The organism is Colwellia sp. 5_MG-2023 (assembly GCF_030547795.1).
GTDB lineage: Bacteria > Pseudomonadota > Gammaproteobacteria > Enterobacterales > Alteromonadaceae > Colwellia.
The window spans coordinates 1-115,343 of sequence record NZ_JAUOPW010000010.1 but is presented as its reverse complement, the minus strand read 5'-3'; the positions used below and the strand labels follow the sequence as shown (position 1 = coordinate 115,343).

Here is a 115,343-nt window from a genome sequence, read left to right as displayed (position 1 = left end):
CATAGTAGGGGTGAATTTATTCGCCTAATTCGTGATTTCGTTGTTCACCTAAACGCAGCGCTATAACGCTGTAAAATTGAGGATAACGCTGCAAACCTCACGAGGGGAAAAATAAATAATTTACCGAAAAATTAATATAAAAAAAACCGACACAAGGTCGGTTTTTTGAATTCGATATATAAAATATAAAGAAATTAACGTTTTGAGAATTGTGGTTTCTTACGTGCTTTGTGTAAGCCCACTTTCTTACGTTCAACTTTACGAGCATCACGAGTAACAAAACCAGCCGCGCGTAAACCGCCACGTAAAGTTTCATCAAACTCCATTAATGCACGAGTAATACCGTGACGAATTGCGCCAGCTTGACCAGAAATACCACCACCTACTACAGAGATATTAAAGTCAAACTTTTCTAACATTTCAACTAACTCTAACGGTTGACGAACAACCATACGAGCTGTTTCACGTCCGAAATACTCAGAAATGTCACGTTTGTTAATTGTGATTGCACCGTTACCAGCTTTCATGAACACACGAGCAGTTGAGCTCTTGCGACGACCAGTACCGTAATATTGATTATCAGCCATTGCTTAAAGCTCCAAAAGTTGTGGTTGTTGTGCAGTATGCATGTGCTCAGAGCCTGCATACACTTTTAATTTGCGGAACATTTCACGACCTAAAGGACCTTTAGGTAACATGCCTTTCACTGCAAATTCAAGAACACGTTCTGGTGCTTTTTCAATTAACTTTTCAAAGCTAATTTGCTTAAGACCGCCAGGGAATTCAGTATGCGAATAGTAAATTTTACCTTTCGCTTTGTTACCAGTTACACGTACTTTCTCAGCATTAATTACAACGATATAATCGCCAGTATCAACATGAGGTGTATATTCTGGTTTATGCTTACCGCGTAAACGGCTTGCAATTTCAGTAGCGATACGACCTAAAGTTTTATCTTCGGCGTCCACTAAGAACCATTCGCGTTGTACGCTTGCTGGTTTAGCTACAAAAGTTTTCATTAAAAAACCCAAATTAAAAAATGTTACTTAAATGACAAAACAAACTTATGTTTTATTTGTCGGTTAATAATAGACTACGCAATTACCCCTTCGAGTATCGAGCCTAACGTCTTTAAACCACCCACATCTAAGAATCAGCTATATAATTAAAGCAAAAATCTAAAGAAACAGACTATTTAAAAGACAGTTTGTAACGTAGGGAGCGCGGATTATACAGAAGATTAATAAGAAGATCACGCCCCTTTTCAAAAAAAGCACAAAAAAAATACTAAATAGCTATTGTTGAACAATAAATCGTACATAGAAAATAGTTAATAAACTGTTAACTATTTTCCTTAGTGTTAATTAACTTCATCGCCTAAGTAAAGAAAAGATTAAATACTTAATTTAAGTCAAAAAAGTTGCAACATTATTTTACATTTATAAATATATGTCGCATATTAAATGTAGCCCCCATATAAATTAATGGAAATTATGACAATGAAAAACTTAAATACAATGAAGAATATATCTAAACAAGCACAACAAGGTTTTACCTTAATTGAATTAATGATCGTTGTTGCGATTATTGGTATTTTAGCAGCTGTGGCGTTGCCTGCTTATCAAGATTATACAAAAAAAGCGAAATTTGCCGAAGTTGTTTCTATGGTAGGTGCAGCAAGAACAGCTGTTACAGTTTGTTTTCAAACTGAAGGCTCATTAGATAATTGTGATGCAGGTGCTCGTGGTATTCCAGCAGCAGTGGCAACTGGAACCTATGAAAACTTAGATACAATGACGATAGCAGATGGGGTTATTACTGCTGTCTCAACTGCTGCAACAGACAGCGCCAATCTTATTGCAACACCTTCAGGTGACCCTATAACTTGGACGATAACTTCAACAAAAACAGTTAGTTGCCTTGACAAAGGTTGGTGCCAATCGAATTAAAAATAAGACGGGATTTTAGATCCTGTTATTAATTCTTCATTTATTGAAGCCCTTTTGGCTAATGCTAATTAGTGAAAATTTTTAATGATTCATTGATCGATCTTTAGGATTAAATGGGGTCAGAGTAACATTAAAATCACTCTCTTTTATTTAACCTAACTGATCTGATTTTTAAAGCTCCTTCGGGAGCTTTTTTATTTCTAATTTAAATCGTTGACTGCCAAATGCTAGGTTTTTGTTGGTATTGTCTCTAATTTCAAGTAATTGCTTCTTTGCTAATCCATATGAACATAACTTTTTATACGCAACTAACCGCTCTTCTTTATTTTTATGTAATTGAAGATACAAGAAATGTGGCGAGCAAAGTGTTGATTCTTTACCTAATGCATTTACACAATAACTAGACCACTTATAATCCGCTGGCGATTCAACCATTTTTGCTCTGACAGGGTTTAATTCAATATAGCGATATACCTGCAACAAATAACCTTCATCTTCAATAATACAAGATTTAAATCTGCCTTCCCATAAAGTACCAGAGCGATAGTAAACGTTATTAAAGTACGAACATAACCTCTACCTAATGATTGCATCATATTACTAATACCTCCCTCTTTTTTAGGAGTACATAACAGGTGAACATGATTTGTCATAAAAACCCAAGCATGAATATCTACTTCAAATTTATTTGCATATTTTTTCAAATAAGCAGCATAAGTAACAAAGTCGGTTTCACTGGCAAAGCAAATTTGATGATTATTTCCACGTTGAATAATATGTTGTGGAATGTTGACAGGGCAAATACGATGCAATCTAGACATCAATTAAAATTCCATTTTTAATTGATACAATAACTATAGCTAACAATATTCAAATTTAAAGTTACTCTGACCTCATTTTTATTTTTCTCTTTTATACAAATTTGCGCTACACTGAAATTTGACATTTTCATTGAATTTATTCAAAAGGTTATCTGTAAACATTATGAAAGGCAATCACCAGCAATCCAGTGTTTTATCGGCTTTGTCTACAGAGCATCTTATACCGCTTACTAATGTCGATGATATTTTTAATGACTTCACAGGGAAAGATAAACCTTTTATTCGCTACTTAGTCGAAGATAAAAAAATCGACAGCAAAAAGATTGCTGCTATTTTATCTTATAAGTTCGGTTATCCTTATATACAACTTAGTAATTTTGATACAACTTTGGTGCCTGATGGGGTTCGTAATGAAAAACTCATTACTAAACATAATGCCTTGCCGTTATTTTTACGTGGCAAAGTGCTTTTTGTCGCCATGTCAGATCCTACCGACCTTGATGCCTTAGAAGAAATACAATTTAATACTGGCTATAGCACTGAACTGATATTAACTGATGAGCTTGGCTTACAAGCTTGTATTGAAAAAGTATTAGAAGATGAAGGTGGCTCCCTTAATATTACTGATATTGATTCTAATGAGTTATCGGGTATAGACGTTCAAGAAGATCAAAGTGACGATGATCCGGTTAGTACAGGTGAAGATGACGCACCTATTGTTGTTTTTATCAATAAAATTTTATTAGATGCCATCAAAAAAGGCGCCTCTGATTTACATTTTGAACCTTATGAAAAGTCTTTTCGCATTCGTTTTCGTATTGATGGCATTTTAACTGAAATTGCGCGTCCACCAGTAAGTCTATCATCACGTATGTCAGCTCGTTTGAAAGTGATGGCAAAACTTGATATCGCTGAACGGCGCGTACCACAAGATGGCCGCATAAAATTATCACTTTCTAAGAAAAAGTCTATTGATTTCCGAGTCAGTACCTTACCCACAATGTGGGGTGAAAAAATAGTAATGCGTATTTTGGACTCTTCCAGCGCTATGCTCGGTATTGATATGTTGGGCTATGAACCAGCTCAGAAAAAAATATACATGGAAGCACTAGAGCAACCACAAGGCATGATTTTAGTCACTGGACCAACAGGCTCGGGTAAAACTGTTTCGCTATATACAGGGTTGAATATTCTCAATACCGCTGAACGTAATATTTCTACCGCAGAAGACCCTGTAGAGATTAATTTAGAAGGTATTAACCAGGTACAAATTAATAACCGAGCGGGTTTAACATTTCCTAGCGCGTTACGTTCTTTTTTACGTCAAGATCCTGATATTGTTATGGTTGGTGAAATTCGAGATTTAGAAACCGCAGAAATAGCAATAAAAGCCGCACAAACAGGGCATTTAGTATTATCGACCTTGCATACTAACTCGGCTGCAGAAACCTTAACTCGTTTACTTAATATGGGAGTGCCTGCTTATAACGTTGCGAGTTCAGTGACTACTATTATTGCACAACGATTAGCAAGGCGTTTATGCTCACAATGTAAAACCCATGAAGTACTTTCAGAAGCACAACTTGCCGAACAAGGTTTTCCTATAGATAAGTTAAGTGAAATAAAACTGTTTAAGCCTGTTGGTTGTGAACACTGTACTGGTGGTTATAAAGGGCGAGTGGGTATTTATGAAGTGATTAAAATTAGCCCTGAAATTGCCTCTATTATTATGGAAGGTGGTAACTCGTTAGATATTGCTGAGCAGTGCCAAAAAGAAGGTTATAATAATTTACGTCAATCAGGCTTAGAAAAAGCAATGGATGGCATGACTAGCCTAAAAGAAATAAACCGTGTAACCAGCTCCTAGACGATATTTTATATAAATCAGTTATAAACAGTAGGTAATTTTATGGCGACAGCAGTAGCAAAAAAAAAAGCTCCGAAGGTTAAAGCATTAGATGTTTTTACTTGGCAAGGCGTTAATCGAAAAGGTAAAAAGATTAGCGGTGAGCTGCCAGCAAATAATATTATCGAATTAAAGGCGCAATTACGTAAACAAGGTATTACGCCTAGTAAAGTAAAGAAAAAAGCTAAACCACTTTTTGGTTTAGGAGGCGATAAAGCCATTACCCCAGGCGATATTGCCATTATATCTCGACAAATTGCCACCATGTTAGGTGCTGGTGTGCCTTTAGTACAAACTATTGAAATGATTGGCAAGGGTCATAACAATGGAAAAATGCAAAAATTACTCGGTGAAATAGCTCATAAGTTATCATCAGGTATTCCGCTATCTGACTGTTTACGTGATCACCCAAGACACTTTGATGACCTATATTGTGATTTAGTTGCCTCAGGTGAACAATCGGGGTCGTTAGAAACCATTTATGACCGTATTGCCACCTACAAAGAAAAAGCTGAAGCGTTAAAAGCAAAAATAAAAAAAGCAATGACCTACCCTATCGCTGTATTAGTTATTGCCGCTGTTGTAACCTCAATATTACTAATTTTTGTGGTACCAGTTTTTCAAGAAATTTTTGCCGGCTTTGGTGCTGAATTACCTGGCTTTACTTTGTTTGTTGTTGGTATTTCAGACTTTATGGTCGCTTATTGGCATTTAGGTTTAGGTGCTATTTTTGCCTTTATCTTTCTATTCAAACGTGCTCATAGAAACAGTTTAAAATTACGCGACCAAGTTGATAGGCAAATTCTAAAACTCCCCATTATTGGCGATTTACTTGAAAAAGCGGCGGTTGCTCGTTACGCCAGAACACTTTCCACCACTTTTGCTGCCGGTGTCCCATTAATAGATGCTCTAGAATCAGCGGCTGGCGCTGCTGGCAATGCAGTATTCCGAGATGCCATTCTAGAGGTTCGCACTGAGGTTACCTCAGGTATGCAAATGAATCTAGCTATGCGTAATAGTAATATATTTCCTGATATGGTTATTCAAATGGTTGCCATTGGTGAGGAGTCTGGCGCAGTTGATGATATGCTATCAAAAGTGGCTAATGTCTATGAAGCCGAAGTAGATAATGCCGTTGATAATTTAACAGCATTATTAGAGCCAATGATTATGGCTGTATTAGGCGTGGTGATTGGCGGTTTAATTATTGCGATGTATTTACCAATATTCCAAATTGGCATGATTGTTTAGTTTATTAAGCTCAAGATAACAATACAACAAGCAAGTGAACAATGTAGTACTCAAGTTACTGACAACATGGCATGCCGTAAGCAGTTTGCGACAAAATTTCCAAAGTGAATATATTATTTTTAGATTACGAGTAGTTTATGTTTGAACAAACGTTATTATTTTTTCAACAATCTCCCCTTTTATACTACATTTTTGTCGCCTTATTTTCATTGATCATCGGTAGTTTTTTAAATGTTGTGATCTACCGCTTACCTCAAATGATGCACAATACTTGGTATACAGATTGTCGTGAGTTTTTAGCTGATGAATTAAAAGATATACCGGCGAAAAAAATTACGCCACTTAGCTTATCTATCCCTAACTCAACTTGTCCAATGTGTGATCATAAAATACGATTTTATGAAAATATTCCAGTAATCAGTTGGATACTACTTGGTGGAAAATGTAGCCAATGTAAAAATAGTATTGCTGCCCGTTATCCTCTAGTGGAAGTGGCAACGTCCGTGTTAAGTGTCATAATTGCGTTAAAGTTTGGTGTGTCTATAGAGACCTTATTATTGCTTATACTAACGTGGGGCTTGATATGTTTAACCTTAATTGATTTCGATCATATGCTGTTACCAGACCAAATCGTCATGCCTCTATTATGGCTTGGCTTGTTAGTTAACTTACAAGGGATTTTTGTACCGCTAGCTGATGCTGTTATTGGTGCTGCAATAGGTTACATGAGCTTATTTAGCATATTTTGGCTATTTAAATTACTAACCGGTAGAGAAGGCATGGGTCATGGTGACTTTAAACTTTTTGCCTTATTTGGCGCATGGGCTGGTTGGCAGCTATTACCACTGTTGATATTAATGGCATCAGTAGTGGGTGCATTAGTTGGCATTTCATTAATGCTATTTAAAAATCATCGGCGTGAACAAGCTATTCCTTTTGGGCCTTACCTAGCTGTTTCGGGTTGGATAACATTATTATGGGGTCAAGGTATTTGGGTTTGGTATATCGCTCAAATCAGCTAGTACTATCAGTTGCATTTATTACAATTTATGCACATTTAGCTAAATTAAACAGCTCCCTTATTTTATTAAGAGAAAACTAAATATGTCTGATTTTATTGTCGGTCTCACTGGTGGTATTGGTAGTGGTAAAACAACGGTCACTAATATCTTTGCTAAGTTAGGTATCGATATTATAGATGCTGATATTATTGCTCGGGATGTGGTGGCAAAAGGTAGCCCTGCGCTAACTTTGATTGAAGCGCATTTCGGCAGTGACATCCTTCATAGTGACGGGCAATTAAATCGCGCAATGCTTCGCACAAAAATATTTACCAATGAAGTAGATAAACAATGGCTAAACGCGCTGTTACACCCTTTAATCAGAAAACAAATTGTTACACAAGCACAGGTGTCATTAAGCCCTTATTGTATTATTGTAGCCCCCTTGCTAATTGAGAATAATCTAACTACATTAGTAGATCGCGTGTTAGTTGTTGATGTAAACGAAGCAACCCAAGTCTCTCGCACAATAGCGCGTGACAATAACTCTAAAAAACAAGTAGAAGCTATTATTAAGAGTCAAGTTAGTCGACAAGTTAGACAGTCACATGCCGATGACATATTAAATAATGATGATTGTTTAATTGAAGATTTAACCAGTGCCGTAGCTCAATTACATCATGCTTATTTAGCGTATGCAGCACAAAAAAAAGCAAACAAAACATAAATAATAACCATATACTGTATCGCTACAGTTACTGAACAAAAAACAAACAACAAATGATTCGCCATTTCTAATGGCTATAGGTAATATAGCCAAATCAATAAAATCTAAATCTACGATCTCAATTTAATTCCTTAATTTAAATAATGTAATACTCCCATGACAACTATTTTATATGAACACCCTCTTAATGAACGTATTCGTCACTATTTAAAACTTGAGCAACTATTCAAACAAGTTGAGAGTTGCTCTGCTTCAGATATACTTACTTGTCATCACGTTTTTTTTAATTCATTATTTTCTATAATTGATATACTTGATCGTAGTGATATTCGAGGAGATTTAATTAAAGATTTAGAAAAGTTACAGCAAAATTTAGTCGTGTGGTCTCAAGCACCAAATATAGATACTACAGCACTGGAATTCAATTTAAAGACATCTGTAGCCCTCGTTAGCCAACTAAGAATTGGTAGTCAGGCTTGGTGCCAATTAAAAGAAGATGTATTGCTAGCCAGCTTAAAACAACGCTTTGCGATACAAGGTGGAACCTGTAGTTTTGATCTACCTCAATTACACTTTTGGCTTCATCAACCTGAAACTATTATCAATAAAAATATTTCCCAATGGTTATCTCTACTAAGTAGTATTAAAGGAGCATTGGTTTTAATATTAAAATTTATACGTCAACGAGCTGATTTTAAATTTATTGAAACTGAAAGTGGCTTTTATCAAGATAATGGTGAAGGCTTATTGTTATTACGTATTAAAGTTGCGCAAAGTGCCCAATATTTTCCAACAATTAGTGGTAATAGGTTCCGTTACTCTATCCGTTTCAAATTGCCTTGTGAACAAAATGGTCGCCGGTATTCAAACCAAGCGACTAAATTCGAATTAGCGCGTTGTTAATCGCGATTTTCTTTAATCCTCATTGGCTATAACTTTCTCTACAAGATCAATTAACGTATAATCTCTTTATCAATTTACTAAATACTTAGCTTAATATCATGACTTTAAAAGTACCCTGTCCTAACTGCACCAAAGAAGTAGTTTGGGAAGCAAGCAGCGAATTCCGTCCTTTCTGTAGTAAAAGATGCCAATTGATTGATTTAGGTGAATGGGCTGAAGAAAACCATAAAATTAGCCAGCCAATATCAGGAGCAACCCCGTTAACGGAAGATATGCTTGATGCAATGGAAGATGAATTCTTACTAAATAATAAGTTTTTTGTAGAGCCTGAATAACAAAGAGTTCGTTAGGTTTTTTATTAATATTGATTTATTAGTTAAATCTTACGTTCAACCAATGCTGAAATAATATCCTGATTTGCTTCTGGAAAATCTAAGCTTTGCAGCTCAACAAGTGAAAACCAACCTTCGCCTTGCCCTTCTTGCGCACTTGGCTCTCCTGCATAGTTATCAACAATAAAAACCTCTAAACACACTTTTTTATCAACACCCTCTTTTTCATGGTAAAGGTGATTAATAGTGATTAATGGCTGGCACGTTAACACATCTATATTTATTTCTTCTTTAAGCTCTCTAGCAAGCGACTGTGCAACACTTTCACCCTCTTCTACTTTACCACCAGGGAACTCCCACTTTCCGCCTTGATGAGCGTCAGCAAGGCGTTTTGTAAGAAAATATTGAGTTTGTTGTTGCTCGTTGGTTGAAATAATCACCCCAACGGCAACAAGGATAGTTTTAGGCATACTTTGAAGCACGTTAAGTCAATTTACCATGACACTGCTTGTATTTCTTACCTGAGCCACAAGGACATAACTCATTACGCCCAACACGAGGCACAGGCTTTTCTTCTATTCCTTCAGCACTTTGGTGTTGAAATTCAGCAGGCACTTCTGATTTTCTATGTTGCTCTTCTACTGCTTCAACATCAGATTCTGCCTGTATTTGAACTTTTGAAAGAATACCAACAACGTCATATTTCAAATTATCTAACATTTCAGTAAACAATTGGAATGACTCGCGCTTATATTCTTGCTTAGGATTTTTCTGGGCGTGAGCACGTAAACCAATCCCCTGACGTAGGTGATCCATTGCCGCTAAATGCTCTTTCCAATGTGAATCTAAGCTTTGTAACATAACGGCTTTCTCGAATTGACGAAGTACGTCAGCACCAACCACAGCTTCTTTATCTTTGTATGTTTTCTCGAATTCAGCAACAATCTTCTCACGTAAGCTTTCTTCGTGTAACTTTTTATCTTCTTCAATCCACTGTGCAATAGGTAAGTTGGTGTTGAATTCACCTTTTAGCTGCTCTTCTAAACCAGCAACATTCCACATTTCAACTAATGATTGACGCGGAATATGCTGATCAATAACACTATTGATAACATCAGCTCTGATATTATCGACAACTTCACCAATGTCAGCTTCATCTAATAACTCATTACGTTGTTCGTAAATTACACCACGTTGATCATTAGCAACATCATCATATTCTAATAGTTGTTTACGCATATCAAAGTTACGGCTTTCAACTTTACGTTGAGCATTTTCAATACTACGAGTTACCCAAGGGTGTTCTATTGCTTCACCATGCTCCATGCCTAATTTACGCATCATATTTGAAATACGTTCAGAAGCAAAAATTCGCATTAATGAATCTTCCATAGAAAGATAGAATCGTGTTGCACCAGCATCGCCTTGACGACCTGAACGACCACGTAATTGATTATCAATACGACGAGATTCATGACGCTCAGTAGCGATAATTTTTAAACCACCTAATGCCAACACATGTTCGTGATCAATTTTCCATTGTTCTTTTACTTTTGCAATTTGCTCTTCTGTCGGTTGTTTATTACCTTTAGATAACTCTGCAATTGCAGCATTTAAATTACCACCAAGTACAATATCGGTACCACGACCAGCCATGTTAGTAGCAATAGTTACAGCAAACTCTTTACCGGCATCAGCAACAATTTGAGCTTCTTGTTCATGAAACTTCGCATTCAATACTTTGTGTTTAATTTTTTCTTTCTTAAGAAAATCAGAAAGGAATTCAGAAGTTTCAATAGAAATAGTACCAACTAATACTGGCTGACCGCGTTTAACACAGTCTTTAATATCAGCTAGAATCGCTTCAAATTTTTCTTCTGCTGTTAAATATATTAAATCAGCTAGATCTTTTCGGATCATAGGGCGATGCGTTGGAACAATAACAGTTTCCAAGCCATAAATATGTTGAAACTCAAAAGCTTCAGTGTCTGCTGTACCTGTCATACCCGACAATTTATCATAAATTCTGAAGAAATTTTGGAAAGTAATTGAAGCAAGTGTTTGATTTTCATTTTGAATTTTCACACCTTCTTTCGCTTCAACAGCTTGATGTAAGCCTTCAGACCAACGACGACCTTCCATTGTACGTCCGGTGTGTTCATCAACAATAACTATTTCACCATTTTTTAAAATGTAATCAACATCTTTTTGAAATAGTTTATGAGCACGTAACGCGGCCATTACATGATGTAAAAGCGTTATATTAGCTGCTGAAAACAGTGTATCGCCTTCTTGCAACAGGCCTTTTTCAACCATAATTTCTTCAATGCGAATTTGACCACGTTCAGTTAAATATATTTGCTTCGCTTTTTCATCAATGGTGAAATCACCTTCAACGAAGTCTTCAGACTGACCAGTATCCTCGTCTTTATCTTCTTCATTTTGTACTTCAAGTACCGGCACTATTGCGTTTATTGCTTTGTATAGTTCAGAGCTATCTTCTGCCTGCCCTGAAATAACAAGCGGTGTACGTGCTTCATCAATTAAGATTGAGTCAACTTCATCAATAATTGCAAAGTTTAATTTTTTCTGTGTACGCTCTTCTGGTGAAAACACCATATTGTCACGTAGGTAATCAAAACCAAATTCGTTGTTGGTACCATAGGTTATATCAGATTGATAAGCAGCTTGCTTACTTTGCGGTGACATGCCGGCAATATTACAGCCTACTGTTAACCCTAAAAATTCAAATAATGGACGACACCAATCTGCATCACGTGTAGCTAAATAGTCATTGACAGTAATAACATGTACGCCATTACCTGTTAACGCATTTAAGTATGAAGGTAAGGTTGCCGTTAACGTTTTACCTTCACCAGTACGCATTTCGGCAATTTTTCCATCATGTAATACCATGCCACCAATCATTTGCACATCGAAATGTCGCATATCGAACACACGCTTACTGGCTTCACGTACAACAGCAAATGCTTCAGGTAAAATTTGGTTTAACGTTTCACCTTTAGACAATCGTTCTTTAAACTCACTGGTTTTTTCTTTTAACTCATCGTCACTTAGCGCTTCTAGAATGGGCTCTAACGCATTTATTTTCTTTACTTCTTTGTCCATTTTTTTGATTAGTCGATCATTACGACTGCCAAATATTTTTGTCAACAAATTTACAAACATCTTATTAAACCATTTTGTGAGATTTAGCGCCCAAAACATTTGGAACACTGAGTGAATATTATTATTGTAGTTATACCGAATTATCAGCGCTAGCTACACTTGTTTTTTATTACCGGCTTTACGATATACAAATTTTAACGGATCAATTTGTTTATCGTTATGCAAAATTTCATAATTAACATTAACAATGTATATTTTTGTTGTGAGCATAACGTGTTTTCAACGCATCTCCATGGTTAATTGCAATTAAATAACCATGTATTTCATCTGCCCAACTAACAACGTCCGATGCGGTACTAATGATATCGCCATCTTCTTTACCGGCAAAGTCAATTCCTTTATGTATGGCCGCTCTTCCATTAAAAGGCTCTTTACGCACACCATGATATGAAGATAACCAACCTCTTGTAATAGGTCGACCAGAAAAATAACGTGTATTTTCTATATGGAGACCCAAAGTCAAAGATTCAAGCATTTCCACCTTATTTTCTTGATGCGCTAATAAATTTTCTAATTGTGCTATTTCAACCAGCAATTGGCCAAAAGATTTTTGGTTGACATCGCCAGTGGTTAATGACGGTCCAACATGTGCAGCCAATTTGTCAAAACTAGATTCTTGTTCAGGTATATGAACACTTTTGGCTAAACGCTCACCTAAAAAACCCGAACGTAAAACATGACTTTTTAGCTCAGCAAGCTTTATGGTCAGTACCGTAATCTGTTGCTTTTTAAGTACTATTTTTTTCAAATAATTAGAAGGTATCGTTAGATCATGACTCGTTAAATAACCCGTGTTGTAATTTGACTCTTCACTTCTTGATAATATCAAGTAAACAATAGCCGTAGAAAATAGTGCAAAAGCTAACACAACAGAAAACCAATACAACTTATTTAAGCGCATTGAAAATCTTACATTCTTTCCACGGTATAGTAGTGTTAAACTCATAGATGTTTCTTAATACTTTATCACTTATATTTAACTTTCAAGCTTAATTAATCATTAAAGTAGATTAATTATTTACGGTATAACTATGGCACGAAGACCAAAAGCCCCTAAAGACATGTCTACGTTATTTAATTCGACGACAGGCACTTTGGCACAAATTAAATCAAAAACCAACTCTTTGGGCTTATTGTCGGATATTGTACGTCAAATATGCCCTGACCTGCCAGAAGATGCGTTTAATATTGCTAATTTTGCACATACAACATTAATTATTGAAGTTAAATCACCTGTTTGGGGACAAAGATTACAATTTGAACGTAATACTATTTGCAATCAACTGATGATACAAACCCAAGGGAAATTTTCACACATAGAAATCAAAGTGAATCCTCAAGGCCATCGACAAATACCAAATCAAAGCACATATCAACAGAATACGCTTGAAAGCAGCTCAATTCAAACTAACTCAATAAAAAACCGCTCTTTTTCAGAAAAAAAAGGCTCTGTGCAAAGTATGTCGACCGCCACTGCTGAAAATTTATTAAAAATTGCTAAAAATGCACCTAAAGGACTAAAGGAAACATTAGAAAGACTGGCTGCAAATGTAATGAGCAATAAATAACCTGAAGTCAAATTAACGCTATTATCTATGTAATATTAAGCAGCCGGATATAAAGAGAAAGACGACATAATTAAGCATGACTATCAATAAGAATAACAAGCAATAAAAAACCGAGGATCTACTCGGTTTTTTGTATTTGACTTATAATAATCGTCTGTGAATTAACACTAAAAAGCAGTCGCGTTAATTTCCTGATATTCTATTGGTGAGGTTAGCTTATCATCTTCATAAGTTACCCATTCCCACGCATCTTGTTGCTTAAAGACTTCTCTAAGTAACATATTATTTAAACCGTGGCCTGATTTAAAGGCATTTAGCTCACCTAATATACTGGCACTTCCCATATAAAGATCACCAATTGCATCAAGTATTTTATGTTTTACAAACTCATCATCGTAACGTAATTCATTTTTGTTAAGCATACGATATTCATCAAGAACAATTGCATTTTCTAAGCTACCGCCTAATGCAAGATTATGAGATCGGAGAAACTCAATATCTTTCATAAAGCCAAAAGTACGAGCGCGACTAATTTCTTTGATAAAAGAGCAACTAGAAAAATCCATACTCATTGTTTGACAAGTATTTGCAATAACAGGGTGATTAAATTCAATAGCAAAATTAACTTTAAAACCTTCATAAGGTAGCAATTCAGCCCATTTATCTCCCTCTTCAACGCGTATCGCTTTTTTGATTCTAAGGAATCGCTTAGCAGCATTTTGTGTTTCAATACCGACAGATTGAATTAAATAAACAAAAGGTAAGGCACTGCCATCCATAATTGGAATTTCAGGTGCATCAACATCAATAATTAAGTTATCAATACCTAATCCAGCAACTGCTGACAATAAATGTTCAACAGTAGATACTTTAACTTGTTGCTCGTTAACTAAACAAGTACACAAGGTTGTTTCACCAACGGCATCAGGTGTTGCTTTTATATCAACCACAGGGTCAAGATCAACACGACGGAATACAATGCCAGTGTTAGCGGGAGCAGGACGGAGAGTAACCTGCACCTTTTCACCTTTATGTAATCCAACACCTACGGTTGAAACGCTTGTTTTTAATGTACGTTGCTTAATCATATTAGCCTCGATTTTGCTGTTTTCACTTATGTATTGCTTGCGCATTAATTTGCCTATGCACTAACGCAGCATCTTATAAAAGAGTCTTACTAAGAGCCTCTTATTAAGATAACTTGCTAAAGAGCAACAACACAGAACACGCCACCTAATTCGGCGGGCACATAATATAACAAAAAAAAGCAATAAATTCAAAAATCATTGATTATTCGTTATTTACACACACAGTTTAACTTCAGTTATTAATCTAAATAACAATCGCAAAAACTAGTCATCCTTGGATAGTTAGTGCTGTAATTATTTATAAATTAACTAGTGTTGTTTAATACTAGTCTGCCTGTTTACGCAAAAATGCAGGTATATCCAGATAATTATCCAAATCTGCATGCGCTACTTTTTGTGCATTGCTGTCAGTCATAGTAATTGTTTCCGCAGCAACTTCTGCTTGTGGTGCTGCTGATGGCGCATAATCAGAGCCAACAACTCTTTGCTCAACCATAGGTGTCGGATTCACTAAAGTGATATCTGGCTTAACCTCTGCACCAATACCTGTAGCAACTACTGTTACACGTAACTCTTCTGTCATATCAGGGTCAATTACAGCACCAACTACAACCGTAGCATTTTCACTAGCAAAAGCTTTTACTGCATTACCAACGGTTTCAAATTCATCAATACTGATGTCCATACCAGCAGTAATGTTCACTAAAATACCGCGAGCACCAGCTAAGTCTACATCTTCAAGTAATGGGCTTGAAATAGCGGCTTCTGCTGCTTCTTCAGCTCTATCTTCACCAGATGCAATACCAGAGCCCATCATAGCGGTTCCCATTTCTGACATTACTGTACGTACATCGGCAAAATCCACGTTAATTAAGCCAGGACGAGTAATTAATTCAGCAATACCTTGCACAGCACCTAATAAAACATTATTTGCGGCTTTGAAAGCATCTAATAAACTTGTACCAGGGCCTAATACTTTTAATAATTTCTCATTAGGAATGGTGATAAGTGAATCAACGCTTTTAGATAATGCCTCTATACCTTGATCAGCATAGTTCATGCGTTTTTTGCCTTCAAATGGGAAAGGTTTAGTTACTACCGCAACCGTTAATATTCCCATTTCTTTAGCAATTTCAGCTACAACTGGCGCAGCACCAGTACCTGTACCACCACCCATACCAGCGGCGATAAAGATCATATCTGCACCCTTTAAGGTTTCCATGATGGTCTCACGATCTTCCTCAGCAGCCTGTCGACCAATATTAGGGTTAGCGCCTGCGCCTAAACCTTTAGTGACATCATTACCTAATTGTAAGGTAACGTCGGCAGATGAATTACGTAGCGCTTGTGAATCAGTATTCGCAGTTATAAATTCAACACCTTCAATGGTTTGGCAAACCATATGCTCTACAGCATTACCACCACCACCACCAACTCCGATGACTTTAATCACCGCTTCTTCATTATGATCTTCCATTAATTCAAACATTTTTCTCTCTCCGTTTTCTTCTAAATTAGTCAGAAAAATTCTGACTTACAAAACAACTTCTGTGCAGGCGATTATTAAATTACTTAAAACTCACCTTTAAACCATGAACAAAAACGTGACCATGCTCCGGTCACCCCTTCTGATTTATTATTTTCCTTTAAGCCCGATTCATGAGCTTTCATACCATAATGCAGTAAACCTACAACTGTGGCATAAGTTGGGTCATCTACATATTCTTTCAACCCTTGAACTGCTATTGGTGAAGCAATACGCACTGGCATTTGAAAAACTTCTTCAGCAAACTCTTCTACCCCTTCCATTTTCGATGTGCCGCCGGTTAATACATAACCCGCTGCAATTTGGTCTTCTAAACCAGCTTCACGTACTTCATCTTGAATGAGTTCGAATAATTCTTGGTATCTTGGCTCTACAACTTCCGATAATGTATGGCGAGACATAGTTCGTGCTGGACGACCACCAACGCTTGGTACATCTATACTTTCTTCCATACTAACTAAGTGCCTTAATGCACAGGCATATTGCACTTTAATATCTTCTGCATGACTCAATGGTGTTCTAAAAATTTTAGCAATATCACTAGTGACTTGATTTCCTGCTACAGGAATAACTGCCGTATGGCGTAATGCGCCACCCGTGAATATTGATATATCCATAGTACCTGCCCCCATATCAACGACACAGATACCTAATTCTTTTTCATCATCGGTAAGTATTGAATAGCTAGAAGCTAATGCTGAAAATATCAGTTGATCAGCAGTTAAATTACAACGCTCAACACATTTTACCAAATTTTTAGCCATGTCATTCGCACAAGTAATGATATGTACTTTGGCTTCCATTCGCACACCAGACATACCAATAGGACTTTTAATACCGTCCTGACAATCTATACTATACTCTTGCGGTAACACATGTAACATACGACGTTCTGCCGAAATAGGCACACTGCGAGCGGTATGAATTACGTTGTCGACATCTTCTTGAACCACTTCTTTGTCATTAATTGGCACCATGCCATTTTCGTTTTGACAACTAATATGTTTTCCAGAAATATCTAAATAAATTGAGCTAATTTGACAATCGGCCATCAGCTCAGCTTCATTTATCGCTCTCTGAATTGACTGAATCACTAAGTTCAAGTCATTAACACCACCTTTATCCATACCACGTGCAGGTTGATTACCAACACCAACAATACTTAATTGGTTGTCGGGAGTAATTTCACCAACCGCGACGGATATTTTAGATGTGCCTATATCTAGTCCAACAACTAAATTTCTTTCTGTAATTTTAGACATTCAGGGTCAACTCTTCTGTGTGTAGCTTATTACGGCTAAATAAATCATCTCGAAACTTATAAATTGGAACCATAGACTCTTGCAGCACATGCTTTTTAAGCATTCCAATACGGCTTTTTCTTTGCTGCTTTTCAACACTAATACTCGATGACAAATCGTCTTTTTCCTTCCAACCAACAGCCAGCCCGGTATCATAACGTAAATCGATATAATCAACCGCTTGTTTTAACTCTTTTTTGCTTTTATTTTGCTCAAGTAAGTGTTCGTTGATTAAAGGATATACATCCATAAACCTTTGTACCCGCTTCACCCTCTCTTCACGACCTAAATTCAGCCTGATACCGTTGTTTAAGGTAAGTTGCCATGAGAAACGCTCACCAAGTATTAATTCATCAATCGCTAAGTCTCTGTACTCTAATAAATCATTCAAATTGTTAAAATTCTGTAATGCTAATAGTTCGCTTCCTTCAGGACCAAAAAATTGAGGTAATGTTTGTTTAATAGCCTTTTGCTCTGCTTGAAACGCTTTACCAAATTTATTTAATATAAAATCACCATTCCAGAGCGCAATAGGGGTTTGATCAACAACATATATTCTCACCTCATTAGGCCATTGTTTTCTTACTGCAACTGAATAAACCCACGGTAATTTAGATACTTGAGATTGTATTTCATTAACATCAACTTGAAAAAAGTTGCCTAAATCAATGTTACTCATCGACTCTAATACTTCGGTACGTTGGGTATATGGCATCTCCCCCATAATCACAATAGAATTTACCGGTGAACGTTCTCGCTCAATAAAAACTTCTGATAACCACCAACCTAAACTAAATAAGCCAATAAGTACGCACACGAAAAACGCCAAACCTACGCCAAAAGCGATAGTTTTTTGATTTTCCGGTGTTAACTGCTTATCGTTCATTTAGTTACCTATTTCCAATAATACGGTGTTTACAAGCTTATATTTACTATACGTTCAACCAAATCACTAAAACCTATACCATGCACTTTTGCCGCTTTAGGGACTAACGATGTTTCTGTCATACCTGGTACCGTATTTACTTCTAATATTTGCCAATTACCTGCACTGTCTTTCATTAAATCAACACGTCCCCAGCCACTAGCACCTGTTGATTTAAAGGCTTGTAATGATAGTGCTTTAATTACTTCTTCTTCTGCTTCTGGTAGCCCACATGGACAATGATATTGCGTACTATTAGATTGATATTTTGCTTTATAATCATAAAACTCCCGTGGAGTTTCCATATGAATAGCAGGTAACGCTTCATCGCCTAAAATTGCCACGGTATATTCAGGTCCATCAATCCAGGCTTCTAACAATACGTCGCCATCAAAACTAAAAGCTTCGATTAATGCGTTATGTAATTTTTCTGGAGAATCAGCCATTGCCATCCCAATACTTGAGCCTTCATGAGCAGGTTTTACCATCACTTTCCCACCTAAATCTTTAAGCTGTTGCTCAACATCAAGTGACGTAAACTCTGCCTTAGTAACAACGGCAAAAGGTGCTGTTGGTATGTTAGATGCTTTAAATATTTGCTTACTACGGACTTTATCCATTGATAAAGCAGAGCCTAAAACATTCGATCCTGTGTAAGCAATACCTAAGTACTCTAATGCCCCTTGTAAACAACCATCTTCTCCCCCTCGACCATGTAAGGCGATAAACACTCGCTTAATATCCTGCGTGACTAACTCTGTTAACAGCGTGTATTTGGTATCAATTAATACCACATTAAAACCTGCTTTTTTTAATCCTTGAGCAACAGCTGCTCCTGATTTAAGAGAAACTTCTCGCTCTGCCGAGTTACCACCATAAAGCACAGCAATGACGTCTTTTTTGATCGATTCTTTCACGGCTACAGTATTCATTTACTTTGTCTCTTCTGTTACTAACAAAGGGTTGTTTGATAAGTCTCTCGCAACCGTACCAATACTACCTGCCCCCTGAGTTATCACCATATCGTCATCTTTTAACTGTGCTAACAATAATTCAGGAAGCATCTCTACATCACTCACGTAAACTGGTTCAATTTGCCCACGTTGACGAATAGAACGAGCTAAGCTTTTACTATCTGCTGTGGCAACAGGAGTTTCGCCAGCAGCATAAACATCAAGTAAAAACAAACAGTCAACTTCGGATAAAACTTCAACAAAGTCTTCGTATAAATCACGGGTTCTTGAATAACGATGTGGCTGAAAAATCATAACTAAACGTTTATTTGGCCAACCGGTTCTCATTGCCAATATAGTTGCTTTAACCTCACTTGGGTGATGACCATAATCATCAACAAGCACCATATTTCCTGCTGGTGTTGTTAAGCTAGCAAGTTGCTCAAAACGACGCCCTATACCTGCAAACTCAGTTAGCGCTTTACAAATAGACTCATCATCAATACCTTCATCTTTGGCAACGGCAACACCTGCAAGTGCATTTAATACATTATGCTGGCCAGGTAAATTTACACTCATATCAAGCGGAGGTTGGCCATCTATCTCAACAGTAAAGTAACTAACGCTACCATCTTGTTGATAATTTGCTGCACGAATATCTGCATCTTCAGAAAAACCATAAGTAATAACTTGGCGACTAATACGTGGTAATAATTCACGCACAACCGGGTTATCAATACAAACCACAGCTAAACCATAAAATGGCAAGTTATGTAAAAACTCAATGTAGGTGTCTTTTAATTTTTCAAAATCACCTTGATAAGTCTCCATATGATCCGCATCAATATTGGTGATCACCGAAACCATCGGCTGTAAATGCAAAAATGATGCATCACTTTCATCGGCTTCAGCCACTAAGTAACGGCTACTGCCCAAACGAGCATTAGTGCCGGCACTATTAAGTAAACCACCAATAACAAACGTAGGATCTAACTGTCCTTGCGCAAAAATACTAGCAATCAAACTTGTTGTTGTCGTTTTTCCATGCGTACCTGCAATGGCAATACCATGTCGAAAACGCATAAGCTCAGCGAGCATTTCTGCGCGGCGAACAACAGGAATACGTAGTGCTTTAGCTGCAAGTAACTCTGGATTGTTTTTTTCTATTGCAGTTGAAACAACAATGACACTTGCCTCTTCAACATTTTTACTTGCATGGCCTATGGTGATCGTTGCTCCAAGAGCCAGTAAACGTTTTACGACTTGATTTTCGCCAATATCAGAGCCTGATATTTGATACCCTTCATTTAGCAGTACTTCAGCAATGCCGCCCATACCTGCGCCGCCAATACCAACAAAATGGATACGTTTAACTCGACGCATTTCAGGTACATTCATTTTATTCTTACTCATTACTTTTGGGCTCATATAATTACTCATATTCTGTTCTAAGCAGCTGCGAGTTGCTGACAAATACTCGCGACTTTATTCGTTGCATCGGCATCCGCAGCAGCAAAGGCTGATTTTGCCATTTTTTGCAAAATTTGCGGATCACTAAATAGCTCATTTAATTGTGTAGTTAGCATCTCATTGGTTAATTCATTCTGCTTAATCAAAATACCTGCCTCACGAGACACTAAATATTGAGCGTTTTTGGTTTGATGATCATCAACAGCATGAGGTAATGGCACAAGGATGGACGGCTTTGCAGCCATCGCTAATTCAGATACAGTTAAAGCACCCGCTCGACAAATCACAATATCTGCCCATTGGTAAGCACTCGCCATATCATCAATAAACTCAGTCACTTTTACCTTGCCATCAGCTAAACTCTGTTGGTTATAGCTATTGATAACATTGTCTTTTTTTCCTTTACCCGTTTGGTGCCAAATATTAAAAGGCAATAATGTCTCCTTGTGGATATCGTTTATTGCGCTACTTTTATTGTGACTTTTATCACCAATATTCACTAATTTTTCAAAGCTTATTGGTACAATTTCATTTAATACTTGAGCACCTAAACTGCCACCAACAACTAAAATGTTGTGGCTACTTTTAACTGTTTCTTCATTTTTATTTTTAGTCGCCTTATTACCAATGCTTGCTCTAAGTGGGTTACCAACAACTTGTGCTGTTATTCCTTGTTTAAAGGCATTCGGAAATGCACAGCAAACTTTAGTAGCAATTCGTGCTAATAAACGATTTGTTAACCCCGCAGCTGCGTTTTGCTCATGTAAAACTAGCGGCTTATTCATTAACCACGCAGCTAATCCTCCAGGACCACTAGCATAACCACCCATGCCTAGTACCACATCAGGTTTAACTTTTCGAATAACACGTAAAGCCTGCAATAAAGAGTTCATGAGTTTAAATGGCAGCTTTAACCACGTGATCAACTTTTTATTACGTAAGCCACTAATCGTAATAAATGATATTTCAAAACCACTAGCAGGCACAATTTGCGCTTCCATACGATCAGATGTACCTAACCAATGAATAGCCCAACCTTCATTTTTTAATTTTTCAGCAACTGCAAGACCAGGAAATATATGCCCTCCTGTACCACCCGCCATGACCAACAAAGTAGGCTTTTTTTTCAAACTAGAATACACGTTAGTTTTCATTATCGCCTCCTAGCTTTTTTGTTTTTCTTTTTGAAGAAGTCGCTTGAATACTCTGCATTCTCAATTCATGATCAATACGAATTAAAATAACCACAGCCAGAGTCATAATGATCATAGAGCTGCCACCATAACTAATGAGTGGCATCGTTAAGCCTTTAGTAGGAACTATACCCGCACTCGCTCCAATATTAACCGCAGCCTGAAAGCACATCCAAATACCAATTGCGTAAGCAAAAAAGGCTTCAAAAAACTTCTCTTTAACTAAAGCTTTCTTTCCTAAAACAAGTGCTTTACATACTAATGTCATACTAAGTAGCAAAATAACCGTAACCCCAAAGAAACCAAATTCTTCGGCTAAAACGGCCATAACAAAATCGGTATGAGCTTCAGGTAAGTATTCTAATTTTTGAATACTATTTCCTAAACCTTGACCAAAAACCTCTCCTCGCCCATAAGCCATTAAAGATTGTGTTAATTGATAACCGCTACCAAAAGGGTCTTGCCAAGGATCTAAAAAGCTTGTAATTCGACGCCAGCGATAAGGTTCAAATATTGCTAACAATGTTAACAGTAATAAGCCTACCGAAGCTAAACTTACGAATTGCCAAAGCTTTGCACCAGCTAAAAATAATAAACCGAAGGTTGTGACAAACATCACAATAATGGTACCCAAGTCAGGTTGTCTTAATATTAAGCCCGCCAGTACAGCAAAAACGACTAAGGGCTTAGCAAAGCCTCTCCAATCTTCCATAACTTGATCACGACGACGCACTAAATAAGCAGCCAAATAACAAAAGAAAAATAGTTTAGCTGGCTCTGCCGCTTGCAGTGTAATAGGGCCTAAGGCAATCCAACGTGTTGAACCATTTACAGAACGACCAACAAGCAGTACTGCCACTAACAGCACAATGCCAAAGATTAATAAATAACTGCTATTTTTTTGCCACCACGACATGGGTATTTGTAAAGCAACAGCGGCAATACCTAAGCTCAGTACAATATAAATGCTATGACGAATAACAAAATGAAATGGATTATTAAAAAGTCGCTCAGCGACAAGCATAGATGAGCTTGCCACCATAATTAATCCGATCATGTACATTAAAAGTGCTATAACAACAAAACTTCGGTCAAAAACCATCCCTTGTTGTGGCGTAGACTCACTATTAAAAACTTTCATGACATTACTACTAATATTCGCAGTAATATCTGACAAAATAGAGAATCTAGCGGTTTTTTCAGTATTATCTAAGTCTATTGAAGCGCCTTTCATAAGCCCTCCTTTGCTAGCTGAGTAACCGCTGCCATAAACTGTTCACCACGGTCAACAAAACTCTTAAACATATCTAAACTAGCACAGGCAGGTGAAAGTAGAACAACATCACCTGCTTTAGCATACGCATTAGCGACTTGAACCGCTTCTTGCAAACTTACAACTTTACTGACATTGGCCTGATTAGTAACGATGTTAGCAATACTATCGCCATCTTTACCTAAAGTAATCACTTGGCTAACATATTGTGCTAAAGGTGCAGATAAAGGTGTAAAATCAGCACCTTTACCATCACCACCAGCAATAAGAATCAAGCGCGGTTTTGTATCGTTTTCTGAACTCAACGTTTGTGCCAAGCCATTAATTGCCGCAAGTGTCGCACCTACATTTGTCGCTTTAGAGTCATTAATCCACGTGATATTGTCTTGAGTCTTAATACGTTGACATCGATGTGCTAAACCAGTGAAACCAGCTAAATTATCAACAAGCTTAGTCAATGACCAACCCGCACAATAACCAAAGGCTAACGCGGTTAAATAATTGAGTGCATTATGCATTCCAGCTAAAGGAAGTTCTTCTAATGCAATCAAATTTTGCTTGCCAAAAGCTAAGTAGGCTTTGCTGTTTTCAACAGTAACCCCAAACTGATTTTCAGCTGGAGCATCACTACCAATTGAAATTGTTGGTTGTGATGGATTAGGTGTATTTGTTGTGGCATCGTCACGATTAATAATCGCTACCTTACCTTGGTGGTAGATACTTTGCTTAATCCGTATATAATTTTCCATTGTTTGATGTCGATCAAGATGATCATCACTTACGTTTAAAACACTCGTGGCAATGGCTTTCATACTGGTAAGCGTTTCCAGTTGGAAACTTGATAACTCTAGAATTAAAAATTCAGGTAACGCATTGTTTTTTGAAAAGCTAGTACTCACTATTTTATCGGTAAATATATCTAATACTGGCTGACCTATATTTCCACCAAGTTGTGCTTTAATTCCCAAACAATTAGCTAAATAGGCAAGTAATGAAACTACGGTGGATTTACCGTTTGAGCCTGTTAATGCTAAAATATCAATTGGTTTATTATCTTCTTCAAGACCGTATTCTTGATTCAATTGACAGAATAATTCGACGTCACCCATCACCTGACAATTCGCACTAATATATTGAGCAATATTATTAGCAACACTATCAATGCCAGGGCTGATTAAAATGATATCTGCACTGGTAATTAAGTCAGTTTGCCACTTACCTAGATATAAACTAGCGGTAGGAAAATCTTGAGAAAATTGCTGTTCGGTATAATCTCCAGAAAATGGGTTTGCACGTGAGTCATTAACAGCAAAACACAAACCTAGAGCGCTAAGGTAGCGAGCACAGGATAACCCTGTGATACCTGCACCCAGTACTAATATTTGTTTATGTTTCATGTCTGATAACAATGCCATTCTCTGTCTCTAGTTGTGTTGATATTTAAATATTTTAAGTTGTTTATCGCACGCTAGTTATCTTAATTTTAATGTTGCCAATCCAACCAACACTAAAATAAATGAAATAATCCAGAAGCGCACAATCACTCTTGGCTCTGGCCAGCCTTTTAATTCGTAATGATGATGAATAGGTGCCATACGAAATATTCGTTGTCCGCGCATTTTATATGACCCAACCTGTAAGATTACAGAAACAGTTTCCATAACAAACACACCACCCATAATAAATAATACTAATTCTTGTCTGACTAATACTGCTATTACCCCTAATGCTGCACCAAGTGCTAAAGAACCAACATCTCCCATAAAGACTTGTGCTGGATAAGTGTTAAACCACAAAAAACCTAGTCCGGCACCGACAATAGCGGTACAAACAATAACAAGTTCAGAGGTCATCGCTATATAAGGAATATTCAAATAACCAGCAAAGTTTACGTTGCCCGTAACGTAAGCGAAAAAAGCAAAAGCACCGGCAACCATAATGGTGGGTACTATCGCTAATCCATCTAATCCATCGGTTAGATTGACGGCATTACTGGTTCCAACAATAACGAAATAAGTCATTACAATATAAAAGATACCTAATTGAGGCATGACATCTTTAATGAAAGGTATCAGTAAAAAAGTTTGATCAGGGTGAGATATTTGATATAAAAATATTGCTGTCGTTAACCCAGCAACTGTCTGCCAAAAATACTTCCACTTAGCAATTAAGCCATTAGAATCTTTACGAACAACTTTACGATAGTCATCAACAAAACCAATAAGACCAAAGCTTACAACCACAAATAACACAACCCAAACATAAATATTGCTCAGGTTTGCCCACAATAAAATACTAACCACAATCGCAGCGAGAATAAGTATCCCCCCCATGGTTGGTGTGCCTGATTTTGATAGATGACTTTCAGGACCATCATCACGAACAGTTTGACCTATTTGCATTTTTTGCAAATAGCGAATCAATTTAGGACCAAAATACAAGGAAATAAATAACGCAGTTAACGTGCTAATAATGGCACGAAATGTTAAATATGAAAAAACATGAAACACACTATAATACTGAGTTAAATATTCCGCTAACCAATGTAACATTAAGCATTATCCTTTTTGTGTGAGCTAAGTGTACTTTCATTTAAAATTTGATCTTGTTGTTGCTTTGCATGCCAGTTAAGAATATCTTCCACAACATTTTCCATATGCGCACTACGTGAGCCTTTAACTAATACTTTGTTTTTTTGATCGGTATTGCTCTCATTTTCTAATAGATTCGCCAAATAGGCGTTAAGGGTATCTTTATTATCAAAATGTTCACTAATTGCTGTATTATTCATTGCAAAAGCATCGCGCGTATTTTTACTTAAAACACCTAATGTTAATAAAACATCAATTCCTTGATTTTGAGCATATTCACCAATTTCTTGATGATAACTAGCAGCATCGCTACCTAACTCACCCATATCACCTAACACCAAAATTCTTTTTCCTGAATAACTGGCAAGTAAAGCCACCGCCGCTTTAATCGAATCGACATTGGCATTATATGTGTCATCAATCAGCCTAATTTCGTTACTCACTTTTGTTTTAGCTAAATGATGAACATTTAAACGTCCTTTTACCGGCGCCATATCAGCTAAACCCAGTTGAATATCTTTCAATGTTGCACCGCATTCAATCGCGACTGCTGCTGCTGCTACGGCATTACACACATTATGTTTTCCAGGAATGGGCAACTTAATAACACATTGTCCAAGGGAGCTTTGTAAATCAAAACTTGCACAACCATTCTCGTCTAACGATGCGTTTTCACTATAACAATCTGCCTGAGAGCTTGTTTTATCATCACTAACTCGGGTACATGAGAAAGTGCGTACTTGCTTGTCAGTTAAACGCCACTGCCATTTATCAGTGTATTTACTCGCATGGTTATATAACGCAACACCGTTACTAGGTAAGCCTGAAAAAATCTCACCTTTAGCACGAGCAACCCCACATAAATCACCAAAACCTTCTAAGTGGGCAGCAGCAATGTTGTTAATCATCGCGACATCAGGCTTGACTAATTCTGTGGTATAGGCGATTTCCCCCATGTGATTAGCACCCATTTCAATTACAGCAAACGCATGTTTATCTTCTAAACGCAATAAAGTCAGTGGTACGCCAATATCATTGTTGAAATTGCCATTCGTTGCTAAAACATTACCTAAACGAGATAAAATGGCCGCAATCATTTCTTTTACTGTCGTTTTACCACTACTGCCTGTTATACCAATAGTTTTTGGTGCTACTTGTTGCTTAACATAAGCACCAATTTTTCCAAGTGCGATACGTGTATCATCAACAATAATTTGAGCTACTTTATTGCTATCAATATTCTCAATCTTGTGATCTACCACTAAAACTTGGCAACCATAGTCAATCACTTGCTGTACAAAAAGATGACCATCAAAATTGGGTCCTTTGAGTGCTAAAAATGCACTCTGCTTCTCGGCAGTCTGCTGTAATTTAAATTCTCGAGAATCTGTCACAACATTATTAACTTCAAGCATCTTCATCGAATCATCGCAAATTAAATCGCCATTTATTGCGGTCGAAAATGTAGATAATGCTATGCTAATCATTGTAATTCACCAACTACTGAAGAGTCTGCACTGTGATAATTTGCAAAGAAATTTTTCACAATATCGCGTTCGTTATAATCAATTTTTTCACACCCTAAAATAATATAATCTTCATGGCCTTTACCCGCTAATAGCACCACATCATTTGCTTGTGCTTTTGCTAATGTTGCTAACACTGCTTCTTTTCTATCAACAATTACCTGTACTTTGCACTGTTCATTAAGCCCAGCAAGTACATCATCAATAATGTTCATGGGCTGTTCAGTACGCGGATTATCATTAGTAACAATTAACTGGTCAGCATATGTTTGCGCCGCTTGCGCCATTAGTGGTCGTTTACCTTTATCTCGATCACCTCCACAGCCAAAAACAACAAATAGATTACCGTCACAATGCTGTCGACATGCTATTAATGCTTTCTCTAATGCATCAGGGGTATGTGCATAATCAACCACAGCGGTAGGTGATGGAGCATAAGTAGATGAAAAAGCTTCCATCCGTCCAGAAATAGGTTTTAATACTTTAACTTGCGCGGCTATAGCAGTTAACGACACGTCTTCAATTAACATCACAGCAATCACGGCGAGTAAGTTGTCAATATTGAAGTCACCTAGTAACGGGCTATGTATGTCAATATCGCCAAGGTGTGTACACAAAGTAAAATCAACACCTTGATGATGGTGTTTAATATTTTGACAAGTTACAAACTTTGCGTGTTGGCGTATATTTTTACTACGACCATAAAGCCAAGTATTATACAGCGATAAGTTTTCACTCGTGGGCCAATTAGCTAACCAACGTTGCGTTTGTTCATCATCACCATTTAATACTGCAATTTGTTTTTCATTCGGGGTAAATAGCTGTCTTTTAGCGGCAGCGTAAGCAGCCATAGTGCCATGATAATCTAAATGATCACGGCTTAAATTAGTAAAAATAGCTATATCAAAGGTATTTCCGGTTACTCTGCCTTGCTCAAGCGCATGAGAGGAAACTTCCATAGCAATATGAGTAATGCACTCATCATTTAGCTTTTTGGGGCTAATGTCATTGTGGCTAAAACGGAAGAATAATTGCATTAAATCTGTAGCACTAGGCGTGGTATTATCTAATACTTCTAAATTATCAACCATGCCAGCGCCATTTGTGCCTATAACACCACAAGGTTTGTGACAATTTGTTAGCGCTTGTCCTAACAGTTGACTAATACTGGTTTTCCCGTTTGTACCGGTAATACCAATCATAGTCATGCTTTTTTCAGGTGACTGATAATAGGCACTCGCTAGTGCGAAAAGCTTTTTATTAAGCTGATAAAAACTAATAATCGCTACTTGCTTATTAGTTGATTCACTAAAATAACTATTACCGTGCTCTTCTTCAGTTTCACATTCCGATAAAACTAGCTTGGCACCACGTTTAATAGCTTGCTCAATATACTGACGACCATCTTGAGCATAACCAATAATGGCACAAAAAATATCACCACAACTTATCATGCGGCTATCATTTGTTAAATGACCTTGGTCACCATCAAAGTTTAACTGTGTAGGTAAAACAATAGAAAAGTCTTGTAATACTTGTTTGATAAAAGCAGTTGAAGGCTTATTGATTGATAAATTAGACATCATTAGCCTCCCTATACAAAATATTTGGCTGAGCTTCGCTTGTTATAGATCCTTGTCTTAACGCTAATTTATCATCAGCATCAGGAGCAACATTTAAAACACGTAATGCACCTTGCATTACTCGCGAAAATACTGGCGCAGCTACTTCACCACCGTGATACAAATCTCCACCTGGATCATTGATGACCACGACAACAACTATTTGTGGATTACTAATAGGCGCAACGCCTGCAAATAATCCAACATAATCATTACCATACCCACCAGCGACAGCTTTAAAGGAAGTTCCTGTTTTACCACCGACACGGTAACCTTCAACTTTTGCTTTTTGTACATGTTTATCTACGACCTTTTCGAGCATTTGAGTCACGGCTAATGAATTTTTTTCAGAAAAGACCCGTTCACCTTTTGGTTGATCATTTCTTTGAACCAGTGATAACTCACGCTTAATACCGCCATTAGCTAAAGTTGCATAAAATCGGGCTAGCTGTAACGGTGTAATTGCTAAACCATATCCCCAAGATAAAGTTGCCAATTCAAACTTTGACCAACGTTGCCTGTCATGCATCATACCTGAGCTTTCACCCACTAAATTGGTACCAGTACTATCAGCAAACCCGGCATCAAAAAACTTATCTAATAAGAAATTTTTAGGCACAGAAAGAGCTAACTTAGTCGTGCCCATATTTGATGAAGTAACTAAAATATCTTCAACCGAAAGCTTTCCTCTATCAATAGGATCATTAACACGTCTACCACCTAGACGCATCCAGCCTGGGCTAGTATCTATAATAGTTTTAGTATTTGCAGAGCCAAACTCTAATGCGGTTAACACTGTTAATGGCTTCATAGTAGAGCCAGGCTCATAAACATCGGTGATTGCACGATTTCTAAAGCGATGAATTGCCGTATTACTACGATTATTTGGGTTATATGAGGGGCTATTAGTTAACGCTAGTATTTCACCTGTATGAATATCAACCACCACCACAGAGCCTGAAGTTGCTTTAAATGCCTGTACTGCGCCTTTTAACTCTTTATAGGCTATCGCTTGAATACGTTGGTCAATAGTTAATTTAACATTTTGCGCTGCTTGTGCTTTTTCTACTGACAGTATTTCAATTTTCCTGCCAGAAGCATCTTTTCTAAAACGCTTATTACCGCCTTTACCCGTTAAAACTTCATCATATACGCGTTCAATACCTTCAATGCCTTTATCGTCAATATTTGTAAAACCAACTATATGAGCGCTGATTTCACCTGTAGGGTAAAAACGCTTTGACTCTTTACGTAAATAAATGCCTGGTATTTTTAATTCACGAATATATGTCGCCATTGCTGGAGAAATTTTTCGTTCTAAATAAACAAATCGTTTACTCGAACTACCAGCAACACGCGAGGTAAGCTCTTTAACATCTTGTCCCAAAACATCAGCAAGGGCTTGCCAATGCTCTTTCATTGACAAAGCATTGTTATCCATAATAATTTTAGGATCAGCCCACACCGTTTCTACTGGCACACTAATCGCTAATTTATCACCGTTTCTATCAACAATGGTGCCTCGTTGTACCGTATTAGCAGCAACACGCATAGAACGCATATCACCCTGCTTTTTTAACATATCGGGTTCAATAACCTGAATATAAGCACTACGCGCTAGTAATCCACTATAAATCAAGACAACAACACCTATCACAACGTAATAACGCCATGCTGTTGTTGTAGGTTGACTACTGCGGTTATTTACTTTTTTATTCATTTAACTAACGTGCTTAATGGTTGTTTTCTTTCGGACTAAAGCCCAACCGATAAAGGATTATTTTAAGGTGACAATTATTTCTGAATCGGCATCAGCTCGCTTCATGTTTAACATTTTATTCGCTCTACTTTCTATGGCGCTGTGCTCTGCCAAACTATTTTGCTCTAACAATAAATTACGCCATTCAATATCTAATTCATCTCGTTGTGTATATAACTGCTCTAATTCACTCGTTTTATGCCTATTCATATGTGTGTAATAAACAACTGAAAATGCTGACACCACCACTAATAACAATAAAATATAAGTGATAAAATGCTCTACAATATCTTGCCAAATATCCAGTACTAGTACCTGGCTTGATGTTGTTTTTTTGAGCGCCACGTGTTCATTTACCAAAATTAGTCAACTGAGTGGGATAAACGTTTAGCAATACGTAATACTGAACTACGTGAACGAACATTTTCTTCCACTTCACTTTTACTTGGTTTTAATTTGCGACCAATCAATTCAAGTTTTTTGCCTTTATTTAATTCTTCTTCTTTAATTGGCATACCTCGAGGAACTTTCTTACCCTGAGAGTGCTTTTTCATAAATTGTTTTACTAGTCGATCTTCTAACGAATGAAAACTTATTACGACTAGACGACCATCTTCGGCCAAAACCGATAAAGAAGCTGCTAAGGCTTTTTCTATTTGCTCCAACTCACTATTGATATACATTCGAATAGCTTGAAAGCTACGTGTAGCTGGATGTTTTTTAATTTCTCTTTGTGGCGCGGTGGTTTTGATTAATTTAGCTAACTCACTAGTGCGTGTGAAAGGTGTTTCTTCACGAGCATCAACAATCGCATTTGCAATACGCCATGCATGTTTTTCTTCACCAAACGTTCTAAGTACCCAAGTAATATCTTCAACATCAGCAACAGCTAACCATTCTGCTGCTGTTTGCCCACGCGAAGTATCCATTCGCATATCTAACGGACCATCTTTCATAAAGCTGAAACCTCGTTCAGCCTCATCAAGTTGTGGGGAAGAAACACCTAAATCCAGTAAAATCCCATTAACTTTACCGGTTAATTCATGCTGTTCAGCTATTTCAGCGAGATTAGCAAAACCTTGATGTTCAATATGAAAACGCTCATCACTGCTAAACTTTTCTGCTGCAGCGATTGCACTAGGATCACGATCAATCGCAATCAATCGACCATTGGTAGATAATTTAGATAAAATCAAAGACGAATGGCCGCCACGACCAAAAGTACAGTCGATATAGCAACCATTAGGATCAATGTCTAAGCCATCAATCGCTTCTGTCAATAAAACAGAAATATGTGCTTTATCTAATTCCATGTTGTTTTTTATAACCTTATTAATTTAATTATTTTATAAAGATAAATCTAACAAACGATCAGTCAGTTCAATTTCACCTGATTGAATTTTATCTATACCTTGCTGTAATTGTGCTTGCCATGCTGACTCGCTCCAAATTTCAAACTTTTTCAATTGCCCAACCAACATTACTGATTTCTCTAAACCTGCATGCTTTTTTAATGGCCCATTAAGTAATAAACGACCATTTTTATCCATATCACAATCTGTCGCATTACCTAACAAAACTTGCTGCAATAAACGCTCTTGCTGATTCATGCTTGATAAATTACACAACTTTAATTCAATTTCTTCCCATTCAGGTAAGGGATACAGCAATAGGCACGCATGTTGAATATCAACAGTGCACACCATTTTCCCTTGGCAATCGGCAAACAATTCCTCACGATACCGTGTTGGTATTGTGATTCTATTTTTGCTATCAAGCGTAATTGCGCTAGCGCCTCTGAACATAGTTGAATACTTGCCTTATTGACTAAAGTTATTCGCTGATAATTTACTCGTTTATTTATAAGGTAGCTGCCATGATCCACAATTACCCACTTTTTACCACAATGATACAGTTTAGTGACTAAAGTAAAGTTATGTCAAGTGAATAATAGTGAAAACCAAGATAGGAACACGGGTCAAAACACTAGTAAAATTAAGGCCTAGATAAAGATATTTAGGAAGTGGATGAATTTGTGGGTTTTTGTGGATCTTTCATCCCAAAAAGTTATAAAAAATGATCATCAAAAGATTTTTATGAGTAAACTGAGGTTTATAATTTATGTAACAAGACTTTACTTTGATGATTAAATTAACAACACCAGTAAAGCTTAATTAAATTAGATCTAAAATAAGTATCAGTATTATTGAATAAATACGTGTCAGTTAATTATTAAATGAAGTTATAGTCAGCAATTGAAGTCCATAGCTCAAGCTCATAATTAACACCGATAAGTTAATAAATATGTTAATTATGATTTTTTATTTCGCTTTCCTTACTACCATCAACTACACAGTTTCGACCATTATCTTTAGCTAAATATAGACGTCGATCCGCTTTTAATAATAGATCATCTAAGCTTAAGCCATCATTACCATAGGTAGCAATGCCTGCACTGACAGTCATAGCTAACGTTACTTCATCATAAATAAAAGGCGTATCCTGTAATTGTTGTCTTAGTGAATCTACCTGCTTGTAACAATCTTGATCTTTAGAGCCAACAATAAGCAAAACAAATTCTTCACCGCCAAACCTAGCTAATAAATCAGTTTTTCTAACTCTATCTTTAATAAAGTTAGCGATATAGCATAAAGTTGCATCCCCAACGTGATGACCATGTTCATCGTTAATTTTTTTGAAATAATCTAAATCAAAAATAGCAACGGCCAAGGAAGATTTATGGCGTTTGGCATATTCGGCATATAAGGCAAAATTTTCTTTTAACTTCATACGGTTTGCTAAACCCGTTAATGAGTCTGTACTTGCTAATTCAAGCAAACGTTCTTCATTTTTTTCTCTATTCACTTCATATACGTGAGCTAGAGAGATCATCAAACAAGCGCCAAGAATTATATTCAATGAATCAGCAATATCTATCACTGAGTTTCCTTCTATAAAACGATAGTGATAAACAGAAACACCACTAACAATAAAAAATATTGAAACCCAGAAACCTTGTACACGTCCCATCATAAGATATGAAATCATGGGAATAGCGATTATCCAAACAAAAATAGATACCGATGTGTTTGGTACATACATGGCATAAACCATAGTAGTAAAAAACGGTAACAAGAAAATACTAACCCACCGTTGAAAATTAGAAATATATAAAATTTTACGCCATAAAAAAAAGGCAAAAAATGCAAATATCATTTCTAATATTGCTAACGGCCAGAGTCCACGATAAAAATTAATAACAGAGAATGTTGCCCCGCCTACCATTACTAACAGTAACATTACACGCATAACACTACGTCTATATTGTAAATTTTGATCTAAATTATTCAGCATATAACTTCTCTTGTTACAACACTTTACGGCACGGCAACTATTTTTCATCTGTTGTTTTAACCAATGTAAAATAAACGATGAACACCAGCACGAAAAAGATTAAATATCTGTTAATTTTTTCGAGTTGAATTCATTTGTTTTACAAATGGTAGAGTGGAACTCTTAAATAACCTTGCTTTAATATCGGTATAAAAAACTAATATTGGCTTCCTTCACCAAGAATTAAACCAAAACATTATTATTGTAATTATTAACAAAACTCTGTTAATAATAAGTTTAACTATATTAATAAAAGCAGTTAATCTACTGTTTTTAAAGTTAATATTAGACATTAAGTCAAAGTATTATAGCGAAATGATACCCTTTTATATACCAAACGGTAAAGTAAACTTTGTAAAAGACTATGAATGAGTTATGGGATACGATATAAAAAACCCCGCACTAAGGCGGGGTCTACATACGTCAATTGTGGTTTATATAGTGAAGTAATTAAAACAATTCATCATCAATATTAAATAAGCAATCACAACCTGATTTAGCCGAAGCAATTAATGAAATACGACGAGGAAGTATACGTGAAAAGTAATAGCGTGCCGTATGCAACTTACTTTGATAGAAATCACTACCACTTTCACCATTATTTTCTTGCTGAGCTAAGGAAACATCAGCCATTCTAGCCCATATATAAGCCATTGCAGTATAACCAAAAACATGCAAATAATCGTTCGCTGATGCACCAAGTTCATTAATATTAGCTTGTGATTTAGTTAATAAATCATCAGTAAGCTCAGTTAAATCATCAACAGCCAATGTTAGCGGAGTAATAAACTCCCCCATGGCTGCATTATTTTTAGTGGCTTCAATATAAGTGGTCACTTCATCAATGAATACATTTAACATAGCACCTTTAGAGGTAGCTATTTTACGTACTAATAAATCCATTGCTTGAATACCATTTGTTCCTTCGTATATTTGTGTAATACGTGCATCGCGTACTAGTTGCTCTTGCCCCCACTCACGAATAAAGCCATGTCCACCAAAAACTTGCTGCCCAGCAACAGTGTTTTCAAAACCTAAATCAGTAAAAAAGGCTTTGGCAACAGGTGTCATTAATGCCGCTAATGTTTCACCCTTAACTTGTTCTTCACCTTCACCATAGGTAGCATAATCTAATTGCATAGAGATATAACTTGAAAGCGCTCTAGAGCCTTCATTAAGTGCTTTCATGTTCAAGAGCATACGGCGAACATCACCATGAACCATAATAGAATCAGCTTCTTGGTTAGGATTTTTAACGCCATTAACTTTACTATCAAGCGAACGCCCTTGTAATCTATCTTTTGCATACTCTAGTGCGTTTTGATATGAACGTACTGCTGCACCTAACCCTTGAATACCAACGCCAATACGCTCGAAATTCATCATGGTGAACATACAAGCTAGCCCTTTATTCAATTCACCCACTAAATAACCTTTAGCGTCATCAAAATTCATAACACAAGTTGCAGAAGCATGAATCCCCATCTTGTGTTCAATAGAGCCACAACTAACATTAATACGCGCCCCTAAAGTTTCGTCATCATTAACATGAAATTTAGGTACTAAGAATAATGAAATACCACGAGGACCAGCAGGCGCATCAGGTAGTTTTGCTAATACTAGGTGAACAATATTTTCAGTAAGGTCATGCTCACCACCAGTGATAAAGATTTTATTACCAGTAACTTTATAGCTACCATCTTCTTGCGGTATCGCTTTAGTGCGTATAATGCCTAAATCTGAACCTGCGTGAGATTCAGTTAAACACATTGAAGCTGACCATTCACCTGAATACATACGAGTAAGGTAACGTTCTTTTAATTCTTCACTGCCGTGTTTTGCTAACGAAAGTGCGGCACCAGCAGTCAATACAGGATAAAGTGCAAACGAAATATCTGCACTACAAAGCATTTCTTCATGTAAAGCAGTTAGCATTTTTGGCATGCCCATACCGCCATAATTTACATCACCACCAAGTGCTGTCCAACCACCGTCAGCATAAGTGTTAAAAGCCTCTTTATATCCTGGCGCTGTAGTGACAACGCCTTCCTTAAAGCTCACTCCAGTTTCATCACCTTCTCGAGCGATAGGCGCAATTTCTTGCTCAGCGATTTTGGCGCATTCTTGTAAAATTGCTTCGGCTGTATCTTTGTCAACTTGCTCCGCTAACTTAGGTAATTTCTGCCACATTTTATCCGCTTGAAATACTTCATAAAGCAAAAAGCTCATGTCTTTTAATGGAACTTTATATTCAGCCACAACAACCCCTTAAAATTTCTTAAATTTAATAATTAATTTCATTAGTGCTATTTCAATAAGAAGAGTACTAAATCAAACGACCAATTCAAACAAGCGTTTTAATTCTACATTAATAATGATTAAAGTAAAGTTTAACGATAAATTACTACACTAAATTTGGTGTTTTACTTCTCTTAGGTTAGTGTTAAATAATGACTACTGAGTAAAGTATAGAAAATTTACTAGGAATTGCTGTGAACCCCTTCAAAATTACATTTTATCTCTTTTTATGCTGCGCCAGTTTTGTTGATGCGAAGCAAGTAAGCTTTTCTAAGTCTGCCGACAAGAATTATTATAATTTCAACTATCAATGGCTTGATCATAGTAACCAACAGCAATCGATCAGTTTTGCTTTAACTAAATCTGCATTATTTGAGCACTTTCGCGACCTAAAACCGTATCAAAGTGAATTCGCCCACAAAACGATTATGCATAGATTAAAAAAACAGTTAGATGAAGAGCCGTTAAATGCAGCTCAAGCTTTTTTCTTACAGAAAGATGGCGAAACGATAGTGCAAATTAAAGGGCAAGAAGATCAACAAATTGCACTTGCCTACAAAAAAGTAAAAGCAATAAAACAGGAAGCAACTAAACAATACCTCCAAGAAAATTATTATCAATTATTCAACACACATGATGGCGAAACAGGAATAAAAATAAATCATGCCGATGTTGCTAATGATTCACTCGTAGATTTCAAGCACTTAAAACCGATCATATTGGATAAGATTACTGCAAAAACCATTAGAAAAGTAACAGATTACGTGCTTGGATTCGTACAGTCTATTCCTTATTCTACGTTGGAATCACGTGTTACATCTTCAGGATCAGGTTTTAATTCACCAGCTAAATTATTATGGGAGAATCAGGGGGATTGTGATAGTAAAGTAACATTAACTGCCACTATATTGCGTACCTTGATGCCAAACGTTGAGATGGTAATGGTTTATATTGATAAACATGCTTTCATGGGAATTGCTGTTCCCGCTAAAGCTGGGGATACAACCTTAATACACCAAGGAGTTACTTATCTATTAGCCGAACCAACAGGCCCTGCACTTTACAAACTTGGTAAAATAGCCCCTGAGTCTGAATTAGCTATCGATCAAGGGCGCTATGTTGCTGAGGTTTTTTATTCTGACAATAATAACTCGTAAATACCAAATAGCTACGCACTACACGAAATAGCTATACGGAAATATTTCCAAGTGCCGTTAAAAAAGTTAAGCTTGGGGCAAAAAAAGCGGCACCTGTTTCAGCTTGAGTATATTTAAGTAAATGATCTACGTGGCCATGACCGTCACCATAAATCATGCTTTTTAACATTTTCTCAAATGGTTCAGGTGAATGACAATAAGAGACAAAGAATAGCCCTTGTTCCTTTACATCACCGTAAGGCATACTTTGTCTTAAAATTTCAATACTTTTACCATTTTCATCTTTTAAGCTAGTGCGCTTAGTATGAGCTGTTAATGGTTTTTTATCACTTTCATACTCAATATTATCTACTTTCGTACGCCCATAAACATCCTCCTGTTCTTCATTTTTCAACGAACTCCAGAGTGTTAAATTATGCTTGTAACGCTGAATGTGTAAATAACTACCGCTTGCAAAATTAGCGTCATCAGATTCTTGCACTAACGCAACATTTCTACGGTGCATACCTTGAGGGTTTTCAGTGCCATCAACAAAGCCGGTTAAATCTCGACCATCTAAGAAACGAAAAGCCTGAACTTGTTCAATTAGCTCAACACTATCAGCAAGTAGCTGACACACTTTAGAGCAAACAATATGATTAACATCAGAGCGATCACTACGGATTTCGATATAAATATCAACATTATTACTAGGGGCGACTCTGTCATCATTATCCATTGAAGGAAACGCTTTCAACAGTGCAGGACGTGCTTGCGGGTAGAATTCGTCCCAATAATTTGCACCTATAGCAACAACACCCGTTAAATTAGCTTCTGAAAATTGATCTGCATAATCATCAAATAATTCAGGTAAGCGAGACAAAGCAGTCCGAATAAATGCATTTCTATTATCTAACACATTAAAAAGTAAATAACTGCCATGTAAGTTTGGCTCTGCACAAACACCAAATTGTTCTCTAGCCATTTGAAATCCTGATAGTAATTTTATGTTTTATTAGAAGAGTATATACCTAAATCCAATCAAAATGCGAGTATCTATAGAGCTGTTAAAACTATAAATAAAATACAGTTTTATAACTGACTTACAGTCTATTAAAATTAGGTAAATTAATCTTTATCTTTATCTTTATCTTTATCTTTATGAGAATTGCTTAGAACAAGATTTATTTCATCAATTAAGCAATGAGTCAAGTCGTCAACAATCTCTAATTTTTGTTTCTTAATAGCACTTTCAAGTTCCATAGCACTTTGTGATATTTCTATAAAACCAAACATTTGTGCCGCACCTGAAATTTTATGTGCTAATTTAGCTAACGCTTTATATTCATTATTATGACGATAATCTATCAATTCTTGCTTATCTTGCGATAAATTATTTATAAATGACTTAGTAATATCCGATATATCTATGTCATCTACTTTTTGTTCAAGTAATACATTAGCTTCAAAATTCGCGGATCCGATGTTACCTTTTTCAACATTGTTTTTGTCAATACTAGCCTTCTCAGGATAATGCTGAGCAATAGTGGCAATAAAAACCTCTCGTTCAATAGGTTTTTTAAGATGCCCAGCAAAACCTAACGCTAGGTATTGTGCAATTTCATGTGCCATAGCATTAGCGGTTAATGCATAAATAGGGCGATCACAGCCCTTCTCTCGCAACGCTTCTAATGCTTGTATGCCATCCATTCTAGGCATTTGGATATCTAATAACGTTATTATTGGTTTATGCTCATTACATAACTCGACTGCCTCTATTCCATTAGATGCTTCAAGCACCTCTAGACCTAAGTTAGTGAGTAAACGAGCAATTAAACGGCGGTTATCATCATGATCATCTGCCAGTAATATTTTACCGGTATACTGCTTTTTGTTAACACGAATACCGAGTGCTTGTTCATTATTCTCAACACCATCTAAAACAGAATACACCTCGCCAAAAGGTAATTTGAGAACAAAAGTACTGCCTTGATTCAATTGACTAGTAACCGTTATTTTTCCTGACATTACTTTTGCTAGTTGATCAGATAAAAATAGCCCTAATCCTGAGCCAGAAAAACGTCGGCTAATACTATTATCACCTTGGGTGAATATATTAAACATTTTTGCCATTTGCTTTTTATTCATTCCTATTCCTGTATCGGTGACAGTAAATAGTAATGTTTTATCTATAATGGCAATATCTAACGAAACCCAGCCTTCTTTGGTAAATTTAATAGCATTAGAGCATAGATTTATCAAAATCTGTTTTAACCGTAAACCATCGATATCGATAATAAAGGGAGTTGGTAGATGATGGCTTACTGTAAATGATAAATTTTTACGTTGCGCTTGCTCAGTAAACATATCATTTAATTTATCTACGATTGTATGTAAATCTTGACGTCTATTCTCGAGTTCAAATTTATTCGCTTCTATTTTACTTAAATCTAAAATATCATTAATTAGTTGTAGTAGATGTAAGCTATTATTATGAATAACTTCAACTTCATGGAGCAAATCTTCATTATCGAAATCGCCATGAATAATCGCTTCTGCTTGTCCTAGAACCGCGGTAAGTGGTGTTCGAATCTCATGACTCATATTGGCTAAAAATTGGCTTTTAACCATACTGGCATCTTGTAATTCTTTTGTTAGAAACTCTAACGCTTCAGTACGTTGTTTTACTCTATTTTCTAGTTTTTTGGTTAACCTTCTTTCCAAATAGCGTCGATATATCAAAAACAATACCGTTAATAAAAAAGCGAAGATAAGTATAATAAATTCGCGCTGTTGATCTGCCTTAGTAGACTCTAACTCCTGTAGCTTCTTACTTTGCTGCAGACTTTTTACTTGTTGGCTAAGTTGTACAGATTCAAATTGTGCTATTTGCTCATTAAGTGTTTCGTTTGATAACTTTAAACGTTCCTTTTGGTAAGCTAATTGAGTCATTAATGCTTTTGCTGTCTCTCCATCTGCAGCATAAAGCAACGCACTTAATCCTAAATTACCATTAATTAGCTGTTGGAAACCCATTTTTTTTGCGACCGCATTCGATAGATCTAAATACATATGAGAGCGTTCAATATCACCTTGATAAAAATAAATTTTCGCTAAAGTGTGTAAGCTACCTCCATAAGTCATTTGATGACCTATTTTTTTACTTAATTCCACACCTAAGTTAGCATATTCTGAAGCTTTATCTAGATTAGACAGTTCATAGTTTATTTCTGCTAAATTATGAAATTGTGAAGCAGCATCAATATGGTAATCATTGTTTCGAAAGTATGTTAATGCTTTCATTACATAGCTCTCGGCCTTCTGATATTGGCCTGATTGTTTATAAGAAACCCCAATACCAGCGGAAGCTTTAGCAATGCCGTGTTCATCATTTAAAACCTCCCTCTTGCTAATTACCTCTTCAAACATGTTAATAGCAATATCATAACGACGCAGACTTAAATAAAGTACAGCAAGGTTATAGCGAACATCGATTTTATCAACTTCACTACCATAATATTGATACAACTCATCAGCTTCTTTATAAGCTTTCAATGCTGCAAGCGAATCCCCTTTAGACGTTTGCACCAATGCAATATTGTTTAATAAGTGAGCTTGTTTAATTGCTTTTTCTGCTGAGAAAACTTGCTGTTGAAAATAATTTAACGCTGCTTCATACGCAACTAAAGATTGAGCATATTCACCTTGAAAATACAAGATAATGCCCATTAGTTTGTCAACATCGGCTTGTAGTTGTGACAAACTATTCTCATCAAGTAGGGCTTTCGCTTGTTGAATTATTTCCAACGCTTTTTGTAAATTACTCAAGGTAAAATAAGCATTGCTTTGTTGTATAAGTATTCTAATACGCTGGGTTTTATTCAGTTTTTCACTTTCAAGTAATTGACTGAGTTTAACGATCGCCATAGCTTTATTGGCTTGCTGTCCGATCTCTTCCAACTCATTTTCGATATTTTGCGCCCGAACATTTAATGCAACGGTAAATATTAATATAAATAGCAACAAGATGCGCCACATAGTATGCCTTGAGGAAATAGATGATGAATTAAAGGAAGTACCTTGTTCAGTTATAGCACTAATAATTCTTGAATGTAACTGTTTAGTAATGAGTACGAGCATGATTGAATAATTATACAACTACGACTATGATGCAGCAATGTTTCTTATATAGGCTGTATATCATGTTTAAAAAATTTATTTATACCATATTGTTATCCATTAGTTTTACCACACTTGTAAATGCGACAATTGTTGAGTTTCAAACCTCACAAGGAAATTTTCAAGTTAATTTATTCGATAGTAGTACCCCTGAAACAGTTAATAACTTTCTTCAATATGTTGAAGAGCAGCATTATACTAATTCAGTAGTACACCGTGTTTCATCCAACTTTGTTGTACAAGGCGGTGGATATACATTCGAAGGTAATTTTCCGCTAACTCGAATCGAAACAAACCCGGCAGTGATTAACGAGCCAATATATTCTAATGTCAGAGGCACTATTGCCATGGCTAAGCTTGGCGGAGATCCTGACAGTGCAACAGATCAATGGTTCTTCAATTTAGCTGATAACGCTAGCAACCTAGACTTACAAAATAGTGGCTTTACTGTTTTTGGCCAAGTTATTGGTGATGGTATGACAACCATTGATAACATAGCTCAACTTACTTTATGTAATTCTGCAAATTTAGAAGGCATACCAATGGTTATTGCGGATGATCAACAATGTAGTGATTTAGCAACGCCTGGTATAGAAAACTTTGTGATTGTTGAACAAATTGTTATTGTCGACTCCGCTGAAGTAACTGATGGTGATTTATCTCCTGTTAGAAACACGCTAATCACAGCACCTACTGAACCAACACCTACGCCTGATAATGATAGTAGTGGTGGCGGTACTTTTGCTTGGTTTATTCTGCTGAGCTTAATTCCTTTGTTAATAAGAAGATATTCATAGAAAATTAAAGTCATGCCGAACAAGACAAAAAAAAAGCAGCGAAATCGCTGCTTTTTTTAGTAATAATATTCAGTTATTACTTTAACATATACCAATCTTAGAGTGCTAATATCAGTATATTAATATTAACCTCGAGTGAATTCTGGGTAAGCTTCCATACCACATTCAGCTTGGTCAACACCTTCATATTCTTCTTCTTCAGTTACACGAAGTCCAATAATTTTCTTCAATGCGAACCAAACTACAAAGCTAGTTACAAATACCCAAACAAAGATAGTGGCTGCACCAATTAACTGACCACTAAAGCTAGAACCTGAATTAGTAATTGGAACAATCATTAGGCCAAAGAAACCTACAACACCATGAACCGATATAGCACCTACTGGATCATCAATCTTAGCTTTATCTAAAGCAATAACTGAAAGAACAACAATAATACCACCAATTGCGCCAAATATTGTTGCTTGTAATGGTGTTGGTGTTGAAGGTTCAGCTGTAATAGCAACTAGACCTGCTAGTGCACCATTTAATGTCATGGTTAAATCAGCTTTCTTAAATAAGATTTTAGCAAAAACAAGCGCTGCAATTGCACCTGCTGCCGCCGCTGCGTTAGTGTTTAAGAACACCATAGCTACTGAGTTAGCACTGTTAATATCAGCAAGTTTTAATACAGAACCACCATTAAAACCAAACCAACCCATCCATAAGATAAATGTACCTAAGGTAGCCATTGGTAAATTAGCACCCGGGATAGCGTTTATTTTTCCATCTTTAGTATATTTACCTTTACGTGCACCAAGTAATAAAACACCTGCTAAAGCAGCAGAAGCACCAGCCATATGAACAATACCTGAACCAGCAAAATCAGAGAAACCTAGGTCACCTAATGTATATAAACCAAATACAGCATCACCATTCCAAGTCCAGCTACCTTCCATTGGGTAGATAAAACCAGTTAAGATAACTGTGAAAGCTAAAAATGCCCATAATTTCATACGTTCAGCTACAGCACCTGAAACAATAGACATAGCTGTTGCTACAAATACTACTTGGAAGAAGAAGTCAGCTGCATTTGCATAAACCGCACCGCCATCGAAACCCGCTTCGGCAGATTCAGCTAATACCGTACTAACTAAAGCGTCTGCATCAGCAGCACCATCAAGGCCAATACCACTTAAGAAAACACCGCCGCCATACATAATATCGTAACCTACTACTAGGTACATAACACAAGCAATAGCATACAAAGCAACGTTTTTAGTTAAAATTTCAGTTGTGTTTTTAGATCTAACTAAACCTGCTTCTAACATTGAGAAGCCAGCGGCCATCCACATTACTAAGGCACCACAAACTAAGAAATAGAATGTATCCATAGCATATTGAAGTTGAAAAATATTTTGTTCCATAATTGATCCTATAATAATTTTTGTAACAGTAATTGGTCAGGTATGAGCTGTAAGATTAAATTTGAATGAAAACACAAAGCCGAAGTATTTAAGTCTACTAATGTGAATTCATTACCTAGCTTTACAGCAAGCAATATGAATACAGATTAAATAGCCTCTGAATCCTGCTCACCTGTACGAATGCGAATGGCTTGTTCAAGGTTATAGACAAAGATTTTGCCATCGCCAATTTTACCTGTGTACGCTGCTTTACTAATTGCTTCAACTAAGCGTTCAACTATGTCGTCATTAACAGCAATTTCAAGTTTAACTTTTGGTAAGAAATCTACTTGATATTCTGCACCACGATATAATTCTGTATGTCCTTTTTGACGACCAAAACCTTTCACTTCACTAACAGTTATCCCTTCAACACCGATTTCAGAGATGGCTTCACGAACATCATCGAGTTTGAACGGTTTAATTATTGCGTTAACTATTTTCACTGTAGACCTCTTATTTTTAATTTTAGTTAATATTGAACTATATAATTCAATTCATGTGCCATAAAAATTAAACGAACAATATCAACAATTTGTGTTTTTGTTACACTTAGAAACATTAAACGTTGCACCAAAATTGCACAGCAATTATCTGCTGAGATTATATTTGGTGCAAAAGATAAGAAGAGGAGTATTAATGAGTTACTTTAACTGCCAAATACTTAATTGAGGACGCTTTAAAATAAAATTACGTTGATTGACTTGAATCACCCGCGTTAGTTCTTGTTGGGCAACTAAGTTAAAATGAGGCGCTAATTGCTCCGACAATCCGTCAAAGCCAGTCACATTTTCACCATTAACTTTTACTCCTCCTAACCAGTTATTCTTTGCGGTATGGTGTTCACCAAAGTAATAATCAGAAACAATCACAAGCAAACCTTCGCTTTTTATGCGTTGATGAGCTGTTTGTAAAAATTGACGCGGATTATAACTACTCTCGAGTACCTGTTGAGCTAAAATAACATCATAGTTATCAAAACCACTTTTTAGGTTACCCGCGTCTCCTTGGCTAAAATGTATATTATTGTGAGAAGGTAAGCCAAGCGACTTTAAACTAACCTCATAATAATCAACTATATCCCCTTCATTTTCTAAGCAATAGCGAACGGCGTTTCCTTGTTGCAAGCTAACACCATGACGTATATAACGCGCAGAAAAATCAACGCTATCCACTTGATTAAAATACTGGGCTAAAATAAAACTACTTCTGCCCACACTACAACCTAAATCCAAACATTTATCGGCGGCTATATTATGTTTTTCCATAGCGCCTAGAATATAGTCAGATATTTGCTGACTATAATTTTTAATGGGTGCATTAAAAATTTCATTAATAAATGATTCCGTTTTCAACGAATATTGAGCATGGAGTTGCTGGCAAATATCACGGTCAGTTTCATAAGGGTTAGCATCAAGATTTGGTATTCTTTTATTATTGCTTTGCACATAACGAAAGCCAGCATGTTGAAAAAAGTGCCGTCTAAATGCATAACGAGAATATTTTTGAGCTTCGTTTCCTGTAGAAATCCAAGAACCACCTTTAATTAAATTATGCTTACCATCAAAGGTCGGTGTAGAAAAATCATCATATAATGGGTGAACTTCAAAACCTTCAAAGCCATCAATAGTTGATTCAGTCCATTGCCAAACATTTCCAATTACATCAAATACGCCATCATGCTCAAATTCATCTATAGGACAAGAAGATGCATAATGTTCACGGTTTAAATTGCCCGGTGTTTGCTCCCAAGAAGCTAAATCACCATCAACTTTATCACGTAAGCATAACCATTCAGCTTCAGTAAGTAAGCGTATATATTGGCTTTCAGTATCGGCAACCTGGCTGTTTTTCCATTGACAAAAAGCTTTAGCTTCTAAGTAATTAACTTCTACTGGCCAATTTAAAGGTAACGGGATTTCATTCAGTAAATTACGTTGCCAATATAATTTCTCATTAGTTTCACTTCTCTTTTCTACCCAAAAATAGGGCTTACTCGCTTTAGAAAAACGTAACCATTGTTGCCCTTCTTCTGTCCAAAATGTTAGGTTTTGGTATCCTCCAGCATTAACAAATGCTAGATACTCTTGATTAGACACTAAGTATTTAGAAACCTTAAAGTCATCTAAATTGAGGGTGTTATAGCCATATTCATTATCCCATCCGAATGAGTCATCACTTTTAGGTTTACCAAACTCGACGAGCCTACCTTTGATCGATACTAATCTATTTTCGGGCGCATCAGCACTCTTTTTACAGGTAGGCCAGTCTTCACTCTCACTAAGGTATTGCAAAGGTAGCATACGCATAATAACGGATGATGTTTCAATATGAATTCGCTCATGTTCACAACCCATCAGAATAATCCACGCAAGTGAATTTTTTGTTATCGGCAACGATAACTCCATATCATCAATAAGATTTTCAATCAGGATTGCAACTTGATCTCGATAACATTTAACTTCAGCAACTGTCGGCCAATCATAATGCTCATCGTTTAAATCATCCCAACTCATCTCATCAACACCAACCGCACAAATAGCTTCTATGCGATCATTAATACGTGTTGCAATAAACTTACCTAGCATAAGCTTATTAATATAAAAACTAGCCGTGTGTCCATAATAAAAAATTAACGGGTGACGAAGAGGCTCCGGCCTTAAAAAATAAGCACTATCACTATTTATCAGAGAAAATAGTGACTCATATTCTGTCCATGTTTGTCTGAAATACTTTTTAAGCTCTTGCTTTTTAGCCTTAACATCAGTGCCATTTAATGAAGGAGCCTTTATAGGTTTTATTTCCATAAATCATTTCTTATTTTGTTATATTTACTTGATAAGTATTTAATATTATTTGCTTAATTTTATTACCCAGCAACATTGGGCTTTCAAGTACGAGTGTTGAATTAGTTTTACTGTATTTTTCTTGGACTGTATTTAAACTTTCGCTAAACCATGAACTTGCAGTAAATATATCGATAGCGCCAAGAGAAACGATATCATCGTTATGAGTAAATAATGACTTAGGTAAAGTGCTTGAGACAAACCTCGGCACAGATAAGCACTTATCATTTTCGTAAGCTTCAATAGCATCTACAATATTTAATAAGCCATATATCACATTGACATAGGGATTATAATAAAGGCTGGAAGCACCTAATCTATGTTCAATTCTAGCCGTTTTCTGCCAGTTTTGCTGTACAGAAATAACCTTGTTATATCTGTCAAACAGCAAAGGCTCTTCCCCCATATTCTGATTATGCTTCCCCAGCTTTTGATATAAAGCGATACTTCCTTGATGCCCCCCTGAAATATCGATTGGTGAACATAACTCTTGAGCTAAACCGTAATAACTTTTCAGTAATAAGCGTTCAAAAGCAGCTTCTTCCGGTAAATATAATAAAGAACATTCAAAGCTAGTACGTAAAAAACAAAACTGTAAGTATTCACCAAAGTTTTTTTCTGCAATAAGGTTCATGCCTTGCTTATTAAGCACGCTAGCATTAAGTTGAATAGCATTAGGGATATGAACAGCTCTCGTGTCATCGGTAAAAATTTGACTAGAACCGGTTGCTAACTTACCTTGGTCACCAGACCAAACTACCGGTTCAATTAACGTATTAATAACACCATGTTGACCATACAACCGTTGAAATATTTGTGGCAACTGAGTAAGCATTTGATGCAAATTCATTGCTTCTTTTAGCGGACTTTGGCCATTAAATAAAGAAACGTACTCCCATTGGTTTCGCCAATATTCACTGACAATTTCACCGTCTATATCTACACTACGTAAATACTGATTAATAAGATCAAAGTTTAACTTTTGTGTAAGACTTTTTGCATTATTTACTTGATAGCACCCCTCAAGTTCAAAATGAATTTGAGGCTGATAACCTAACTCTTTTATATAGTCTTGCAGTAACGTGATAGCACAATTGAATAAAGGTACAGACGCTAAAAAAGAGGGTGATGAGACTGATTGACTTAAGTAATTATTTCTCATCAAATGTAGGAATTTCGTAATTTTTTTTGCTGTTATTCATATATTGCATAGACTCTTGATATTGTATAGCGCGGTTTTTACCACTACGCTTTGCGTGATAAAGCGCTTTATCTGCTTGCAAATAAAGCTCAGTACTCGTGTTAACCTTTTTAGAAGTTGTTGCTAAACCTATGCTTACGCTCACTTGAATTTTTTGAATATCACCATTATTGCTTTCAGTAATGAACTCGTGCTGATTAACAGTGTTTACAAAACGCTGCGCAATATGCAAACTTTGTACAGCATCAATCCTTGGCAAAACACAAAGAAACTCTTCACCACCAACACGACCAATTACATCTTCTTTTCTTAAAATATTAGCACCTATGTTTGCTACTTGGCGAATTACTTCATCTCCAAAAGGATGCCCATATAAATCATTTACGCGCTTAAAATCATCTATATCTATCACCATAATTGAAATAGTATTTTTTTCATCGTAGTTAGCATCAATTAATTTATGTAGAAAATTAAATACATATCGTCGATTGAATGAATTAGACAGCGGATCTCTAATCGATAACTGTTTTAATTTTTTATTGTGGTGCCATTGAAAATAAGTGAAAAACAGCATAATTAAAACCAGGGTAGCGACAAAAACAATCACATATACTTGTAACGTATTAGCTTGTTTCTGTTGTTCAAATTCCAACTGCTGTACTTTAGTACGTTGTTGCAATAGTGATATTTCTACATTTTGCCGATCTGCTTCTAGTGTTGCTCTGACATGTAATAGCCGATCAGACATATTTTCTTTTAACAATTCAATTTCATTTTCATTAAATTGTTCCAATAGTTTGTATGCCTCTTTATGATTACCTTGAGCCTCTGCTAATTTAGCCTCAATTTTTAATGTTTCTATTTGCCAGCGAGTTCCAAGTAATTCGGGTAGCGAGTAAAATATTTCTTCTGCTTTATTTAACGCTATTTTTGCCTCATCTAACTTACCTTCTGTAATCAAACATTCCGATTTCCTTTTGTATAATTCAGCTTTGTAATCACTTAATCCTTCAATACTTACAGCATAATTAATAGACCTTAATGCTTGCTCACAACTTCCTCGACTCGCTTCACTCATGGCAATGCCATAAGCCGCAAAAAATTTACCATTAATATTGTTGGGGCTAAATTCAATTATTTTTCGATACCGTTTATAGTACTCGATTGCCAATTCATATTTCCCCCAATAACGATAAGTGACCGCTAAACCGTATACAGCCTCACCTTCATAATATGGATACGCTAATTGTTGATAACTTATTAATGCTTTATGGTAATACTCTATTGATTTAGCATAATCATGCATATAACCATAAATGGCACCATAGACCTCATTAATTCTAGCAATTAAGAACTCATTATTTAACATAAAGGCTTCCATATAAGCCTGTTGTAATTCAGTTAATGGCAATTCATAAACGCCAGTTAAGCTAAGGGTATATGCCAGTTCTTGTTTAGCTTGCACAGCTAAAGCAATATAATCATTTGCTAGTGCGGATTCTTGCGCTTTTTTCAATAACTTTTGTGAGCGAAGGTAGTGACCTTCGCGTTGAAGGATTAGACCACGAAAAATATCAAGGTTAATAAGTATTCTAGCGGGGGTATTTTCATGTACAGCTGCAAGAGACTCTTCAACTGTTGCCTCAAACCTATCAAAAAAATACAATAAATTTTCGGCCTCTGCTTTACGTAATAGCCACCAAAGTTTGTAATTCGGTGACATTTCATCTATTTGATCAGCTTGTTCCAGTAATGATTGATATGTTGTCCATGGTTCTTTATGTAAGGCATGCTCTATATTTTGCAATGCCAAACTATCTGTTAACTTCGCTGCATTAGCCACAAAAAAACAACAGGTAACAAATACCAGAAAAATATATCGAAAAACTAGCTGCAAGGTAATTTATCCTTAAAAATAAATTTTATATACCGCAAGCAGTAAATAGCAGAATTATAAGTAGATATAGCCTAACATGAAGTTAAAGTTAATAACTAGCGGTACTGCTTAACTTTTAAATAGCTTATTAAAGTTAGCGATAGAAAAGCCATTCAATAGTTGATCGCCTATTTTTAATACAGGCACAGCTCGCATACCTATTGCAGAAAACTCTTTTTGACCTTTTGGTGTTTGCACATTACATAAACGATAAGGGATCCTTTGCTCATCTAAATAGCGTTTTGCGGTTTGACAATGCGGACATTTTTCCATGGTATAAAGTACAATACGTTTCATGGGCTTACCTATAAATATATTAAAAACATTACAAAAAACCCTGAATTAACAGGGTTTTATTTAATTTAAAGTTTACATTTTATTTTTTGAAAAATTAAAATGGTATATCATCATCAAAATCAATTGATGGCTCTTGTGGATTCACTTTAGGTGCTTGTTGAGGTTGTTGTCCCTGTGGAGCAAAGCCACCTTGTGGCTGACCTTGTGGTGCATAACCACCTTGATGTTGAGGCGCTTGTTGAGCTTGCTGATAGCCACCTTGTTGTGCTGGTTTATTATAAGCTTGTTGTGGAGCCTGTTGCTGCCCTTGTGGTGCATAACCACCTTGCTGCTGAGGTGCTTGCTGCTGAAAACCAGTATTTTGAGCTTGACCTTGTTGTTGAGGTGCTTGTTGCTGAAAACCTGTATTTTGACCCGACGGTTTACCGTCTAACATCTGCATTACACCATTAAATCCTTGTAATACAATTTCAGTAGTATATTGATCTTGTCCTTGTGGATTAGTCCACTTACGCGTTTGCAATGAACCTTCAAGATAAACTTTTGATCCTTTTTTTAAGTATTCGCCTGCAATTTCAGCTAATTTACCGAACATAACAACACGGTGCCATTCTGTTTTTTCTTTTTGCTCACCAGTTTGCTTATCTTTCCATGTGTCAGATGTTGCCACAGTGATATTTGCCACCGCACCACCATTAGGCATAAAACGCACTTCAGGATCTTTACCTAAGTTACCTACAATAATTACTTTATTTACACCCGCCATGAAACATCCTATTGATTGTGCTTTTCTAAAACAATTTGTGTACTTAACACACAGTTATTCTAGAGTTTAAAAAATTTGATTAAGAGAGTAATTCTATAGTGAGATACGATCAAATTCGAGTGCTTTTTTCGTTTAAAACGCTATTTATTTTTATTGTATTGTTTTTTATTTTTAGCTAATTGATTTTTATCGTATTAACTAAAAAATTACTCTTTTTATATCAAGAGAGTTTACCTTATCGATTAAAATTAAAACAATAACTGCATACGGGTTAGCCAGCATTCAGTTTACTTAATGATTATCGTGATGGTGGAGAAATAGCAGAGGAATACCAATTCCAATAATTTTATTTTTAAGCCTTTAGCGAGCTCTGGGTAAGAACTAACTTAATGAGCTTAATATTATATTAACTGGCCTTAAACGTTAATCTTCAACCATCGCTTTAATATCTATTTCAGGTTTTCGTGCATATTGGGTATCAATTAATTCTCCTTGCCAGGTATTGTTTTCATAAGCCATAGCAGTAGTTTCACGAATTAATTCAAATACAGCTAAAACAGCTGGACTTTGATCATTTTTTTCTGCTGTATGTAAATAAACATCACGCCATATACTTGGCTGAATAATATCTATTTTTCTCAGTTGTTGATTAAGTTCTAAATGAAAGGTGGCTGATGATGACGCAATAATTAATCCTAACCCTTGGGTTACATAGTGCAAGGTTGTCATTAATTGTCCAAAAGCTTTTTTAGTTTTCAGATTAATGCCAACTTTAGTAGCTTGACGATTTAATAATTCGGCTAAAGCGTCTTGTTCATCGGGCATAAAAATTTCATAGTTTTGCAGCTCTTCAAATGGAATTGATCCATACATTGCTAGCTCACTAAATGTTGGATTTTGGGGCTGCTTAGATATATACAAAGAAAGTGACTCTTTTAATAAGAGTATGCCATTTTTATTAATTTTAGAACCGTAACAAATAGCAAGATCTACCTCTTTTTTTAATAACCATTTATCAACAACATGTGTTGGACCAATTTTAAAAGATAGATTGATACCAGGATGCCTATGCTCTAACTCTGTTACTAAAACTGCTGATAGTACATTACAAGCTGCCTGGCTTATCCCAACAACCACTTTACCTTTGAAATCCTCTTGTACTTGCATAAGATCAGCTTTAGCACTAAATATTTGAGATAAAATGAGATGAGCATGATCTTCAAACAACTTACCTGCATCAGTTAGTGTTACTCCACGAAAATCACGCTCAAATAGCTTAGTTTTCAACTCATGCTCTAAATTAGCTATTTGTAAACTAATTGCTGGTTGAGCAACATCCAATTCCCTTGCCGCAGCAGTAATACTTCCCTGTTCAATTGTAGTCAAAAAATATTGCAACTGTTTAGAATTCATTTACGCCTCTATTAAATAAAGAGAGCCTTTCAGAACTTATCTCTTCAAGGTATAAGATATAATTTTTTTAAGCATTTTTTATGCCGTCGTTTGTTTTATATACTTTTTTTTTAAAAAAAACAGCTTCTAATACTCTGTTTTTAGGAGGCATAGAAAAAATATAGGGCGGTACAATATTATTCAGTATTCAGTCATACGAAAGCGTTAGTTAGCATCATATTAATGTTTTGACCTAGTGTCTAAATCAATTCCATGGAGTTAACGAACGTATTTATGTTTAATATAACAAGACGACAATTTCTAACCTATGTTGGTGCTGCCGGTGGTTCATCCGCATTACTAAAAACAAGCCTAGCCTTAGGCTTAACCCCTGAAAGCTCTTACAATGGACCTATTAAAGTACAGCCCGCGGCAAAAGGTACAAAACCCACAGCATTAATTTTAGGTGCTGGAATTTCGGGTTTAGCTACCGCTTTAGAATTAGAACGAGCTGGGTATGAATGTACTATTTTAGAAGCTTCTTTTCGACCTGGTGGACGTAACTTAACTGTACGACATGGTGACAAGATAGATGAAATGGGTCGACCACAAATTTGTAATTTTGATAAACAAGAAAACTTATATTTAAACTGTGGACCAGCCAGAATACCCGGTCATCATCAGAGAGTGTTGCACTATTGTAAAACATTAAATGTTCCATTACAGGTCAAAGCTAATAGTAGCAAAATGGCTTATTTTCATGATGAAAAGTCGCTAGGAGGCAAACCTAAACGTATTGTTGAGTATCATACAGATGTTCGAGGCTTAATGTCTGAGCTGTTATGGAAAGCAGCAGATAACGGTCAATACGACCAACTTTTATCAGAAGAAGATGTAGCAAAGCTTATATCTTTTTCTCAAACCTATGGTGATTTAACCGAAAATGGTAAATATCGTGGGAGTGAAAGAGCTGGCTCAGTCACAGATAGAATGATGGAACACCCCACCCCTAATGTACCAATAGAGCTAAAAGCTATGTTAGATAGTAGTTTTTGGTATGGTGGCTTATTAGGGGCTGAACAATACGATTGGTGTGAGCCACTAATGGAACCAGTAGGCGGTATGGACTCTATAGTGAAAGGGTTCTTAAAGAATATAAAAACAACGCCTATATTGAATGCCCAAGTCAAAAAAATCTTCAACAGAGAGGATGGTGTAGAAGTCACCTATCAAGAAGGTGGTGTATTTAAAACCGTAAAAGCAGATTATTGTTTTAATAATATCCCTTCATACTTTATGGCAGGTATAGAAAATAATTTCGATTCAGCCTATCAAAAAGCCTTGAATAGCTATAAACGTGGACACTTATTCAAAATAGGCTTCCAAATGAAAGAACGTTTTTGGGAACGTGATGGCATTTATGGTGGCATTAGCTACAGCACAGGACCAATTAACCAAATTTGGTACCCTTCTCACGATATTCATGCTCAGAAAGGCGTAATTTTAGGCGCATACTCTTGGCAAGAAAAAACCGTAAAAATGTTTGAAGCCTTATCTCATGAAGATCGCCTAAAAGTAGCTACAGCTAATGCCGAAAAGATTCACCCTGGCTACAGCAAATATATCGAAAGTGGCGTTTCAATCCCTTGGGCAAGAATGAATTACCAAATGGGCTGTGGTTCTAGTATACCCGCAGATGTATGGGATGAATATTTCGCCTTATTACAAAAACCTGAGGGACGCCATTTTATGATAGGTGATCAAATAAGTCACCATACAGCTTGGCAAGAAGGGGCTCTAGCTTCTAGTGAACAAGCGTTACAACAACTTAATAAAATGATTGGCTTAAGTGCAAGTAAGCAAGGAGTAATTCATGCGAGTTAACGTACTGATATTAATTATTGTTAATGCTTTGTTTTTACAAAATGTACAAGCGAAAGAAGCACCTACTCCTGCTGGATTAGAATACTGCACGGTTTGTCATGGTAGCCAATTAATGGGCAACGTTAATATCGGCGCACCAAGGCTAACAGGTTTATCAACTTGGTATATAGAGCGTCAATTACTCAATTTTAAATCGGGTAAACGAGGAAGTCATCCCGAAGATACAACTGGTGGCGAGATGATGCTGATGGTAGGAAAGTTGTCAAACGATGAAATAGCAAAGATTGCTGCATGGGTCACAAAAACTGAATCACCTAAGCCAAAAGCGCTTATTGCAGGCGATATCCATTTAGGTGAAAAGAAATACCAAGCATGTACAGCATGCCATGGTGAAAACGGTGAGGGCAACAAAGAATTAGGTGCACCAAAGTTAAATGGTTTAAACGATTGGTATTTAGTTACTCAATTAAATCATTTTCGACTGGGATACAGAGGCACAGATAAATCGGATAGTTACGGACAACAAATGCAAGCCGCTAGTAGTGTGGTTTTATCCGAAGAAGATGCGGCGAATTTAGCCACTTATATATACCAATTAAAATAAACTTAGGAGTTTAAAACATGAAAAAAACCTTAATAGCAGCAGTAACAGGCACATTATTAATGGGTAGTGCTATGGCTGATGTTACGCGTCATGCTCTACCAAATAATAGCACATTTCCTATATCTAGGGCGGTAGAAGTTACACCAGAAACTACGTTGATTTTTCATAGCGGCATGGTGCCAGGTCCTGTTGATGCAACAGCAGAAAAAGGAAGTCGTAAGTATTATGGCGACACCGAGACACAAGCATTAAATGTGTTTAAACGTTTTGAAGCTTCATTTAAAGAGTTAGGTGTAGATTTTGGTGACGTCATAAAAATGCAAGTGTTCATGGTCGGTGATCCAACCATGGATGGAAAAATGGATTTCTCAGGTTTTATGAAAGCTTACACCAAATACTTCGGCACAAAAGAACAACCAAATAAACCAGCACGTTCAGCGTTTCAAATTGCAGGTTTAGCAGGCGGCCCAAATATGTTAATCGAAATCGAAATGGTTATAGCCAAACCCAAAAAATAATATTTATACGAATAAAAACAGGCCTCTATATTGATATAGGGGCAAAAAGACAACAATAAAATTACTAAAACATGAAGAATAAGGTTCACTATGGCTAAATATACATTACTCAGCAAAGCAATAAAAACCAGTTTAATCACCTGTACTATTGGCACAATATCTATCAGCGCAACAGCGGCTCAAGAAGAAGCCGCTGCGACCGAAGAAAATTATGAGAAAATAATAGTAACGGGCAGTCGTGGTGCTCCGCGCTCTTTAGCTGATTCAGCAGTTCCTATTGATATTTTAAGCGAAGAAGATTTGACGGCTGTCCCTTTTACTGACACCAATGATATCTTGAAAACCTTAGTGCCATCATACTCTTTATCTCGTCAACCTATCTCTGATGGAGCCTCATTTATTCGCCCTGCAACTTTACGTGGTATGCCAACAGATAAAACGTTGGTATTAGTTAATTCAAAACGCCGTCATCGTTCAGCGTTAGTACAAATAGGTGGTTCTGGTACACAAGGTCCTGATATTGCGACTATTCCATCTTCTGCTTTAAGAGGTGTTGAAGTACTTCGTGATGGTGCAGCAGCGCAATATGGCTCTGATGCAATTGCAGGTGTTATCAACTTCCAATTGAAAAATAATGATGAAGGCGGTTCTTTATCAGTAGAAATGGGCCAACATTATGAAGGTGATGGTGAATTAGTTACTGTTACCGGTAATATGGGTTTTGCGCTTGGCGACTCAGGCTTTTTAAGTATTTCAGGTGAAATTTCAGATTCAAACTCAACATCTCGTTCAGAACAATATTGTGAATCTTGGGGTTGTGTTGATCCTAATGACCCACGTTTTGCAGAAAGTAGTGCTGCATTTGAATCAATAGAAGGTTACTCTGAAGAAGCATTTCTAGCCGGTTTGGGTGATGCAAATTTAGGCGGTGAAAATGTTGTACAACCTTGGGGGCAGCCTAACACTTCTGCTACTCGTTTATTTTTCAACTCAGGTTACGACATAAACGATAATATGCGAGTATATGCTTTTGGTAATTATTCCGATAGCGAAGGCGATGGTGGATTTTACTATCGTTATCCAGGTAACGGTACTATTGAGAATATCCGCTTGGCTGATGGTTCTCTTTATTCACCTTTAGAGAAGTTTCCTGGAGGCTTTACTCCTAGGTTTACCGGTAAAATTACTGACATTTCACTTTTAACAGGCTTAGAAGGTGAGTTTGCAAATGAAATGACCTATGATATTAGCGCTCGTTATGGTTCAAACGAAATTGCTTACACACTAGATAATACCATTAATCCATCTATGGGACCTGACTCTCCAACGTCATTCCGTCCAGGTGACTTAACTAATGAAGAACTACAAATATCAGCAGACTTCACCAAACTGTTTGAGGTTGGCTTTGATAGTGATTTAGTACTAGCATTTGGTTTAACTTATATGGAAGAAACTTATGAACTAGGAGGAGGAGATGAAGCCTCTTATTCTGTTGGCCCATATTCAAGCGCAGATCCTTATGGCTTTTGTAATGGTGACTCAGCAACCGATGCTGGCTTAGCTGTTATCGCTAATGGTTCAACATTGAATTGTGCGGATGAGAATGATGCTGTCTATCAAGCCGTTGGTGTAGGGTCAAATGGCTTCCCTGGTTTTTCACCTGAATATTCAGGGTCATATGAAAGAGATATGATGGGAGTTTATGTTGATTTAAGTAGTGATATTACTGAAAGACTATTTTTACAAACAGCATTTAGATATGAGGATTACTCAGATTTTGGTTCAGAATTAGTAGGTAAACTTGCATTTAAATATAGTTTAACAGACAAGGTTAACTTACGAGGTTCAGTAGGTACTGGTTTCCGTGCACCTACACCAGGCCAGCAAGGTACGACCAATGTATCAACACGTTTACCCGATGGCTTACCTGTTGCTACAGGGCTTTTTCCAGCGTTAAGCACCGTAGGACAAGCGTTAGGAGCTGAAGCATTACAACCTGAAACGTCTGTGAATTATAGTCTAGGGCTTTCTGCTAATTTTGATGCGCTAACATTAACGTTAGATTTCTATAATATTGCTTTAGAAGATCGTTTTTATTCTGTTTCTACCATCGACGTATCTACAGATCCAACATCTGGCGATGCTTATGATAAATTTTTAGCTTTAGACGCTGCGGGTGTTGAAGGTGCTAATACCATTGGTGGTGTTAACTATTTTCAAAATGCATTTGATACAACCACTTCAGGTATGGATTTCGTTGCCACCTATACCATAGGAGATACTATATTAACCGGCTCTGTAAACTATAATACAACAGAAATAGACTCTGACATTAGTGATTTTTTAAGTAATGAAGATGCCTTTGACTTAGAAAACTCTATTCCTGAATGGAAGGGGGTAGTATCTGCTAAGCATAGTTTTGATGCATTAACTGTATTAGTTCGTGCAAACATCTACGGCTCATATGAGAATGCAATCGATACTGATGCAACTTCAACTCAAGAATATGATCCGGTTGTATTGTTTGATTTAGAAATGAGCTATCCATTAAGTGATGACTTAACCTTTGCTGCAGGTGCGCGAAATATTTTCGATACCTACCCAGACAAAGATGACGGTGATGATTGTTGTGGTGCAGTTTACTGGTCAGGTAATACGGTTGATTGGATGGGCGGTTATTATTACGCACGCTTAAATTACACTTTCTAAATTGTTTACGCCCTAAATGTGTAAACACATTTAGGGACGAGACAATAATTAAATAAAAGGCTATTAGTAATAATGGCCTTTTTCATTTTTAGAGAAAGGTATATTATCTTTCTACACATAGCTTTATCTTCGATAAAAATAAAAATACAGACAATAAATAAGCTATACTTAAATTCTCTGAAATATTTATGTCATTTACAGTTTTTGTGAGTACATAACGTTACAGAAGGAGCTCAGTTATTCCTATTAGCAGTAAATATTCACACATTATATTATGCGCTATCCCTATTATTTATTTTGTGATGGTAAGCTCTGTCGTCATCGGAATTACCACGACTAATGCTCAAGCACAGACACAAATCGATCCTTTCGTACACCAAATATCAACAAGCTCATTGGAAACTAACAATTGTAACCAAGAACAGCCAAAGATTATCTTTAATCCACAAACGATTTTTGATGAAAATGAAAAAGGTTTCCTTTTTATACATCGCTGGGCAAATGCAATTCATATAACCACGAAGCAACTTACATTAGAAAATGAAGCTGCTTTTTTTATCAATAAATGTACAAAAACTATCGCTGATATGGCCGAGTTAGAGCGACATTTACGTAGTAGAAAATACTTACGTGCCGCTAAGGTTAGTAGTGATGAAGCGGTAGAAAATATCACTATTACTACTTGGGATAATTGGTCATTAATGCCAACTGTTAGTTTTGGTCGTCAGGGAGGAGAAAGTACCTATAGTTTTGGTATTAAGGAGCGAAATCTTGCTGGCTTAGGCGTAGATGCAGAAATCGAAACTTATAGAAACTCGCAACGTAAGGGCTATAAACTAAGAACCACTATTCCCTTATTTAGCCAAAAGAATATTGATTTAAAATTACACTTTGCTGACAATGACGATGGTACTCAACAAGCGATATTTTTACAAAAGCACTTTGCTAGTTTTTATACTAACAATGCTTATATGATTGGCTTTGATGAAGAGTCTCGTAATGACACTATTTATCAAAATAATAATAAATTGGCGATATTTTCCCATGACCTTAACTATAAAAATGCCGAATATTCTTGGCTAGGTTTTAACCATAAAAATGCGCTCGCACGATACCATGTTGGTGTTACACAAGAACAACATAAATTTTATTATGCTGATAATGCAAACGATAACCCTTATTCACTTTTATTACCTCAGGATCGTGATTTTATCTACCCTTGGGTCGGTTTTGATTACATAGAAAAAGACTTTAAAAAACTCACAAATATTCATTTAATTACACAAATAGAAGATTTTAATCATGGTTGGCAATTTAGTTCTCGTTTAGGTATTAGTGATGGTGAAAGAGAAAATAATGCTTGGGCGCTATTTCAAGCAAAAATCCATAAAGGATTTGAAGTACATGATAATGCTCTGGTGCTACTCAATATAGAATTAAGTGGTGACATATATCATCAACGTGAAGATCGACTATTACTGAATATTGATACTGAATACTTTTATAATTTCAATGACAACTGGGGATATTACTTCAACAACACCAATGTAATCAGTAATAATCAATATCTTGACCAACTTGTTAGTATTGGAGGTGATTCTGGTTTAAGAGGCTTTCCTTTAGAGTATCAGCATGGTGAGCATAGTGTGAAATTTACCAACGAAATACGTTATTATCCCAAAATCAATCTATTTAAGGTATTTGATCTTGCTGGTGCTGCATTTTTAGATACCGCACGAACCTTTGGTGACATTGATGTCGCAGGCATTGAGGCTAATGCTGAAAATGGTTGGCTATATTCAGTGGGTATGGGAGCAAGGTTTTATTCACCACATGCAGCAGGAAATCAACAAGTAATACATGTCGACTTTGCTTTTCCTCAAAGTGATAACCCAAATATTGATACTTTTGAAATTAGAATTGAAGCTAAACAATCTTTTTAATCCAGCGTGATTATAATCTATAAGAACCGCTTTAAAACACGATCAAGTTGAGCGATGCGAATCTTATTCAGTAACTTCTTCGGTTTTGTTGGGTAGTCACTTACCGCTTCAAGCTCACTAAAATGATTAATTTTTTGAGTATGCTCCATAATAGTAACAAGCTCAGGTGCAACTTTTGTCATTAAACTTTGTGATGGGTCATCAAGTAGTAAGCCATTTTCAAGATCTAATGTCCATGCCCGTGGATTTAAGTTACTACCTGTTAATAAATGATAACGTTCATCACTAATAATTCCCTTTAAATGAAAGCTATTATCTTCGTGTTGCCATAAATATATATTCAATAACCCTTGTTCAATATAGTTTTGATAGCGTTTAACAAAGCGCTTTAAGAGCATTTCATAAATATAAGGAACGATACCAATAGTACTAAACTCCGATTCATCAGCAATATAAAAATCATTAGCCTTTTTATCACCAACAACTAAGGTGATATTCACACCACGTTTTAATGCATTAACAACATCTTTTGCCAGCACAGGAGGTAAATTAAAATAAGGCGTAAAAATTAATAACTGCTTTTGTGAATTACGAATTGTTTTGCGAATAACTTTGTTTAGGTGATTTTTTCTTCTGCCAAATCCTACTAAAGGAGTTATTGATATAGGGTTATTAATAACTCCCGAATTTTTGTTGGTACTCGTGGAGTCTATTGCGTAAGCTGATTTTTTCAATAATAATTTTAACGCTAAAATATTACGTTTTTGATCAACAGAACTCGGTAAATCAGGCTCATTAAGTAATGGCGCTAGATTTGAATGAATAAAAGTATTACTTAAATACTGACAAAAGCTGTTCGTTAATGAAGAACACTGAATTTGATAATATCTGTCTAAACGATAGCGAGCACCTTGATGCATGTATATGTCATTAATACTTGCACCGGTATAAAAAAGATTATCATCAAAAACCATACCTTTTAAGTGTAAAACACCAAATAGCTCTTTTCGCTTAACAGCAATACCGTATATTGAAATTTTTTGCTCATATTGTGCAGCTAAATCAAGATATAAAGCACGATTACCTAAACTATCTTTTTCTCCAATTAACCCTCGTTGACCTCGATGAAAATCGACAAAAATATTAACTTCTAGCTCAGGCCTAATTCCTTTAGCTTTGTACAAAGCATGCAATATTTCTCTGCCAGCCTCGTCATCTTGTAGATAAAGTGCTGTTATATATATACGACGATGAGCATTAGCAATTAATGATAATAGTTGTTGTTTATATTGTTTCGGAGTAGAGAATATTTCAATATCGGAATTACTGATCACTAAATTTTTCATTTCAAAGGTCAAAGGTTGAGGGGCTTTACTATACATGCATTTTCAGCAGTATACGTCAGTTTTTATTTTTCTAAAATAAATTCTGCTAATTGTCTCGATAAACTATTAGCGAGTTGTAACAGTTTTTTACCAGTTCACCCTATATTTTGAACATCTGAATTACTTCAGCCTCATTGATGAAATACTTTAGGTATGTTTTTAATACTCTCATTTAAGCAAGCCACAACAAAGAATATTCATTGCTATTCCTTTTTACTTACCGACTTTCAAAAGAAATAGCATATAAATATAGGGTGGAATAACAATGAACAACGACTTGTTTCTATTAAAAAATTTATATTATCATCGCTAATTCAGCAGCTTGTCGAATAGCACGCTTAGCATCAAGTTCAGAGGCTACATTAGCTCCACCAATTAAGTGTACTTTTAAGCCGCCATTTTCAAGCGCTTGTTGTAAATCACGATTTGATTCTTGTCCTGCACAAATAATAATATTATCAACATCAAGCAGTGTTTCTTCGCCATTTACTTCGATAATTAATCCTTCATCAGTTATCGACTTATAACTCACACCGGGTACCATTTTCACACCATGTTTAACTAAATTAGCACGATGTACCCAACCCGATGTTTTCCCTAAACCTTTACCGACTTTTGTGGCTTTACGCTGTAACAACGTAATTTGTCTCTCTGGTTTATCAGAAGACGCTGCGCTCGGCTCTAATAATGCCCCCGAACTTTGATAATTCTTATCGACCCCCCAATTTTTTAACCACGCATCAAGGTTAGTTGTCAGTGACTCGTTCGACTCCACTAGGTAAGTAGCAACATCAAAACCAATGCCACCAGCACCAATAATTGCGACCTTTTCTCCTACAGGCATCTTCTCACGCAACACTTGTAAATAGCTCAGCACTTTAGGATGATCAATGCCCTCAATATCTAATTTTCTAGGTTTAATGCCTGTCGCTAGAACAACTTCATCAAAGCCCGCCGATAATAGAGATTCTGCGCTTTGTTCGTTATTCAAATGTACCGGAATATTATGTAACGTAAGTTGCTTATTAAAATAACGTAATGTTTCATAAAACTCTTCTTTACCTGGAATTTGTTTGGCAACATTAAACTGCCCGCCAATTTCACTTATTTTGTCAAATAACTCAACTTGATGCCCTCGCTCAGATGCATAAACACTAAAAGCTAAACCTGCAGGCCCTGCGCCAATAACAGCTAATTTTTTACGATTATTTGTGGGTTCAAAATTTATTTCTGTTTCATAACAAGCTCTAGGGTTTACCAAACATGACGCTCTTTTTTGTTGAAACACATGATCTAAACAAGCTTGATTACAACCAATACAGGTGTTAATTTCATCTGATTTATTGGCCGCTGCTTTATTAACAAAGTTTGCATCAGCTAAAAATGGTCTTGCCATTGACACCATATCCGCCTGCCCTGTTGCTAATATTTCTTCAGCCACTTCAGGGGTATTAATACGGTTTGTAGTTATTAACGGTAGCGATACTTCTTTTTTCATTCGCTCAGTAATCCAAGTAAACGCTGCTCTTGGTACAGAAGTCACTATCGTAGGGATACGTGCTTCATGCCAGCCAATACCGGTATTGATTAAGGTAGCCCCCGCTTTCTCAACAGCTTTTGCCATTAAAACTACTTCATCCCAAGTATTACCACCTTCAACTAAATCCAGCATAGATAATCGGAAGATAATAATGAAATTTTCACCTACTTTTGCACGCACCGCTTTTATTGTTTCAATGGCTAAGCGCATACGGTTTTCAATGCTACCGCCCCAATCGTCATCTCGTTGATTAGTACGAAGACAAGCAAATTGATTAATTAAATAACCTTCACTACCCATTATTTCAACACCATCATAACCAGCTTTATTAGCTAAATGAGCGGCGTAAGCATAATCTTTTATCGTGCTTCGAATCTGACCATCAGACATTGCTTTAGGAGTAAAAGGATTGATTGGCGATTTAATTTTACTCGGCGCTACACTAAAGGGATGATAAGCATAACGACCTGTGTGTAATAACTGTAAACAGATCTTTGTTGGGTATTTATGAACCGCTGCTGTCACTTCTTTATGCTTATTTACATGCCAAAAATGGCTTAATTCACTGCCCAAAGGGGCAATTGTGCCACGCTTGTTAGGGCTAACACCACCTGTAACAATTAGCCCAACACCGCCTTTTGCACGCTCTTCATAGAAAGCCGCTAATTTTGAAAAGCCCCCACGCTCTTCTTCAAGCCCGGTATGCATAGATCCCATTAACGTGCGGTTAGCTAATTGAGTAAAACCTAAATCCAAAGGGGCTAATAAGTGAGGAAAAGCCTGCTCTATAGATGAATTATTTATTTCATTTGATGCTGTCATATTATTTCCTATTGGTCAAACCAGATAGTATAGTTGCTGTTAATTTACTCATCTTCAAACAAAAACACAAGCATATTTTGACACCTGTCAGATTAATTTTAAAATATTAATAATGCATTAATATTAGTAGTATATATACCTAAAGGTAATATACTTATTTCATCTAAGTGTTTAGCCCTTAAATATCCTCATTATCAAATACGATTAACTACAAAAATAATTAATATGAATCAAGCAAAGATTGATAAAATAGCTTTAACTTCGTTAGTAACAAATGAGCTAAAGAAAGAATTAAATCAAGCGATTAATGCCGCAAATGAGGCTCATGCTGCCGCAGTAGACGATCAAAGTGTTGCCGAAACCCAATATGATACGCTAGCGATTGAGGCCAGCTATTTAGCTGAAGGGCAATCTCGACGTGTGCAAGAATTACAAACGGCACTTAAAGCGTATCAAGACTCAAATTTGCTAGTTTTTGATGAAGACAAGCCAATAAAATTAACAGCATTAGTGCAACTTGCTAAAGACAGCACTAAACAACATTGGTTTTTTATCGGCCCTGCAGCAGGTGGGTTTCGTTGTGAATTATTCGGGCAACATATTACGGTAATCACACCGCAATCCCCAATGGGATTAGCGTTACTTGATAAATATCAAGGTGATGAGGTCGATATTACACTTGGTACTAATAAGCTAAGTGATTATATTTTTTCAATACAATAAAAAGCCTTATTCATTAAGATATTCAAGCTTTATACTACTGATTCAAGAGATTTCCTATCAATATAGCGATAAAATGACGAGGATATATTGACCGTCATTTTGAGAAAATAGCACTATAATTTTCAAAAAAAACCTCATCATGAACTTAGTTCAATATGAGGTTTTTTAAGTCAACAAAGTAAGTTACATAACCCTGGTCACAAGGCTAGTTACATTGAATATTAGCAGATTCTCCTGCCTTAGCTTCAAAATAAACATCACTCATTGATAATGTTAATTTACTTTTTGACATTAATTCAAAAGGTTTAACAAGTTTATCAAACTTTAAACCTTGGTTAGCAAAACAACTGACATCTATTGATAATTTTGCCCATTCACCATTAGGTAAATTAGCTAATGCTTGTGAAACATCAACACTCGCTATACATGATTCAGAGGTCAATTCACTACCGTCACAAGCCATTGAAATACTCACAGGTGCAGTCACATCACTATTTCTTTTAACCGTTAATACCAGTGCAGACATTTCTTTTGATACAATAGAAAGATCGGCACTGATTGCATTAATTGCAGAAAATCTAATACCTGCTGTAGTACTGCCGTCAAGTTGGATCTGAAAAGCATCTTCTTGTACATTTTTATCAATGGTGCGATAAGCAATGCCAGGTAATGATGAACTGTTAGATTGTATATTCAGTGTTTGCTCTTCTGAAATTAATAGCATTTCCCATGGTTTCATTACTTTACCAGCAAAGATTTGAGTGTCTTGTTGATTATTGTGAGAGAAAGTAAAACCTTCAGATAAGTTATTTGCTAACGTGCTTTTTTCACCATATTTCAAACCAAAACCATAAGGTAATAAAGGCTTATTATCTTTATCAAAACGATTCACTGTTTGTACTGGTGAATTCGGCCAAGAAAAAGAAAGTTTCCCCATAAAATCGTGTTGTACTTGGTTATTAACATCTGTCAATAACACATCAGCAACAGCTTTTCCTTCAGAACCCGGCAACCAAGCAGCAACAAAGGCATCACTGGCATTAAACTCAGCATTCATCCACATAGGTCTGCCGCTAATAAATACTGAAACAACAGGTATTCCTTGTGCTTTCAAGCGTTTTAACAAAGCTAAATCAGATTTGTGACTTGCTTGATAAGCTAGATTCTCTCTGTCTCCCTGCCCTTCAGCGTAAGGCTCTTCACCAAACACCACCACGGCAACATCAGGTTCTTTAGTAAATTTACCTTCAACATTAAGTTCTATATGACCACCAGCAGCGTTTACTTGTGCACGTAAACCATCATAAATTGAACTACCACCAGGAAAATCGCTATTTTCATTATTAGTACCTTGCCAAGTTATCGTCCAACCACCTGACTGCTTACCGATATTGTTAGCTGCATCGCCTGCCACTAAAATATTCATTTTAGGTGATAAAGGTAAAATTCCAGCTTCATTTTTTAATAGCACTAATGATTCTCGTACTGCTTGGCGAGCTATTTCTCGATGCTTTTCGCTACCAATAAGTTCAGTTTTTCCTGAAAATTGACGATTAGCGGGACTTGGTTTGTCAAAAAGCCCTGCTCTGAGTTTTACACGTAATATACGACTGACTGCATCATCAATACGTGACTCAGCTATTTCGCCACGACGTACTTGCACAATAGTGTTTTCATAAAGAGGTTTCCATGCATCCGTAGGCACCATAAAAATATCTAAGCCTGCGTTAATAGACTGTGGACAACTTTCATTTGTACAGCCTTTAACTTGTCCATGACCATTCCAATCACCAACAACAAAGCCGTCAAAGCCCATCTTTTCTTTTAACACTTCAGTTAACAGGTAATGGCTACCGTGAATTTTTTCACCATTCCAACTGTTAAATGATGCCATAACCGACTGAGCGCCAGCCGCTAAACCACTGACATAACCTTGAGCATGTAATTTATACAGGTCTTGCTCTGATGCTTGATTATCCCCTTGATCATCCCCATCTTGAGTGCCCCCATCACCAACAAAGTGTTTAACTGTACTAATAACACGATCATCACCTAAAAAATCATCATCAGCACTTCCTTGTAATCCTTTAACAACAGCACTAGCATAAAGCTTTACTATTTCAGGATCTTCTGAGTAACCTTCATAGGCTCTCCCCCAACGATCATCTCTTACCGTAGCAACCGTTGGCGCAAAAACCCAATCAATACCAGTAACCATTACCTCTGTAGCCGTTGCTTGAGCGATTTTAGTCATCAGCTCAACATTATTCGCTGCCCCCAAACCAATGTTATGGGGAAATAATGTTGCACCAATCACATTGTTATGACCATGAACAGCATCAGTGCCCCACATTGTAGGAATTGCACTACCATCTAGTGAATCATCAATAGACGCTTGATACATAGTTTCAGCAAGCTCAATCCAATCTTGGGGGGTTGAATGTTTATTGTTCTTAGGAAAAGCCCCTCCGCCATTTAAATACGAGCCAAAACCGTACTTACGCATATCTTCTGGAGTAATATCACGTATTTCAGGTTGGATCATTTGTGCGACTTTTTGTTCTAACGTCATCGTACTCAATAATTCACTGACTTTAGCTTCAATAACTGGATCTTTTGTCACTTCAGATTTTATTGGTGCCCAAGTCTTCGACTCTTCTGTATTGATAATGTCAAATGATTCAACTGAACAACCTGCAGCTAATAAAACAAATGAACTCGATAGTAATGTGCTTTTAGATAGCTTCATGTTTGCCACCCTCTTGAAATTGAATTGTAGTAACATCGGGCTTAGAGCCAATTAATGCGTAATAAACGATATATGCATAACAAAAAATAGGTAGAATAAACGAAAGCTGAATACCAAGTGCGTCAGCTAAAGCGCCTTGTACTAAAGGTAATATAGCACCACCTACAATAGCTAAACATAAAACACCAGCGCCATGGCTAGCAGCATTACCTAGTTGATTAATTGCTAAAGTAAAGATAGTAGGAAACATAATGGAATTGAAAAAACCTACAGCAAGGATCGCCAGCATAGCAATTGAACCATCGGTCACCATAGCAACAAATACTAAAATGGCAGCACAAACAGCATTGATAAATAAAACTTTATTAGCTGATACAAGTTGCATCACGCCTGCTCCAATAAAACGCCCAACCATAGCTCCGCCCCAATAATAAGAAATATATTTAGCGGCTTCAGCTTCAGTAATACCTGCAATAGTAGGCTCTGCTAAAAAGTTAATTAAAAAACTACCAATAGCAACTTCAGCACCAACATAAACAAAAATACCTACAGCACCTAAACGTAAATGTTTAAATTGCCATGCCTTGCTTGGCGATATTTGTGCTTGTGCATTTTGACCTAAATTAGGTAGCTTCAATAACGCAAATATACCCGCAAGCACCATCAAGGTTAATGCAATAGCAATATAAGGAATTTGTACTGAGCTTGCATCTACCGCTTCGCTCGACTCAACACCACTAAAAATAAGCCAAGCACCAAAAAATGGGGCAACGGTTGTGCCAAATGAATTAAAAGCTTGTGTTAAAGTAAGTCGTGAAGATGCCGTTTTACTTGGACCTAAAGCGCTTACATAAGGGTTTGCCGAGACTTGTAAAATAGTAATACCCGTTGCTAGAACAAATAATGCTAATAAAAAAACCGCGTACACACCGATTTCAGCCGCAGGATAAAACAATAGACAGCCAAGACTAGCAATGGATAATCCCGTCACTATACCTTTTTTATAACCTAAGCGACTCACTAAAGCGCCCGCAGGAAGAGAAACAATAAAATAGGCGCCAAAAAAACAAAATTGAATCAGCATAGCTTGGGTATAACTAAGATCAAACATACCTTTTAAGTAAGGGATTAAAATGTCGTTAAGGCAAGTAATGAACCCCCACATGAAAAATAATGAAGTAAGCGATACTAAAGCGAACATATTATTTTGTGGAGGATTACTTGATGAGTTTTCTGAACTATTCTGTGTATCGATAATAACTGCAGAACTAGCCATAAATATATTCCTATATAAATTAAGTTAAATCACATAACCGAACAGATATTAGTGTTAGGATATGCTTAAAATAAAAGCCTCGTTATAACATTCAACAAGGCTTTATTTGGGCTTAGTTAAAAGCTATATCGAGCACCTAAGCTATAACGAGGTCCGTATTGTCTAGCAAATAAAAACTGCTCTTCATAACGGCCAAAGCCCTGCTCTGTTTCATTATTAATATTTACACCTTCAACAAACACAGTGAGCTCCTCGGTAACATCATAATTGACACTCATATCCCACTGTCCAAAAGCTTTAGCAAATTGTGGCGGATTATCAGATGAGCCTTGATCTTGTCCTACACCAATCAGATATTCATCACGCCATGCATAGGTCACTTTTACCGACAGACCATCTTTTTCATAAAAAGCCTGAAAGTTAGCAGAATCACTTAACCCTGTTAGCGGTGTTTGTTGGTCTAAACTTTCAACGTCAAACTCTACATCGCCATCAACAAATGTCGCATTAACACCTACACCAAAGCCTGACTCACCAAATAAATGTTGTACTGCCAGCTCAAAACCATCAACAGTTTTTTCATCAGAACTATTGAATGGTCTGCTTATATCCCAAACAATCAATGGATCATCACTATTTGGCTCTAAATAACCTTGAGCATTTAAACTAGAACCATTGGCCTGGATTTGTGCAAAAATAGCATCACTTGTTGCTTGCTCACCATTAGCAATTAAATCAGCTTCAGCTTGCTGCCAGCGAGGACCTTGGTAGATATCGTGAAAACCATCAATAGTGGTTGATACAATTTGATTTCCAATAAAGTTTTTAACGTCTTTTTTGAAATAACCAATCGACGCATAACTTCCTTCGTCGCTGTAGTAATATTCAAGACTAAGATCTAGGTTAGTAGATTCATATGGTAAAAGGTTAGTGTTACCTTCATTACCATTACGAGAACCTATTTTAGGACTACCAGATAAAACACGTCCCCCCGCTAAATTACCTAATGGTGCTCTAGCGATTGTCTTACCCCACGAAACGCGCCCAACAAGTTCATCAGTTAGATCAACTCGGAAGTCAAACATAGGTAAAAATACATCATGCTCACCCGTTAAAGATAAAATATTACTATCACCACTCAAATATTGAGTATGCCATTCACTGCCACCTTGCCACCAAACACTTGTTGGGACGTCTTGTTGAACATTACTCGTAACATCTGTCTCTTCATAACGTACACCAACACTCAATTCCATATCAAAACCGATTAACTCAAACATCCAGTTTGTTTGAAGGTAGATACTTTTCGTTTCTTCTTCGACTGAGGATTGCGAAAAAGTACCAGCAAAATCATGATATGGAGTTGCTGCAAAATAATCACCATTACCTAAAGCTTCTTCTGTTAAAAAGGCTTCTGAGCGTGTAACCACTTCATCAAAATCAAAAGTATAATAATGATCCGGAGTTAAACTGCTTCCCCCACCATTAATTTGATCTAAGAAGTTATTAGTACTCTGTTTTGTAAACATACCGTCTGGAAATATTTCAGTCCAAGAAGGGTTAAATCCAAAAGCACCGATTAATCCACTCCATGCACTAGAGCCGCCAATAGTTTGCTTAGTGCTAGCTACACCAAACTTTATGTCGACTAACGGGATATTATAAGTATTTTCCCACATGCCACGTAGTTGTATTTGCTCTACATTAGCTTCACCCGGTGAATGAATGAATTGACTAAAATGTGAGTCTATTTCTCCTGGCTCTAAAGTTGTTGTGCCGTTATTCCAAAAAATCTGCCCTGATGGAACATCACCAGTACGATAATCGTACGTTTTAGTGATTAATTGATCTGATCCTAAAACAAGCGTACCTGCACTATTAAGACCAGCATCTTTACCATTATCTGTTTTACTGGTTGAATCATGGAAATCTAATGCTAAATGCAATGTATCTGTTGCTTGCCAAGCTAAGTTAATACCAAATGAATCTTCTTTAACTTCAGTTGTATTGCGAGAAGCAGTATATGAGCCATCATTGCCACTAATATCGGCATAAATTGCTGTTCCATTTTCATCCAATTCATAGGCATTTATATTGCCTCCATAGTCATTCCACATTCCCCACCCAATAGAGTTAACCCCAGTGGTTGCAATAGTTGCTGTGTAATCCAAGGTTACAATAAGATCTTCAGTCGGTGCATATTGAAAGGTAATATTTCCATTTGTTCTTTCACGGGCAATATTTGCAATGTTGTAACCTAAATCACGAGGGAAAAAGTAATCACCAACACGCTCACCTTCCTCATTAATAGGGCGAGGATCAATCACATTTTCATCAGCAAGGTTAGTAGGTAACGCTACATTGGCTTGCCAGCCTTGAATACTCGCAGATTGCTGTTGAAAATCTCTTCGTTGATGGCTTGCAGAAACTGAAAAACCTAAGGTATCGTCATTGAAAGTATTGCTATAAATAGCACTCAACTCAGGCGTAATATCATCACCTTCTACATTAGAAGTATCGTGATTAGCTTTTGCTGAAACAGAAATTTTTTGTCCAGGGCTGTCAAAAGGCTTTAATGTAGAAATATTAACAGTCGCGCCTAATCCACCTGTTGGGTTTTCTGCACGTGCAGTTTTAAACACTTCAAGAGAACTAACACCTTCAGATGACAAGTTTTCTAAACTATATGAACGGCTATTACCTGTACCAGGCATTTGACGTCCGTTAAGTGTTAATAAGTTAAACTCAGGGCCAAAACCACGTACTGTAATTTGACTTCCTTCACCATTTGAGCGACTTACTGAAACACCCGTTATACGTTGCAAAGACTCAGCTAAATTAGTATCAGGGAACTTCCCCATCTCTTCTGATGAAATAGCATCCATCACACCTGAAAAGCCACGTTTCATTGAAGATGCACGCATAATACTTCCGCGAATACCTGTCACTTCAATCACTTCTATTTCAGCTTTTTGCTCAGCTAATGGTGCTTCTTCAGCTAATACACTATGACTTACACCTGAAGCTAAAATTAATGAGATACATGTAGCTATATGTTTTTGTTTAAATTTAATATTTTTCATGTTGAACCTACTTTTAAAAATTTTTTATAATTGAGCAATTGAAAAGCTCGATTTTTAATCACAGCTTTTAGGCTAAGGATTACTGATAAGTACGTTATCGATTCGGTACTCAGCACCCTCGCCTGTAGCCCATGCAGGAAAAAACATAACAACGTCTATTTGACTAATATCTAAGCCAGCATCAAATAAACTTTGTAGAGAAAAAGTATAGGTTTGCCATTCACCCGTTACAGGTGCAACACCTTCTTGACTCGCCGTGATAGGTAATTCAACAGCAGTCTCTGTATCACCTGACTCTATTTTGAAAATCCAAGTAGACTCTGGATCAGTTGGTGCAGTAATCACTTTCATATCAAATTTAACAACACCACTTGCTAATAGATGAGATGCATCTAAATAAACATCATCATCAGCTAACAACCCCATCACAGTAGGTGTAGCACCAATAACAAACTGAGCAGTCATGCCATGTTCGGTACCATCATTTTCAAGTGTTGGAGTTGAACCACCACAACAATCCCAAACACTCCACATGTCTTTAGCTTGTTCATCAAATAATACAAAACCACCAGAGTTAGTTTCTGCTGTAGGATCATAGATTTTTACGTTATCAATGCGATAAACGGCACCTTCACCCGCCCCCCATGCTGGGAAAATCATCAGAACATCAATAGCACTTACATCTAAACCAGCAGTTGCTAAGTCAGATAAATTAAAGGTATAAGTTTGCCATTGCCCTTCAACAGGAGCAGCAGCTTCAACACTTGTCGCTACAGAAACTTCAACAGCAGATGCAGCATTATCGGCTTCTACTTTAAAAATCCAGTCAGTACTCGAATCGCTTGGCATAGTCACCACTTTCATTTCGAACTGAATAACACCATTAGTAAGGATACCTGTTGCATCAAATGGCGAAGGTTGAGTTGTATTAGGGTCTCTTGAAATAAAGCCCATTACTGTTGGTTCTGAACCAATAGAAAACTCTGAAACATTAGTATGAGCATCATCGTCTAACTCAACCGTTGGCGTTGAACCTCCACAACAATCCCACATCGGCCAGCTTGGGTTTTCGCTTTCTTGAAAAATCACAACCTCAGGTGAAGTTGAGTCAGCAGCAATACTTAAGTTAGTAATTTGATATACAGCACCTTCACCGGCTCCCCATGCAGGAAACACCATAACAACATCAAGAGCACTAAGATCTAAACCTTTATCTGCGAATGATTTTAATGAAAAAGTATAGGTTTGCCATTCCCCAGTTACAGGTTCAATAGCTTCAGCACTTTCAGTTAAAAGAAAGTCTGCAGCCGTTGAACCTTCAGAGCTTTCCATTTTCACATACCAAGGAGCGCCTATATCATTCGGCGCTGAAACAACTTTCATGTCAAAACTTAACGTACCTGTTTCAGCAAGTGGCGATGCATCAAATGGACTTGCAGTGCCAACTTCATTATCAATAAACTCAGCACGTGAAATAAAGCCATTTACTGTTGCTGTTGCACCAACAGAAAACTCCATCACTTCGCCTTTATCTGCATCAGTGTTTAAAGAAGGTGTAGTGCCACCACAACAATCCCATGCAGGCCAGTTAGGATTAACTGCGCCTGAAAAAATAATTAAGTTTTCTGCAATACCTGTAGATGGTGGCGAAGGAATTGGCGCTTTCCCTTCAACTAGAGCATCCTCTAAATTGTCATAACCACCGCGAACAGTTTCACAGCCTTTACCTGTATCTGGATTTTGTTGACACTCGTACACGCGCACATAATCAATTTCAAATGACTGACCATTTGCAAAAGCTTCAGTATCTATGCCTAAGTTATTTACATTTTCAGGCCAATCGCCACCTACAGCGAAGTTTAAAATAAGAAAGAAATCTTGATCGAATGGGGCGTTCTCCCAGAAAGTGGTTAGTTCACCAGTAACACTGTCAAAATTTTCAGTGAACCAACCTCTGTGTGATAAGCCAACAGCCTCATCTCTACTGTTAGTTCTAACTTCAGATTTACGTTGTGTAGCATATAAATAATCATCCACATACCAACGGATCTCACCTTCTTGCCATTCAACAGCATAAGTATGAAAATCATCAGCAGGATTTATGTTATCGGGAAGTGTGTAAGAAGTTCCTGAACTAGAATTGTCAGGCCATGCTTTACCATAATGCAATGTACCGTGAATGTTAGCTTCTACATTGCCATCAGCATCTACAGTATTAAGATTTACGGCTTCTAAAATATCTATTTCGCCAGATTTAGGCCAGCCGCCATAAACTTCATCAGTTGGTAGCATCCAAAAAGCAGGCCAGCTGCCTTGTCCGCTAGGTAACTTAGCGCTTATTTCAAAACGGCCATATTTAAAATCTGCTTTATAACGTGTGATAAGTCTTGCAGAAGTATAAGGAAGATCTGCATCATCAGCAGCAGGAAGTGCAACAATGCTTAATTTCCCATCGCTAACAAAGGAATTATCTGCACTATCTGTATAACATTGTTTTTCGTTATTTCCACCACCATCACAATTAACTTCATGAGTCCATTTTTTAGTGTCTATGGTTGTATTGTCAAATTCATCTTCCCAAACTAATTTCCAATCACTTACTGGTTGAGAAGGGTCTACAGCATTATTTTTTGTTTCAGTTTCTACTCCGCTTCCACATCCTAATAACGTCAATGTTGAAGCTAAAGCAAGTAACTGCGTAGCTTTATATGTCTTGTTCATAAATGTCCCCAATGTTTCATTATGGTTCGTTTTAACTTTGATATTTCGTGTGGTTGTATTATTTTTGTTGATTGTTTTATAAGACTTTTTATCACGAAAATACTGAAGTAAACGATTTAGATAGCTACTCTGATATAATTTTAATATGAGTAGTATCTTAGAAACATATTGATTCAAAAAAAATCAACTAACAATTGAAATGCGACATCATGGTTAAACCATGCGGCAATAATCGATTTACTGAAAGCAAAGAGATAACACGAGACAAAAATAAGCTGAAAGGTTTAATTGCCTTTAATATTGTTTAGACTCAACAATTTGTTGTATAGCTGAGCTGTAATTACGACTTACTTTTAATTGAACGTCGTTACCTAAATCAAGAATGCCTTCGCTATTACGCATAGGCTTAATACTCTTAATATAGCTAACATTAACTAAAGTAGATTTGTGAATACGAGTGAATATCTTAGGATCTAACTGGCTTTCAAGCTTTTTCATAGTAATGCGTACAATATGTGTTTCATTATTTTCATGAATACACATGTAATCACCAGCAGCATCTATCCATTGTATGTCTTTAACAGGTAAAAACACTTTTTCATGATCGTTATTTTTAATCACTAATTCTTGTATGTAGAGAGAAGGTAATGGATTATCCGACTCCAACCAATCTTCTAGTTCAGACACTGAAAGGCCTGATGTCTCACCTAGTGCTTTAAGTAATTTGAATTTTTCTTTAGTCGAATCTTTCTCAGTATTATTTTCCGACTGACTAATGCTAACGCGTTGCATAATACGCTCAACTGTCTTTTGTAAACGCCCTAAATTAGCAGGTTTTAATACATAATCAATTGCGTTAAGTTCAAAAGCATCAATAGCGTATTCACCATAAGCGCTGACAAAAACAATCATGGGTAAAGTATCAGATTGTAATGCTTGTACAACCTCAATACCATTAAGACCAGGCAAACGTAAATCTAAAAACAATACATCAGGTGTTAAGGTATTGCACAAATGAATAGCTTGATCACCATCACTTGCTTCGGCAATGACTTTTAGTTGAGAGATTTTTTCTAATCGAAGACGAAGCCCTTCTATCGCAAGAGGTTCATCATCAACAATAATTGCCGTTAAAGGTTTTTCACTCATCTCTCAATTACTTCTTAAAAGGAATAGAAATTAACACGGTTGCTCCGCCATTTTCGCTGTTAGCAAGATTCACATCGAAGTCACCATTAAACATAGCATCTAATCGTGCTTTTGTATTCGTCATACCAATACCAAAACCTTCATTCAATTTTTTATTTAAACCTTGCCCGTCATCAATAACGTGTAACATTAATCTGTCATCAATAATTTGCGCTTGAATAATGATAGACCCGCCTTCTTTGCGCAACTCTATTGCATATTTAATCGCATTTTCCACCAAAGGTTGCAACAACATACTAGGTACTCGACAACCCAGAGCATTATTATCAATGGCAAGCTCGACATGTAAACGATCACCAAACCTGACTTTTTCGATAGATAGATATAAATCTAACAACTCCAACTCTTTTTGGAGGGTAGTTTTACTTTTGTCGTTTTTATCTAATGAATATCTAAAAAAATCACATAATTTGTCAAGCATTTCATTGGCTTTATCATTTTCGTTTTTATAAATAAGCGTAGAAATAGCATTCATGGTATTAAACATAAAATGAGGATTCAGTTGGTAACGCAACATTTCTAATTGTGCTTCTTTTGCCGATGTTTGTGCTCTAAGTAACATTTCATGTTCTTTTTGTAACTTGTTGTTATACAACATAATAAAAAATATTGCTGTCCATACAAACATAGTAGCTAATGAAAATAATAACCAACCACCAAATTCGAGTGTACTCCAAGACTCATTCCATTGTTGTTGATGCACAATAGCTTTGAATGTACTAAGTTTAATAATATTGTAAATTAATCCAAGTACTGCCGCCGCAGAAAAACTGAACAACAACATTTTATTCAACGGGAAGTGAGTAATACGGCGAATAAAACACCACTGCAAGTAAGACAGAAAGAAACCACTCATTGTTTCTACTAATAAATTAAGGATCTGTCCTGAAAAATTGAAATTTGGCTCAGAAATCTGAGGGCGAACGATTGCTAAAAAAACAAAAAGAGCATAGCCAAGCCAGCCAACAATTTGTAATGTCCAAAATTGATGACTTTGCTTGGAAAAAGCTTGAGATTCTGTTTCAAGAGAGGGATCTATTTCTGATTCATCCATGGGATTTAGTATATTAGTTCAAATTAGCGTTTCAATACTGCCCTACACTAGGTCATAATTGGCCTAACCACAATATAATAAATACCCAACAAAACAGAATTTTTTCGATAAGGCGTGTGTTTTTTGAGGTAACTCATTACTAACAAGCGATATTCAATTGAATTGCTATCGATAATTTAAGGAAGCTGTTGAATGTTTTCTGTTAAATAAGCAATTCTACTCGCCATTCCTTCGATAATAGCATCTTTACATTTATCTTTAATTTTTAGAGGTAAATCACGTAAAGCATCTTGATCTATACAAAGTATAATTGAGTCATCCACCGCTTTTGCTGATGCGCTTTTACGACTTTTATTGATAAAGCTACTTTCACCAATAAATTCTCCGACAGAAATATAACCCACTATATTATCGGTATTGTTTTTTGTAATAGCTATTTTACCCGATAATACAATATAAAAATTACTATTATGATCATCTTCAGTTTGCACAAACTTATCTTTATAACATTTGTAGCAAGCTGACGAGTTTAATAACAACTCGCGCTCTTGAAGCGTTAATCGTTTAAAAAAATTAATACGCGCAACAATTTCTAATAACTTTAAACGTGATATGTTTTTTAAGGGTAACATTAGCTCACATCTTGATGTAACAGGGCTTTAACCGCAAGTAAATCAACGAGCTTTTCATCAACCTTTAAATAAGCCACCGCATTATTACTTTCTTTATCGCCCATTTTAGCTTCATTTTGAACAAGTGTTGCTTCAATAATACCCGGCATACTAATCAAAATTTCAGAAATTTCTTCTACTTTTTCGGCAGTTTTAATATTAGTGATAAAACTAAAATTTTTAGATTTTTTAAGCTTCTGCATACCAAAGCTAACGGCTAACCAAATCAAGCTAAGTAGCGCCATAACTAAAAATATACTTTGTTCGCCATAACGACTCGCCACTAAACCACCAATAATACCACCAGCAAAAGCCCCTAAGAATTGACTGCTAGAATAAATCCCCATAGCACTACCTTTCACACCCGCTGGGGCAAGTCGAGATAAAATAGAAGGCATCGTTGCTTCTAAATAATTAAAAGCAGTGAAGAAAAGTACCACTGAAAAAACTAAACTCCAAAGCCCTGTAGGTAATAACCATAGTAAAAATAGCGCAACACTTAACAAAGCAACAGCGCCACTAAACATAGGCTTCTCCTGTTCTTTTTTCATGGCGATAATCATAAAGGGTACCATCAAAAAGAAAGAGCCTAGCAAGGTTGGTAAGTATAATTGCCAATGATTTTCTAGGGCTAAGCCACTGGCAACAAACTGCTTAGGTAAAGTGACAAAACAGGCTGTTAACGACATATGTAAAATAAATACCCCGCAGTTCAAACGTGACAACTGTGGGTTTTTAATTAACTTAGATATTTGTTCAGGTAAAGCAACATTATCACCACGAGGGGCTTTACTCACAGAATAAGGCACCATAAATTGGATCATCAACATAGCTAAAATAGTTAAAAAACCGGTAAACCAAAACAAGCCACTTAAACCAAAAGCCTCTGCCACTATAGGCCCCAAAATCATTGCAAAAGTGAAAGACAACCCGATAAACATACCAATTGTCGCCATTACTTTAGGCCGCTGTTCTTCTCTGCTTAAATCCGCTGCTAAGGCAAGAATGGCACTTGCAATAGCGCCCATACCTTGAATTGCTCGGCCAATAACAACGCCATAAATAGTAGTAGATAAAGCAGCAATAACACTGCCAATAAGAAACACCACCAGGCCCGCTAATATCACAGGTTTTCGGCCATATTTATCTGATAGCATACCCATTGGTATTTGAAATAATGCTTGCGTTAAACCATAAGCGCCAATAGCAAGACCTAACCATAATGGACTATAACCTGCTAACTGTTCACCATAAATAGCAAACACCGGCAAAATCATAAATAGCCCCAACATACGCACACCAAAAACACTGGCAAGTGAGAATGCAGCTCTTTTCTCAATACGGTTTAAACCTGAAACGCTCATGAAAATGTTTACCTAATAGGAAATAAAGGAAGAAATAAAAAACTGAAGTAGTTTAGCACGCTATTATCAGCAAAAAAACACTCGCTGAGACTACGCCTATTAAGAGTAAAAATAAAGTTTATATTAGTCAATATCGCTCTATACATCATTATGCTGAACTTAAAGCCACCATCTGAACTGGATTCATAATTTAAACCATGACACTGATCCCTCAATAAGATTCCGTATTAAGTAAACTACGCAATGACAACTTATTTATCACGCTGAACTTGATTTAAAATCTCACACGTTGCACTGCTCCTAAAATGCGACCGTATTAAGTGATCTACGCAATGACAGCTTATTTGTCAATCAACTGTCTATACTCAGACATATCTTCCTAAACAAGATCTAGAAGAATCACAAAATAAAAGCGTTTAATAACTGAACATCATTTTTCTTTATGTCCCTCTTTATGCCATAATGTTTCGCTGTAATTTTGACTATAAATTAATAGATAAAAAATGAAAAGTATTGAAGTAAGAGGCGCACGTACCCACAACCTAAAAAACATTAACTTAACTATCCCTCGTGATAAATTAGTGGTTATTACTGGGCTTTCCGGCTCAGGAAAATCATCACTGGCTTTCGATACTTTATACGCTGAAGGTCAACGTCGTTATGTTGAATCTTTGTCAGCCTATGCACGCCAGTTTTTATCGTTAATGGAAAAACCCGATGTCGATCACATCGAAGGTTTATCGCCAGCTATTTCTATTGAGCAAAAATCAACGTCACATAATCCCCGTTCTACAGTGGGTACCATCACTGAAATTTATGATTATTTACGTTTATTATATGCACGTGTGGGTGAACCGCGCTGTCCTACGCACAAACAACCTTTAGCAGCCCAAACCGTTTCCCAAATGGTAGATAGTGTTTTAGCACTTGAAGAAGGTACTAAAGTGATGTTGCTGGCGCCGGTATTGCAAGATCGTAAAGGTGAGCATGTTAAATTACTCGATAACCTAGCTGCACAAGGATTTATCCGTGCTCGAATTGATGGAGAAGTCTGTGACTTATCAGATCCGCCAACATTAGAGCTCCAGAAAAAACATACCATTGAAGTGGTGGTTGATCGTTTAAAAGTACGTCCAGATATTCAGTTACGCTTATCAGAATCGTTTGAAACAACACTTGCGTTAACATCCGGTACGGCAAAAATAGCCTTTATGGATGAGCCAGATAAAGAAGAGTTATTATTTTCAGCTAACTTTGCCTGTCCACATTGTGGTTATAGCATGCAAGAGCTGGAGCCGAGATTATTCTCCTTTAATAACCCTGCCGGTGCTTGCCAAACATGTGATGGCCTAGGTATAGAACAATTTTTTGATAGCAGCCGCATAATAGCAAACGAAGACTTAAGCCTTGCCGGTGGCGCTATACGTGGTTGGGATAAACGTAACTTTTATTATTTCCAAATGTTACAGGCCTTAGCTGAACACTATGATTTTTCAATCGACAAACCTTTTAAAACGTTAACCGAAGATTCCCGTAAAGCAATACTGTACGGTAGTGGTAAACAAGAAATTGAATTCAAATATATGAATGACCGTGGCGATGTAGTGCTACGTAAACATCCATTTGAAGGGATTATTAACAATATGCAACGCCGCTATAAAGAAACAGAGTCGAATGCGGTACGTGATGAGTTATCAAAGTATTTAAATAGTCAACATTGTCCTGACTGTAACGGAAGCCGTTTACGTTTAGAAGCTCGTAATGTTTTTATTGCTGATACCCCACTAACGGTTGTTGCTGAATATGCTATTGCTGATGCTCTTGAGTTTTTTCAAAATTTAAAATTAACAGGACAAAAAGAGCAAGTTGCAGAAAAGATTTTAAAAGAAATTAATGAACGTTTGGGCTTTTTGGTGAATGTTGGACTAAATTATTTAAATTTATCTCGCGGGGCAAATACTCTTTCAGGTGGAGAAGCACAACGTATTCGTTTAGCAAGCCAAATTGGTGCTGGCTTGGTTGGCGTAATGTATGTGCTCGACGAACCTTCAATTGGTTTACATCAACGAGACAACGAACGCTTATTAAGCACACTTATTCACTTACGCGATTTAGGTAATACAGTCATCGTTGTCGAACACGACGAAGATGCCATTCGTGCTGCCGACTTTGTCATCGATATCGGCCCTGGTGCTGGTGTTCATGGTGGAGAGATTATCGCTCAAGGTACGGTAGATGACATCTTAAAATGTAAGGGCTCACTTACCGGCAAGTACCTATCTGGTGTTGAGTGTATTGAAATCCCTAAAAAGCGCCATCCATTTGATAAGAAAAATGTCATTACACTAAAAGGTGCTAGCGGCAACAATTTAAAAAATGTTGATTTAGTGATCCCTAACGGACTGTTAACTTGTATTACTGGCGTTTCGGGATCAGGGAAGTCGACTCTCATTAACGATACTTTATACAAACTCGCTCATATTGAACTTAACGGTGCAACGCTCGATGAACCTGCCCCATATAAATCTATTAAGGGATTAGAGCATCTTGATAAAGTTATTGAGATTGATCAAAGCCCAATTGGTAGAACACCTCGCTCAAACCCTGCCACTTATACTGGTATATTTACTGCTATACGCGATATTTTTGCTGCGACACAAGAGTCTCGTTCTCGAGGATACAAATCAGGTCGTTTTAGCTTTAATGTTAAAGGCGGCCGTTGTGAAGCTTGCCAAGGTGATGGGCTAATTAAAGTAGAAATGCACTTTTTACCTGATGTTTATGTACCTTGTGATGTATGTAAAAGCATGCGTTATAACAGAGAAACACTAGAAGTCTTATATAAAGGTAAAAATATTCATGAAGTCTTAGATATGACAATTGAAGATGCTTTTGAGTTTTTCAATGCTATTCCAGCGATAAAACGTAAACTTAACACCTTACTTGATGTTGGTTTAGGTTATATAAAACTCGGGCAATCAGCAACGACACTTTCAGGTGGTGAGGCACAACGCGTTAAATTATCTAAAGAGCTATCGAAACGGGGCACAGGACAAACATTATATATATTGGATGAACCAACAACCGGTCTACACTTTCATGATATTAAGCAATTAATGCAGGTAATTCATCGCTTACGCGATGATGGTAATACTATTGTCGTGATAGAACATAATCTTGATGTGATTAAAACCGCTGATTGGATTGTCGATTTAGGTCCTGAAGGTGGTTCAGGTGGTGGTGAAATATTAGTAACTGGTACGCCAGAACAAGTAGCACAACATGAAGGTTCACATACTGCTCGCTTTTTAAAACCCTTATTAAGTTAACAATTAATACTTTTAAAAATACCCAATAGTCAAAGAAGGACGATAGTTTCCGCCCTCCTTTGACTATTGCTACACTATGCTAAATAACTTAAACCAATGAAATTAATGAAAATATCTTAAATCAAGTTCAAGCTAAATAACAAAAAATAAGCTTAAACCTTTCTTGCTAAATCAAAATTTACATAAAGAAAAACATCACGACAATCCCTAGGCTATTAAAGAGTATATGAATTGCAATGCTGTAACTAACATTGCCGGTTTTATAACGAGTAAAAGCTAATACTAATCCAAGCAGAAGTATGATGAAAAAAGTAATCATATTGTCATACTGAGTATGAATAATAGTGAAAATAATCGAGGTTGCAATCAATGCCCCCGTGTTACCTAACTTGGTTTGCGCTATTTTACTGTAAAGCCAACCGCGAAAAATCAACTCTTCCATAACAGGAACAACGAAACACACAGTAACTATCACTAATATAACGGCTATCACACTGTCACTGGCAGCTTTTACATCCAGCATAAACTGTTCAATGGGTACATTAAGCCAATCACCTACTAATGAAGACACTCCCCAGAACATAAAACCTACACCTAACCACATAAACAAATTTTTAGCTATTACAGGCTTTAGTGCCCAAAAATCAAAGCGTTCTCGCCAATTACTCGCCTGAGTTGCTGCGTTCAATAATGGTATAGTCATAATCGGTGCAATTAGCGTCATCACTAACAAAGTCAATACAGAAGTCATCTTGGCATCAATAGCTTCGTCACTAAAACCAGCATCTTGAACCCCGTAAAAAATTCCTAAGCCCAAAAACATCAATATTTGAGGGACAAAAAGTAATACAGCTAACCACAACAGTACTTTAATTAGACTTGAATTAGGCTTAACAGTTTCTACATCAGTTTTTTCAGTAAGAGTGTCCATATCTAGAGGCATGTTAACGATTCCTTTTTAATTTATTCATTCCATTTGATATCGAACTATTTATTTTAGAAAAGATTAAAATTTTACTCACATTTAAATATTCGACAGAATAAAGATAGCAAAATAAAATAATCTCATCCATCTTCCCAATAACTATTAAGAACACTCTTAACCCATTGATTCAATAAATAGGCATACCTTACAATACACAACTAACAAATACAGGTGCTTCATCATGATAATTAAAAACTCTGCACGCTTAAGCTTCCGCCTTATGGAATCACAAGATGCACAATTGTTATGGCAACTAGATCAAGATCCAGAAGTTATGCATTTTCTTAATGGTGGACAACCTACTAGCATGACAACCATTAACGAGGTTTTTATACCACGTATGAATGCTTATAGAGATTCAGAAAAAGGCTTTGGTCTTTGGCACGTTTCTGACAAAAATAGTCGAGAATATTTTGGCTGGATATTAGCCAGGCCAATGGATTTCTTTAGCGATAAACCTGACTTAGCTGATATTGAATTGGGTTGGCGTTTTTTCAAAAAAACATGGGGGAAAGGCTATGCGACTGAAGCAGCTACAGCCATTAAAAATTCCTTAGCTACACAGGCTAATATACAGTCTTTTTCAGCTTTAGCTTTGGAAGATAATATCGCCTCTATAGCAGTGATGAAAAAAATGGGTATGCGCTTTAAAAAAAAATACGATCATCACACCCCTTTGGGCAACTTTATCGCTGTACACTACCAAATGGCGATAAAATAGCTTACTCTGGTATTTATCATAATAACGATAAGGGCTAAGCTACTGAAAACTTCAACTAATAATCAATATATGGAAAAAAATTATCCCAATATTTTAATTTATTTACTCGCCTTTACCAGCGGCTTCTCAATCATGGGTATAGAGTTGTTAGGTGGCAGAATTTTAGCACCATTTTTTGGTAGTTCGGTGCATATTTGGGGCAGTATTATTACCGTCTTTATGCTGAGCTTATCCTTAGGTTATTTACTTGGAGGTAAGCTTTCAACACGCTCTCCTTCACTTTCAATATATGGCCAAATCTTCTTTATTGCGGCCATCATGGTGTTACCTATTGCTTTGTTTGGTCAATGGTTAATGGAAACTGTTTTTCTCAATGTAGAAGATTCTCGTTACGGCTCTTTATTAGCATCTATGGTACTCTTTTTTATCCCCACGGTTATCCTTGGTATGCTATCCCCTTACTCTGTGCGTCTGTTAGTCACCAACTCTGATGAAAGTGGTCAGGTGGCGGGCAAGCTTTATTTTGTATCAACCTTAGGTAGCGCATTAGGTACTATTGTTACCTCTTTCTACCTAATTTTATGGTTTGATATTAACACCATTATTTATAGCTTTAGCGGTATTCTTGCGAGCTTAGGTTTATTGGCTATTCTTGTCCATAAATTACAGCCATCAACTAAAATTGAGAACAATTATGCTTAAATCTATTACTTCATTGCTATTATTAGGATTATTAATGACTAGCACCTTAGTTAAAGCAGAAGTCATACACCAAGAGCGCTCGCTTTATCGTAATATTTTGGTCGAAGATAATAACGATTTACGCTGTTTAAAATTTAATACCAGAAGCACGCAAACTCAACAAAGTTGTTTTTTAAAAAGCCAACCTGATCACCTAGTCTTTAATTATACTAAATTATTAATGGCGAGCTTATTGTTTAATACTCAGCCAAAGCGCATTTTAATTGTTGGCTTAGGTGGAGGTACTATGTCAAACACCTTGGCACAACTTTACCCGCAAAGTGAAATTAATAATATAGAAATTGATCCCGCTGTAATCAAAGTAGCACGTGATTATTTTGGCTTTTTAGAGAATAACAAAATAAAAACTTATGCCCAAGACGGCCGTATTTTTATTAAACGTGCCCTACTCAAAAAAGAAAGTTATGACTGGATAATTCTTGATGCTTTTAACGGTGACTATATTCCTGAACATTTAATGACAAAGGAATTTTTACAGGAGGCTAAAGCATTATTAAGCGATAACGGCATATTAAGCGCCAATACTTTTTCATTAAGTAAACTTTACGCTCATGAATCTGCAACTTATAAAGCTGTGTTCGGTGATTTTTATCAAGTCACCAATAACGCTAATTCAAATCGCATTATTGTGGTAAGTAAAAATGGCTTTTCTAACAATCGTATTAACAATAGCCTAAATAAACAGAATGTCGACAAACTTGATAAAACCTTATCCTACTATGGTGTTGATATTCCGTTACTTTATCGAAAAATGATCAACACTAAAAACAATCAAGACTGGCCAAATGATACACGAGTACTCACCGATCAATTCTCTCCTGCCAACTTATTAAATGTAAAGTAGCTATAAAACTAGCCGAAAGTCTAATTGGTTTATTTTGTCGACACTTCTATAGTGTCGGTATAAATAAAAACTTACGTAGGACAGATCATGAACTTTGCAGACCAACAAGAAGAGGCAGTTAAATCAACAAAAGCTTACTGGGAAAAGCAATCAAGGCTTGTTTCTTGGTTTACAAACCCCAAAACAATATTGTCGACAAATGATAATGACTGGACTGATTGGTTTGCCGATGGAGAGCTTAACACTAGTTACCTTGCCCTTGATTACCACGTAGAGCAAGGTCGTGGCGATCAAGTGGCCCTTATTTATGACTCTCCTGTAACAAAGACTAAACAAAAATTCACTTACTCAGAGCTAACAGAGCTAGTTGCAAAATTTGCCAGTGTACTGCAAAGTCTGCAGGTAAAAAAAGGCGACCGTGTTCTTATTTATATGCCAATGATTCCTCAAGCGGCTATTGCAATGCTCGCTTGCGCCAGAATTGGTGCTATTCACTCTGTGGTATTTGGTGGCTTTGCCGCAAAAGAGTTAGCAGTACGAATTGACGATGCAGAGCCCAAAGTCGTTGTAAGTGCTAGCTGTGGTATTGAAATTGAGAAAGTAATACCTTACAAACCCTTGCTTGATAACGCGATTGAACTAGCACAACATAAGCCAAGTAGTTGTATTATTTACCAAAGAGAACAGTTGAGTGCACCAATGATTGCTGAACGCGACTATAATTGGCAGACACTTATGGAAACTGCAAACGCCATTGCACCTGTAAAACTTAAAAGCACTGATCCTCTCTATATCCTTTATACGTCTGGCACCACTGGTAAGCCTAAGGGTGTTGTTAGAGATAATGGCGGGCATGCCGTTGCTATGCTTTACAGTATGAAAAATATTTACGGCATGAACACCGGAGATACCTTCTGGGCTGCTTCAGATGTTGGTTGGGTTGTTGGTCATTCATATATTGTCTATGCCCCATTAATGGCTGGTTGTAGCACTATTCTTTATGAAGGAAAACCAATTAAAACACCTGATGCAGGAGCTTTTTGGCGCGTATGTGAAGAGTATAAGGTTAACGCTCTTTTTAGTGCACCAACCGCTTTTCGTGCTATTGCTAAAGAAGATCCTGATGGCGCATTAATGAATGACTATGATTTATCACATTTACAGCGCCTCTACCTTGCTGGAGAACGCCTCGACCCTGCAACTTACCATTGGTTAAGCGATAAATCTCAACTGCCTGTTATTGATCATTGGTGGCAAACAGAAACAGGTTGGGCAATCGCTAGCACACCATTTACCGATGAAAACTGCACAGAATTAATGCCAACAAAAGCAGGCTCTGCCGGCTTCCCTGTGCCAGGGTTTAATGTGGAAATTTTAGATGTTTACGGCAAAGCACTTCATGCTAACCAACAAGGTACTGTCGCAATAAAACTGCCAATGCCACCGGGTTGTTTAGCTGCTATATATCAAGATGAAGAGCGTTTTAAATCAAGCTACTTATCAACACACCCTGGCTATTATGTTACGGGTGATGGTGGTTATATAGATGATTCAGGCTATTTATTTATTATGGGCCGAACAGACGATGTTATTAATGTTGCAGGCCATAGACTATCAACAGGTGAAATGGAAGAGGTTTTGTCTGGTCATAATGCCGTTGCTGAATGTGCCGTTATCGGCATTAATGATACATTAAAAGGGCAAGTACCTTTTGGTCTTGTCGTTATTAAAAATGGAATTGAGGAAAGTGATGACAGCCTATGCGCTGCATTGAAAGATAAAGTCCGAGCAGAAATAGGCGCTATAGCGTCTTTAAAAGGATTGATCATTGTTGAGCGTCTTCCTAAAACACGTTCAGGAAAAATATTACGTAAAACATTAAGACAGATGATTGATGGTCAAACACTTGAAATCCCATCGACTATTGATGATCCGCAAGTATTAGACGAGTTATCATTAAGACTAGTAGGTATTGGGAATTAGTTAATATAGATAACTTACTCTTATATAAAATTAATGACTTACCCATCTAGCAGACAAAGCTTGTGATCAAAAAAAAAGCTTAATATCGAGCCAGCTGGGTAAGTCATTCAATAAACAAAATAACACCCACTCTCAATAATGAAAGCTTAATGCTAGCTTTCATACTGTACGTCATTTCAACACTAATAATTTATTACTTAAAAACAGCAGTTCGTACTTAGGTAATAGTCGATCGATAAAAATAAATTAGATAAGCATACCTTTTTGAGCAGAGTGGCTGATATCAAACCTTCCATTGCAAAGTAGCATTGTAAACCTTGAAATTTATCCTTACATTAATAAGTAACACAACCATTGTAAATAGAAATCATTTGCATTAACATTTAGCCTTGTAATTAATAACTGCAATAAATATTTTAGTCTACTATGCAAATTTCACCGCCTTCTCATAGCCCTTCAGCTACTCAGCTGCTAGAACAAAAAATTCGTACTGGCACAGAGCCTGATAATATTATGTTACTAAAACTATGGTTAAGTATTGGCCAAAGTGACAACTTATCAACTAAGCTATTACGCGAGCGATATACTGCACAATTCTATTTATTGTTAGAAACTATAGTAGATGATTTAGTACCACGTCATTGGCGCTGCACATGCCTAGACAATATTTATCTTCCTCTTAGCTCACTGAAAAAGATAGCGAATGATGATAAATCAGAACAACATCTACAACACCTATTTAATGAACTGGCTATTTCTACACATTATGTAGAAAGAAGCCTATCTTCTTATTAACGATGGAGTCACCATGGAAAAGTTTCGTATTGAAAAAGATAGTATGGGAGAGCTACAAGTTCCTGAAAATGCACTATACGCCGCCCAAACACAACGTGCGATTAATAACTTCCCTATCAGCGGTCAGCAAATGCCGAAAGCGTTTGTGAAGGCACTATTACTTGCAAAATATTCGGCAGCAAAGGCAAATGGTGAATTAGAACAGATACCTCTACCAATGAGCGATGCAATTTGCCAAGCCGTTGATACACTATTAGCTGAAAATTTTATGCAACACTTCCCTGTTGATGTATTCCAAACAGGCTCTGGTACTAGCTCAAATATGAATGCAAATGAAGTGTTAGCTACACTGGCCACGAAGAACTTTGGTGACAATGTAGGTGCAAATGATCATATTAATTATGGACAAAGTAGTAACGATATTATTCCAACAACCATCCATATTAGTGCAGCGCTGGAAGTAGAAAATAAACTATTACCAGCATTGTGCTATTTACGTGATGCAATTAATAATAAGGCCGATGAAGTCAGCCACTTTATTAAAACTGGTCGTACGCATTTAATGGATGCAATGCCAGTAAGCATGGCACAAACCCTTCATGCATGGGCAGATCAAATACAGCAAAATATTGAACATATTCAAAGAATTCAACCTAGCTTACAAACATTAGCACAAGGTGGTACAGCAGTAGGAACAGGCATTAACGCGCACCCCGAATTTGCGACCACTTTTAATAACGCTTTATCAAAGAAAACGGGGATTAAGTTCAAACCTGCAAAAAATTTCTTTACTCATATCGGCTCACAAGATATTGCGGTAACACTGTCTGGCCAATTAAAAGCTATCGCAGTAACTATGATGAAAATTGCTAATGATTTACGTTGGATGAACTCAGGCCCCTTAGCTGGTTTAGGAGAAATAGAGCTAGAAGCATTACAACCAGGGTCATCAATCATGCCTGGTAAAGTTAATCCTGTTATTCCAGAAGCTGCAACTATGGTAGCTGCACAAGTGATAGGTAATGACACCACGGTCACAATAGCTGGGCAGTCAGGTAACTTTGAACTGAATGTTATGCTACCCCTTGTTGCCAAAAACCTCTTAGAAAGTATAGAGCTACTCAGTAATATTAGCCATTTGATGGCAGATAAGGCGATAACTACCTTTAGGGTGAATGAGACAAAACTTTCAGAAGCGCTTGCTCGCAACCCCATTCTGGTTACAGCATTAAATCCAATTATAGGTTATTTGAAAGCGGCTGAAATTGCCAAGCTGGCCTATAAAGAAGGACGACCAATTATTGATGTTGCGGCTGAAAATACAGAGCTAAGTCGTGACGAACTAACTCGCCTGTTAGACCCTGCTAATTTAACGAAAGGTGGTATTCAAGGTTAATTTATACAGGAATGATCTAAGCGACTCATAAATAATGATAAAAAGACCTAACATTTACCTGTTGGGTCTTTCTTTATGGAAGCGATTTACCTTGGTTAATTACTGCTAAACAGTTATAAAATTTCAACTAATAACTTATTTTGATAGTAAAATTTATAGCTCACTACGCTTATTTTATTAAATCGCTGTATGTCTTTTTCGCTTTCACTTTCGCAACATTTTCTGTCGCTGTTTTGCTTGAACCACTGACCGCTTGATTAATCTCATCCATTTCAGCTGCCGTTAAATCACGCCATTGGCCCGATTTTAAATTACCTAACTCAACATTCATAATACGTGAACGTTTTAGCTTCTTAACTTCATAGCCTAAATATTCACACATACGACGAATTTGACGATTTAATCCTTGTGTTAAAATAATAGTAAACACAAAACGACTTTTTACGCGCACAATACAAGGCTTAGTTATAGTACCTAAAATTGGCACACCTCGAGACATTCGCTCAACAAAACGCTCACTGATCGGTTTGTCTACGGTGACAATATATTCTTTATCATGTGCATTTTCCGCACGGAGTATTTTATTAACAATATCGCCATCACTTGTTAAAAAAATTAACCCTTCTGATGGCTTATCTAAGCGACCGATAGGAAAAATACGCTCTTTGTGACCTATGGCATCGATAATATTGCCACGTACGTGCGCCTCTGAAGTACAAGTAATGCCGATAGGCTTATTGTAAGCAATATAAATACGATCTGACTTATTTTTAGCACTAGCAGAAATTAACTTACCATCAACTTTGACTTCATCACCTGCCTGAACTTTAGTCCCCAATTCTGGTAACTTGCCATTAATAGTTACGCGATTAGTTTCAATTAATTTATCTGCACCACGGCGAGAGCAAAAACCAGACTCACTAATATATTTATTTAAACGTTTTCCAGTCGTTGAACTAGTAGATGTTAAGTTATCAGTCATTAAATTGTTGGCCATTGTCTTTTAAAATATATTAAATTAATTTAGTATCGGAATTCGGTATTATACTAAATCCCGATACTAAAACCCAATAGTATAACGATCACCTAAAGCGAGACCTATCATGTTAATTTTTGCTCATCGTGGTGCTAGTGGTACAGAGCCTGAAAATACATTACGCGCAATTCAGGCAGCACTTGATATGGATGTTGCCGGCATTGAAATCGATATACATGAAGTAGATAACACACTCTATGTTATTCATGATCGATGGCTAAATCGCACGACCTCAGGAACAGGAAAAATATATCAACATACTATTCAATATTTACAAGGTTTAGATGCTGGATTAGGCGAAAAAATTCCGACGCTGGATGAAGTGTTATTATTAGTTGCCGGAAAATGCATTATTAATATAGAGCTTAAAGGTATTAGCAACATAGAATTACTGTTTTCCTATCTTGATAATGCACTAGAGAATTCAGCATTAACTGTCGATAATATTTTACTGTCTTCGTTTAATCATCATTTACTTTATCACATTAATCAACAACGACCAGAATTTGCTATTGGCGCTCTCACGAGTTGTATTCCTCTAGAATACGCAAAATTTGCAACACAACTTAATGCCTATTCAATTCATGCTAGTGTTAACTTTATTAATCAAGCGTTAGTAAATGACGCACACAAGCGTGGTTTAAAAGTATTTGTTTATACGGTTGATGAACTCGATGATATTGACGAGATGCAAGCACTAGGTGTTGATGGTATTTTTTCTAACTTTCCCACCAGAACAAAAGGTGTATCACCTTTTTAAATGATGACATAAGTTATCATCACTAATAATTAAAAACACCTTAAACCACGTTCAGATTAACTAGAAAAAGTAACGTGCAGATAATTGAATTTGCTTTTCAATCAAGTTGGTTGAATTATCTAAATATGTACGGGCAGGTCTTTGGCTATCTATATAATTAAACTCTGCCGCTATAAACCAATGACTGCTAAAACGATAAGTATGATTTAAAGTAAATGCTTGGCCGTTTTCGTTATTATTATCTCCCACAGTATCATCATTATCTGTCACAGAAAAATCTTCTAATCGTACAGTACTCTTATGTTTTCTGTTTCCTACAATATCTTGCCATTTATATGTTAGTGAGACAAAGCCATTACTGTAATCATTATTGACAACATCCACTCCAGGACTACTTTGCATTAAAGTGTCGCCAGACAAATATTGTGAAACAAGCATAAGATTTTTTGAAACATGCCAACTCATACCTAAATGATAAAAACGCGTGCGCCAACCATATTGTCCGTTAACAACATCATAAGGTGTCGCTTTATTATTATAGTAACCGGCTGACAGCGCAATTTTTTTATGTAAAGACCATTCACCTCTAAGGTGATAGCCAATATCATCATCAATCTCTAAAAATGGCTTAGACTTATCCGCTTGTGCTGAAAGCTCTTCTCCTTCGGCTAGTGCTGGTAACCAAGGAAAAGCCCTAGCTTCTCCCCATAATGTTTGCCGACTACTAGTAGTCCAACCATGCCAAGCAAGTAAAGCACCTGAAGGGTCATTATTAACAAAAGCGGTTGCAGAGAAAGACAAATCATAGGCATCATGATTTATTCGCCCTAAGCGTGTAATTTTAAATTCAGAGCCTAGTACACGTATTTCTTCACCAATCCAAGTATTTAAAGAAGACGAATTAAGGGTATCTTTACTTGCCCATGCAAACGCATTATTTTCTAATGATATTTCAGGGTAAAAAATTCCCCCTTTAACTTGTACACGATAGCCAGCTGCATTAGGCAAACTACGATATTTAACATAGGCTTCGGTAATTCCAACTGCGCTATCTTCCTGATCTAAGAAACTATTTAAAACACCATGAACACTCAAGCCATTATCCCATTGCGCACTAATGTCCATTCCCGCTTGAGCGACATAAAGTTGTTGTCCATCACTTACGCCAAACTTTCCTTGCCCGCCAGCAACATAACCATTATCTAAAGAATCGCTACTGCTAACCCTAAGATCGACGATGCCATGAAATTTATACTCAGCCGCTTCACTTAATTGCACAAAACACAATAAAAGTAAGCTGATATAACGATAAAAAAGAGTAGTCAGCTTAATCACGTATTAGTCTCATTATTAGTTATTGGCGCTTTAGGCTTTTTCTGTTCTAACAGCCAAGTTGTTAATTCATTCGCAGGCTTTGGCTTACTAATATAATATCCTTGTGCCAACTCACAACCATGTTCAGCTAACCAATTCAGAGAAAACTCATCCTCAATACCTTCTGCAACGACATAGAGCCCCATATTATGAGCTAACTCAATTGTTGAACGGACGATAATTTGATCATCTAAGTCATGCTCAAGTCGTTGTACAAAAGATTTGTCTATTTTTAATTCATGTACCGGTAACTGCTTTAATTGTGCCAAAGATGAATAACCTGTGCCGTAATCATCAATTGAAATTTTAAAACCATGTTCTTTAAATGCACTTAATAACTTGATTGCTGATTCAGGGTTATCAACAACCGAGCTTTCTGTCACTTCAAGTGTGACTTTCTCTGGAGGTACATTGGCGTTCATTAATGACTGACATATAAATTGATGAAAATCAGCTTCTTTTAAATTTTCTGCTGAAATATTTATCGCCACATTCAATTCAAGATCTAATGTTTTCCATGTATTAAATTGAGCTAAAGCCGTCGTAAAAACCCAACGAGTTAATGCTTTAATTTGTCCTGTTTGTTCGGCAATATGGATGAAATCATCAGGAGGCACCATACCTAAATGAGGGTGTTGCCAACGAACAAGCGCCTCCACATGCGTGATTACTCTAGATTTCAAGTTCATTTTAGGTTGAAAGTGCAATTCAAGCTCACCTGCAGGAATTGCTTGCTTTAAATCGTTAATTAAATTTAAACGCTCAACGGTATTCACATCTAGATCAGATTGATAGACCTGTACCAACTTACCGGTATCACGCGTGTGATGTAATGCAGTGTCGGCCATTTGTACTAATGTTTTTGCATCATTAGAATGTTCGGGTGATGCAGCAATCCCCATACGAGCTTGCAATTGTAGACTGATACCTTGGTAATCAAATGTTGACTCTAACGCTGCTTGTATTTTAGCGACAATAGTATCTAAGTCTAAGTCGGTAACAAGCAAGATAAACTCATCAGCTCCTAAATGCACCAAATTTTTAAATTGATTTGTTTCACATAACAATTGTAAACGACAAGCGAATTCTTTAATCACTTCGTCACCAACATCATGCCCTAAAGTATCATTCACATCTTTTAAACGACTTAAGTTTAAATGTAATAAAACAAAAGCTTGTTGTTGTTCTGTATATTTTTTTAATATTTTTTTAAGTACATTTCGATTAGGTAGGCCAGTTAAGGAATCATGATTACCGTGGTGCTTAATTGCTTCTTCACGTTGTAATACCGCTGTCTGCATATGATTAAATTCGTCAGCCAACTGTCCTATTTCGTTATTATCGTTTAATGTTACTGTTTGTTGATAATCACCACTAGCAATAACTTTAGCTTGAGCAACTAAGCGCTTAATAGGCCGACTAATTGATGCTGCAATAAAATACGCACTGGTTAATGATACGAACAAAGTTAAGGCTGCCAGTATTAAAAATCGCCACCACTGCTCTTGTAGTAAAGCGACAAAATTAGCACGCAGGCCATACATCACCACACCAACTTCTTGCTCATCAAACTCAGTAATTAATGAATGAGTTGCAATATATTTTTCCGGGATAATTCCTTGAATCATTCTTTCAGCTAATGCTAACTCTTCAGAAGATTCCTCATCATTAGTAGAAGAAGCAATTAAGCGCCACTGACCGTTATCTTTAACAATAAAGTCTGTACTTAAGTTAGTTATATTCATAAATTCGATAGCTAATCGTTGATCTATTTGAAAACCAAAAGCAACCCAACCTAAAGTCTTTGTGCCAACGGTAACCGGAGACAAACTGACTTGATAAAGGTCTTCATCTATTGTGTATAAATGTGAAGATTGCCCTGAATCAAACCACTGTGTAAAACGAAATGCTGTACCACTTTCTACACCCTGCTGTATTTTATTACGTTCATCATCAAGAAAATGTCGTTGTAGTTGCCCTGTAACAACGCCATCAGCTGAAATCGTCATCGCTAAATCAGCATCAATACGTTTTCTATGGTTGTTTAACGCAACTAATAAACTACGTGTATCATCATTAAAAACTTCTTTTAGCCCATAATCTTTCGCAGCTGTTTCTGCAAACGCCACAAGATATTCAGAACGGCGCTCAAATAATTCAGTAAAAATAGTTTTTGCCGTGGTTAGGCGATTATTAATTTCAGCGGCTTCTTGATTTTTATTACCACTGTATAAAGTCCAAAAAGCTATTGCTTGAACCATAAGTAATAACAATACGAAAAATAAAAATATTTTATTTTGTAGGCTTCTCACTGGCTAATGTCCTTCATTATTCATAGTCTGACAAAAAATCAAAATCATCATCACTTTCTTGTAAAGGTATTCCAGCCATTTCATTCTTTAATTTAAACGAAAACTGTGAATGCGGTAAAACACTTGCTTCTTGAATCATACGATTATCGGTACTTTTCATTTGCGGATGCCAAACAACAATTTTATATTTTCCTAATTCAGTAATATCAAAATAAGCATACCCTTGCGTATTTGTTTTGGCAAAATAAGGAGTATTAACGACTAACAAATATCCACTCATCCAATCATGAATATTACAGCCCATAGCAACTTCAGCAGGCTGATTAAATTCAACCGAAGCATTGGTTTCTCCTGATTTAATTTTAAATGAAAACTTATTTTCACTTCCTGCTGAATATATATGGTGAGTTATATCATCTTTATTGACAAAATTAACATCAGAATTGACTTGAGAAACGCTAATATAAGGAGAAAAGGCTCTGCCTTCTTGATTAATGACTAAATGCTCTAGGTTCGGTTCTAACAATTGTCCATCAAGGGGTTCAAGGTATACAACAAGGTCTTTTAATGCTTGCCCAGTATTACTTTCAACCAAAATTTGCACACAATTTTTGTTCGAACTAGCATCGTTACAACGATTTTCACTGTAGCCTTTGGTAGATAGCAATGCTAGCCCCAACAACAGAAATAACTTAATACTCTTATTATTCAAGGAAGTACCTTAGTATAAATTAATTGAACCTATTATATTAAGTGTATACCAAAAAGGTCAGGTTACGAATAGTTCTTTTAAACTAATATCACTAAATCACTTTTTTCCCGTTCTTCACTAAAGCGTTTAATGGATTAACACCAAATTGATAACATAATTCTGCAGGTTGAGTTATATCCCATAGCGCTAGATCAGCATCAAAACCAATCGCAAGCTTTCCTTTTGTTGTTGCTAAACCTAATGCTTTAGCAGCATTACAAGTAACACCAGCAAGTGCTTCACTTGGCGTTAACCTAAACAAAGTACAGGCCATATTTAACATTAATAAAATAGAACAAATAGGCGACGTACCGGGATTAACATCGGTTGCTACAGCCATCGCTACACCATGTTTTCGTAATAATTCAACTGGCGGTAATTGTGTTTCACGTAAAAAGTAAAAAGCCCCTGGCAATAAAACAGCCGTCATATTCGCGGCACTCATCGCCTTGATACCTTGCTCAGATAAAAACTCCACATGATCAGTTGATAACCCATTATATTTAGCAGCTAGCTCAGTGCCACCTAAATTAGATAATTGCTCGGCATGAGCTTTTATTGATAATCCATGCTTTTTTGCAGCATTAAATACTTTTTCTGTTTGCGTAAGGTTGAACCCAATACTCTCACAAAAAACATCTACCGAATCTGCTAGTTTTTGTTCTGCAATAATAGGGAGCATTTCATCACACACTAAATCAATATAACCATCGGCATTATCCTTATACTCTGCTGGTAAAGCATGGGCTCCTAAAAAAGTACGCTTAACCGTTATAGGTAAAGTTTTCTCTAATTGTCCGGCTACTTTTAACATTTTCACTTCATTAATAAGATCCAAACCATAACCTGACTTAATCTCAACAGTTGTGACCCCTTGTTGATGAAGTGCAGTTAACCTTGGTAGTGCACTCGCCAGCAATTCCGCTTCAGTGGCGGCTCTAGTGGCTTTAACTGTGGAAATAATACCGCCACCAGCCTCTGCTATTTCTTGATAACTTTTTCCTTGTAAACGCATTTCAAATTCATTGGCACGATTTCCTCCATAAACAAGGTGAGTATGGCAGTCAATTAAGCCCGGCGTTAACCACTGCCCTTGCCCGTCAATCACTTTAACATCATTTTTATTATAATGAGGTAAATCGTCTGCCTTGCCCAACCATACAATTTTGCCATGACTAATTGCTAACGCTCCATCAAGGATTTCACCATAGTTATTCTTAGCATTACTTTGAGCGCCATTGCTTTCATGGTCACAGGCCATAGTCGCTAAATTGACATTAAGCCACAGTGTTTGCCATTTACTCGGATTAGTTTCTAAGCTATTTGTTACTGCTGAATTCGTTGCTGTTGAAGAAAGAGTCATTAATAATCACCAAAAATTTACGCATTAATTGCGAATAACTCTAGCCGAGAAAAAGTAAATTAGCAATAGTTGTATATACAACTATTGCTTTAAAAGAGGAATTATGAGAACGTATATATAAGGTAAATCATACTTAAAATCGATTGGCGATATCATGGGCGAGACAAAATCAAAAAACAATAAAAAACCAGCTAAATATAGTGTTATAAAAAAACATATCTGCCATAAAATAGAATCAGGACAATGGCCTCAGCATTATAAAGTTCCCTCAGAAAATGAACTTACACAACAATTTGATGTAAGTCGTATGACTGCTCGTAGAGCGCTACAAGAATTAACTGAACAAGGGATCCTTGTTCGCGCCCAAGGCTCAGGCACCTTTGTGGCGACTTTTAAATCACAATCATCCCTGTTAGAAATTCGTAATATTAGTGACGAAATAAACGAGCGTGGTCATAAACATCATGCACAACAGCTTAAACTTGAACCTGTAGCCGTGACTAAAGAAGTCACTATTTTATTAAATTTAAAAAACAATGAACAAGTGTTCTTTTCTCAAGTTTTACATTTCGAAAATAATCAACCGATTCAATTAGAACAACGTTACGTTAATGCTAGTTTAGTACCTGAATATTTATTGCAAGACTTTACTCATATTACACCTCACGAATATTTGTCGGATGTTGCACCATTAACGGAAGCAACTCACGAAGTTGAAGCTATTTTAGCAACGGATGATGTTTGCCAGTTGCTCGACATAGATAACCACATCCCTTGCTTGCAAGTAAAACGCAGAACTTGGTCAAGTAAAGGCGTGGTGAGTTTAGCCATATTAACAACACCGGGCAATAAATACCGACTAGGTAGCCACCTCAAGTTTTAATCCTAATTATAAAGCGATTCAAAGTAATAAAGAGATAACATGACTATTAATACAACTAACACAACCAAAACTGACTTACGCCTTGATACCTCAAGAATAATTCGCGCTGATCGTGGTACTAGAATCACGACAAAAAGTTGGTTAACAGAAGCGGCAAAACGCATGTTAATGAATAACTTAGATCCAGATGTTGCTGAACATCCGCAATCATTAGTTGTTTATGGTGGTATCGGTAGAGCAGCACGTAATTGGGCATGTTACGACAAAATTATTGAAGTACTGAATCGCCTTGAAAATGATGAAACTTTAATGGTGCAATCAGGAAAACCTGTAGGTGTATTCAAAACCCACGAAAATGCACCACGTGTATTAATTGCTAATTCAAACCTAGTACCGAATTGGGCTAACTGGGAACATTTTAATGAATTAGATAAGAAAGGCCTAATGATGTACGGCCAAATGACAGCCGGATCTTGGATTTACATTGGCTCGCAAGGTATTGTTCAAGGTACTTATGAAACCTTCGTTGCTATGGCAAAGCAACACTTTGGCGGTAGCGCTAAAGGCAAGTGGGTATTAACCGGTGGTTTAGGCGGTATGGGTGGTGCGCAACCACTGGCAGCAACTATGGCAGGTTTTTCAGCTTTAGTAGTTGAATGTGACGAAACACGCATCGATTTTCGTATAAAAACCCGATATGTTGACAAAAAAGCCAAAACTTTAGATCAAGCACTAACCATTATTAATGAAGCCAACGCAAAAGGTGAAGCTATTTCAGTTGGCCTATTAGGTAATGCCGCAGATATTTTTACTGAACTAGTAAAACGTGGTGTAACACCTGATGTTGTTACCGACCAAACTTCAGCTCATGATCCCCTTAATGGTTATTTACCTCAAGGTTGGAGCATGGAACATGCCGCTGAAATGCGTTTAACCGATGAAGCTGCAGTAGTTAAAGCCGCTAAAAAGTCGATGGCTGTGCAAGTACAAGCGATGCTTGATTTGCAAGCTGCAGGTGCGGCAACAACAGATTATGGCAACAATATTCGTCAAATGGCGTTAGAAGAAGGTGTAGCCAACGCATTTGATTTCCCAGGTTTTGTGCCTGCTTATGTTCGCCCATTATTCTGTGAAGGTATTGGACCTTTCCGTTGGGTTGCCCTTTCTGGTGATCCTGAAGATATCTATAAAACAGATGCCAAGGTAAAAGAACTTATTCCTGACAACCCACATTTACATAACTGGTTAGATATGGCGCGCGAACGTATCGACTTTCAAGGTTTGCCTGCTCGAATCTGTTGGGTTGGTTTAAAAGATAGAGCACGTTTAGCCTTAGCATTTAACGAAATGGTTAACACTGGCGAGCTTTCAGCCCCTGTTGTTATTGGTCGTGATCATTTAGATTCTGGCTCAGTCGCTTCACCAAATCGTGAAACGGAAAGCATGTTAGATGGCTCGGATGCTGTTTCCGATTGGCCACTACTTAACGCTTTATTGTCAACCTCTGGTGGTGCAACTTGGGTTAGCATACATCACGGTGGTGGTGTTGGTATGGGCTTTAGTCAACATTCTGGAGTGGTTATTGTCGCTGATGGCACTGATGACGCTGCCAAACGTATTGGTCGTGTGTTGTGGAATGACCCAGCAACAGGTGTGATGCGTCATGCAGATGCAGGTTACGATATCGCTATAAATTGTGCCAAAGAGCAAGGCTTAGACTTACCAATGATCAATGAGAAATAAAATGAACCCAATCACTGAGTTAAATATTATCCCTGGCCAACTCACACTAGCACAATTACGCAGTGTGAGTCGTTACGACGGCATACACTATAAATTAGATGAAAGTGCTTTTAATGAAATAAATAAAAGTGCTGAAGCCGTTCAACAAGTCATTAAAGATAATCGTGTCGTTTATGGTATTAATACTGGTTTTGGTTTGTTAGCAAGTACCCGTATTAAAAACGAAGAATTGGAGCTATTACAACGCTCTATTGTACTTTCACATTCAGCAGGTTTTGGTGAATACATGGAAGATACTACCGTAAGATTAATGATGGTATTAAAAATCAATTCATTGTCTCGTGGCTATTCCGGTATTCGTTTAGAAGTCATTCAGGCATTAATTACTTTACTAAACGCACAAGTTTACCCCTGTGTACCTAAAAAAGGCTCTGTTGGCGCTTCGGGCGACTTAGCGCCACTTGCACACATGGTTTTACCTTTATTAGGTGAAGGCGAAATGTCATACCAAGACCAAGTAATTCCAGCAACAGAAGGATTAAAAATTGCAGGTCTTGAACCGATTACATTAGCTGCCAAAGAAGGTTTAGCACTACTTAATGGTACACAAGCTTCAACAGCCTTCTCTCTTGAAGGTTTATTTCATGCCGAAGACTTATACGCTGCCGGTACCGTTATTGGGGCAATTTCAGTCGAGGCTGCGCTAGGCTCTCGTGCACCGTTTGATCATCGTGTGCATTTTGTTCGTGGTCAAAAAGGGCAAATTGATGCGGCAATGGCTTATCGTGCAATATTAACGGATAGCTCTGAAATATCACAATCACATATTGATTGTGAAAAAGTGCAAGACCCTTATTCATTACGCTGCCAACCACAAGTTATGGGTGCTTGTTTAACGCAAATTCGTCAAGCAGCAGAAGTACTTCACGTAGAAGCCAATGGCGTTACCGATAACCCTTTAGTTTTTGCTAACGAAGGTGACTTTATTTCCGCTGGTAACTTCCACGCCGAACCTGTTGCGATGGCTGCTGACAATTTAGCCTTAGCAATTGCCGAAATCGGCTCATTGTCTGAACGTAGAATGGCCCTATTAATTGATTCAAGCTTAAGCAAGTTACCACCATTCTTAGTCGATAATGGCGGCGTAAACTCTGGCTTTATGATTGCACAAGTGACAGCTGCTGCATTAGCATCAGAAAATAAAACCTTAGCGCACCCTGCTTCTGTCGATAGTTTACCAACATCGGCAAACCAAGAAGATCATGTGTCTATGGCTTGTTTTGCTGGGCGTCGTTTAGCGGATATGAGCGAAAATACGAATGGAGTGCTTGCTGTTGAGTACTTAGCTGCCGTGCAAGGATTAGATTTTAGAGCACCACTTAAAGGGTCTGCAATAATTGAGCAAGCTAAAGCCATGTTACGTAAAACCGTGAGCTTTTATGATCAAGACAGATACTTTGCCCCTGATATTGTTGAAGCGTCTGGAATTATCAGTGAGGGTGACTTAAACCAATTTATGCCTGAGCAGTTACTGCCAAGTTTCTAAATAACCTGAGTTCAGGTTAAATAATCTTATCATTGGTATTCTTTACCGAAGACGCTAAGCTCATGATTAATTAATCATGAGCTTAGCGACAAAGCGGGAAATAAATCAGCAAGCGATTAGTTACATGAAAGTGTATCTATTATCGCTTGTGCTGTTTTAAGGGTACGAACTTCTTGAAATAAAGTATCAGCTTCTGTGTATTCTAACTTTAAGTATTTAAGCCATTGTTTAATTCGGTTCGGGTAATATTTGCTTTTATCACCGTAGGTTTCACAACGCGTATAATCAACCAGTAACTTTTGTACTTCAGACCATGGCATAACATTAGCTTGTTCTTTAATAACTTGCGCTAAATTAGGCATCATTAAAGCACCGCGACCTACCATTATATCCTGACAGCCTGATACTTCTCGGCACTTTATCGCGTCATTTAGGCTAAAAATATCACCATTAGCAATTACAGGAATATTAATGCTTTGTTTTATTTTACCAATCCATTCCCAGTGTGCAGGTGGTCGATAGCCTTCTACTTTTGTTCTAGCATGTACTGTTAGTTCATTGGCGCCAGCGGCTTCAACAGCTTGGGCATTTTCTATCGCTAGGCTTTTATCTTCATAACCAAGGCGGATTTTAGCACTTACAATAGTTTCTTCAGGAACCGATTTTCTAATAGCACTAACGATTTGATAAAGATTTTCGGGATCTTTTAATAATATTGCGCCACCACGGTTGTTATTCACCATCTTGGAAGGACAACCAAAATTAATATCGACACCATGTGAGCCAAGTTCAATTACTTTAGCAGCATTATCAGCCATACATGTCGGGTTTTGGCCTAATAATTGTACACGTACAGGCGTTCCTGCTTGGGTAGTAGAGCCATAAACGTTCGCATTATTTAGTTCAGGACAATAACGCAAAAAAGCTTTTTCTGAAATAACCTGATCAACTACGCGTATAAACTCAGTAATACATAAATCGTAACCACCAACCTTAGTCAGTAATTCACGCATTAAATGATCAAGAACACCTTCCATAGGTGCTAACACAACTCGCATAGTTACTTAGTCTTCTTGGTTATATTATTTACATAGTCGTCGGGCTTAACATTCAAATTCCCTTTAGACTTATTCTTGATATAGTTACTTATTAGCCAACACACAAATGTCGTAGCTGTGGTAATAAATAAGTGAACGAATATGGTAAGAAGCTGAGTGTTTTCTTTCCACAAAAAAACTGGCCCACGATAAGTAAAAAAAACTAAATCCAGCACTGATATATGTAACCAAATAAGAACAAACAATAATTTTAAACGATGGCGTTCAAGAAAGGTTTTAGAAAATAATTTCAAACGATAAGCCAATAACAGATGATTAACGCCATTATACTTAATCCATTTAAAGATGCGAGTTTCAGCTTACTTGTTCACTTAAGTATTCAACCAAGCAAGTAAATCTGGGTAGAAAAATTGATAGCCTAAAGCGCGTTGAGTTTTATCACCCAACACCATTTTAGTCGCTTCGTTTTTATTTTCTTGTTCAACAGCAGGTGGCTTTAAACCTAATGATTTTGCCGCCACTTGATAATATTCTGCTTTAGTAACATGTGTATCACTAACTCCCGTAAAAATAGCTGGTGCAACGGTCTGCTCTAGCAATGCTGCAATTAGGCCAACAGCGTCTTGTTGATGGATTAAATTAACCGGAGCCATAGCATTGCTTAACATTTTATTCGCTAAAATAAATTTACCTGGATGACGATCTGGACCAACTAAGCCTGCCAATCTCAGCACAATTCCTTGCTTAGCTGCTGATGCAGGCTGGTGCTTAGAAAAGCTTAATACTGCTTGCTCAGCCGCGTTCAATATTTTTACTTTTTCTATTGTTAAATTAAGTACGCTATCTTCATCAACGTCACCGTCTAATCCGTCATAAACTGCCGTACTCGATAATAGAATAATACGCTCAACCACACCAACTTGTTGTGCCGTATTCACTAGTTGAGCTATTTTTTCAGCGTAATCTACTCGCCCTTGCCTAAGCTGTGGGGTAATGGCAATAACCAAGCTTTGCATGGTAAACACGTCATGGCGAGCAAGTATTGCTGCATCTGTAGGTAGGACTAATTGCTGAGTATTAATGGATTGCAGATTTAACTTATCAACATTTTCTTGCTTACTACTTGTCGCCAGCACTGTAATGTTTTGCTTAATTAACATTTGCGCTAACGCTTTCCCTAACCAACCACAACCAATAATGCCAACAGAATATTTACTGTTAAATTCATTCATATCTTTAACCATTATTGTGTTTTCTGATAAGTTTTGATTGTTTCAGTTACCTGCTCAACAATATCGTTTGGCACTAACAAAGTTAAATTATACTGACTTATTTTCCAGCCCTGATCTGTTTGGACTAATACGCCCGATCCTCGACAATAGCCATATTTTTTGTTTTCTAAAACCTCATCAAAAAAAGCGACTTTATGCTGACTTAACAGACTAACATTTCTTTCTTTAGCTATATATACCCAGCCTTTTCCTTGATTAAAATACGGTAAAACAAAATCAGTAAATTGCGTTTTTGTCCAACGCTCGGTAGCGTCTGTACCTAAAAATATAGCGTCATCAGTCAGTAGATTTAAATATAGTTTAGCATTTGCATCGGCTGCAGCTTGATGAAACTCGCTTAATACCTTATCGATAGCTTGTTCTTCTTTAGCATGCTGCGCTTGTGCAACAAAACTCATGCAGGTAAATATTACCCATAAATATTGAATTTTCATTGTATTTCCTTTTCTTGTTTACATGTTGGCAAAATAAAGTAACTACCAGTAAATGTAGCAGCAATATTCTCACCACAATAGACCTTTGCTACGAGATTAATACGCGCTTTTTTACCTTGTAACAAATTATCAAATTGTCCTGAAACGTCTTGTTCCACTACTTGTCCGTAGGCTAACTCTTTAATAGGAGAATGATAACGAATATTAGCCTCAGCCAAAACAATATCGCCGTTTAGATGAGCATTGTTTTGTTGTTGCTCTTGTAGCGCCAAATAAACCCAGCCCCACCCAGTTAAAGTTGCTAAGGTATAAATACTGCCAGCAAACATTGTGTGATGTAAGTTCTGATTAAAATCGGCATTACAAATTGTGATTAATTTAGTGCCATCGTAATAGCTTATTTGTAAATCCATCGCTTTACTTAACGGAATGGTTTTATGCCAAATAGCTTGTAAAGCCTCTGCTTCTGCTACTTTATGTTGAGTTGCAGCGACTAAATTTTTAACCATAGTATAATGCTTAACATCTGCAAAAAGTGTATGGGAATAGTCTTGTAATTGATAACCTAGTTTTTGATAAAATTTGATCGCGCTTTCTCTAGCATTTAACGTTATTTCACTCATACCTAATTGGCTAGCTTGCGCTTCTAGGTTGTTAACTATTTGTTGACCTAATCCTAGCCCCTGAGAATTATCATCAACAGCCATAAAGCGAATTTGTCCCTGCTTTTCAGTAACTCTTTCTAAGCGCCCAACAGCCAGCACATTATCTTGGTCATCAATAATCATTCGATGAATACCGTATTTTTCATGTGCATCTTGCTCACTTCCAAGCACTTGCTGCCATGGTTTCCTTAATATTTTCCACCGTAAATGATAATATTGCGAAAACTCCGCTGCTGTAATAGGTGCTCTTAAGGTGTACATTGTCTATCCTTATTATTTATTTTAGTAATAGTTGTTCTTTTCATTAACCCATTGGAGAATTATGCAATTAGCAAAGCACGTTGCACAAGGAAAATTAACTTATTTGAGTCAAGACAAAGAAGCTATATCAGTAAACGAGAATGAACACTATCGTTGGCTTGCTTTTGGCTGTAGCAATGAGCATAGCGAGCAAGTGATTCAAAGCGTCATGCTTAAGCGTAAACCTTGGAAATTAACCCTGCCTCACCAAACAGCAATGATGTTACCGTTATTGTTTTTTAAACCTAACAGCATGATTGAACTTGGTTTAGGTGGCGGTAATATTCAGCGCTTTATTCACCACATATCAAACAACATTAACCTACAGAGTATTGAGCATAGCAGCACAGTAATAGATTGCTTTAATCAATATTTTAATCCGCAAAATAACCAAGCTAACTTAGTGTACAACGATAGTAAAAAATGGCTACAAGAGAATACTCGTGATTATGATTGGTATGTTTGTGATGTTTATCAGCAAGAAATTCAAAGTTACAATAATACGGTCGATCAATTAGAGCATTTAACGGCGAATATAACGCCTAACACGTGTTTGTCTATCAATTTACCTGACGCCACTGATTACGAAGTTAATTTATTATTAACGTTATTAAAAGAGCTATCTTCAGATCACGAAATAATCTATTTTCATATTCCAAATTACTTAAATATTGTTATTCATTTAATACCAAAACAATGGCACATTTATAAACGAATAAAACGTAATAACCACAGCTACTTACCTAAGAATATTTTTTCTCGGTGGAAGAAGTTTTGGCGACACGGTAAAAAACTGCCTGATTAAAGCCTGTAGTTAATGTTAACTGCTTAGCGCTACTCTGTAATTCACATTAATGAATTGCAAAGTAACGAGGACAAGCCATGTAAGACACTGCCTATCATTTTGTAGGATTCGTTAAATTAATACCTTTACTCATATAAATGTCGTCATAAGCCAAGCCGCCATTACCATAAGGCTTTTTATGTGAACCAGTATTACTATTAGCAAAAAAAGTGATTAAGGCCTGCTCTCTTTTCATTCTAAACGCGGCATTTTTATAGACTAAGGTTTGTTTTGTAAATTCGCCGCCTTGCAAATAGACATCATAAGATTGTCCTCCTTGATCAGTTCGGCTGTTATTAACGACATACCAAATTTGATACCAAACATTCGTTTGCATAGGATTGGCTGAACGACCATCACGAAAATTTTGAACATTACTGTACTGACGATACTTGTTATCGCTGTCAATTTTCACCATTAAAGTACCATCATTTTTAAAGCCATTAGACTCAAATTTATCAGTAACTCTTAATGTCGGCTCAAATGCATTATAGCCTGCATCTTTAACCTCTTCTGGAGTTAGGTTACTAATGCCAAAAGCATGGTTATTAGGAAAGCTTTCTACCAGAATACGGGTATAAAAAGTATAAGTTTCTCCTACTGCCACAGGCTCAGGTAATGTTTTAATACTAAGCGCCTTACGGTTTCCGATAACGCCATCTTTGGCCGGTTTTTTAATCAGATAATGGTTATTGTTCATCGTATCATTATCAAGACGAATTTCTGTTATTTGCGGCTTAGCAACATAAGGCTTAGTATTATTTTGCGTATCCGCATTCTGCCAGCCGCTTAAGGTTTGCTGCTCAAAGTTGTCAATTAATAACCAAGGGGAATTTTCTTGGCTAACTGAGCAAGCGCTGAGTAATACGGTAAAAGATATGATGAGTGATAACGCCAATAAATTTTTCATAAAAATGTTGTTAACCATCTTAATTATTCAAGTAAGTACTAGTCTAACAAATTTTAGCTAAATCAAAAAATGATGACATGTGTATCGCTAAATCATCTGCCAAATAATCTGCCAAATACAAGCAAGCAAAAACAAAAAACTCGCCGAAGCGAGTTTTTAAATCAAGACTTAACACTTAATTTTTATTTAAGCCGAGCTTAAGTTGTTTAAACCTAGCTCCGGTTATTTGGTAACAGGAAAACCACGGTCACGCATTAATGCTTTTACATCAGCGTCACGGCCTCTAAAGGCACGGTAAGCTTCTGCTGGATCTACTGCGTTACGAACACTAAATAAATGCTCAACAAGTTTAGCCGCTACATCTTTATCGTAAAAACCACCTGGTGATTGCTCAAAAGCTTCAGCCGCATCAGCCGTTAATACTTCTGCCCACATATAACCGTAATAGCTTGAAGCATAACCTTCTGAACTAAATATATGACCAAATTGGGTTGAACGATGACGCATCACCATAGATTCAGGCATATTTAACGCAGCTAAGGTATCACGCTCAAATTTTTGTGCGTCTATACCGGTAGGGTCAACTGTATGGAATTTCATATCAACTAACGCTGACGCTAAGTATTCAGTTGTTTTAAAGCCTTCGTTAAACTTCGCAGCTTGTTTAATTTTTGTAATCAACTCTTTTGGCATCGGCTTACCTGTTTTGTAATGTACCAGGTAATTGTTGATTACTTCATCCGTTGCTAACCAGTGCTCTAACAGCTGAGATTGAAATTCAGTGTAATCTCGAACGCCACCATTCAACGTTGGGTAGGCTACTTTTGCTGACAAGAAATGTAATGCATGACCAAATTCATGGAAGTAAGTTTCTGCATCAGACCATGAAATTAATGTCGGTTCGCCATCAACACCTTTAGTGAAGTTAGAGTTATTCGAAGACAATACATTGGTTTTACCATCAAAGGTAGTATAGCTACGGTAGGTTGTTGCCCACGCGCCTGAACGTTTCCCTTTACGTGCAAATGGGTCTAAATACCATAAACCAATATGCTCATTAGATGTTTTATCGGTAACTTCCCAAACACGAACATCATCATTAAAGACTGGCACAGAGCCATCTTTGATTTCGGTAAACTCAAAATTAAATAAACGGCCTGCTACGTAGAACATAGCTTCACGTAATTTATTCAATTGCAGATACTCTTTCACCTCAGATGAATCTAAATCGTACTTAGCTTTACGTACTTTTTCAGCATAGAAGCGGTAATCCCATGGTTCAATTTTTTCAATACCATCTTCTGCTTTACCAATAACTAACATGTCCTCAACTTCTTCATCAACACGTGCAATTGCTGCAGGCCATACACTTTCCATTAGTTTAATGGCATTGTCTGGCGATTTAGCCATACGATCTTCTAAACGCCAAGACGCATAGTTTTTATAGCCAAGTAAACCGACACGTTCATGACGAAGCTGTAAAATTTCAGCAATAATCGCGTTATTGTCAAATTCATCGCCATTATTACCGCGATTATAATAGCTTTCCCATACTTTCTGACGAAGCTCACGCTCAGTTGAATAGGTTAGGAACGGATCCATTGATGAACGAGTATTCGTAATGGCATATTTACCTTTATGATCGCGTGCTTCAGCTGCCGAAGCGGCACTACTGATAAGAGACTCAGATAAGCCACCTAACTGGTCTTTAGTTAAATACAATACATAGTTTTCTTCATCGGCTAAAACATTATCACCAAATTTTGTATGTAATTCTGCTAACTTTTGATTGATTTCTGCATAACGTTTCTTTGCATCACCATCTAACGTAGCGCCATTTCGAGAAAAACCGTTGTAAGTTAGGTGTACTAAACGTTGCTGCTCTGGCGTTAAACTTTTAACTTCATCACTATTATGAACTGCTTGAACGCGTGCAAAAAGAGCTTCATTTTGATTTATTTTAGAGAAAAAGGCAGAAAGTGTTGGTGCCATTTTAGCTTGAATTTCACGGAATTCCGGTGAAGATTCATTTGAACGCCAAATACCATAGTAGGTGAAGACTCGAGCTAAGTCTTTACCCGTTCTTTCCATCGCAACGATCGTATTTTCAAATGTTGGTGCTTGTGGATTATTGGCAATCGCGTCAATTTCAGCCAGGTTGATTTTCATCGCTTCTTCCATTGCTGGAATTAAACCGGCTAATGAAACTTTATCAAATGCTGGTACACCTTGATAAGGACCTTCCCATTTTGCCAACAATAATGCTTTAGATTGCTCAACATCACTCGCATTTTCCGCTGCTGACATTACTGCTAGTTTAGCTTCAGCTGCTGTTTTCTCAACAGTAGAGTTCGTCCCCGTACAGGCCATTAAAATACTTGATAATAAAAAAGTAGATACGATTGTTTTTTTCATAGTCATCTCGAGCTAGAGTGTGAATGCGTACAAAAAAGATAAGTTTTGCTTAATAAAGATATCTTTTTTAATTAAAACCACATTAACAAGTATCTACCTATAAATAAATGGCTAGCGAAGGTATTCATCTTAAATTGTATGCGGTTAACCTTATTTGCTTTAAATGTACTTAGTTGTTTTATCAATAGCATTAAATCAAATAAATTTAAGGGACAAATTTAAACGACTATCCTAGGTTAACTAACTTCGGCTAACTAAGTTAGTTAAATAATAGAAAATGGCCAAACTTTGTAATGAAAAGTTAAGTTAGTAGGTCTTTATAATTAGCCCATTATTTATTTTAGGTATTTAGGACATTGACTAACTTTTTTATTAATTACTATGCAAACAGTATATTTAGATCTCAACATTATAATTCTATATCCACTTTAATGCTGGCACTTATCTTAGGCATTTCCATGCTGTCTAATCACGCACACGCACTGAGTGAGACAGAGTCAGGGGTGAATGCCGTTTGGCCATCAAAAACGTCATATCGATACCTAACGGTTGATGGCAAACGTATTTTTTATCGGGAAGCTGGAGAGCAACATAAACAAACGATTGTTCTGTTACATGGTTATCCTTCTTCATCGCATACTTATCGAGAGCTAATTCCGTTATTGTCTGGACGGTATCACGTTATTGCACCCGATTACTTAGGCTCAGGCTACAGCGAAAAGCCAGATCCAGCTCAACACCCCTATACCTTCGACATTTTAGCCAAAAATGTCGAAGGATTACTTACCCAGCTAAACATTGAGAAATATTCCTTATACATTCAAGATTTTGGTGCTCCCGTTGGTTATAGAATGCTACTGAATAATCCGAATAAATTAGAAGCTCTTATTGTTCAAAATGGTAATGCTTATTTAGAGGGCTTAACAGAAGCAAGACAGCTGTTTTTTAAACAAGCCAATCAAGATAAGTCACCAGCCCACGCAGCTAAAATTTATTCGTTTACTTCAGAGCAAGCAATTATCAATAAGCAATATTTACGGGATGTTCAGGGTAATATCGAAATAATGAGCCCTGACAGTTGGACGCATGATTTACATTTTTTGCAAACAAAAAAAGATCGGCTTATTCAGGTTCAACTTTTACAAGATTATTATAATAACTTGCTAGATTATCCTAAATGGCAAGCTTACTTAAGACAGAAGAAGCCACCAACGTTAATTGTGTGGGGTAAAAAAGATCCGGCTTTTATTGCTGCAGGTGCAACAGCCTATTTAAAAGATGTACCCAATGCAGAATTACATTTATTAGATTCAGGACATTTTAGTGTAGAAGAAAAATCCGTAGAAATTGCTCAGTATATCGTTAAATTTATGACAAAAACCTTCATGAATAAGTAGGTTCACTCTAGTACTTTATGTAGCCTATTCAAAATTAGCAAGGACCTCGCTTATAAGGTTTGAGCGACTGTCCTAATTAATTTCTAATTAATTTCTCTCGCTTATAAAATTTGAGCGACTGTCCTTTTTTTAGAGTATGGTTTCTTACCTTTCAAAGCTTAAATAAATATTAATAACCAATACACAAAAGCAATTAAAGATAAAATAAACACAGGCAGTGTGATTTTTTGCGTACGCGTTAGTGCGGAAGATTTTGTCCGTGCCCAGGTCATTTTTACCCCAGTATAAGACATCATTGTTAAAGCGACACCAAATATAAACCAAATAAGTTTTAACCAAAAACCTCCGAAATCACCAAAATGTAAAGGGTCTGCATATTCATTGATATAAGCATGCATACTAATATTTTTAGGTGACCAAGCCCCGATGACGTTATGAGTATGAGGATCTAAAAATACTCTATGTGCTCTATTACGTATTATAGGATTACTATTACTAACACCTCTAAATTGCAGAGGTTGGTCTGCAGAAAAGGAATTATAAAAGGCTGTCATTTCCCAGTCACTATGAGTATTTTGCGCTGAAGTGACAATACTTCTAAATTCATTGATGTCTAACATCCCAGAAACATCAGCGTTTTTTTCTTGAACAACAGGTGGCTTAGATTCAAATCTAACACCAGCCACAGCATTTCCAAACTCGTATAAATACCAACCGCCTGTAATTGCCATCAAAGTGGTAAACCATAATCCCCATAAACCTAAGAATTTATGTAAATCACTTAATAGGATGCGTTTTCCTTGTTTTACTCGCACACGCCATAATGCTTTACGCCAGTTTTTGGTCGTTTTAATTCCTGTGTATATAGAAATAAAAAGCACTATAGATAAAGGGCCGACTATGAGTAACCCAGGAAATGCTGGCATAAATAAGTATCGATGAAAATCTCGGAAAAATCGCTGTACTGTTAAGCGAGGAATATCACCTTTAACTTCATATGTCCAAGGATCAACTTGAACAAATCGGTTGTGAAGTGAGTCATCCTTTACTACTACTCTAAATGTCAGGTATTCAGAGTCAAGTTTAGTCATTGATGTAATAGGACTATCTGGGTACGCCGTGATAATTGATTGGTATATACCGACCCAATCATCAACTTGCATTGCATCAGCTGCTTCTGCAGGTTTCTGACTTGATCGTAGTTCAGGGAAAATAAGCCAGTCAATTTCATTAGAAAAAGTAGCAATAGTACCCGTGGCCAACACGATAAACATAATAAAAGCTAACTGAAAACCTACCCAAGCATGTAGATTATAAAGCTTTTTTAAACCTCGTTTTTTTTGTGTCATTTCATCTTTCTCGTCTATAGGTCACTAAAATATATTTTTGGTCTTAGGCAAGGGGCACAATATAAGTTGAGAATATTATTAACTAGGCCACTAATTAAGTACTTACAAATAAAAATGCCAACCTAGAAAAATTTCTGAGCTGGCATTTTATCGTGTTCTACTACAATAGATTAAAAATCGAAAGAGACAGAGCCAAATACTGTTCTAGGAGAACCAATGCTAATACGTAAATCACCGCCACTAGCAGAATAATATTCTTCATCGAGTACATTTTTAAGTGCTAATTGAAAACGTAACGTATCGTTAGCACCAAGTTTTTTTACATTTAATGTATACCAAGCGGATAAATCAACAACCGTGTAAGCATCTAATTTATAGCTGTTGTTGTCATCACCATAACGATCACCAACATAGAATGCTCCCGCTCCTAATCCCAGCCCTTCGAATGTACCACCTTGTACTTCGTAAGATGTCCATAAATTAAATGTATTTTCAGCAACATTTCTTGGTCGGTTACTGCTATTATTACCTGTGCCTATTTCAGCATCAACGTAGGCATAACCAGCAATGATATTCATTCCTTCTGTAGGTTGTCCAGATATTGAAATCTCTCCACCTTGAGAGCTTTGCCCCTCAATTAGAATAGGTAGATCATTTTCATCCGCACTCAATATATTGTTTTTGTCAATGTCATAGATGGCAATACTTGTTTGCAAATTACCGTCGAAAAACTCGGCTTTAAAGCCTAATTCATATTGGGTTGAATCTTCAGGGTCAAAAGCTTCAGTTTTCCCTGTAAGGGTGTTGGTTGCTGTATTTGGTTCAAAGGCTGTAGAATAACTAACAAACATAGACATTGTTTCTGTTAAGTTATAATTCGCAGCTAATTGTGGCGAAAATTGGTCTGCCTCATCTACTGGTAAGTCTCCGCCTATCTCAAAAGAGTCATATCGTAGACCGGCTAAAATATTAAATTTATCCGTAACTTCGATATAATCGTTAACAAATACACCTGTATTTTTTTCAATAACCGTAATGAGTGGAACACCTTCAATACTCAAACTATCAACTAAATTTCCATAAATAGGATTACTCACGTTAAATAAAGCACCATCCCCACCTATTGCTTCAGATACACCATTCGTATAAGGCGTATCAACAAAATATCGTGTTGTATCACCATATCTATAGTCGGCGCCCGTTGCTAGTCGATGATTTGTATTACCCAACTTTACTTCACCTGTAAGTAATAGATTAGCATAAAATACCTCTACATCTTGCTCTTGACTGCCATCTGTACGTCTAAGCAGAAAAACTTGATCAGTTGGGTCATCAAATATAGTTCGTGTGGTTGCCGTTCCTAATATTGTTGCAATTTCACTAGGGTCTTGAAAAATAATATAGCCATCTTCAGTAATTGGGCCATCCGCGTCAAAAATGGCAAGAGCTACAGGTCTTGCTTGTAGATCATTGGCAGAACTACTCTCAATAGCACCGCTAACTTTAAGCGTCCAATTATCATTAAACTCATGATTTAAGGTCGCTTCTGCAAAATTAAATTTGCTTTCGAATATTTCATACTCTTCACCAAAACGACGAGAGTTAGGAATATCAAGTAACTCATTTATTACTTCTCTACCATTTGCTGTAGGTACGGTAATAGTTCCCCTATCTAACGGACGACTTTCATCTCGATATTCGTAAGATAAATCTAATGATGTTGATTTAGTAAAGTCGATTACACTTGAGATTGAAATGGTATCTCTAGAAATATCAGTGAAATCTCGAAATGATTCAGCGTCTTGAGTTGAAGCAACTACTCGAACACCAACACGTTCAGAGATTGATTGAGATACATCAAATAAGAAAAATTTATCATCGAATGAACCCAGCCTTGCTTCACCTGAAATGCGTGATTCAAATAAAGGTTTTTTAGTAATAACATCTACTAACCCACCCGGCTCTACTTGTCCATAAGTAATAGAAGCAGGACCTCGCACAACTTGTGTATATTCAATATTGGATAAATTGGTTTTAAAGTTTGTAGCTCTTCTAAATCCGTTTCGATAAACAGTATTACGCCTAAACCCACGAATAAGGAAATCATCATTGGTGCCACCAAAGCCGTCTCCCAAAGAAATACCCGGGCTGTTACGCAAAGCTTCACTTAGATCGGTAATCTTTTGGTCTAAAATAACTTGTTCAGGAACAATATTTACAACTCTTGGCATGTCTAAAAAATCGACTGGAAAGCCAGTTAAACTATCTGTATTTTCAACTATATATCTTTTCTGATTTGTACCCGTGACTGTAATTTTCTCTATATCGGAGACATCATCCTTTGCTAGATTGTTTGTTTCTTGTGCATTACTAGAAAGAGCTACTAAAACAGCAAGATAGCCTAATTGAAATTTCATTCTTGTTCCTAAATATGTTGAGACATTCATCAACGACAAACGCCAATAGTAATAGTTATCATTGGTATTATTACACAGCTTTAAGTTAATGTACTATATATTATTGATGTTTAAGGAGAGAGGGAGCAAACACTTACCTGGTAACGGCTTATTGAATCGCTTCAATAATGGAGGATTAGAAGGACATATATGGACGCTTAATTTCTACAATTCCCACTTACGGAATTAGAAGGAGGAATTAGAAGGACACTTGGAATTAGAAGGACACTCGCTTATAAAAAACACAGATGAAATAGCGACTAAAAATAAGCACAATAATTATTTATCAGCCCTGATGAGAATCATTTGACGAAATTATCAAATAAATAAGAGAAATACCGATTTTTAGACGTGCGAAAGTTTAACCGTGATATAGGTAGGTGGTTATTATGGTTAGGGTTATTGTTAAATGGTTACGCTAGAAGTTTATCACAACAATTAACATTGGTTCGTCGCTTCAATCCACTGTGCTCGCAATAATCTGTTAATACATCACTGTGACCTACCGCGCCATGAAATAATCGTCTAAAGTCTTTGGTTAACGTTAGCCAATTATCAGGACTGATGTTCAAGCGGTTAAGTAAAGCAGGTTGAGTTGCTTCAATATAGCCGGCTTTATCTTCACGGAAACAGCGACCTGTCATTTCAATTAATTCAAGGTAATCTTTTAGCTCAAATGGTAAACCTTTAGGCATGCTTTTGCGTGGATTACCCACAAAAGGCAGTAACGTTTTGGGCTGTTTAGCCTTTTTGGCTGATATAGCTCGTTGCTTTACGCTGGTATATCCTGAGCTTTCTGGGGTTT

At 36.7% G+C, this 115,343-nt stretch carries 88 protein-coding genes and 1 pseudogene; 29 read left to right on the top strand and 60 right to left on the bottom strand.

The window, feature by feature from the left end:
* Positions 1-194: 194 nt before the first annotated feature.
* Together rpsI and rplM are read right to left on the bottom strand one after the other, a co-directional pair.
* Positions 195-587, bottom strand: a complete 393-nt coding sequence (rpsI, locus tag Q4496_RS09335) for a 30S ribosomal protein S9 (RefSeq protein ID WP_114326795.1) — start codon at positions 585-587, stop codon at positions 195-197.
* 3 nt (positions 588-590) lie between these two features.
* Positions 591-1,019, bottom strand: coding sequence for a 50S ribosomal protein L13 (gene rplM / locus Q4496_RS09330; RefSeq protein WP_215974257.1), 429 nt, complete (start codon positions 1,017-1,019; stop codon positions 591-593).
* Positions 1,020-1,499: 480 nt separating this feature from the next.
* Here rplM and Q4496_RS09325 point away from each other — a divergent pair, with 480 nt between their 5' ends.
* Entirely contained in the window at positions 1,500-1,949 is a 450-nt protein-coding gene (locus tag Q4496_RS09325; protein WP_303610335.1) for a prepilin-type N-terminal cleavage/methylation domain-containing protein, read from the top strand.
* Between the two features lie 171 nt (positions 1,950-2,120).
* Here Q4496_RS09325 and Q4496_RS09320 read toward each other — a convergent pair whose 3' ends face one another.
* On the bottom strand, positions 2,121-2,384 hold the full coding sequence (locus tag Q4496_RS09320; protein WP_303610334.1) for a transposase: 264 nt from the start codon (positions 2,382-2,384) through the stop codon (positions 2,121-2,123).
* Between the two features lie 17 nt (positions 2,385-2,401).
* Complete coding sequence (locus tag Q4496_RS09315) at positions 2,402-2,770, bottom strand: transposase (RefSeq protein ID WP_303610333.1); 369 nt, start codon at positions 2,768-2,770, stop codon at positions 2,402-2,404.
* 163 nt (positions 2,771-2,933) lie between these two features.
* On the opposite strand from Q4496_RS09315, the gene pilB reads away from it, so the two are divergent.
* The 6 genes from pilB to yacG all read left to right on the top strand — a co-directional run bounded on the left by pilB (position 2,934) and on the right by yacG (position 8,893).
* Positions 2,934-4,637, top strand: coding sequence for a type IV-A pilus assembly ATPase PilB (pilB, locus tag Q4496_RS09310; RefSeq protein ID WP_215974256.1), 1,704 nt, complete (start codon positions 2,934-2,936; stop codon positions 4,635-4,637).
* A 42-nt stretch (positions 4,638-4,679) separates the two neighbouring features.
* Positions 4,680-5,927 (top strand): type II secretion system F family protein, encoded by a 1,248-nt coding sequence (locus Q4496_RS09305; protein ID WP_215974255.1) that lies wholly within the window; start codon positions 4,680-4,682, stop codon positions 5,925-5,927.
* A gap of 137 nt (positions 5,928-6,064) precedes the next feature.
* Positions 6,065-6,949 (top strand): A24 family peptidase, encoded by an 885-nt coding sequence (locus tag Q4496_RS09300; protein ID WP_215974254.1) that lies wholly within the window; start codon positions 6,065-6,067, stop codon positions 6,947-6,949.
* A gap of 82 nt (positions 6,950-7,031) precedes the next feature.
* Positions 7,032-7,655, top strand: coding sequence for a dephospho-CoA kinase (gene coaE / locus Q4496_RS09295; protein ID WP_215974253.1), 624 nt, complete (start codon positions 7,032-7,034; stop codon positions 7,653-7,655).
* Between the two features lie 156 nt (positions 7,656-7,811).
* Positions 7,812-8,558, top strand: a complete 747-nt coding sequence (zapD, locus tag Q4496_RS09290; RefSeq protein ID WP_303610332.1) for a cell division protein ZapD — start codon at positions 7,812-7,814, stop codon at positions 8,556-8,558.
* Positions 8,559-8,656: 98 nt separating this feature from the next.
* On the top strand, positions 8,657-8,893 hold the full coding sequence (gene yacG, locus Q4496_RS09285) for a DNA gyrase inhibitor YacG (RefSeq protein WP_215974251.1): 237 nt from the start codon (positions 8,657-8,659) through the stop codon (positions 8,891-8,893).
* Between the two features lie 41 nt (positions 8,894-8,934).
* Here the strand turns inward: yacG and mutT are convergent, their stop codons facing one another.
* The 3 genes from mutT to Q4496_RS09270 all read right to left on the bottom strand — a co-directional run bounded on the left by mutT (position 8,935) and on the right by Q4496_RS09270 (position 13,025).
* A complete protein-coding gene (gene mutT / locus Q4496_RS09280; RefSeq protein ID WP_215974250.1) occupies positions 8,935-9,360 on the bottom strand; it encodes an 8-oxo-dGTP diphosphatase MutT in 426 nt (141 codons plus the stop codon).
* A gap of 13 nt (positions 9,361-9,373) precedes the next feature.
* Positions 9,374-12,079, bottom strand: coding sequence for a preprotein translocase subunit SecA (secA, locus tag Q4496_RS09275; RefSeq protein ID WP_215974249.1), 2,706 nt, complete (start codon positions 12,077-12,079; stop codon positions 9,374-9,376).
* 181 nt (positions 12,080-12,260) lie between these two features.
* Entirely contained in the window at positions 12,261-13,025 is a 765-nt protein-coding gene (locus Q4496_RS09270) for a M23 family metallopeptidase (RefSeq protein ID WP_303610331.1), read from the bottom strand.
* An 85-nt stretch (positions 13,026-13,110) separates the two neighbouring features.
* On the opposite strand from Q4496_RS09270, the gene Q4496_RS09265 reads away from it, so the two are divergent.
* The gene (locus tag Q4496_RS09265; RefSeq protein ID WP_303610330.1) at positions 13,111-13,647 is read left to right on the top strand and encodes a DUF721 domain-containing protein; all 537 of its coding nucleotides are present in this window, start codon (positions 13,111-13,113) and stop codon (positions 13,645-13,647) included.
* 167 nt (positions 13,648-13,814) lie between these two features.
* Here Q4496_RS09265 and lpxC read toward each other — a convergent pair whose 3' ends face one another.
* From lpxC to Q4496_RS09175, 18 genes are all read right to left on the bottom strand, one after another.
* Complete coding sequence (gene lpxC, locus Q4496_RS09260; RefSeq protein WP_215974306.1) at positions 13,815-14,735, bottom strand: UDP-3-O-acyl-N-acetylglucosamine deacetylase; 921 nt, start codon at positions 14,733-14,735, stop codon at positions 13,815-13,817.
* 325 nt (positions 14,736-15,060) lie between these two features.
* Positions 15,061-16,224, bottom strand: coding sequence for a cell division protein FtsZ (ftsZ, locus tag Q4496_RS09255; protein ID WP_215974247.1), 1,164 nt, complete (start codon positions 16,222-16,224; stop codon positions 15,061-15,063).
* An 83-nt stretch (positions 16,225-16,307) separates the two neighbouring features.
* Positions 16,308-17,543: a cell division protein FtsA gene (gene ftsA / locus Q4496_RS09250; RefSeq protein WP_215974246.1), complete on the bottom strand. Its 1,236-nt coding sequence runs from the start codon at positions 17,541-17,543 to the stop codon at positions 16,308-16,310.
* A complete protein-coding gene (locus Q4496_RS09245; RefSeq protein WP_215974245.1) occupies positions 17,536-18,468 on the bottom strand; it encodes a cell division protein FtsQ/DivIB in 933 nt (310 codons plus the stop codon). Before Q4496_RS09245 ends, ftsA begins: the two co-directional genes overlap by 8 nt.
* 29 nt (positions 18,469-18,497) lie before the next feature.
* Complete coding sequence (locus Q4496_RS09240) at positions 18,498-19,439, bottom strand: D-alanine--D-alanine ligase (protein WP_215974244.1); 942 nt, start codon at positions 19,437-19,439, stop codon at positions 18,498-18,500.
* Entirely contained in the window at positions 19,440-20,888 is a 1,449-nt protein-coding gene (gene murC, locus Q4496_RS09235; protein ID WP_215974243.1) for a UDP-N-acetylmuramate--L-alanine ligase, read from the bottom strand.
* A 20-nt stretch (positions 20,889-20,908) separates the two neighbouring features.
* Positions 20,909-22,084 carry an undecaprenyldiphospho-muramoylpentapeptide beta-N-acetylglucosaminyltransferase gene (gene murG, locus Q4496_RS09230; protein WP_303610329.1) on the bottom strand — a complete coding sequence of 392 codons (1,176 nt, stop codon included), beginning with the start codon at positions 22,082-22,084 and terminating at the stop codon, positions 20,909-20,911.
* A complete protein-coding gene (gene ftsW / locus Q4496_RS09225; protein ID WP_215974241.1) occupies positions 22,074-23,357 on the bottom strand; it encodes a cell division protein FtsW in 1,284 nt (427 codons plus the stop codon). The genes murG and ftsW overlap by 11 nt, the downstream gene beginning before the upstream one ends.
* Positions 23,354-24,811, bottom strand: a complete 1,458-nt coding sequence (gene murD, locus Q4496_RS09220) for a UDP-N-acetylmuramoyl-L-alanine--D-glutamate ligase (protein ID WP_215974240.1) — start codon at positions 24,809-24,811, stop codon at positions 23,354-23,356. The genes ftsW and murD overlap by 4 nt, the downstream gene beginning before the upstream one ends.
* A 57-nt stretch (positions 24,812-24,868) precedes the next feature.
* Positions 24,869-25,948 (bottom strand): phospho-N-acetylmuramoyl-pentapeptide-transferase, encoded by a 1,080-nt coding sequence (gene mraY, locus Q4496_RS09215; RefSeq protein ID WP_215974239.1) that lies wholly within the window; start codon positions 25,946-25,948, stop codon positions 24,869-24,871.
* Positions 25,948-27,474: a UDP-N-acetylmuramoyl-tripeptide--D-alanyl-D-alanine ligase gene (gene murF, locus Q4496_RS09210; protein WP_215974238.1), complete on the bottom strand. Its 1,527-nt coding sequence runs from the start codon at positions 27,472-27,474 to the stop codon at positions 25,948-25,950. The genes mraY and murF overlap by 1 nt, the downstream gene beginning before the upstream one ends.
* On the bottom strand, positions 27,471-29,096 hold the full coding sequence (locus tag Q4496_RS09205; RefSeq protein ID WP_215974237.1) for a UDP-N-acetylmuramoyl-L-alanyl-D-glutamate--2,6-diaminopimelate ligase: 1,626 nt from the start codon (positions 29,094-29,096) through the stop codon (positions 27,471-27,473). The genes murF and Q4496_RS09205 overlap by 4 nt, the downstream gene beginning before the upstream one ends.
* On the bottom strand, positions 29,089-30,855 hold the full coding sequence (locus Q4496_RS09200; protein ID WP_215974236.1) for a penicillin-binding protein 2: 1,767 nt from the start codon (positions 30,853-30,855) through the stop codon (positions 29,089-29,091). The genes Q4496_RS09205 and Q4496_RS09200 overlap by 8 nt, the downstream gene beginning before the upstream one ends.
* A gap of 57 nt (positions 30,856-30,912) precedes the next feature.
* On the bottom strand, positions 30,913-31,239 hold the full coding sequence (ftsL, locus tag Q4496_RS09195) for a cell division protein FtsL (protein WP_215974235.1): 327 nt from the start codon (positions 31,237-31,239) through the stop codon (positions 30,913-30,915).
* Positions 31,240-31,256: 17 nt separating this feature from the next.
* Complete coding sequence (gene rsmH, locus Q4496_RS09190) at positions 31,257-32,207, bottom strand: 16S rRNA (cytosine(1402)-N(4))-methyltransferase RsmH (protein WP_215974234.1); 951 nt, start codon at positions 32,205-32,207, stop codon at positions 31,257-31,259.
* Between the two features lie 33 nt (positions 32,208-32,240).
* On the bottom strand, positions 32,241-32,699 hold the full coding sequence (gene mraZ, locus Q4496_RS09185; RefSeq protein WP_215974233.1) for a division/cell wall cluster transcriptional repressor MraZ: 459 nt from the start codon (positions 32,697-32,699) through the stop codon (positions 32,241-32,243).
* Positions 32,700-33,201: 502 nt separating this feature from the next.
* Positions 33,202-34,248, bottom strand: a complete 1,047-nt coding sequence (locus Q4496_RS09180) for a diguanylate cyclase (protein WP_303610328.1) — start codon at positions 34,246-34,248, stop codon at positions 33,202-33,204.
* Between the two features lie 489 nt (positions 34,249-34,737).
* Positions 34,738-36,546 carry an acyl-CoA dehydrogenase C-terminal domain-containing protein gene (locus tag Q4496_RS09175; protein WP_303610327.1) on the bottom strand — a complete coding sequence of 603 codons (1,809 nt, stop codon included), beginning with the start codon at positions 36,544-36,546 and terminating at the stop codon, positions 34,738-34,740.
* 233 nt (positions 36,547-36,779) lie between these two features.
* On the opposite strand from Q4496_RS09175, the gene Q4496_RS09170 reads away from it, so the two are divergent.
* Complete coding sequence (locus tag Q4496_RS09170) at positions 36,780-37,742, top strand: hypothetical protein (RefSeq protein ID WP_303601722.1); 963 nt, start codon at positions 36,780-36,782, stop codon at positions 37,740-37,742.
* A gap of 31 nt (positions 37,743-37,773) precedes the next feature.
* Here Q4496_RS09170 and Q4496_RS09165 read toward each other — a convergent pair whose 3' ends face one another.
* Together Q4496_RS09165 and Q4496_RS09160 are read right to left on the bottom strand one after the other, a co-directional pair.
* The gene (locus Q4496_RS09165; protein ID WP_215974230.1) at positions 37,774-38,706 is read right to left on the bottom strand and encodes a Dyp-type peroxidase; all 933 of its coding nucleotides are present in this window, start codon (positions 38,704-38,706) and stop codon (positions 37,774-37,776) included.
* A 143-nt stretch (positions 38,707-38,849) separates the two neighbouring features.
* Positions 38,850-41,759, bottom strand: a complete 2,910-nt coding sequence (locus Q4496_RS09160) for an ATP-binding protein (RefSeq protein ID WP_303610326.1) — start codon at positions 41,757-41,759, stop codon at positions 38,850-38,852.
* Between the two features lie 164 nt (positions 41,760-41,923).
* On the opposite strand from Q4496_RS09160, the gene Q4496_RS09155 reads away from it, so the two are divergent.
* Positions 41,924-42,697 (top strand): peptidylprolyl isomerase, encoded by a 774-nt coding sequence (locus tag Q4496_RS09155; protein WP_303601725.1) that lies wholly within the window; start codon positions 41,924-41,926, stop codon positions 42,695-42,697.
* A gap of 125 nt (positions 42,698-42,822) precedes the next feature.
* Here Q4496_RS09155 and Q4496_RS09150 read toward each other — a convergent pair whose 3' ends face one another.
* The 8 genes from Q4496_RS09150 to Q4496_RS09115 all read right to left on the bottom strand — a co-directional run bounded on the left by Q4496_RS09150 (position 42,823) and on the right by Q4496_RS09115 (position 52,601).
* Positions 42,823-44,103, bottom strand: a complete 1,281-nt coding sequence (locus tag Q4496_RS09150; RefSeq protein ID WP_303610325.1) for an ammonium transporter — start codon at positions 44,101-44,103, stop codon at positions 42,823-42,825.
* A 146-nt stretch (positions 44,104-44,249) separates the two neighbouring features.
* Positions 44,250-44,588: a P-II family nitrogen regulator gene (gene glnK / locus Q4496_RS09145; RefSeq protein ID WP_159817380.1), complete on the bottom strand. Its 339-nt coding sequence runs from the start codon at positions 44,586-44,588 to the stop codon at positions 44,250-44,252.
* A gap of 198 nt (positions 44,589-44,786) precedes the next feature.
* The gene (gene ovoA / locus Q4496_RS09140; RefSeq protein ID WP_303610324.1) at positions 44,787-46,949 is read right to left on the bottom strand and encodes a 5-histidylcysteine sulfoxide synthase; all 2,163 of its coding nucleotides are present in this window, start codon (positions 46,947-46,949) and stop codon (positions 44,787-44,789) included.
* Between the two features lie 10 nt (positions 46,950-46,959).
* Positions 46,960-48,150, bottom strand: a complete 1,191-nt coding sequence (locus Q4496_RS09135) for a hypothetical protein (protein WP_303610323.1) — start codon at positions 48,148-48,150, stop codon at positions 46,960-46,962.
* A complete protein-coding gene (locus Q4496_RS09130; RefSeq protein ID WP_303610322.1) occupies positions 48,140-50,086 on the bottom strand; it encodes a diguanylate cyclase in 1,947 nt (648 codons plus the stop codon). Before Q4496_RS09130 ends, Q4496_RS09135 begins: the two co-directional genes overlap by 11 nt.
* A gap of 108 nt (positions 50,087-50,194) precedes the next feature.
* Positions 50,195-50,422 (bottom strand): glutaredoxin family protein, encoded by a 228-nt coding sequence (locus Q4496_RS09125; protein ID WP_303601729.1) that lies wholly within the window; start codon positions 50,420-50,422, stop codon positions 50,195-50,197.
* Positions 50,423-50,516: 94 nt separating this feature from the next.
* On the bottom strand, positions 50,517-51,188 hold the full coding sequence (gene ssb / locus Q4496_RS09120; protein WP_215974222.1) for a single-stranded DNA-binding protein: 672 nt from the start codon (positions 51,186-51,188) through the stop codon (positions 50,517-50,519).
* A 423-nt stretch (positions 51,189-51,611) separates the two neighbouring features.
* On the bottom strand, positions 51,612-52,601 hold the full coding sequence (locus tag Q4496_RS09115) for a LysR family transcriptional regulator (RefSeq protein WP_303610321.1): 990 nt from the start codon (positions 52,599-52,601) through the stop codon (positions 51,612-51,614).
* A gap of 273 nt (positions 52,602-52,874) precedes the next feature.
* Between Q4496_RS09115 and Q4496_RS09110 the strand changes: the two genes are divergently transcribed.
* The 5 genes from Q4496_RS09110 to Q4496_RS09090 all read left to right on the top strand — a co-directional run bounded on the left by Q4496_RS09110 (position 52,875) and on the right by Q4496_RS09090 (position 60,238).
* Positions 52,875-54,464 carry an FAD-dependent oxidoreductase gene (locus Q4496_RS09110; RefSeq protein ID WP_303610320.1) on the top strand — a complete coding sequence of 530 codons (1,590 nt, stop codon included), beginning with the start codon at positions 52,875-52,877 and terminating at the stop codon, positions 54,462-54,464.
* A complete protein-coding gene (locus Q4496_RS09105) occupies positions 54,454-55,068 on the top strand; it encodes a c-type cytochrome (RefSeq protein ID WP_303610319.1) in 615 nt (204 codons plus the stop codon). Before Q4496_RS09110 ends, Q4496_RS09105 begins: the two co-directional genes overlap by 11 nt.
* Positions 55,069-55,085: 17 nt before the next feature.
* The gene (locus tag Q4496_RS09100; protein WP_303610318.1) at positions 55,086-55,586 is read left to right on the top strand and encodes a RidA family protein; all 501 of its coding nucleotides are present in this window, start codon (positions 55,086-55,088) and stop codon (positions 55,584-55,586) included.
* Between the two features lie 90 nt (positions 55,587-55,676).
* Positions 55,677-58,295, top strand: coding sequence for a TonB-dependent siderophore receptor (locus Q4496_RS09095; protein WP_303610317.1), 2,619 nt, complete (start codon positions 55,677-55,679; stop codon positions 58,293-58,295).
* A 302-nt stretch (positions 58,296-58,597) separates the two neighbouring features.
* Positions 58,598-60,238, top strand: coding sequence for a hypothetical protein (locus tag Q4496_RS09090; protein ID WP_303610336.1), 1,641 nt, complete (start codon positions 58,598-58,600; stop codon positions 60,236-60,238).
* A 17-nt stretch (positions 60,239-60,255) separates the two neighbouring features.
* Here the strand turns inward: Q4496_RS09090 and pssA are convergent, their stop codons facing one another.
* Both pssA and Q4496_RS09080 read right to left on the bottom strand, forming a co-directional pair.
* Positions 60,256-61,620, bottom strand: a complete 1,365-nt coding sequence (gene pssA / locus Q4496_RS09085) for a CDP-diacylglycerol--serine O-phosphatidyltransferase (RefSeq protein ID WP_252727644.1) — start codon at positions 61,618-61,620, stop codon at positions 60,256-60,258.
* 298 nt (positions 61,621-61,918) lie between these two features.
* Positions 61,919-63,985 (bottom strand): FAD-dependent oxidoreductase, encoded by a 2,067-nt coding sequence (locus Q4496_RS09080; protein WP_303610316.1) that lies wholly within the window; start codon positions 63,983-63,985, stop codon positions 61,919-61,921.
* Positions 63,986-64,210: 225 nt separating this feature from the next.
* Here Q4496_RS09080 and Q4496_RS09075 point away from each other — a divergent pair, with 225 nt between their 5' ends.
* Complete coding sequence (locus Q4496_RS09075) at positions 64,211-64,708, top strand: hypothetical protein (RefSeq protein ID WP_303610315.1); 498 nt, start codon at positions 64,211-64,213, stop codon at positions 64,706-64,708.
* A gap of 205 nt (positions 64,709-64,913) precedes the next feature.
* Here Q4496_RS09075 and Q4496_RS09070 read toward each other — a convergent pair whose 3' ends face one another.
* The 8 genes from Q4496_RS09070 to Q4496_RS09035 all read right to left on the bottom strand — a co-directional run bounded on the left by Q4496_RS09070 (position 64,914) and on the right by Q4496_RS09035 (position 78,835).
* A complete protein-coding gene (locus Q4496_RS09070) occupies positions 64,914-67,457 on the bottom strand; it encodes an exo 1,3/1,4-beta-D-glucan glucohydrolase (RefSeq protein ID WP_303610314.1) in 2,544 nt (847 codons plus the stop codon).
* Positions 67,444-68,733, bottom strand: a complete 1,290-nt coding sequence (locus Q4496_RS09065; RefSeq protein ID WP_303601734.1) for a sugar MFS transporter — start codon at positions 68,731-68,733, stop codon at positions 67,444-67,446. Before Q4496_RS09065 ends, Q4496_RS09070 begins: the two co-directional genes overlap by 14 nt.
* A gap of 116 nt (positions 68,734-68,849) precedes the next feature.
* Positions 68,850-71,816 carry a TonB-dependent receptor gene (locus tag Q4496_RS09060; protein ID WP_303610313.1) on the bottom strand — a complete coding sequence of 989 codons (2,967 nt, stop codon included), beginning with the start codon at positions 71,814-71,816 and terminating at the stop codon, positions 68,850-68,852.
* A 72-nt stretch (positions 71,817-71,888) separates the two neighbouring features.
* Positions 71,889-74,537 (bottom strand): glycoside hydrolase family 16 protein, encoded by a 2,649-nt coding sequence (locus Q4496_RS09055; RefSeq protein ID WP_303610312.1) that lies wholly within the window; start codon positions 74,535-74,537, stop codon positions 71,889-71,891.
* A 294-nt stretch (positions 74,538-74,831) separates the two neighbouring features.
* The gene (locus Q4496_RS09050) at positions 74,832-75,686 is read right to left on the bottom strand and encodes a LytTR family DNA-binding domain-containing protein (protein ID WP_303610311.1); all 855 of its coding nucleotides are present in this window, start codon (positions 75,684-75,686) and stop codon (positions 74,832-74,834) included.
* A 7-nt stretch (positions 75,687-75,693) separates the two neighbouring features.
* Complete coding sequence (locus Q4496_RS09045; protein WP_215974212.1) at positions 75,694-76,800, bottom strand: sensor histidine kinase; 1,107 nt, start codon at positions 76,798-76,800, stop codon at positions 75,694-75,696.
* A gap of 176 nt (positions 76,801-76,976) precedes the next feature.
* A complete protein-coding gene (locus Q4496_RS09040; protein ID WP_215974211.1) occupies positions 76,977-77,432 on the bottom strand; it encodes a cyclic nucleotide-binding domain-containing protein in 456 nt (151 codons plus the stop codon).
* Positions 77,432-78,835 (bottom strand): MFS transporter, encoded by a 1,404-nt coding sequence (locus tag Q4496_RS09035; protein ID WP_303610310.1) that lies wholly within the window; start codon positions 78,833-78,835, stop codon positions 77,432-77,434. Before Q4496_RS09035 ends, Q4496_RS09040 begins: the two co-directional genes overlap by 1 nt.
* Before the next feature lie 503 nt (positions 78,836-79,338).
* Between Q4496_RS09035 and uvrA the strand changes: the two genes are divergently transcribed.
* Positions 79,339-82,164: an excinuclease ABC subunit UvrA gene (gene uvrA, locus Q4496_RS09030; RefSeq protein WP_303610309.1), complete on the top strand. Its 2,826-nt coding sequence runs from the start codon at positions 79,339-79,341 to the stop codon at positions 82,162-82,164.
* 178 nt (positions 82,165-82,342) lie between these two features.
* Here uvrA and Q4496_RS09025 read toward each other — a convergent pair whose 3' ends face one another.
* Entirely contained in the window at positions 82,343-83,107 is a 765-nt protein-coding gene (locus Q4496_RS09025; protein WP_215974208.1) for a CPBP family intramembrane glutamic endopeptidase, read from the bottom strand.
* Positions 83,108-83,330: 223 nt separating this feature from the next.
* Here Q4496_RS09025 and Q4496_RS09020 point away from each other — a divergent pair, with 223 nt between their 5' ends.
* From Q4496_RS09020 to Q4496_RS08995, 6 genes are all read left to right on the top strand, one after another.
* Positions 83,331-83,870 (top strand): GNAT family N-acetyltransferase, encoded by a 540-nt coding sequence (locus Q4496_RS09020; protein WP_303610308.1) that lies wholly within the window; start codon positions 83,331-83,333, stop codon positions 83,868-83,870.
* Between the two features lie 69 nt (positions 83,871-83,939).
* Positions 83,940-84,572, top strand: a complete 633-nt coding sequence (locus tag Q4496_RS09015; RefSeq protein WP_215974206.1) for a fused MFS/spermidine synthase — start codon at positions 83,940-83,942, stop codon at positions 84,570-84,572.
* Between the two features lie 34 nt (positions 84,573-84,606).
* Positions 84,607-85,476 (top strand): spermidine synthase, encoded by an 870-nt coding sequence (locus Q4496_RS09010; protein WP_303610307.1) that lies wholly within the window; start codon positions 84,607-84,609, stop codon positions 85,474-85,476.
* Between the two features lie 87 nt (positions 85,477-85,563).
* Entirely contained in the window at positions 85,564-87,459 is a 1,896-nt protein-coding gene (locus Q4496_RS09005; protein ID WP_303610306.1) for an AMP-binding protein, read from the top strand.
* A 426-nt stretch (positions 87,460-87,885) separates the two neighbouring features.
* Positions 87,886-88,254 (top strand): hypothetical protein, encoded by a 369-nt coding sequence (locus tag Q4496_RS09000; protein ID WP_159817339.1) that lies wholly within the window; start codon positions 87,886-87,888, stop codon positions 88,252-88,254.
* 13 nt (positions 88,255-88,267) lie between these two features.
* On the top strand, positions 88,268-89,650 hold the full coding sequence (locus Q4496_RS08995) for a lyase family protein (protein ID WP_303610305.1): 1,383 nt from the start codon (positions 88,268-88,270) through the stop codon (positions 89,648-89,650).
* Positions 89,651-89,819: 169 nt separating this feature from the next.
* On the opposite strand, the gene rluF is transcribed toward Q4496_RS08995, so the two are convergent.
* Positions 89,820-90,632 (bottom strand): 23S rRNA pseudouridine(2604) synthase RluF, encoded by an 813-nt coding sequence (gene rluF, locus Q4496_RS08990; RefSeq protein WP_215974201.1) that lies wholly within the window; start codon positions 90,630-90,632, stop codon positions 89,820-89,822.
* 121 nt (positions 90,633-90,753) lie between these two features.
* On the opposite strand from rluF, the gene Q4496_RS08985 reads away from it, so the two are divergent.
* Positions 90,754-91,446, top strand: coding sequence for a glycerophosphodiester phosphodiesterase family protein (locus Q4496_RS08985; RefSeq protein ID WP_303610304.1), 693 nt, complete (start codon positions 90,754-90,756; stop codon positions 91,444-91,446).
* Positions 91,447-91,506: 60 nt separating this feature from the next.
* Here the strand turns inward: Q4496_RS08985 and Q4496_RS08980 are convergent, their stop codons facing one another.
* The 4 genes from Q4496_RS08980 to hutI all read right to left on the bottom strand — a co-directional run bounded on the left by Q4496_RS08980 (position 91,507) and on the right by hutI (position 97,144).
* Complete coding sequence (locus tag Q4496_RS08980; protein WP_303610303.1) at positions 91,507-92,781, bottom strand: hypothetical protein; 1,275 nt, start codon at positions 92,779-92,781, stop codon at positions 91,507-91,509.
* Positions 92,778-95,132: an EAL domain-containing protein gene (locus Q4496_RS08975; protein WP_215974199.1), complete on the bottom strand. Its 2,355-nt coding sequence runs from the start codon at positions 95,130-95,132 to the stop codon at positions 92,778-92,780. The genes Q4496_RS08980 and Q4496_RS08975 overlap by 4 nt, the downstream gene beginning before the upstream one ends.
* Positions 95,133-95,148: 16 nt before the next feature.
* Complete coding sequence (locus Q4496_RS08970; protein WP_215974198.1) at positions 95,149-95,844, bottom strand: hypothetical protein; 696 nt, start codon at positions 95,842-95,844, stop codon at positions 95,149-95,151.
* A 91-nt stretch (positions 95,845-95,935) separates the two neighbouring features.
* Positions 95,936-97,144, bottom strand: a complete 1,209-nt coding sequence (gene hutI, locus Q4496_RS08965) for an imidazolonepropionase (RefSeq protein ID WP_215974302.1) — start codon at positions 97,142-97,144, stop codon at positions 95,936-95,938.
* 256 nt (positions 97,145-97,400) lie between these two features.
* On the opposite strand from hutI, the gene hutC reads away from it, so the two are divergent.
* From hutC to hutH, 3 genes are read left to right on the top strand one after another with little or no spacing between them, the layout of a single operon-like run.
* On the top strand, positions 97,401-98,129 hold the full coding sequence (gene hutC, locus Q4496_RS08960; protein WP_215974197.1) for a histidine utilization repressor: 729 nt from the start codon (positions 97,401-97,403) through the stop codon (positions 98,127-98,129).
* A 39-nt stretch (positions 98,130-98,168) separates the two neighbouring features.
* Positions 98,169-99,872: a urocanate hydratase gene (hutU, locus tag Q4496_RS08955; RefSeq protein ID WP_303610302.1), complete on the top strand. Its 1,704-nt coding sequence runs from the start codon at positions 98,169-98,171 to the stop codon at positions 99,870-99,872.
* 1 nt (position 99,873) lies between these two features.
* Positions 99,874-101,418 carry a histidine ammonia-lyase gene (hutH, locus tag Q4496_RS08950; protein WP_215974195.1) on the top strand — a complete coding sequence of 515 codons (1,545 nt, stop codon included), beginning with the start codon at positions 99,874-99,876 and terminating at the stop codon, positions 101,416-101,418.
* Positions 101,419-101,534: 116 nt separating this feature from the next.
* Here hutH and dusC read toward each other — a convergent pair whose 3' ends face one another.
* The 4 genes from dusC to Q4496_RS08930 form a co-directional block, all read right to left on the bottom strand.
* A complete protein-coding gene (dusC, locus tag Q4496_RS08945) occupies positions 101,535-102,476 on the bottom strand; it encodes a tRNA dihydrouridine(16) synthase DusC (protein WP_215974194.1) in 942 nt (313 codons plus the stop codon).
* A 371-nt stretch (positions 102,477-102,847) separates the two neighbouring features.
* Positions 102,848-103,708, bottom strand: coding sequence for an NAD(P)-binding domain-containing protein (locus Q4496_RS08940; RefSeq protein WP_303610301.1), 861 nt, complete (start codon positions 103,706-103,708; stop codon positions 102,848-102,850).
* Positions 103,709-103,719: 11 nt separating this feature from the next.
* On the bottom strand, positions 103,720-104,202 hold the full coding sequence (locus Q4496_RS08935; RefSeq protein WP_303610300.1) for a nuclear transport factor 2 family protein: 483 nt from the start codon (positions 104,200-104,202) through the stop codon (positions 103,720-103,722).
* A complete protein-coding gene (locus Q4496_RS08930) occupies positions 104,199-105,128 on the bottom strand; it encodes a bifunctional GNAT family N-acetyltransferase/hotdog fold thioesterase (RefSeq protein WP_303610299.1) in 930 nt (309 codons plus the stop codon). Before Q4496_RS08930 ends, Q4496_RS08935 begins: the two co-directional genes overlap by 4 nt.
* A 61-nt stretch (positions 105,129-105,189) precedes the next feature.
* Here Q4496_RS08930 and Q4496_RS08925 point away from each other — a divergent pair, with 61 nt between their 5' ends.
* Positions 105,190-105,972 carry a hypothetical protein gene (locus Q4496_RS08925; protein ID WP_215974190.1) on the top strand — a complete coding sequence of 261 codons (783 nt, stop codon included), beginning with the start codon at positions 105,190-105,192 and terminating at the stop codon, positions 105,970-105,972.
* Positions 105,973-106,066: 94 nt separating this feature from the next.
* Here Q4496_RS08925 and Q4496_RS08920 read toward each other — a convergent pair whose 3' ends face one another.
* Together Q4496_RS08920 and Q4496_RS08915 are read right to left on the bottom strand one after the other, a co-directional pair.
* On the bottom strand, positions 106,067-106,921 hold the full coding sequence (locus Q4496_RS08920; RefSeq protein ID WP_303610298.1) for a hypothetical protein: 855 nt from the start codon (positions 106,919-106,921) through the stop codon (positions 106,067-106,069).
* 222 nt (positions 106,922-107,143) lie between these two features.
* The gene (locus tag Q4496_RS08915) at positions 107,144-109,336 is read right to left on the bottom strand and encodes a M3 family metallopeptidase (protein ID WP_303610297.1); all 2,193 of its coding nucleotides are present in this window, start codon (positions 109,334-109,336) and stop codon (positions 107,144-107,146) included.
* A 458-nt stretch (positions 109,337-109,794) separates the two neighbouring features.
* On the opposite strand from Q4496_RS08915, the gene Q4496_RS08910 reads away from it, so the two are divergent.
* Positions 109,795-110,733 carry an alpha/beta fold hydrolase gene (locus Q4496_RS08910; protein ID WP_303610296.1) on the top strand — a complete coding sequence of 313 codons (939 nt, stop codon included), beginning with the start codon at positions 109,795-109,797 and terminating at the stop codon, positions 110,731-110,733.
* A 158-nt stretch (positions 110,734-110,891) separates the two neighbouring features.
* Here the strand turns inward: Q4496_RS08910 and Q4496_RS08905 are convergent, their stop codons facing one another.
* The 3 genes and pseudogenes from Q4496_RS08905 to Q4496_RS08895 form a co-directional block, all read right to left on the bottom strand.
* Positions 110,892-112,082, bottom strand: a complete 1,191-nt coding sequence (locus Q4496_RS08905) for a PepSY domain-containing protein (RefSeq protein WP_303610295.1) — start codon at positions 112,080-112,082, stop codon at positions 110,892-110,894.
* A gap of 170 nt (positions 112,083-112,252) precedes the next feature.
* Positions 112,253-114,499, bottom strand: a complete 2,247-nt coding sequence (locus Q4496_RS08900; protein ID WP_303610294.1) for a TonB-dependent siderophore receptor — start codon at positions 114,497-114,499, stop codon at positions 112,253-112,255.
* A 452-nt stretch (positions 114,500-114,951) separates the two neighbouring features.
* A pseudogene (locus Q4496_RS08895) lies at positions 114,952-115,343 on the bottom strand (transposase); the annotation flags it as partial.

Excerpts from the sequence above, each read along its gene's own strand:
- Q4496_RS08925 (WP_215974190.1), top strand. The coding sequence starts at position 105,190 with ATGCAATTAGCAAAGCACGTTGCACAAGGAAAATTAACTTATTTGAGT.
- murF (WP_215974238.1), bottom strand. The coding sequence starts at position 27,474 with ATGATTAGCATAGCATTATCTACATTTTCGACCGCAATAAATGGCGAT.
- Q4496_RS09115 (WP_303610321.1), bottom strand. The coding sequence starts at position 52,601 with ATGAATTCTAAACAGTTGCAATATTTTTTGACTACAATTGAACAGGGA.
- ssb (WP_215974222.1), bottom strand. The coding sequence starts at position 51,188 with ATGGCGGGTGTAAATAAAGTAATTATTGTAGGTAACTTAGGTAAAGAT.
- Q4496_RS09060 (WP_303610313.1), bottom strand. The coding sequence starts at position 71,816 with ATGAAAAATATTAAATTTAAACAAAAACATATAGCTACATGTATCTCA.
- murC (WP_215974243.1), bottom strand. The coding sequence starts at position 20,888 with ATGAGCCCAAAAGTAATGAGTAAGAATAAAATGAATGTACCTGAAATG.
- Q4496_RS09090 (WP_303610336.1), top strand. The coding sequence starts at position 58,598 with ATGGTAAGCTCTGTCGTCATCGGAATTACCACGACTAATGCTCAAGCA.
- pilB (WP_215974256.1), top strand. The coding sequence starts at position 2,934 with ATGAAAGGCAATCACCAGCAATCCAGTGTTTTATCGGCTTTGTCTACA.
- Q4496_RS08910 (WP_303610296.1), top strand. The coding sequence starts at position 109,795 with ATGCTGTCTAATCACGCACACGCACTGAGTGAGACAGAGTCAGGGGTG.
- Q4496_RS09200 (WP_215974236.1), bottom strand. The coding sequence starts at position 30,855 with ATGAATAAAAAAGTAAATAACCGCAGTAGTCAACCTACAACAACAGCA.
- Q4496_RS08940 (WP_303610301.1), bottom strand. The coding sequence starts at position 103,708 with ATGAATGAATTTAACAGTAAATATTCTGTTGGCATTATTGGTTGTGGT.
- murD (WP_215974240.1), bottom strand. The coding sequence starts at position 24,811 with ATGGCATTGTTATCAGACATGAAACATAAACAAATATTAGTACTGGGT.
- murG (WP_303610329.1), bottom strand. The coding sequence starts at position 22,084 with ATGAAAACTAACGTGTATTCTAGTTTGAAAAAAAAGCCTACTTTGTTG.
- zapD (WP_303610332.1), top strand. The coding sequence starts at position 7,812 with ATGACAACTATTTTATATGAACACCCTCTTAATGAACGTATTCGTCAC.
- pssA (WP_252727644.1), bottom strand. The coding sequence starts at position 61,620 with ATGTATAGTAAAGCCCCTCAACCTTTGACCTTTGAAATGAAAAATTTA.
- Q4496_RS08930 (WP_303610299.1), bottom strand. The coding sequence starts at position 105,128 with ATGTACACCTTAAGAGCACCTATTACAGCAGCGGAGTTTTCGCAATAT.
- Q4496_RS09205 (WP_215974237.1), bottom strand. The coding sequence starts at position 29,096 with ATGTCTAATTTATCAATCAATAAGCCTTCAACTGCTTTTATCAAACAA.
- Q4496_RS09270 (WP_303610331.1), bottom strand. The coding sequence starts at position 13,025 with ATGAGTTTAACACTACTATACCGTGGAAAGAATGTAAGATTTTCAATG.
- Q4496_RS09125 (WP_303601729.1), bottom strand. The coding sequence starts at position 50,422 with ATGAAACGTATTGTACTTTATACCATGGAAAAATGTCCGCATTGTCAA.
- Q4496_RS09000 (WP_159817339.1), top strand. The coding sequence starts at position 87,886 with ATGCAAATTTCACCGCCTTCTCATAGCCCTTCAGCTACTCAGCTGCTA.
- hutU (WP_303610302.1), top strand. The coding sequence starts at position 98,169 with ATGACTATTAATACAACTAACACAACCAAAACTGACTTACGCCTTGAT.
- Q4496_RS09055 (WP_303610312.1), bottom strand. The coding sequence starts at position 74,537 with ATGAACAAGACATATAAAGCTACGCAGTTACTTGCTTTAGCTTCAACA.
- Q4496_RS09160 (WP_303610326.1), bottom strand. The coding sequence starts at position 41,759 with ATGTGGCGCATCTTGTTGCTATTTATATTAATATTTACCGTTGCATTA.
- ftsW (WP_215974241.1), bottom strand. The coding sequence starts at position 23,357 with ATGAAAGGCGCTTCAATAGACTTAGATAATACTGAAAAAACCGCTAGA.
- Q4496_RS09135 (WP_303610323.1), bottom strand. The coding sequence starts at position 48,150 with ATGAGAAATAATTACTTAAGTCAATCAGTCTCATCACCCTCTTTTTTA.
- Q4496_RS09005 (WP_303610306.1), top strand. The coding sequence starts at position 85,564 with ATGAACTTTGCAGACCAACAAGAAGAGGCAGTTAAATCAACAAAAGCT.
- Q4496_RS09035 (WP_303610310.1), bottom strand. The coding sequence starts at position 78,835 with ATGAGCGTTTCAGGTTTAAACCGTATTGAGAAAAGAGCTGCATTCTCA.
- secA (WP_215974249.1), bottom strand. The coding sequence starts at position 12,079 with ATGTTTGTAAATTTGTTGACAAAAATATTTGGCAGTCGTAATGATCGA.
- Q4496_RS08995 (WP_303610305.1), top strand. The coding sequence starts at position 88,268 with ATGGAAAAGTTTCGTATTGAAAAAGATAGTATGGGAGAGCTACAAGTT.
- Q4496_RS08915 (WP_303610297.1), bottom strand. The coding sequence starts at position 109,336 with ATGAAAAAAACAATCGTATCTACTTTTTTATTATCAAGTATTTTAATG.
- ftsZ (WP_215974247.1), bottom strand. The coding sequence starts at position 16,224 with ATGTTTGAATTAATGGAAGATCATAATGAAGAAGCGGTGATTAAAGTC.
- rpsI (WP_114326795.1), bottom strand. The coding sequence starts at position 587 with ATGGCTGATAATCAATATTACGGTACTGGTCGTCGCAAGAGCTCAACT.
- rluF (WP_215974201.1), bottom strand. The coding sequence starts at position 90,632 with ATGACTGATAACTTAACATCTACTAGTTCAACGACTGGAAAACGTTTA.
- Q4496_RS09105 (WP_303610319.1), top strand. The coding sequence starts at position 54,454 with ATGCGAGTTAACGTACTGATATTAATTATTGTTAATGCTTTGTTTTTA.
- Q4496_RS09050 (WP_303610311.1), bottom strand. The coding sequence starts at position 75,686 with ATGAGTGAAAAACCTTTAACGGCAATTATTGTTGATGATGAACCTCTT.
- Q4496_RS09065 (WP_303601734.1), bottom strand. The coding sequence starts at position 68,733 with ATGGCTAGTTCTGCAGTTATTATCGATACACAGAATAGTTCAGAAAAC.
- Q4496_RS09155 (WP_303601725.1), top strand. The coding sequence starts at position 41,924 with ATGTTTAAAAAATTTATTTATACCATATTGTTATCCATTAGTTTTACC.
- Q4496_RS08935 (WP_303610300.1), bottom strand. The coding sequence starts at position 104,202 with ATGAAAATTCAATATTTATGGGTAATATTTACCTGCATGAGTTTTGTT.
- Q4496_RS09075 (WP_303610315.1), top strand. The coding sequence starts at position 64,211 with ATGAATCAAGCAAAGATTGATAAAATAGCTTTAACTTCGTTAGTAACA.
- Q4496_RS09010 (WP_303610307.1), top strand. The coding sequence starts at position 84,607 with ATGACTAGCACCTTAGTTAAAGCAGAAGTCATACACCAAGAGCGCTCG.
- Q4496_RS09110 (WP_303610320.1), top strand. The coding sequence starts at position 52,875 with ATGTTTAATATAACAAGACGACAATTTCTAACCTATGTTGGTGCTGCC.
- Q4496_RS09040 (WP_215974211.1), bottom strand. The coding sequence starts at position 77,432 with ATGTTACCCTTAAAAAACATATCACGTTTAAAGTTATTAGAAATTGTT.
- dusC (WP_215974194.1), bottom strand. The coding sequence starts at position 102,476 with ATGCGAGTTGTGTTAGCACCTATGGAAGGTGTTCTTGATCATTTAATG.
- Q4496_RS09325 (WP_303610335.1), top strand. The coding sequence starts at position 1,500 with ATGAAAAACTTAAATACAATGAAGAATATATCTAAACAAGCACAACAA.
- hutH (WP_215974195.1), top strand. The coding sequence starts at position 99,874 with ATGAACCCAATCACTGAGTTAAATATTATCCCTGGCCAACTCACACTA.
- Q4496_RS09150 (WP_303610325.1), bottom strand. The coding sequence starts at position 44,103 with ATGGAACAAAATATTTTTCAACTTCAATATGCTATGGATACATTCTAT.
- Q4496_RS09300 (WP_215974254.1), top strand. The coding sequence starts at position 6,065 with ATGTTTGAACAAACGTTATTATTTTTTCAACAATCTCCCCTTTTATAC.
- Q4496_RS09265 (WP_303610330.1), top strand. The coding sequence starts at position 13,111 with ATGGCACGAAGACCAAAAGCCCCTAAAGACATGTCTACGTTATTTAAT.
- Q4496_RS09095 (WP_303610317.1), top strand. The coding sequence starts at position 55,677 with ATGGCTAAATATACATTACTCAGCAAAGCAATAAAAACCAGTTTAATC.
- yacG (WP_215974251.1), top strand. The coding sequence starts at position 8,657 with ATGACTTTAAAAGTACCCTGTCCTAACTGCACCAAAGAAGTAGTTTGG.
- Q4496_RS08920 (WP_303610298.1), bottom strand. The coding sequence starts at position 106,921 with ATGAAAAATTTATTGGCGTTATCACTCATCATATCTTTTACCGTATTA.
- mraZ (WP_215974233.1), bottom strand. The coding sequence starts at position 32,699 with ATGTTCAGAGGCGCTAGCGCAATTACGCTTGATAGCAAAAATAGAATC.
- Q4496_RS08900 (WP_303610294.1), bottom strand. The coding sequence starts at position 114,499 with ATGAAATTTCAATTAGGCTATCTTGCTGTTTTAGTAGCTCTTTCTAGT.
- rplM (WP_215974257.1), bottom strand. The coding sequence starts at position 1,019 with ATGAAAACTTTTGTAGCTAAACCAGCAAGCGTACAACGCGAATGGTTC.
- Q4496_RS09315 (WP_303610333.1), bottom strand. The coding sequence starts at position 2,770 with ATGTCTAGATTGCATCGTATTTGCCCTGTCAACATTCCACAACATATT.
- Q4496_RS09245 (WP_215974245.1), bottom strand. The coding sequence starts at position 18,468 with ATGAACGATAAGCAGTTAACACCGGAAAATCAAAAAACTATCGCTTTT.
- Q4496_RS08985 (WP_303610304.1), top strand. The coding sequence starts at position 90,754 with ATGTTAATTTTTGCTCATCGTGGTGCTAGTGGTACAGAGCCTGAAAAT.
- mraY (WP_215974239.1), bottom strand. The coding sequence starts at position 25,948 with ATGTTACATTGGTTAGCGGAATATTTAACTCAGTATTATAGTGTGTTT.
- Q4496_RS09080 (WP_303610316.1), bottom strand. The coding sequence starts at position 63,985 with ATGACAGCATCAAATGAAATAAATAATTCATCTATAGAGCAGGCTTTT.
- coaE (WP_215974253.1), top strand. The coding sequence starts at position 7,032 with ATGTCTGATTTTATTGTCGGTCTCACTGGTGGTATTGGTAGTGGTAAA.
- Q4496_RS09015 (WP_215974206.1), top strand. The coding sequence starts at position 83,940 with ATGGAAAAAAATTATCCCAATATTTTAATTTATTTACTCGCCTTTACC.
- rsmH (WP_215974234.1), bottom strand. The coding sequence starts at position 32,207 with ATGGAATTAGATAAAGCACATATTTCTGTTTTATTGACAGAAGCGATT.
- Q4496_RS09165 (WP_215974230.1), bottom strand. The coding sequence starts at position 38,706 with ATGGCTAGAGAACAATTTGGTGTTTGTGCAGAGCCAAACTTACATGGC.
- hutC (WP_215974197.1), top strand. The coding sequence starts at position 97,401 with ATGGGCGAGACAAAATCAAAAAACAATAAAAAACCAGCTAAATATAGT.
- Q4496_RS09020 (WP_303610308.1), top strand. The coding sequence starts at position 83,331 with ATGATAATTAAAAACTCTGCACGCTTAAGCTTCCGCCTTATGGAATCA.
- lpxC (WP_215974306.1), bottom strand. The coding sequence starts at position 14,735 with ATGATTAAGCAACGTACATTAAAAACAAGCGTTTCAACCGTAGGTGTT.
- Q4496_RS09100 (WP_303610318.1), top strand. The coding sequence starts at position 55,086 with ATGAAAAAAACCTTAATAGCAGCAGTAACAGGCACATTATTAATGGGT.
- ftsA (WP_215974246.1), bottom strand. The coding sequence starts at position 17,543 with ATGTCTAAAATTACAGAAAGAAATTTAGTTGTTGGACTAGATATAGGC.
- Q4496_RS09070 (WP_303610314.1), bottom strand. The coding sequence starts at position 67,457 with ATGAAGCTATCTAAAAGCACATTACTATCGAGTTCATTTGTTTTATTA.
- hutI (WP_215974302.1), bottom strand. The coding sequence starts at position 97,144 with ATGGCCTGTGACCATGAAAGCAATGGCGCTCAAAGTAATGCTAAGAAT.
- Q4496_RS09240 (WP_215974244.1), bottom strand. The coding sequence starts at position 19,439 with ATGAATACTGTAGCCGTGAAAGAATCGATCAAAAAAGACGTCATTGCT.
- Q4496_RS09305 (WP_215974255.1), top strand. The coding sequence starts at position 4,680 with ATGGCGACAGCAGTAGCAAAAAAAAAAGCTCCGAAGGTTAAAGCATTA.
- ovoA (WP_303610324.1), bottom strand. The coding sequence starts at position 46,949 with ATGGAAATAAAACCTATAAAGGCTCCTTCATTAAATGGCACTGATGTT.
- uvrA (WP_303610309.1), top strand. The coding sequence starts at position 79,339 with ATGAAAAGTATTGAAGTAAGAGGCGCACGTACCCACAACCTAAAAAAC.
- Q4496_RS09045 (WP_215974212.1), bottom strand. The coding sequence starts at position 76,800 with ATGGATGAATCAGAAATAGATCCCTCTCTTGAAACAGAATCTCAAGCT.
- Q4496_RS09025 (WP_215974208.1), bottom strand. The coding sequence starts at position 83,107 with ATGCCTCTAGATATGGACACTCTTACTGAAAAAACTGATGTAGAAACT.
- Q4496_RS08905 (WP_303610295.1), bottom strand. The coding sequence starts at position 112,082 with ATGACACAAAAAAAACGAGGTTTAAAAAAGCTTTATAATCTACATGCT.
- Q4496_RS09320 (WP_303610334.1), bottom strand. The coding sequence starts at position 2,384 with ATGGTTGAATCGCCAGCGGATTATAAGTGGTCTAGTTATTGTGTAAAT.
- mutT (WP_215974250.1), bottom strand. The coding sequence starts at position 9,360 with ATGCCTAAAACTATCCTTGTTGCCGTTGGGGTGATTATTTCAACCAAC.
- Q4496_RS09180 (WP_303610328.1), bottom strand. The coding sequence starts at position 34,248 with ATGCTGAATAATTTAGATCAAAATTTACAATATAGACGTAGTGTTATG.